The 114,342-nt window shown below is 49.0% G+C and carries 124 protein-coding genes and 1 pseudogene (2 of these 125 only partly in view); 85 read left to right on the top strand and 40 right to left on the bottom strand.

Going from position 1 to position 114,342, the window contains the following annotated elements:
• The 8 genes in view from tgtA to argB are tightly spaced (at most 50 nt apart) and all read left to right on the top strand, a layout consistent with a single transcriptional unit that may run on beyond the window.
• On the top strand, positions 1-759 hold the 3' end of the coding sequence (tgtA, locus tag FVF72_RS01400; protein WP_147671006.1) for a tRNA guanosine(15) transglycosylase TgtA. It extends 1,179 nt beyond the left edge of the window; the window shows 759 of its 1,938 coding nt (coding positions 1,180-1,938); its start codon lies off the left edge, out of view; the stop codon is at positions 757-759.
• Positions 760-1,113 carry a nascent polypeptide-associated complex protein gene (locus FVF72_RS01395; RefSeq protein WP_048175019.1) on the top strand — a complete coding sequence of 118 codons (354 nt, stop codon included), beginning with the start codon at positions 760-762 and terminating at the stop codon, positions 1,111-1,113.
• Positions 1,113-1,850, top strand: coding sequence for a metallophosphoesterase (locus FVF72_RS01390; RefSeq protein ID WP_013295450.1), 738 nt, complete (start codon positions 1,113-1,115; stop codon positions 1,848-1,850). Before FVF72_RS01395 ends, FVF72_RS01390 begins: the two co-directional genes overlap by 1 nt.
• An 18-nt stretch (positions 1,851-1,868) precedes the next feature.
• Complete coding sequence (locus tag FVF72_RS01385) at positions 1,869-2,894, top strand: hypothetical protein (RefSeq protein WP_013295451.1); 1,026 nt, start codon at positions 1,869-1,871, stop codon at positions 2,892-2,894.
• Positions 2,894-4,099 carry a hypothetical protein gene (locus FVF72_RS01380; RefSeq protein WP_147671969.1) on the top strand — a complete coding sequence of 402 codons (1,206 nt, stop codon included), beginning with the start codon at positions 2,894-2,896 and terminating at the stop codon, positions 4,097-4,099. The genes FVF72_RS01385 and FVF72_RS01380 overlap by 1 nt, the downstream gene beginning before the upstream one ends.
• A gap of 50 nt (positions 4,100-4,149) precedes the next feature.
• Positions 4,150-4,437: a hypothetical protein gene (locus FVF72_RS01375; RefSeq protein ID WP_013295453.1), complete on the top strand. Its 288-nt coding sequence runs from the start codon at positions 4,150-4,152 to the stop codon at positions 4,435-4,437.
• 45 nt (positions 4,438-4,482) lie between these two features.
• The gene (gene argJ, locus FVF72_RS01370; protein WP_048176471.1) at positions 4,483-5,676 is read left to right on the top strand and encodes a bifunctional ornithine acetyltransferase/N-acetylglutamate synthase; all 1,194 of its coding nucleotides are present in this window, start codon (positions 4,483-4,485) and stop codon (positions 5,674-5,676) included.
• A gap of 34 nt (positions 5,677-5,710) precedes the next feature.
• Complete coding sequence (gene argB / locus FVF72_RS01365; protein ID WP_147671005.1) at positions 5,711-6,592, top strand: acetylglutamate kinase; 882 nt, start codon at positions 5,711-5,713, stop codon at positions 6,590-6,592.
• Positions 6,593-6,600: 8 nt separating this feature from the next.
• On the opposite strand, the gene FVF72_RS01360 is transcribed toward argB, so the two are convergent.
• Positions 6,601-7,590: a 3-isopropylmalate dehydrogenase gene (locus tag FVF72_RS01360; protein ID WP_147671004.1), complete on the bottom strand. Its 990-nt coding sequence runs from the start codon at positions 7,588-7,590 to the stop codon at positions 6,601-6,603.
• Positions 7,591-7,694: 104 nt separating this feature from the next.
• Between FVF72_RS01360 and FVF72_RS01355 the strand changes: the two genes are divergently transcribed.
• From FVF72_RS01355 to FVF72_RS01305, 11 genes are all read left to right on the top strand, one after another.
• Positions 7,695-8,573 carry a lipopolysaccharide assembly protein LapB gene (locus FVF72_RS01355; protein WP_255503761.1) on the top strand — a complete coding sequence of 293 codons (879 nt, stop codon included), beginning with the start codon at positions 7,695-7,697 and terminating at the stop codon, positions 8,571-8,573.
• A 168-nt stretch (positions 8,574-8,741) separates the two neighbouring features.
• Positions 8,742-9,308 (top strand): HEAT repeat domain-containing protein, encoded by a 567-nt coding sequence (locus FVF72_RS01350; RefSeq protein ID WP_013295458.1) that lies wholly within the window; start codon positions 8,742-8,744, stop codon positions 9,306-9,308.
• 3 nt (positions 9,309-9,311) lie between these two features.
• Positions 9,312-10,289: a malate dehydrogenase gene (locus FVF72_RS01345; RefSeq protein WP_048175039.1), complete on the top strand. Its 978-nt coding sequence runs from the start codon at positions 9,312-9,314 to the stop codon at positions 10,287-10,289.
• A 382-nt stretch (positions 10,290-10,671) separates the two neighbouring features.
• A complete protein-coding gene (gene pdxT, locus FVF72_RS01340) occupies positions 10,672-11,250 on the top strand; it encodes a pyridoxal 5'-phosphate synthase glutaminase subunit PdxT (RefSeq protein WP_147671002.1) in 579 nt (192 codons plus the stop codon).
• Positions 11,238-12,155: a glutamine amidotransferase family protein gene (locus FVF72_RS01335; protein WP_147671001.1), complete on the top strand. Its 918-nt coding sequence runs from the start codon at positions 11,238-11,240 to the stop codon at positions 12,153-12,155. The genes pdxT and FVF72_RS01335 overlap by 13 nt, the downstream gene beginning before the upstream one ends.
• A 9-nt stretch (positions 12,156-12,164) precedes the next feature.
• On the top strand, positions 12,165-12,854 hold the full coding sequence (locus FVF72_RS01330; RefSeq protein ID WP_147671000.1) for a GXGXG domain-containing protein: 690 nt from the start codon (positions 12,165-12,167) through the stop codon (positions 12,852-12,854).
• Entirely contained in the window at positions 12,854-13,909 is a 1,056-nt protein-coding gene (locus FVF72_RS01325) for a Coenzyme F420 hydrogenase/dehydrogenase, beta subunit C-terminal domain (protein ID WP_147670999.1), read from the top strand. Before FVF72_RS01330 ends, FVF72_RS01325 begins: the two co-directional genes overlap by 1 nt.
• Before the next feature lie 12 nt (positions 13,910-13,921).
• The gene (locus FVF72_RS01320; protein WP_147670998.1) at positions 13,922-15,421 is read left to right on the top strand and encodes a glutamate synthase-related protein; all 1,500 of its coding nucleotides are present in this window, start codon (positions 13,922-13,924) and stop codon (positions 15,419-15,421) included.
• 122 nt (positions 15,422-15,543) lie between these two features.
• Positions 15,544-16,920 (top strand): MFS transporter, encoded by a 1,377-nt coding sequence (locus FVF72_RS01315; protein WP_048175057.1) that lies wholly within the window; start codon positions 15,544-15,546, stop codon positions 16,918-16,920.
• Positions 16,921-17,032: 112 nt separating this feature from the next.
• The gene (locus FVF72_RS01310; RefSeq protein WP_048175060.1) at positions 17,033-18,397 is read left to right on the top strand and encodes an MFS transporter; all 1,365 of its coding nucleotides are present in this window, start codon (positions 17,033-17,035) and stop codon (positions 18,395-18,397) included.
• A 238-nt stretch (positions 18,398-18,635) separates the two neighbouring features.
• Positions 18,636-19,331 carry a CDGSH iron-sulfur domain-containing protein gene (locus tag FVF72_RS01305; protein ID WP_231855309.1) on the top strand — a complete coding sequence of 232 codons (696 nt, stop codon included), beginning with the start codon at positions 18,636-18,638 and terminating at the stop codon, positions 19,329-19,331.
• Positions 19,332-19,375: 44 nt separating this feature from the next.
• Here FVF72_RS01305 and FVF72_RS01300 read toward each other — a convergent pair whose 3' ends face one another.
• The 7 genes from FVF72_RS01300 to hypE all read right to left on the bottom strand — a co-directional run bounded on the left by FVF72_RS01300 (position 19,376) and on the right by hypE (position 24,786).
• Positions 19,376-19,849, bottom strand: a complete 474-nt coding sequence (locus tag FVF72_RS01300; RefSeq protein WP_187239652.1) for a hypothetical protein — start codon at positions 19,847-19,849, stop codon at positions 19,376-19,378.
• Positions 19,850-19,858: 9 nt separating this feature from the next.
• On the bottom strand, positions 19,859-20,482 hold the full coding sequence (locus FVF72_RS01295) for an energy-coupling factor ABC transporter permease (protein WP_147670996.1): 624 nt from the start codon (positions 20,480-20,482) through the stop codon (positions 19,859-19,861).
• A 50-nt stretch (positions 20,483-20,532) separates the two neighbouring features.
• Positions 20,533-20,967 carry a hypothetical protein gene (locus tag FVF72_RS01290; protein WP_147670995.1) on the bottom strand — a complete coding sequence of 145 codons (435 nt, stop codon included), beginning with the start codon at positions 20,965-20,967 and terminating at the stop codon, positions 20,533-20,535.
• 226 nt (positions 20,968-21,193) lie between these two features.
• Complete coding sequence (locus FVF72_RS01285) at positions 21,194-22,471, bottom strand: DEAD/DEAH box helicase (RefSeq protein WP_052457267.1); 1,278 nt, start codon at positions 22,469-22,471, stop codon at positions 21,194-21,196.
• A 213-nt stretch (positions 22,472-22,684) separates the two neighbouring features.
• A complete protein-coding gene (locus FVF72_RS01280) occupies positions 22,685-23,299 on the bottom strand; it encodes a 5-formyltetrahydrofolate cyclo-ligase (protein WP_231855310.1) in 615 nt (204 codons plus the stop codon).
• Positions 23,300-23,332: 33 nt separating this feature from the next.
• Positions 23,333-23,755, bottom strand: coding sequence for an RDD family protein (locus FVF72_RS01275; protein ID WP_048175074.1), 423 nt, complete (start codon positions 23,753-23,755; stop codon positions 23,333-23,335).
• A 20-nt stretch (positions 23,756-23,775) separates the two neighbouring features.
• Positions 23,776-24,786, bottom strand: coding sequence for a hydrogenase expression/formation protein HypE (hypE, locus tag FVF72_RS01270; protein ID WP_013295474.1), 1,011 nt, complete (start codon positions 24,784-24,786; stop codon positions 23,776-23,778).
• Between the two features lie 283 nt (positions 24,787-25,069).
• Between hypE and FVF72_RS01265 the strand changes: the two genes are divergently transcribed.
• From FVF72_RS01265 to FVF72_RS01245, 5 genes are all read left to right on the top strand, one after another.
• Positions 25,070-25,453 (top strand): 30S ribosomal protein S8e, encoded by a 384-nt coding sequence (locus FVF72_RS01265; protein ID WP_013295475.1) that lies wholly within the window; start codon positions 25,070-25,072, stop codon positions 25,451-25,453.
• Positions 25,454-25,495: 42 nt separating this feature from the next.
• Entirely contained in the window at positions 25,496-26,161 is a 666-nt protein-coding gene (gene polB2, locus FVF72_RS01260; RefSeq protein WP_048175077.1) for a DNA polymerase PolB subunit 2, read from the top strand.
• A 178-nt stretch (positions 26,162-26,339) separates the two neighbouring features.
• Positions 26,340-27,020 (top strand): TIGR02253 family HAD-type hydrolase, encoded by a 681-nt coding sequence (locus FVF72_RS01255; RefSeq protein WP_013295477.1) that lies wholly within the window; start codon positions 26,340-26,342, stop codon positions 27,018-27,020.
• A 60-nt stretch (positions 27,021-27,080) separates the two neighbouring features.
• Positions 27,081-28,643 carry a YifB family Mg chelatase-like AAA ATPase gene (locus FVF72_RS01250; protein WP_147670994.1) on the top strand — a complete coding sequence of 521 codons (1,563 nt, stop codon included), beginning with the start codon at positions 27,081-27,083 and terminating at the stop codon, positions 28,641-28,643.
• Between the two features lie 5 nt (positions 28,644-28,648).
• Positions 28,649-29,455: a hypothetical protein gene (locus FVF72_RS01245; RefSeq protein ID WP_147670993.1), complete on the top strand. Its 807-nt coding sequence runs from the start codon at positions 28,649-28,651 to the stop codon at positions 29,453-29,455.
• Positions 29,456-29,469: 14 nt separating this feature from the next.
• Here FVF72_RS01245 and xth read toward each other — a convergent pair whose 3' ends face one another.
• The 12 genes from xth to FVF72_RS01185 all read right to left on the bottom strand — a co-directional run bounded on the left by xth (position 29,470) and on the right by FVF72_RS01185 (position 42,791).
• Positions 29,470-30,243, bottom strand: a complete 774-nt coding sequence (gene xth, locus FVF72_RS01240) for an exodeoxyribonuclease III (protein WP_147670992.1) — start codon at positions 30,241-30,243, stop codon at positions 29,470-29,472.
• Positions 30,244-30,289: 46 nt separating this feature from the next.
• The gene (gene feoB, locus FVF72_RS01235) at positions 30,290-32,200 is read right to left on the bottom strand and encodes a ferrous iron transport protein B (RefSeq protein WP_147670991.1); all 1,911 of its coding nucleotides are present in this window, start codon (positions 32,198-32,200) and stop codon (positions 30,290-30,292) included.
• A gap of 39 nt (positions 32,201-32,239) precedes the next feature.
• On the bottom strand, positions 32,240-32,956 hold the full coding sequence (locus FVF72_RS01230) for a DtxR family transcriptional regulator (protein WP_255503759.1): 717 nt from the start codon (positions 32,954-32,956) through the stop codon (positions 32,240-32,242).
• A gap of 233 nt (positions 32,957-33,189) precedes the next feature.
• The gene (locus FVF72_RS01225) at positions 33,190-33,783 is read right to left on the bottom strand and encodes an acetate uptake transporter (RefSeq protein WP_147670989.1); all 594 of its coding nucleotides are present in this window, start codon (positions 33,781-33,783) and stop codon (positions 33,190-33,192) included.
• An 80-nt stretch (positions 33,784-33,863) separates the two neighbouring features.
• Entirely contained in the window at positions 33,864-35,768 is a 1,905-nt protein-coding gene (gene acs / locus FVF72_RS01220; RefSeq protein ID WP_048175097.1) for an acetate--CoA ligase, read from the bottom strand.
• Between the two features lie 136 nt (positions 35,769-35,904).
• A complete protein-coding gene (thsA, locus tag FVF72_RS01215) occupies positions 35,905-37,542 on the bottom strand; it encodes a thermosome subunit alpha (RefSeq protein ID WP_048175099.1) in 1,638 nt (545 codons plus the stop codon).
• A 141-nt stretch (positions 37,543-37,683) separates the two neighbouring features.
• A complete protein-coding gene (locus FVF72_RS01210; protein WP_048175102.1) occupies positions 37,684-38,097 on the bottom strand; it encodes a hypothetical protein in 414 nt (137 codons plus the stop codon).
• A gap of 3 nt (positions 38,098-38,100) precedes the next feature.
• Complete coding sequence (locus tag FVF72_RS01205; RefSeq protein WP_147670988.1) at positions 38,101-39,321, bottom strand: FprA family A-type flavoprotein; 1,221 nt, start codon at positions 39,319-39,321, stop codon at positions 38,101-38,103.
• 185 nt (positions 39,322-39,506) lie between these two features.
• Complete coding sequence (locus FVF72_RS01200) at positions 39,507-40,319, bottom strand: 4Fe-4S binding protein (RefSeq protein ID WP_147670987.1); 813 nt, start codon at positions 40,317-40,319, stop codon at positions 39,507-39,509.
• 85 nt (positions 40,320-40,404) lie between these two features.
• Positions 40,405-40,935, bottom strand: coding sequence for a RimK/LysX family protein (locus FVF72_RS01195; RefSeq protein ID WP_147670986.1), 531 nt, complete (start codon positions 40,933-40,935; stop codon positions 40,405-40,407).
• 15 nt (positions 40,936-40,950) lie between these two features.
• Complete coding sequence (locus tag FVF72_RS01190) at positions 40,951-42,339, bottom strand: cyclic 2,3-diphosphoglycerate synthase (RefSeq protein WP_147670985.1); 1,389 nt, start codon at positions 42,337-42,339, stop codon at positions 40,951-40,953.
• Between the two features lie 143 nt (positions 42,340-42,482).
• Positions 42,483-42,791, bottom strand: a complete 309-nt coding sequence (locus FVF72_RS01185; RefSeq protein ID WP_147670984.1) for a UPF0058 family protein — start codon at positions 42,789-42,791, stop codon at positions 42,483-42,485.
• Between the two features lie 318 nt (positions 42,792-43,109).
• Between FVF72_RS01185 and hisD the strand changes: the two genes are divergently transcribed.
• The 4 genes from hisD to hemL all read left to right on the top strand — a co-directional run bounded on the left by hisD (position 43,110) and on the right by hemL (position 47,708).
• Entirely contained in the window at positions 43,110-44,384 is a 1,275-nt protein-coding gene (gene hisD, locus FVF72_RS01180) for a histidinol dehydrogenase (protein ID WP_147670983.1), read from the top strand.
• A 46-nt stretch (positions 44,385-44,430) separates the two neighbouring features.
• Positions 44,431-45,744 carry an aspartate--tRNA(Asn) ligase gene (gene aspS, locus FVF72_RS01175; protein ID WP_147670982.1) on the top strand — a complete coding sequence of 438 codons (1,314 nt, stop codon included), beginning with the start codon at positions 44,431-44,433 and terminating at the stop codon, positions 45,742-45,744.
• A gap of 12 nt (positions 45,745-45,756) precedes the next feature.
• On the top strand, positions 45,757-46,374 hold the full coding sequence (locus FVF72_RS01170) for a cobalt-precorrin-8 methylmutase (RefSeq protein ID WP_013295495.1): 618 nt from the start codon (positions 45,757-45,759) through the stop codon (positions 46,372-46,374).
• A 71-nt stretch (positions 46,375-46,445) separates the two neighbouring features.
• Entirely contained in the window at positions 46,446-47,708 is a 1,263-nt protein-coding gene (gene hemL / locus FVF72_RS01165) for a glutamate-1-semialdehyde 2,1-aminomutase (RefSeq protein ID WP_048901183.1), read from the top strand.
• 64 nt (positions 47,709-47,772) lie between these two features.
• Here the strand turns inward: hemL and FVF72_RS01160 are convergent, their stop codons facing one another.
• Entirely contained in the window at positions 47,773-48,345 is a 573-nt protein-coding gene (locus FVF72_RS01160; protein ID WP_013295497.1) for a hypothetical protein, read from the bottom strand.
• A 119-nt stretch (positions 48,346-48,464) separates the two neighbouring features.
• On the bottom strand, positions 48,465-49,175 hold the full coding sequence (locus FVF72_RS01155) for a DUF4012 domain-containing protein (protein ID WP_013295498.1): 711 nt from the start codon (positions 49,173-49,175) through the stop codon (positions 48,465-48,467).
• 221 nt (positions 49,176-49,396) lie between these two features.
• On the opposite strand from FVF72_RS01155, the gene mtxX reads away from it, so the two are divergent.
• The 3 genes from mtxX (at position 49,397) to FVF72_RS01140 (ending at position 51,754) form a co-directional block, all read left to right on the top strand.
• Complete coding sequence (mtxX, locus tag FVF72_RS01150) at positions 49,397-50,092, top strand: methanogenesis marker protein Mmp4/MtxX (protein WP_147670981.1); 696 nt, start codon at positions 49,397-49,399, stop codon at positions 50,090-50,092.
• A 47-nt stretch (positions 50,093-50,139) separates the two neighbouring features.
• Positions 50,140-50,907, top strand: a complete 768-nt coding sequence (gene uppS / locus FVF72_RS01145; RefSeq protein ID WP_147670980.1) for a polyprenyl diphosphate synthase — start codon at positions 50,140-50,142, stop codon at positions 50,905-50,907.
• Positions 50,908-50,968: 61 nt separating this feature from the next.
• Positions 50,969-51,754, top strand: coding sequence for a TatD family hydrolase (locus FVF72_RS01140; RefSeq protein WP_370511842.1), 786 nt, complete (start codon positions 50,969-50,971; stop codon positions 51,752-51,754).
• 12 nt (positions 51,755-51,766) lie between these two features.
• Here the strand turns inward: FVF72_RS01140 and FVF72_RS01135 are convergent, their stop codons facing one another.
• Complete coding sequence (locus FVF72_RS01135; protein WP_147670978.1) at positions 51,767-52,135, bottom strand: carboxymuconolactone decarboxylase family protein; 369 nt, start codon at positions 52,133-52,135, stop codon at positions 51,767-51,769.
• A 92-nt stretch (positions 52,136-52,227) separates the two neighbouring features.
• On the opposite strand from FVF72_RS01135, the gene FVF72_RS01130 reads away from it, so the two are divergent.
• The 4 genes and pseudogenes from FVF72_RS01130 (at position 52,228) to FVF72_RS09350 (ending at position 57,644) form a co-directional block, all read left to right on the top strand.
• Complete coding sequence (locus FVF72_RS01130; protein ID WP_013295503.1) at positions 52,228-52,878, top strand: 2,5-diamino-6-(ribosylamino)-4(3H)-pyrimidinone 5'-phosphate reductase; 651 nt, start codon at positions 52,228-52,230, stop codon at positions 52,876-52,878.
• An 11-nt stretch (positions 52,879-52,889) separates the two neighbouring features.
• Complete coding sequence (locus FVF72_RS01125) at positions 52,890-53,426, top strand: DUF483 domain-containing protein (RefSeq protein WP_013295504.1); 537 nt, start codon at positions 52,890-52,892, stop codon at positions 53,424-53,426.
• A gap of 297 nt (positions 53,427-53,723) precedes the next feature.
• Positions 53,724-55,958: pseudogene (locus FVF72_RS09355) on the top strand (cobaltochelatase subunit CobN); the annotation flags it as partial.
• 75 nt (positions 55,959-56,033) lie between these two features.
• The gene (locus tag FVF72_RS09350) at positions 56,034-57,644 is read left to right on the top strand and encodes a cobaltochelatase subunit CobN (RefSeq protein ID WP_255503830.1); all 1,611 of its coding nucleotides are present in this window, start codon (positions 56,034-56,036) and stop codon (positions 57,642-57,644) included.
• Positions 57,645-57,828: 184 nt separating this feature from the next.
• On the opposite strand, the gene FVF72_RS01115 is transcribed toward FVF72_RS09350, so the two are convergent.
• Together FVF72_RS01115 and FVF72_RS01110 are read right to left on the bottom strand one after the other, a co-directional pair.
• A complete protein-coding gene (locus FVF72_RS01115) occupies positions 57,829-58,428 on the bottom strand; it encodes a DedA family protein (protein WP_147671968.1) in 600 nt (199 codons plus the stop codon).
• A 50-nt stretch (positions 58,429-58,478) separates the two neighbouring features.
• The gene (locus tag FVF72_RS01110; protein WP_147670976.1) at positions 58,479-59,402 is read right to left on the bottom strand and encodes a hypothetical protein; all 924 of its coding nucleotides are present in this window, start codon (positions 59,400-59,402) and stop codon (positions 58,479-58,481) included.
• Between the two features lie 94 nt (positions 59,403-59,496).
• Here FVF72_RS01110 and FVF72_RS01105 point away from each other — a divergent pair, with 94 nt between their 5' ends.
• A complete protein-coding gene (locus FVF72_RS01105) occupies positions 59,497-60,114 on the top strand; it encodes a hypothetical protein (protein WP_147670975.1) in 618 nt (205 codons plus the stop codon).
• Between the two features lie 99 nt (positions 60,115-60,213).
• On the opposite strand, the gene FVF72_RS01100 is transcribed toward FVF72_RS01105, so the two are convergent.
• The 3 genes from FVF72_RS01100 to FVF72_RS01090 all read right to left on the bottom strand — a co-directional run bounded on the left by FVF72_RS01100 (position 60,214) and on the right by FVF72_RS01090 (position 63,575).
• Complete coding sequence (locus FVF72_RS01100) at positions 60,214-61,626, bottom strand: replication factor C large subunit (RefSeq protein WP_147670974.1); 1,413 nt, start codon at positions 61,624-61,626, stop codon at positions 60,214-60,216.
• 12 nt (positions 61,627-61,638) lie between these two features.
• The gene (locus tag FVF72_RS01095) at positions 61,639-62,592 is read right to left on the bottom strand and encodes a replication factor C small subunit (protein WP_013295510.1); all 954 of its coding nucleotides are present in this window, start codon (positions 62,590-62,592) and stop codon (positions 61,639-61,641) included.
• A gap of 134 nt (positions 62,593-62,726) precedes the next feature.
• On the bottom strand, positions 62,727-63,575 hold the full coding sequence (locus tag FVF72_RS01090) for a shikimate dehydrogenase (RefSeq protein ID WP_147671967.1): 849 nt from the start codon (positions 63,573-63,575) through the stop codon (positions 62,727-62,729).
• Between the two features lie 158 nt (positions 63,576-63,733).
• Here FVF72_RS01090 and FVF72_RS01085 point away from each other — a divergent pair, with 158 nt between their 5' ends.
• From FVF72_RS01085 to FVF72_RS00950, 28 genes are all read left to right on the top strand, one after another.
• Positions 63,734-64,396 carry an RNA ligase partner protein gene (locus FVF72_RS01085; RefSeq protein ID WP_048175168.1) on the top strand — a complete coding sequence of 221 codons (663 nt, stop codon included), beginning with the start codon at positions 63,734-63,736 and terminating at the stop codon, positions 64,394-64,396.
• Between the two features lie 49 nt (positions 64,397-64,445).
• Entirely contained in the window at positions 64,446-65,729 is a 1,284-nt protein-coding gene (gene hisS / locus FVF72_RS01080; RefSeq protein WP_147670973.1) for a histidine--tRNA ligase, read from the top strand.
• Positions 65,730-65,830: 101 nt separating this feature from the next.
• Complete coding sequence (hisI, locus tag FVF72_RS01075; RefSeq protein ID WP_048901185.1) at positions 65,831-66,238, top strand: phosphoribosyl-AMP cyclohydrolase; 408 nt, start codon at positions 65,831-65,833, stop codon at positions 66,236-66,238.
• Positions 66,239-68,071, top strand: coding sequence for a PINc/VapC family ATPase (locus FVF72_RS01070; protein WP_147670972.1), 1,833 nt, complete (start codon positions 66,239-66,241; stop codon positions 68,069-68,071).
• 9 nt (positions 68,072-68,080) lie between these two features.
• Positions 68,081-68,824, top strand: a complete 744-nt coding sequence (locus FVF72_RS01065; RefSeq protein ID WP_013295516.1) for a sugar phosphate isomerase/epimerase — start codon at positions 68,081-68,083, stop codon at positions 68,822-68,824.
• Positions 68,825-68,859: 35 nt separating this feature from the next.
• Entirely contained in the window at positions 68,860-69,534 is a 675-nt protein-coding gene (npdG, locus tag FVF72_RS01060) for an NADPH-dependent F420 reductase (RefSeq protein WP_013295517.1), read from the top strand.
• 25 nt (positions 69,535-69,559) lie between these two features.
• Positions 69,560-70,144: a 6-phospho-3-hexuloisomerase gene (gene hxlB / locus FVF72_RS01055; RefSeq protein WP_147671966.1), complete on the top strand. Its 585-nt coding sequence runs from the start codon at positions 69,560-69,562 to the stop codon at positions 70,142-70,144.
• A 126-nt stretch (positions 70,145-70,270) separates the two neighbouring features.
• On the top strand, positions 70,271-70,777 hold the full coding sequence (gene endA / locus FVF72_RS01050) for a tRNA-intron lyase (protein WP_048175180.1): 507 nt from the start codon (positions 70,271-70,273) through the stop codon (positions 70,775-70,777).
• A gap of 15 nt (positions 70,778-70,792) precedes the next feature.
• The gene (locus tag FVF72_RS01045; RefSeq protein WP_147670971.1) at positions 70,793-71,887 is read left to right on the top strand and encodes a tryptophan--tRNA ligase; all 1,095 of its coding nucleotides are present in this window, start codon (positions 70,793-70,795) and stop codon (positions 71,885-71,887) included.
• Between the two features lies 1 nt (position 71,888).
• Complete coding sequence (locus FVF72_RS01040) at positions 71,889-72,521, top strand: stage II sporulation protein M (RefSeq protein WP_147670970.1); 633 nt, start codon at positions 71,889-71,891, stop codon at positions 72,519-72,521.
• Positions 72,522-72,586: 65 nt separating this feature from the next.
• Complete coding sequence (gene thrC, locus FVF72_RS01035) at positions 72,587-73,789, top strand: threonine synthase (RefSeq protein ID WP_147671965.1); 1,203 nt, start codon at positions 72,587-72,589, stop codon at positions 73,787-73,789.
• A 224-nt stretch (positions 73,790-74,013) separates the two neighbouring features.
• On the top strand, positions 74,014-74,217 hold the full coding sequence (gene hmtB / locus FVF72_RS01030; RefSeq protein ID WP_013295523.1) for a histone HmtB: 204 nt from the start codon (positions 74,014-74,016) through the stop codon (positions 74,215-74,217).
• A gap of 289 nt (positions 74,218-74,506) precedes the next feature.
• Positions 74,507-74,878 (top strand): 50S ribosomal protein L7Ae, encoded by a 372-nt coding sequence (gene rpl7ae, locus FVF72_RS01025; RefSeq protein WP_048176479.1) that lies wholly within the window; start codon positions 74,507-74,509, stop codon positions 74,876-74,878.
• Positions 74,879-74,929: 51 nt separating this feature from the next.
• A complete protein-coding gene (locus FVF72_RS01020) occupies positions 74,930-75,136 on the top strand; it encodes a 30S ribosomal protein S28e (RefSeq protein WP_013295525.1) in 207 nt (68 codons plus the stop codon).
• A gap of 18 nt (positions 75,137-75,154) precedes the next feature.
• Positions 75,155-75,316, top strand: a complete 162-nt coding sequence (locus tag FVF72_RS01015) for a 50S ribosomal protein L24e (RefSeq protein ID WP_013295526.1) — start codon at positions 75,155-75,157, stop codon at positions 75,314-75,316.
• Positions 75,313-75,768 carry a nucleoside-diphosphate kinase gene (gene ndk / locus FVF72_RS01010; RefSeq protein WP_048175182.1) on the top strand — a complete coding sequence of 152 codons (456 nt, stop codon included), beginning with the start codon at positions 75,313-75,315 and terminating at the stop codon, positions 75,766-75,768. The genes FVF72_RS01015 and ndk overlap by 4 nt, the downstream gene beginning before the upstream one ends.
• Positions 75,769-75,782: 14 nt before the next feature.
• Positions 75,783-77,567 carry a translation initiation factor IF-2 gene (gene infB / locus FVF72_RS01005; RefSeq protein WP_147670969.1) on the top strand — a complete coding sequence of 595 codons (1,785 nt, stop codon included), beginning with the start codon at positions 75,783-75,785 and terminating at the stop codon, positions 77,565-77,567.
• A gap of 21 nt (positions 77,568-77,588) precedes the next feature.
• Positions 77,589-77,969 carry a 30S ribosomal protein S6e gene (locus FVF72_RS01000; RefSeq protein ID WP_147670968.1) on the top strand — a complete coding sequence of 127 codons (381 nt, stop codon included), beginning with the start codon at positions 77,589-77,591 and terminating at the stop codon, positions 77,967-77,969.
• Between the two features lie 24 nt (positions 77,970-77,993).
• Positions 77,994-79,220, top strand: a complete 1,227-nt coding sequence (gene eif2g / locus FVF72_RS00995; protein WP_147670967.1) for a translation initiation factor IF-2 subunit gamma — start codon at positions 77,994-77,996, stop codon at positions 79,218-79,220.
• 24 nt (positions 79,221-79,244) lie between these two features.
• Entirely contained in the window at positions 79,245-79,598 is a 354-nt protein-coding gene (locus FVF72_RS00990) for a PIN domain-containing protein (protein WP_013295531.1), read from the top strand.
• A 14-nt stretch (positions 79,599-79,612) separates the two neighbouring features.
• Positions 79,613-80,143 carry an inorganic diphosphatase gene (locus tag FVF72_RS00985; RefSeq protein ID WP_048175187.1) on the top strand — a complete coding sequence of 177 codons (531 nt, stop codon included), beginning with the start codon at positions 79,613-79,615 and terminating at the stop codon, positions 80,141-80,143.
• Between the two features lie 30 nt (positions 80,144-80,173).
• Positions 80,174-80,719 carry a DNA-directed RNA polymerase gene (gene rpoE, locus FVF72_RS00980; protein ID WP_171770409.1) on the top strand — a complete coding sequence of 182 codons (546 nt, stop codon included), beginning with the start codon at positions 80,174-80,176 and terminating at the stop codon, positions 80,717-80,719.
• Positions 80,716-80,898 carry a transcription elongation factor subunit Spt4 gene (spt4, locus tag FVF72_RS00975; RefSeq protein WP_013295534.1) on the top strand — a complete coding sequence of 61 codons (183 nt, stop codon included), beginning with the start codon at positions 80,716-80,718 and terminating at the stop codon, positions 80,896-80,898. Before rpoE ends, spt4 begins: the two co-directional genes overlap by 4 nt.
• Positions 80,898-81,386, top strand: a complete 489-nt coding sequence (locus FVF72_RS00970) for a GTP-dependent dephospho-CoA kinase family protein (protein ID WP_147670966.1) — start codon at positions 80,898-80,900, stop codon at positions 81,384-81,386. Before spt4 ends, FVF72_RS00970 begins: the two co-directional genes overlap by 1 nt.
• A gap of 1 nt (position 81,387) precedes the next feature.
• Positions 81,388-81,690 carry a 30S ribosomal protein S24e gene (locus FVF72_RS00965; RefSeq protein ID WP_013295536.1) on the top strand — a complete coding sequence of 101 codons (303 nt, stop codon included), beginning with the start codon at positions 81,388-81,390 and terminating at the stop codon, positions 81,688-81,690.
• On the top strand, positions 81,691-81,846 hold the full coding sequence (locus FVF72_RS00960; RefSeq protein WP_013295537.1) for a 30S ribosomal protein S27ae: 156 nt from the start codon (positions 81,691-81,693) through the stop codon (positions 81,844-81,846).
• An 8-nt stretch (positions 81,847-81,854) separates the two neighbouring features.
• Positions 81,855-83,264, top strand: coding sequence for an argininosuccinate lyase (gene argH / locus FVF72_RS00955; RefSeq protein WP_147670965.1), 1,410 nt, complete (start codon positions 81,855-81,857; stop codon positions 83,262-83,264).
• A gap of 240 nt (positions 83,265-83,504) precedes the next feature.
• Positions 83,505-83,645 (top strand): DUF3096 domain-containing protein, encoded by a 141-nt coding sequence (locus tag FVF72_RS00950; RefSeq protein WP_171770393.1) that lies wholly within the window; start codon positions 83,505-83,507, stop codon positions 83,643-83,645.
• Here FVF72_RS00950 and FVF72_RS00945 read toward each other — a convergent pair.
• Positions 83,638-84,660, bottom strand: a complete 1,023-nt coding sequence (locus tag FVF72_RS00945) for an ATPase (protein WP_147670963.1) — start codon at positions 84,658-84,660, stop codon at positions 83,638-83,640. The genes FVF72_RS00950 and FVF72_RS00945 overlap by 8 nt on opposite strands.
• A gap of 177 nt (positions 84,661-84,837) precedes the next feature.
• On the opposite strand from FVF72_RS00945, the gene FVF72_RS00940 reads away from it, so the two are divergent.
• Complete coding sequence (locus tag FVF72_RS00940; RefSeq protein ID WP_147670962.1) at positions 84,838-85,458, top strand: acyltransferase; 621 nt, start codon at positions 84,838-84,840, stop codon at positions 85,456-85,458.
• 60 nt (positions 85,459-85,518) lie between these two features.
• Here FVF72_RS00940 and FVF72_RS00935 read toward each other — a convergent pair whose 3' ends face one another.
• Positions 85,519-85,974: a YbhB/YbcL family Raf kinase inhibitor-like protein gene (locus tag FVF72_RS00935; RefSeq protein WP_147670961.1), complete on the bottom strand. Its 456-nt coding sequence runs from the start codon at positions 85,972-85,974 to the stop codon at positions 85,519-85,521.
• A 45-nt stretch (positions 85,975-86,019) separates the two neighbouring features.
• Here FVF72_RS00935 and FVF72_RS00930 point away from each other — a divergent pair, with 45 nt between their 5' ends.
• Both FVF72_RS00930 and FVF72_RS00925 read left to right on the top strand, forming a co-directional pair.
• Positions 86,020-86,760, top strand: coding sequence for an ATP-binding protein (locus tag FVF72_RS00930; RefSeq protein WP_255503756.1), 741 nt, complete (start codon positions 86,020-86,022; stop codon positions 86,758-86,760).
• Positions 86,754-87,536: a UbiA family prenyltransferase gene (locus FVF72_RS00925; protein ID WP_147670960.1), complete on the top strand. Its 783-nt coding sequence runs from the start codon at positions 86,754-86,756 to the stop codon at positions 87,534-87,536. The genes FVF72_RS00930 and FVF72_RS00925 overlap by 7 nt, the downstream gene beginning before the upstream one ends.
• Positions 87,537-87,666: 130 nt before the next feature.
• Here FVF72_RS00925 and FVF72_RS00920 read toward each other — a convergent pair whose 3' ends face one another.
• Complete coding sequence (locus FVF72_RS00920; RefSeq protein WP_147670959.1) at positions 87,667-88,851, bottom strand: NAD(P)/FAD-dependent oxidoreductase; 1,185 nt, start codon at positions 88,849-88,851, stop codon at positions 87,667-87,669.
• A 5-nt stretch (positions 88,852-88,856) separates the two neighbouring features.
• Positions 88,857-89,018, bottom strand: a complete 162-nt coding sequence (locus FVF72_RS00915; protein ID WP_013295546.1) for a 4Fe-4S binding protein — start codon at positions 89,016-89,018, stop codon at positions 88,857-88,859.
• 216 nt (positions 89,019-89,234) lie between these two features.
• Here FVF72_RS00915 and FVF72_RS00910 point away from each other — a divergent pair, with 216 nt between their 5' ends.
• Positions 89,235-89,732, top strand: coding sequence for a hypothetical protein (locus FVF72_RS00910; protein ID WP_242451170.1), 498 nt, complete (start codon positions 89,235-89,237; stop codon positions 89,730-89,732).
• A gap of 32 nt (positions 89,733-89,764) precedes the next feature.
• Here FVF72_RS00910 and FVF72_RS00905 read toward each other — a convergent pair whose 3' ends face one another.
• Together FVF72_RS00905 and FVF72_RS00900 are read right to left on the bottom strand one after the other, a co-directional pair.
• Entirely contained in the window at positions 89,765-91,843 is a 2,079-nt protein-coding gene (locus FVF72_RS00905) for a Coenzyme F420 hydrogenase/dehydrogenase, beta subunit C-terminal domain (protein ID WP_147670958.1), read from the bottom strand.
• On the bottom strand, positions 91,840-92,181 hold the full coding sequence (locus FVF72_RS00900) for a PadR family transcriptional regulator (RefSeq protein ID WP_048175196.1): 342 nt from the start codon (positions 92,179-92,181) through the stop codon (positions 91,840-91,842). Before FVF72_RS00900 ends, FVF72_RS00905 begins: the two co-directional genes overlap by 4 nt.
• Before the next feature lie 249 nt (positions 92,182-92,430).
• Between FVF72_RS00900 and FVF72_RS00895 the strand changes: the two genes are divergently transcribed.
• The 4 genes from FVF72_RS00895 to nikR all read left to right on the top strand — a co-directional run bounded on the left by FVF72_RS00895 (position 92,431) and on the right by nikR (position 95,406).
• Positions 92,431-92,658: a hypothetical protein gene (locus FVF72_RS00895; RefSeq protein WP_147670957.1), complete on the top strand. Its 228-nt coding sequence runs from the start codon at positions 92,431-92,433 to the stop codon at positions 92,656-92,658.
• A 47-nt stretch (positions 92,659-92,705) separates the two neighbouring features.
• Positions 92,706-94,079, top strand: a complete 1,374-nt coding sequence (locus tag FVF72_RS00890; RefSeq protein ID WP_147670956.1) for a sensor histidine kinase — start codon at positions 92,706-92,708, stop codon at positions 94,077-94,079.
• An 82-nt stretch (positions 94,080-94,161) separates the two neighbouring features.
• On the top strand, positions 94,162-94,752 hold the full coding sequence (locus tag FVF72_RS00885) for an NAD(P)H-dependent oxidoreductase (RefSeq protein WP_147670955.1): 591 nt from the start codon (positions 94,162-94,164) through the stop codon (positions 94,750-94,752).
• Between the two features lie 234 nt (positions 94,753-94,986).
• Positions 94,987-95,406 carry a nickel-responsive transcriptional regulator NikR gene (gene nikR / locus FVF72_RS00880; RefSeq protein WP_147671962.1) on the top strand — a complete coding sequence of 140 codons (420 nt, stop codon included), beginning with the start codon at positions 94,987-94,989 and terminating at the stop codon, positions 95,404-95,406.
• A gap of 528 nt (positions 95,407-95,934) precedes the next feature.
• Here the strand turns inward: nikR and FVF72_RS00875 are convergent.
• The 3 genes from FVF72_RS00875 to FVF72_RS00865 all read right to left on the bottom strand — a co-directional run bounded on the left by FVF72_RS00875 (position 95,935) and on the right by FVF72_RS00865 (position 98,204).
• Entirely contained in the window at positions 95,935-96,459 is a 525-nt protein-coding gene (locus FVF72_RS00875; RefSeq protein WP_147670954.1) for a hypothetical protein, read from the bottom strand.
• Between the two features lie 13 nt (positions 96,460-96,472).
• The gene (locus tag FVF72_RS00870) at positions 96,473-96,958 is read right to left on the bottom strand and encodes a DUF3426 domain-containing protein (RefSeq protein WP_147670953.1); all 486 of its coding nucleotides are present in this window, start codon (positions 96,956-96,958) and stop codon (positions 96,473-96,475) included.
• A 184-nt stretch (positions 96,959-97,142) separates the two neighbouring features.
• Positions 97,143-98,204, bottom strand: a complete 1,062-nt coding sequence (locus FVF72_RS00865; RefSeq protein WP_048175201.1) for a HEAT repeat domain-containing protein — start codon at positions 98,202-98,204, stop codon at positions 97,143-97,145.
• Between the two features lie 154 nt (positions 98,205-98,358).
• Between FVF72_RS00865 and FVF72_RS00860 the strand changes: the two genes are divergently transcribed.
• The 11 genes from FVF72_RS00860 (at position 98,359) to FVF72_RS00810 (ending at position 111,962) form a co-directional block, all read left to right on the top strand.
• Positions 98,359-99,285 carry a hypothetical protein gene (locus tag FVF72_RS00860; protein ID WP_048175202.1) on the top strand — a complete coding sequence of 309 codons (927 nt, stop codon included), beginning with the start codon at positions 98,359-98,361 and terminating at the stop codon, positions 99,283-99,285.
• Positions 99,286-99,630: 345 nt separating this feature from the next.
• On the top strand, positions 99,631-101,154 hold the full coding sequence (locus FVF72_RS00855) for an AAA family ATPase (RefSeq protein WP_187239651.1): 1,524 nt from the start codon (positions 99,631-99,633) through the stop codon (positions 101,152-101,154).
• Complete coding sequence (locus tag FVF72_RS00850; protein ID WP_048175204.1) at positions 101,139-102,209, top strand: hypothetical protein; 1,071 nt, start codon at positions 101,139-101,141, stop codon at positions 102,207-102,209. Before FVF72_RS00855 ends, FVF72_RS00850 begins: the two co-directional genes overlap by 16 nt.
• Positions 102,178-102,774, top strand: a complete 597-nt coding sequence (locus FVF72_RS00845; RefSeq protein ID WP_048175205.1) for a hypothetical protein — start codon at positions 102,178-102,180, stop codon at positions 102,772-102,774. The genes FVF72_RS00850 and FVF72_RS00845 overlap by 32 nt, the downstream gene beginning before the upstream one ends.
• 49 nt (positions 102,775-102,823) lie before the next feature.
• On the top strand, positions 102,824-103,420 hold the full coding sequence (locus FVF72_RS00840) for a 4Fe-4S single cluster domain-containing protein (protein ID WP_048175206.1): 597 nt from the start codon (positions 102,824-102,826) through the stop codon (positions 103,418-103,420).
• A gap of 24 nt (positions 103,421-103,444) precedes the next feature.
• Positions 103,445-104,446: a hypothetical protein gene (locus tag FVF72_RS00835; RefSeq protein WP_144245641.1), complete on the top strand. Its 1,002-nt coding sequence runs from the start codon at positions 103,445-103,447 to the stop codon at positions 104,444-104,446.
• Between the two features lie 11 nt (positions 104,447-104,457).
• Positions 104,458-105,978, top strand: coding sequence for a hypothetical protein (locus FVF72_RS00830; protein ID WP_048175208.1), 1,521 nt, complete (start codon positions 104,458-104,460; stop codon positions 105,976-105,978).
• A gap of 340 nt (positions 105,979-106,318) precedes the next feature.
• Positions 106,319-106,747: a nucleotidyltransferase domain-containing protein gene (locus tag FVF72_RS00825; protein WP_255503755.1), complete on the top strand. Its 429-nt coding sequence runs from the start codon at positions 106,319-106,321 to the stop codon at positions 106,745-106,747.
• Positions 106,744-107,166 (top strand): DUF86 domain-containing protein, encoded by a 423-nt coding sequence (locus FVF72_RS00820; RefSeq protein ID WP_147670952.1) that lies wholly within the window; start codon positions 106,744-106,746, stop codon positions 107,164-107,166. The genes FVF72_RS00825 and FVF72_RS00820 overlap by 4 nt, the downstream gene beginning before the upstream one ends.
• A gap of 183 nt (positions 107,167-107,349) precedes the next feature.
• Positions 107,350-109,188 (top strand): right-handed parallel beta-helix repeat-containing protein, encoded by a 1,839-nt coding sequence (locus tag FVF72_RS00815; protein WP_147670951.1) that lies wholly within the window; start codon positions 107,350-107,352, stop codon positions 109,186-109,188.
• Between the two features lie 149 nt (positions 109,189-109,337).
• Complete coding sequence (locus FVF72_RS00810) at positions 109,338-111,962, top strand: pseudomurein-binding repeat-containing protein (protein WP_013295562.1); 2,625 nt, start codon at positions 109,338-109,340, stop codon at positions 111,960-111,962.
• Between the two features lie 38 nt (positions 111,963-112,000).
• Here the strand turns inward: FVF72_RS00810 and FVF72_RS00805 are convergent, their stop codons facing one another.
• Positions 112,001-112,432, bottom strand: coding sequence for a DUF86 domain-containing protein (locus tag FVF72_RS00805; protein WP_013295563.1), 432 nt, complete (start codon positions 112,430-112,432; stop codon positions 112,001-112,003).
• A 5-nt stretch (positions 112,433-112,437) separates the two neighbouring features.
• Entirely contained in the window at positions 112,438-112,827 is a 390-nt protein-coding gene (locus FVF72_RS00800) for a nucleotidyltransferase domain-containing protein (protein ID WP_013295564.1), read from the bottom strand.
• Positions 112,828-112,836: 9 nt separating this feature from the next.
• Here FVF72_RS00800 and FVF72_RS00795 point away from each other — a divergent pair, with 9 nt between their 5' ends.
• A complete protein-coding gene (locus FVF72_RS00795) occupies positions 112,837-113,100 on the top strand; it encodes a hypothetical protein (protein WP_013295565.1) in 264 nt (87 codons plus the stop codon).
• 42 nt (positions 113,101-113,142) lie between these two features.
• Positions 113,143-113,568: a YkvA family protein gene (locus FVF72_RS00790; RefSeq protein ID WP_013295566.1), complete on the top strand. Its 426-nt coding sequence runs from the start codon at positions 113,143-113,145 to the stop codon at positions 113,566-113,568.
• Here FVF72_RS00790 and FVF72_RS00785 read toward each other — a convergent pair whose 3' ends face one another.
• Positions 113,569-114,342 carry the 3' portion of a hypothetical protein gene (locus tag FVF72_RS00785; protein ID WP_013295567.1) on the bottom strand. The gene runs 1,311 nt beyond the window's last position, so 774 of the gene's 2,085 nt are visible here — the last part of the coding sequence; its start codon lies beyond the right edge, outside the window — the gene reads right to left on this strand; it ends in the stop codon at positions 113,569-113,571.

Raw genomic sequence — 114,342 nt, 5'->3', positions numbered from 1 at the left:
AAACCCTACTCATCCAGTTTACCCTCCAGTATCAGTGGTTTTCGCTCAATGAAGCCCCAGGTTGATGGAGAATGGAGTGTGGTGGTTGCGGACGTCCCCTTTGGCCTCATACCCCTTGAACTTGACCAGGTCTACCCACTTGCCCAGAGCGATGCGCCGGGTATCATGGACCTGGAGGCCAGGCACTTCCTGAGGGAACTGATACTCGACCTTGAGGGGGATGTGATCATCAGTGAGGACCTCTGCAGTGAACTCGGACTTCAGCTTCCACACATCTATTCAGGGGAGGTGGAGACCTATGTTGATGACCTTGACCGCATAAGGATGATTGCAGAGTACCAGTTCGGCGAGGGGGCCGGCGATGCCCTTTTCCCTGATGATGTGAGGATTGAGAGGAGCCGTAACACAGGGAAGATAAGGCACATCTACTCAGGGGAGAAACTGATATGCACCATGAGGGCATCTGACGGCCTCTTTGTGCTCTCAGCTGAGGGTGCCAGGAGACTTCATGATGGCACAGCCTACCCCCGCTGCAGGGTGGCCGTGAATGAGGAGTCTGAACCATTTGCAAGGGAGGGCAGGAGTGTATTTGCAAAGTTTATAATTGACTGCGACAATAATATAAGGGCCGGCGATGAAGTTTTAATTGTTAATGCTCATGATGAACTTCTGGCCACAGGCAGGGCACTTCTCTGTGCCGAGGAGATGATGGACCTCAAGCATGGCCAGGCAGTGAAAACCAGGAAAGGAGGATTTTAAATGATACCGGGCATGGGAATGAACCCGAAGCAGCTGAAACAGATGCAGAGGGCCATGAAGCAGATGGGAATGGATATGAAGGACCTCCGTGGCGTTGAGGAGGTTGTGATCAAACTCAAGAAGAAGGAGATCATAATAAAAAATCCCCGCGTGAATGTCATGGACTTCATGGGCCAGAAGACCTATCAGGTGACCGGCAAGGCCCGTGAACGTGACCTTGAAGTTGAGGTTAAGATACCCGAGGATGACATTGAACTTGTCATGAACCAGACCGGTGTAAGCCGGGAAGAAGCCACCAGGGCCCTTCAGGAAACCGGGGGTGACCTGGCAGAGGCCATTATGAGGTTGAGCTGATGGTCTTAATAGCCCATATCTCGGATCTCCATGTGGGCGCACCCAACTTCAAGGAGGACATACTCCTCGAGGCCATAAGACAGATAAATGAGCTTAAACCTGACGCAACCGTTATAACCGGTGATCTTACAGATAACGGCTACTACCTTGAATTCCTGCAGGCCGCCGAGTACCTCAGCGACCTCAAGGGGCCCCACATATTTGTTCCAGGGAACCATGATGCAAGACATGTGGGAAACGAGACCTTTGAGGATGTCTTCAGGTACAGGAAGGGGACCTTTGTTATGGATGACCTCACAATAATAGGACTTGACAGCAGTGAGCCTGACCTCGACTACGGCAAGATAGGGAGGTCCCAGCAGATCTGGATGGAGGAGGAACTTGAGAGGGCCTCAGAGAGGGGACATTTCAGGGTTATAGCCCTCCACCACCACATAATACCTGTTCCCAAGACAGGCCGTGAGAGGAACGTACTTGCAGATGCAGGGGACATACTCTATTCAATAATCAGGAAGGGCGCTGACCTTGTGATATCGGGCCACAAGCATGTCCCCCATGTCTGGAGGGTTGAGGACACTTTCTTTGTAACCGCCGGGACGGTTTCATCCCTTAAACTGAGGGGTAAAGATATTAATTCATATAATACATATTACATTACTGAGGATTCTATAAGAATAGTTCTCAACCAGGTTCAGGGAGAAAGGATTGAACTGGCATCCCACAGCCTGCGGGAATAATCTCATTCAGGTGGTTACTTGAGGGTAATTATAGATGCATCGAACGTCGCCCATTCAAGGAAAAACGACGATGATAGGCCATGCATAGAGAATATACTGTCAGCGGCAGAGGAGCTTGAAAAACTCGGCTATGAACCTGTTATAATTGCCGATGCATCCCTGCGACATGAGATAGATGATAAGGAGAAGTTCAGGAAACTCCTTGAGGAGGGGAAATTCCAGCAGGTTCCCTCAGGTACCACGGCTGATCACTTCATACTCAAGATGGCAGAGGAGGAAGATGCCAAGATACTCTCAAATGATGTATTCAGGGAGTACAAGGACGAGTTTCAGGACATAAACAGCAGGAGGATACCCTACACATTCAGGGATGACAGGATCCTCATAGGGACCTCTGGAAAGCCAAAGAAGGTTAAGAACATCCTCCAGAAAATCTGTAACGAGGCCCTCAAGGAATTCGAGAAAAAGAGGATAGACTCATATAAGGCCAAAAGGGGCAAGAAACTAAGCGGGATAGCCATAGCCAAGGAGGCCATTGACAGGATAAGCAGGAGTCAGGAGGAGGGTCTTGAACCCAAGCTTGAGGGTATATTCATGAAGCTCCCCCTCTTTGAGAAGTTCATGAGCATGGTGGAGGAGGTGGAGCGGACCAGCAACTACATAATATTCGTGCTGGTGCACCCCAGGGACTACAGGGAGGCGGTGAAGTACGCAGGTAACATTGCTGTAACGGTTGGTGACAGGCTCAAACTGGAGCACGCCCCCCTGGTGGCTGTAAGGAACGACCTCTTCCTGAAACCAGGCACATTTGAGTTGAACATAATGTACTCTGAGGACGTCATGGAGGAGGCCCCCTACAACGTTAACATAACCATAAATGATCATGATTACAGTTTTGTTAAGAAGAACTCAAGGAACATAGCAAGCACAATCGCAGCCAGGATAGGATCATGGAGGTTCCCCATAGTATCTGTTAAACCCAGCATGCTGCTTGAGAAGCCAGGGGAATTCGATGTGGTTCTTGAAAAGGGAGGCAATGATTGATGGTCATGGATTATCTGCTAAGGAAGATACTGGGATTTTTCATAGGACACAGGGTTCTGAGTATCGGGACCAAGTACATGCCCACCAACAGCACAGAAAGGGAATACGTGGACATGCTCAACTACACAAAGACGATGCTCATAGAGATAGAAAGGGCCCATATCAACACCAGCAACATCTTCGATAACCTCACAAGGGAACTTGGAACCGACAACATCCCCAAGAACAGAAAGTTCATTGAACTCAAACCTGCAGAGAACAGGGTTGACGAGTATGCGCTCCTCAGCAACATAATAATGGGAAGCGACCGCTACCTCTACATTGAGGTCTTCAACGGCGGACGCATAATGGATGAATTCGTGTCCATAATAGAGAAGGAGAAGGGGAGGATCATAGAGAAGAGTTCAAGCGAGATACTCGCAAGGTTCCTCTCCAAGAACGACGCTATAAGGGTCGCCATAAAACTGATAGGCGCAGGGAGCAAAAGGGGGATAAATGTCAGGGCCGCCGCCGGAATGACGGGGGCCGCGGCAATTGAGAGGGCCATAAACCTCAACAGGGAGATAGGTGAGGTTCCGGGTGTTGGTTTCACAAAGCTGGGAGGTGAATTTGCCATAATATTCACCAGTGAATTCGAACCGCTCTCAGGCAGCCCATCATACCGTGACAACTACCTCTTCATTGACATGATCGACTCAACAGGATTCATAGAGCGGTTTGGCCGTGACAGCCTTGTTGAGATAATGAACGATATAAAGGCCTACATGGAGAATGACTGCAGGGGAAAGATCGAGGGTTACCGTGAGGGTGGGGACGACCTCATAGCAAACTTTCCCACAAAGGACATGGCTCTGAGGGCGGGGATAGATTCCGCATGGCATGCAATGGACAACGGAGCCAACATAAGGGTGGGTATCGGAAAGACCAGGCGGGAGGCCGGTGAGAGGGCCCAGATTGCAGACAGCATAAAGCTCTGGAACCCAACATCAATCATGATATTTGATGTTGCAGATGGAATATACGGCTACTTTATCCCCTCACCCTTCACAAGGTCTGTTATTGACTTTCTGATGCATAGGAAGTCTGTGGCGCTCCTGGTGTTCGTATTTGTGTTCGTGGCCACCTTCCTTGGCTGGAATATGGGGCACTGGGAGTTTGGTCTTATCGCAATCCTCCTTGCCGTTATCTATGCTGCCACGGCATGAAAAGGAAAGTTATTTAAGGGTACTTCAAGATAATAATAAGGGGAATTGAAATGAGACCTGAAACCGAGGCTAAAATTATTGTTAGCTTCCTGATTTCCCTCATAGCATTTGGCTGCGGGTCAGGTCTGGGCATTGTTATAGGTCTTTCCAACGATAATATTACTGCAGTGGATATTAACGATACTCCATCCAGTGATGTCCAGCTCTCCCCCAGCAGCACCAACCACCTGCCCCTCAACGGGATAAAGGAGCGCGGCAGGGAGGAAGCCCAGAACAGTTACGGGGAAGTCAATGTTGTTAACAGCAACCAGGGGTCCTCCAACAATACAACATTCTGAGGGGATCCCACTGAACTTTTTTTGGTAGGAGTGGATACTGTGAAAATCAGGTTTATTGAAGGAGGGGTCTGCGCTGTTGATGGAGTGCTCGCTGCAGGTTGCCGCGAAGGTAAATATGGCGTTGGGCTTATCGTCACCAGAAACGCAACTGCAGCGGGTGTTTTAACATCCAACAGGGTCCGGGCAGAACCTGTTAAACTGACAGAGAAAGTCCTTGAGGGCGGCAGAATTTCAGCCATAGTTGCAAACAGTGGAAACGCCAACTGTTTCACAGGAAGAGACGGGATGGATGATGCCCTCAGGATGGCCAGGGTAACAGCAGAATCCCTCCAGGTGGATGCCGGTGAGGTTGCTGTTGCATCAACTGGTGTTATAGGAAGGAGGATGCCCATCGGGAAGATAGGATCCCTCATAAGAAGGGCTGCAGATCAACTTGAAAACTCCCCTGAAGCCTCAGGAAATCTTGCATCTGCAATAATGACCACAGACACATTCCCCAAGGAGGTTGCGGTGGAGTTCCAGCTTGAAGGCGGTGAGACCGCCCGTATAGGGGCGGTTGCCAAGGGTTCAGGTATGATAGCCCCAAACATGGCCACCATGCTCTCCTTCATAACAACTGATGTTGATGCATCACCTTCAGAGCTCAGGGAGGCCCTCAGGAGGGCTGTTGACGACAGCTTCAACATGCTCATAGTGGACGGTGATGAGAGCACCAATGACATGGTTATAATGACATCAACCTGCAGATCAGGGAGGATAGATGATAACTTCACTGAGGCCCTTGGGGTCGTCTGCAGGGAACTTGCCCGTATGATGGCACGTGACGGTGAGGGGGCCACCAAGTCATTCCAGGTCGATGTTGTGAATGCCAGGACACGGGAGGATGCAAGGAGGGCCGCCAGGGCAATCGCAGGTTCATCCCTCGTTAAGACGGCAATATTTGGGGCCGACCCAAACTGGGGACGTATAGTTGCAGCTGCAGGATATTCAGGTGCAGAATTTGACCCCGATAGGATAAGTGTGACACTCGAATCTGAGAGCGGATCTGTGGGAATAGTTGAGGAGGGGAATGTCCTGGCCTTTGAGGGTACACCTGAACTTGAACTTGCAGAGAGGATAATGGGTGATGATGAGATAAGGATAACTGTTGACCTCAACACCGGCAGTGAATCGGCAACTGCATACGGCTGTGATCTCACCTATGACTATGTGAGGATAAATGCTGAGTATACTACTTAAATTGATGTATTATATTGTGGTGAAGGGTGTTTGAATGAAGACCGTTAACATTCTGGTGGAGGCACTCCCCTACATCAAGAAGTTTCACAGGAAAAAGATAATGATAAAGTATGGCGGCCACGCCATGATAGATGAGGCTGCAATGGACTCAACCGCACGGGATACTGTGTTGTTGAAGTATGTGGGCATGGAGCCGGTGGTTGTCCATGGAGGCGGCCCTGAGATTTCAAGGGCAATGAACAAGATGGGCAAGGAGCCAAGGTTCATAGAGGGCCTCAGGGTTACAGATGAGGAGACCATGGAGATAGTCAAGATGGTCCTTGTGGGTAAGATAAACACGAGCATTGTCTCAAAGATATGCTACCATGGTGGAAGGGCCATAGGACTGTCAGGTAAGGACAGCAACCTTCTCCTTGCAAAAAAGAGGGCGCCACATGTTGTTAAGGATAGTGAAACAGGTGAGAGAAGGGAGATAGACCTTGGACTTGTGGGTGAAATTGAATCAGTGGACCCAAGCATAATCAACATGCTCACAGATAACAACTACATCCCTGTGATATCACCCATCGGTGTTGACAGGAACGCCAACACACTGAACCTCAATGCAGATACGGTTGCAGGTGAGGTTGCAGCGGGTATAGGGGCAGAGAAGCTTATAGTCTTAACAGATGTGCCTGGAATACTGGAGGACCCCTCAGATCCCGACACCCTCATAAGGAAGGTGAGTGTTGATGAACTCAGCGACCTTGTAAAGAGCGGTATAGTGAAGGGGGGGATGCTCCCCAAGACACTCACATGCATACAGGCCATAAATGATGGTGTCTCATCAGCCCATATAATCGATGGAAGGGTTGAGCACTCACTTCTACTTGAAATATTTACAAAGAAGGGTATTGGGACTATGATAACCAAGTAACCCTTGGATTATCCATCCAATTCCCCTCTTATGGCCTTGGCCATCTCCATGGTACTGGCACTCCCCCCAAGGTCAGGTGTCATTACCCCCTTAAGCAGTGTCCTTTCCAGTGCTTCCTGTATTTTGTGTGCTTCCTGTGTTTTGTTGAGGTGTTTTAGCATGAGTGCTGTTGTGAGTATCATGGCTGTGGGGTTTGCTATGTTTTTTCCGGCTATCTGGGGTGCTGATCCGTGGACTGGTTCGAATATTGCGTTTTTTTCTCCTATGTTTGCTGATGGTGCCAGTCCAAGTCCTCCGATGAGTCCTGCTGCTTCGTCTGAGAGTATGTCCCCGAATAGGTTTGTTGTGACCAGGACCTGGAATTCCTGGGGCTGTGTTATGAGGTACATGGCTGTGGCGTCCACGTAGTAGTCCTCTGGCTCCATCTCAGGGTAGTCTGATGCCACCCGGTAGAATTCCTCCCTGAACACTCCATCGGTCTTTTTAAGGACATTGGCCTTGTGCACCGCGGTCACACGACTCCAGCCCTCCCTCTTAGCATAATCAAAGGCAAATCGACTTATCCTCCTGGAAGCAGGGCGTGTTATGATCCTCCTTGCAACCGCCCCATCAGGGGTGAACTCCTCATCACCCACATAGAGGTCCTCAGTGTTCTCCCTCACTATGACAAAGTCAAGGTCCGGGTAGAGGCACGGGACACCCGGAAGGGACTTCACAGGCCTCAAATTCGCAAAAAGATCAAGCTCACGCCTCAATGTAATAATGGCACTCTTCTGACCGGGCACGGTTGTAACTGCACCAAAGAGTGTTGCATCAGACCTTCTGACGAGTTTCACTGTTTCCTCTGGTATGGTTTCACCGCACTTCATGAAGCACTCATTACCTGCCTCTGCATACACAAATTCCAGTTCAAGGTCCAGTCCCCCAAGGACGTGGAGGGCGGCCTCCATAACCTCCTTACCGATACCATCACCGGGTATAACTGCTATCCTGTACATCTGAACACCTTAAGTTTAATTCCATGAATGCAGATTCCATGTGAGATGGTATAATATTTAAGGATGCTATGATAAAAGTATACCCAATTGGGGGGAATTTTTTCATGCTCAACGTTCTCAGTATCTTTGATTCCCTGAGGGATGATAAAAGCGCACTCAGACACTACAAGAAGAAGCTTCACGAGTACCAGGAACATGAGGCTGAGGTTCTCATAGATATAGGGGTCATCTATCTTGACAGGGGGGAAACAGAGAGGGCAGTGGGAAGCTTTGAGGAGGCCCTTGAAACCTACAGGAAACTCAAATTCTCTGAAGGCGTCGCATATGCCTCTGAACTCCTGGGGGACTCCCTGATGGCTCAGCGGGAATTTGACAGGGCAATGAAATGCTACTCAGAGGCCCTCTCAATATACTCTGAGATCAACAGCAAGGTTGCAGATGAACTGAGGGATAAGATATATGAGGCGGGTAAGATAAGGGAGGCACTGAGTTCAGATGATACTGAACCTGAACCCGTCCAGCACGATTCACAGTCCACAGACATTCAATCTGAGGCCCAGAAAATCTTCAGACTTGCAGATGACCTCATGGGTATCATTGACGCCTTTGAATCATACGGGAAGTGCTGGGAGGACCGTGACATAGACACCCTCGATTCCAATCTGGAGTCTGCCACAATTATACGTGACCGCCCAACGGAGGCCCTTCTCAATCTTCTGATAGGTCGCTACAGAATGGAGGAGGGTGAGCTCTATGATGCCCTGAAGTTCATTAAAAGGTCCAACAGGATATTCAGGGAGAGTGGAGATTCTGCAGGGCTTGCGGTATCCCTCGTGATCCTTGGAGTTCTCTTATTCCTTATTGATGAGCGTGAAAATCTCTACGATGTATTTAAGGAGGCCCTTGAGATGTTCAGGGCACTTGGACTTGAAGATGCTGAGAAGGTTACAATGAAGATCATAAATACCCTCACCAGGACCTGAACCTCATTTCTTCCTTACTTTACCTGCACTCATGACCTTTTTAGCCGTATTTTTTTGTTTGATCACTGTAAGATACAATTCATGAAAATCCATGGGCTTCAGCCCACCAGTTTTCCAGGATAAGTATTATGTATCCATGCGAACATAACGAATATAACAGGTGATAACATGCAGAGGAGAGAAAACGTTGCGAGGCTCATTGAGCAGTTAAGGGAAGACGATGAACTCATGAGGGTTCAGGTTATTGAACTCCTCAGTGAGATAGGTGAACCAGCGGTTGAACAGCTCATTGAGGCCCTCGACGATGATAACAAGTTTGTGAGGAGGGGGGCCGCGGCGGCACTTGGTAAGATTGGGGATCCCCGGTCCATAGAACCCCTCATAGAGGCCCTGGCCGATGAGAATAAATGGGTTCGAAGGGACGCATCAACTGCCCTTGCAAAGATGGGTGAAGAGGCAGTGGAGCCCCTCCTTGAGAGCCTCTCAAGTGACGACTGGAAGATAAGGGGTGCTGCCGCATGGGTCATAGGGAACTTCAGGGATGAGAGGGCTGTTGAACCACTCATTGAACTCCTGGAGGATGACAGTGGCTTTGTGAGAAGTGGTGCTGCAAGGTCACTTGAGCAGATAGGTGGTGAACGGGTGAGAGAAGCGATGGAGAAACTGGCAGAGACCGGGACAGGATTTGCAAGAAAGGTCGCCCTCAGCTACCTTGAAACTCACCAGGAGGAGTGATTTTTGAAGGTAAGTATAATTGGGTCAACAGGGCGTGTTGGAAGGGCAACGGCACTGTGCCTTGCAGAGGAGGAGGCTGTGAAGACACTGCACCTCATATCAAGGAGGGAGAGCCTTGAGCAGAACATTGGAGAGGTCCTTGATATGAGCGATGCCCTTGCAGCCAAGGGGGTTTCGGTTAAACTGGAGAACTCTGCTGACATAGAAAATGTCCATGGCTCAAGGATAGTTGTTATAACTGCAGGTGTTCCCAGAACCGCTGATATGGACAGGGATGACCTTGCGTTCCAGAATGGGGTTATCGTTGCCGAGTATGCAAGACAGATTGCCAGATTCGCCCCGGATTCAATTATACTTGTGGTGACCAATCCTGTTGATGTGATGACCTACGTTGCACTCAAGTATTCGGGTTTTCATCCCAGCAGGGTATTTGGCCTTGGAAACCACCTCGACTCCCTCAGGCTGAAGAATTACATGGCAAGGCATTTCAATGTCCATGTTAGTGAGGTTCACACCAGGGTTATCGGGCAGCACGGCCCCTACATGGTCCCCCTTATCAGCTCCACATCAATAGGGGGTATACCCATTGAGCACTATGCAAGGAGGGACTACTTCTCCGGTTACCGGAGGTTCGACCTCAAGAAGACCATAGAGAAGGTTATCAATGCAGGTAGCAACATCATAAGCAGGAAGGGGGCCACCGAGTATGGTCCTGCCTTCGCCATCTCCAACATAGTTACAACGATACTGAATGATGAGCGGAGGATACTCACGGTTTCAACCCTAATGGAGGGCGAGATTGATGGTATCAGGGACGTGTGCCTGGGTGTGCCGGTGAAGCTCGGTAAGAATGGTATAGAGGGTGTTGTGCCAGTCCTAATGGACAGGGATGAGAGGGAAGCCTTCAGAGAGGCTGCAAACCATGTCAGAAACTCCACAATGAAGGTTATGGAGTTTCTGGATGAGGAATTCCCACTTTAGTCTTGCTGGTTTTTTCGCTTGATCACGGGCTTTTCAGGGTGAGGGTTCTTTCATCCACCCATTTTCATTTCAGGGGGGTCCCATTGTGCGCTGGTTATCTTTCAGGTCAGTACCCATAAGGCTGGACCTGCACTGGCAGCAGGACCCAATGGCGCCGTTTATCCTTCAGGTCAGTACCCATGGTTTTATGGAACCCTTTTAGAGGCACCATGGAAATATTTATATAACTGTTCAATTATAAGTTAATTCAAGACCTGGTTTCTGAACATTGTACACTGAGATTCTGCCGGGTCAGGGTTCAGAGATAACCGGCAACACTTTTCCGGTATATTTATATGGTCATGTGCCAAAAACCTAATCAAAAAAACTGAAAGGAGACACCATGATAAGGATAGGCATTCTTGATCTTCAGGGCGATGTTTCCGAGCACCTCGAGATGACCCGGAGGGCAGTTGAGAGGATGGATGTGGATGCAGAGGTAGTGAAGGTGAGAACAGCGGAGGATGCATCAGCTGTAGATGCAATAATAATCTCCGGCGGTGAGAGCACCGTCATCGGTAAACTCATGGAGGAGACAGGGATAAAGGATGTTATCCTCACCGAGAACAAAGCGGTCATGGGGACCTGTGCCGGGATGGTTCTTCTTGCAAGGGAAACAGACTATGAACAGCCCCTCCTGGGACTCATAGACATGAAGGTTAAGAGAAACGCCTTTGGAAGGCAGAAGGATTCCTTTGAGGAGGACATAGAGATACTTGGAAGAAAATTCCATGGAATATTCATAAGGGCGCCAGCTGCCGTCGAAGTGGGTGAGGGGGCCGAGGTACTGTCCAGAATCGATGAAGGGATCATCGCAGTGAAGGAGGGCTGCAACCTTGCACTTGCCTTCCACCCTGAACTGGGGGAGGACACGGGACTTCACGAATACTTTATAAAGGAGGTATTGAATTGTGTGGAATAGCAGGAGTGGTCTACAAGGATGGTAAAATTCACAATGTCGGGGCAGACATGACGAGGATGCTCCATGCGCTGCAGCACAGGGGCCCCGACTCAGCGGGATTCTCAATCTATGGAGGTCTTGGTCTTGAGGAGAACGAGTACCTCCTTAACATTGAGGTTAAAGAAAAGAAGGGGCTTCTTGAGAGGGTCAAGGAAACAGTTGAAACGGTGAGCCCCATAAGGAAGGATGAGGTCATCCCATCAGTTGAGAACTACATAATATACCGCTGCAGGATCACCCTTGAATCATTCTCACAGCTCAAACCACTCATAATGGAGATAGACAGGATAGAGGATGTCATAGTGCTCAATGGAAGCCACTCCTTTGAAATGATAAAGGATGTGGGATCTGTACTTGAAATAGCAGACCGCTACGACACATGGTCAAAGAAGGGCACACATGCCATAGGCCACACAAGGTTCTCAACAGAGAGCATAGTTGACAGGTACCATGCACACCCCTTCCAGAGCTACATCATCCCTGACATAACCGTGGTACACAACGGCCAGATAACCAACTACTGGAAGATAAGGGAACCCCTTGAGAGGAAGGGACACATATTCGAGACAAACAACGACACAGAATGCATAGTCCACTACGTTGCAGATAAACTGGCATCAGGCTACAGCCTGGAGGAGGCACTTGAACAGTCAGTGAAGGACATGGACGGACCTTTCTCATACATAGTCGGAACACCCAGCGGCGTGGGGATAGCAAAGGACCAGCTCGGCCTCAGGCCAGGGGTGATGGCAGAGAACGATGAGGTATTCGCGGTTGCATCAGAGGAGGTCTCCCTGAGGGAGGTCATGGATACAACCGAGGTTGAACAGATATCCCCCGGCGAGGTCAGGGTATACGAGATATAGGGTGATATGATGAGGGAAGCAGTAGTTGATGCAGAATCAAAAACCCCCAGGGAGGTTAACAGGACCATAAAGAGCCTGGCAAAGGACCACGACAGGATAGTGGTTAAAAACCCCAACGCCATGCACTATATCGGCGCGGGACTCACAGAGGACGTGGAGCTCATAATAGATGGTTCAGCCGGATACTTCGCCGCGACAATGATACACGGCCCAAGGGTTAAGATAAATGGTAACGCAGGATGGTTCCCTGCAGACAACATGACAGAAGGTGAGGTCATAATAGAGGGATCCGCTGGAGACGGAGTCGGACAGGGAATCTACGGCGGAACAGTCGTTGTAAGGAAGGGCGCAGGTTCAAGGACAGGAGAGATAATGAAGAACGGAACCATCATCATAGGTGGAAACTCAGGTTTCATGACAGGCCTATTCATGATGGGCGGCCGCATAATAGTCCTGGGGGACCTTGCAGAGGACGCCGGGGAGTCCATCATAAGGGGAACGATATACGTTGGTGGAGAAATAAAAAGCCTTGGAAAGAACGCAAAGGTTGAGGACATAACCCCCGAGGAGGAAGAGGAACTCAGAGGTATCCTCTCAGAATACGGATTTGAACTTGAGGATGAGGAATACCATTCCTTCAGAAAGATTGTCCCAAGAAGCAAAAGGCCATTCTATGGCGAAGAATCGGAGGAAGGATAATGAGCAGATATGCAATGGTCGGAACACCCTGCCAGATAACAGCAGCCACACTGATGAAGGAATATAACGGGGAATTCCCTGTTGAACTCAGAATCGGACTCTTCTGCATGGAGAACTTCTCCTACACCTACCTGAGGGAACTTGCAGAGGAGGAGGGTGTTGACCTCAGGGATGTTTCAGAGTGCAGGATAGAGAAGGGCAGGCTCTGGTTCCACCTCAACGATGGAAGCACAGTATCCATACCACTTGAAAGGGCCAGATCCGCAATGAGAAAGAACTGCTCTGTGTGCATGGACTTCACATCAGAACAGTCAGACGTTTCAGTGGGATCTGTGGGCTCACCCCAGGGGTGGTCAACACTCATAATAAGGACAGAGAGGGGCAGAGAGCTGGTTGATGGGGCCGCAAAGGCAGGATACATTGAGACAGCACCCATAACAGGGAAGGGCCTCAAACTTCTTGAAAAACTTGCATCAGGTAAAAAGGAGGAGAACCTTGAGGAGATACAGAGAAGGGAATCAGTTGCAAGGCCCGTCCTCTACTGGCGGGTGATGCCCGGGGACCTCTACCTTGAGGAAATTAAGGACTACCAGTTCGATGACCTTAAGTCTGACGTCATCGATGTTGGCGCATGTGTGCTCTGCGGGGCCTGCGAGGCGTCATGCCCGGAGGGTATCGTGAGGATAGAAGACAGAAAACCCGACATTAAGGGCGAATGTCCCGAGGGCTGCAACGCATGCTACGTGGCATGCCCAAGGACCTACGTACCCGACAGCATAATAAGTCACGAGTCCGCGGCCGAACCCCTGGGGGAGTACACTGAGATACTCTCTGCAAGGGCCCCAATGTTCAGGGGCCAGGATGGTGGTGTTGTAACCGCACTCCTGATCTATGCCCTCAGGGAGGGAATCGTTGACGGGGCACTGGTGGTTGACAGGGACCCTGCAATGCCATGGAAACCCGTACCTGTACTGGCAGATGATCCGGAGGATGTTGTGAGGGCTGCAGGTACCAAGTACTCAGTATGCCCGATATTGAAGGTATTAAAGGAGTAAGAGGGGTTAAAGATGCCTTTTAAGGTTGAGAGAAAGGAAGATGTATGTAAGAGGAACTTTGACCGTCCCGGCTGCTGCTGGTACATGTGTGATAACCGGGACGAGTCACTCTGTGCAAACTGCTACTCATGCTATAACAACTGTCCACACGATGTTTACGAGATAATAAACGGGGAACCGGTACCCCTGAGGCATGAAAACTGTGTGGGGTGCCGTATCTGTGAGGAGATGTGCCCCAACAATGCAATAGAGGTCAACGCCGTACCCGAGGACCGGAGGAATGTATGGTCATTTACTGACCTGCTTGAGATACAGAGGAAATCCAGGGAGGGTTCCTACAAGGTCAGGGGCTGCGGTGCAGTGAGGAGGATACCCACCTTTGACGACCTTGTGATAATACCGGCCCAGGTCTCAAGACCGCCCATAGACAAGTACAGGGAGCCCTGCAATACCCGGGTGGTCCTGGGTGACAGGTTCGCCGAGAACCCCCTTGAACTTAACACACCCATCATGATAGCCGCCATGTCCTTTGGAGCCCTCAGCAAGGAGGCCAAGATAGCCCTTGCAATGGGTGCAACCCTCGCAGGCACAGCCACAAACACAGGTGAGGGGGGAATGCTCCCTGAGGAGCGTAAATACGCCTCAAAACTCATTGCACAGTATGCATCAGGACGCTTCGGTGTCTCTGCAGAGTACCTCAACAATTCAGAGGCCATCGAGATCAAGATAGGTCAGGGTGCCAAGTCAGGTATGGGTGGACATCTGCTTGCAGAGAAGGTAACAGCGGAGGTTTCAAGGATAAGGATGATACCTGAGGGTACCGATGCACTGAGCCCGGCAAGGCACATGGATATAGTCGGGCCAGAGGACCTCAGCATGAAGATATCCCAGCTCCGTGAGATAACCGACTGGAAGGTCCCGATAATGGTCAAGTTCACATCTGGCCGTGTTGCCGATGATGTGAAGATAGCTGCAAAGGCAGGGGCCGATATAGTCGTGGTTGATGGTATGCAGGGAGGTACAGGTGCAGGGCCTGACGTTGTAACCGAGCACTCAGGTATACCCACAATAGCAGCCATAGTGGAGGCCGATGAGGCCCTCAAGGAAGTCAACCTCCGTGATGAGGTGAGCCTTGTTGCAGCAGGTGGTATAAGGAGCGGGGCTGACGTTGCAAAGGCCATCGCACTTGGCGCGGATGCAGTCTACATCGGTACAGCGGCACTTGTCTCAATTGGCTGCCGTGTCTGCCAGATGTGCTACACAGGCACCTGCAGGAAGGGTATTGCAACCCAGGACCCACGCCTCAGGAAGCGCCTTGACTATGTTGAGGCAGGTAAAAATGTTGCAAGGTACATAGAGGCCATGACAGAGGAGGTGTGCATGCTCACACAGCAGGCGGGTAACACTGACGTGAGCAAACTTGAGAAGGATGACCTCAGGGCGCTCACCGTGGAGGCCTCGGCACTTACGGGAGTTAAGATGGCTGGAATGGAGGCACCGGCCCGGTTTTAGCCGCCAGAACATTTAACTTCCCTGATTTTCATTTTTTAAATTTTTCCATTTTTTCTTTTATGAAACCTATTTAAACCTGGCAACCCATAGAGTAATAACAGATTTTTTCTGGAGGGAATAACTTGAATGAGTACACCAACAGGTCACTCAGGGTCTATGTTCTCATAGCCGCAACACTATCATCCTTTTTAACGCCATTCATGGGGTCATCCATCAACGTTGCACTCCCTGTGATAGCACTTCACTTCGGGATAGACGCAATACTGCAGACATGGATTCCAACGGCATTTCTCCTTGCAGCGGCAATCTTTGCCGTACCATTTGGGAGGATTTCTGAGATATACGGCATGAAGAGGATTTTTATCTATGGAAACCTGATATTCACTGTCTCATCGGTCCTATCAGCATTCTCACCATCTGCCCCTGCCCTCATAGTATTCAGGGCTATCCAGGGTGTGGGATCAGCCATGATATTCGTCACAGGCCTTGCAATGCTCACCCGCGTATTTCCTCCAATGGAGAGGGGTAAGGCCATAGGTATAAACACAGCCGCAGTTTACATTGGCCTTTCGATGGGCCCGGTTCTCGGGGGTTTTCTCACACATTTCCTGGGCTGGCAGAGCATATTCCTTGTCACGGTCCCGGTAACACTCATTGTTCTTGCTGTGTGCCTCCTTAAGGTTGAGGGGGAATGGGCTGATGCCTCAGGGGAAAGTTTCGATGTTCCCGGTTCAATCTCCTACTGTATTTTCCTGTTTCTTTTAATGTATGGATTCTCCGCCCTTCCTGAGGTTGCAGGGGCGCTTATGATAGTTCTGAGTATCCTGGCGTTCGGGATATTCCTTAAAATTGAACTATCATCAGATAGCCCTGTTTTCAATGTGAGGCTCTTCAAAAATCTCAGATTCAGTTTCTCAAGTCTTGCAGCCCTGATAAACTACAGCGCAACCTTTGCAGTTTCCCTGCTTCTGAGTTACCACCTTCAGTACATTAAGGGACTGGACCCTGGCTCCAGCGGACTCATACTCGTCACGCAGCCCATCGTCATGGCCTTCGTGGCCCCCCTGGCAGGAAGGGCCTCTGACAGGTTCAACCCCCAGATACTTGCAGGTATAGGGATGGCAATAAATGCAGCCGCGCTCCTGAGCCTCAGCATCCTTGATAGGGGCACGCCCCTATTTATGATAGTGACATCCCTTCTTGTCCTTGGCCTTGGTTTCGGGTTTTTCTCATCCCCCAACACCAATGCAATCATGGGTTCCGTTGAGAGGAGGGACTACGGTATTGCATCTGCCACAGTGAGCTCCATGCGCCTCATCGGCCAGGCCTTCAGCATAGGTATAGTGACACTCATCTTTGCATTCCTGATAGGGAGGGTTCCAATATCCCCTGCAAATTATGACCTCCTCATAGAGAGCACAAGGATATGCTTCCTTGTATTCGGGGTCCTATGTTTCATAGGGGTTTTTGCTGCAACAGCCCACAGGAATGACGGCTGATGAGCAGACCCCTAAACTTTTCACAAAAAGTGATTTAATCTACACTTTTTTCATTTTTTTAGAAAATTATTTAAACTATTTTTTATTTAATTTTTATTGAGGGGGGAAATTTTTGAAAGATGATCATCTGAAGGTTTATGTGCTATGCGCAGTGACCCTCTCATCATTCCTTGCACCATTCATGGGTTCATCAATCAATGTGGCCCTCCCCCTTATGGGCGAGAGCCTTAATATGGGACCCTCCCAGCAGACATGGGTTATAATGGCATTTCTTTTAACTGCAAACGTCTTTCTACTGCCATTTGGAAGGTTATCTGAAATATACGGGATAAAGAGGCTCTTCATTTCAGGTAATATCATATTCATCACAGCATCGGTCCTCTGTGCACTGGCACCTGATGCAGCTTCAATCATCCTTTTCAGGGCATTTCAGGGAATCGGGGCCTCCATGGTACTGGTAACAAGGCTTTCCCTAATATCAATGGTGTTTCCGGCATCTGAGCGTGGCAGGGCCATAGGTGTGAATACCGCGGCAATAGATATGGGACTGTTTGCCGGTCCCATCCTGGGAGGTTTTCTGGCAGAGATCATGGGATGGGAGTCCATATTCTTATTCACGGTTCCAGTGGGAATCCTTGTTATACTCATCTCGCTATCCAGAATTGATGACGAGTGGATGGCTGGTGGAAGCAAAAAGTTTGATCTGGAGGGGTCACTCACCTACTGCACATCACTTTTTCTCTTCATTCAGGGATTCTCAACACTTGCAAGTATAAGGGGGCTTCTGCTCCTTGTTCTAAGTTTCCTGGCGTTTTCTCTCTTCATCAAGACAGAAACGCAGGCAAGGAACCCCCTCTTTAATGTTGAGTTATTTAAAAACAGAAGATTTTCCTTTTCATCCCTTGAAGCCCTCGTGGTATTCACATCAACATTTGCGGTTTCCCTGCTTCTCAGCTACCACCTCCAGTACGTCAGGGGACTCAGCCCATCTGCCAGTGGACTTATACTTATAGTTCAACCCCTCATGATGGCCCTGATCGCCCCCCTTGCAGGGAGGATGGCCGATATGGTGAAGCCCCATATTCTGACATCAGCGGGTATGGTGCTGATCTTCATGGCACTCATGGGATTTGCAGCACTGGGCCCTGATACACCTGAAACAGCAGTAATAATGGGACTCATGCTACTTGGAACCGGTATGGGACTTTTCTCATCCCCAAATACAACAAAGATTATGTGTTCAGTTAAGAGGGATCATGCCGGGGTGGCATCTGCCACCGTGACCTCCATGCGCCTCATCGGCCAGGCCTTCAGTATGGGTACGGTGACACTCATCTTCGCATTCCTTATGGGGAGTGTTTCAGTATCCCCTGCAAATTATGACCTCCTCATGGAAAGCACAAGGATATGCTTCCTTTTATTTGGTATTATCTGTTTCATAGGTCTTGCTACAGCAATCCACAGAAACACTTATTAAATGATCTTATATTGTTTGAGAGTTAAAGGGATGATCTGGGGGTAGCCGCATCAACCGTGAGTTCGATGAGGCTTATAGGCAGATTCTGAAGGGTTACCACCATCTTTTTGATTTTTATGGGGGAGTCACATATTTTACCCTCAAGGATAAATATATTGATTAGGGAACAGGGATCTGCTTCATCATATTTGCCTTGCTATGTATGATGGGGATACCTGCTCTCTTGTGGGTGTTAAAGATGAGGATAAGGGTTCTTAAGGACGGACCATACCTTGTGGAGGGCTCGGTACCACTCTATGAGGAGGTAATTGTAACCGATGAGGATGGACACACAAGGGAATTTGTTGAGAGAAGGGAGTTCCCGCTGAAGGAGAGGTACCTCCTCTGCCGCTGTGGCGCATCAAAGAACAAACCCTACTGTGATGGAACACACACCGAGGTGGGCTTTGATGGTACCGAAACAGCATCAAGGAAGCCCTACATTGAAAGGGCGACCGTGTTCAGGGCGGGGGACCTTGAACTCACCGATGTTCCTGAACTGTGCGACCACTCAAGGTTCTGCCTAAGGGCGGGGGGTATAAGGGAACTCCTCAGGAAAGGTGACGCTGAGAGCATACAGATCGCCATTGAGGAGGCGATGATCTGCCCATCAGGGAGGCTCGTCCTGTGGGACAGGAGGACCGGGAAACCCTATGAAAGGGACTATGAAAAATCAATAGTGGTTATCCATGATAAACAGAAGAAGTGTGAGGGGCCACTCTGGGTCAGGGGAGGTATAAAAATAGAATCAGCCGATGGAAGGGAGTATGAGACCAGAAACAGGGTCACCCTCTGTCGGTGCGGTTTATCTGAGAACAAACCATTCTGTGATGGTAGCCACTGGATGAGTGCAGAGGAGAAACTTGAATTTAAGAGGAAGTGGGGTATTGAGTAGTTTTTTTGTAGAGAAAAAAAGGAAGTTTGAAACCGAGGAAATTTCTACTCCATTTTCCTTTTCATCCACAGGGCCCCTATCAAAAGGCCAACTATGACCCCTATCAGTGCCCCTGAAAGGAAGGGCGTCATAAAGCCGCCGCCCATCTTTTCTGTATTCACTGAGTTGAGTTCAAGTAGTTTCTCCCTGATTGACGCCTCATCGGCACTGCAGTACGTCACCCTGGTTGCAAGTTCTGGATGCCTCTGGAGGAAGGCCCGCACGGTGTCCTGGTAGGCAACCGCAAGTATCTTCTTGTTGGGGTTTCCAAGGGCGTGTTCCAGTTCATGCTCCACATCCGATGGGCTCTGGAAACGGTACACGGTGACGTTGACCCCTGTCTCATCGGCCACTGACCGCGCAAGTTTTCCTGTGGAGTTATCGGCTATTACAATGAATGACTCTGGGGTTATCTCCATTCCATGGGCTGAGACACCGCTGATAAGAAGAAAAATTAATATAAAGGCTAACTTCTTCATATGAACCACCTAGACCTTTTCCATTGCAATGAGCTCAGGTTTCATCCTCTCAAGGAATGAGAATATGAACATGCTTGCAGCACCCTCCACTACACCCACAAATATGTAGAAGGGTATGAGTGTTGACATGAGCATTTCAGGACCTGCAACACCCGCTGCCAGGAGTATCATGATGTGGAACGCGGTTGCAATCATTATGCCCAGGAAGGTGGCTGAGAATACAGCAAGGCCCCTGTCAAGTTCACTTAGAACCCTGTAGACCCCATAGGTTCCGATTCCAAGGCCGATACCCATTGTCAGTATATTGGCCCCCATGCTGGTTATCCCCCCCATTCCAAGCATGAAGAACTGGACGAGGAGGCAGAGAACAGCAACCATAACCGCTGTGAGGGGGCCGAGTATTATGGCTGCAAGGGGTATCAGGAAGAAATGCACCGGGACACCGAAGGGTGATGGCACAGATATGGAGGATGCAACCGCAGCGGCCGCTGCAAAAAGTCCTGTTCCAGCTATCCTTTTTTCCTTTCCGGGTTTCTTTGAGAATATGTAGAAGAATATGCCAATGTTCACGAGTGCAACAGCCCAGTAGACTGCTGACTGCCACAGTGGTATGATTCCATCGGGTATATGCACTGTTGAACCTCCGTTAAGTGTTATCGAGTATATTCACTTATTTTGGATATTCAGTTGCGTGGGAACCTGAATGCGGTTAAACCAAAAACCAGGCACAGTCCTGCAAGTGCAGGTATGAATCCGTAATCTGGTTTATTCACATTAACATCTGATGTTTCTGTGGTATTCTCCCTTTCATCTGTAACGTTCTCTTCAGGCAGGGCACTGCTTTCAGCACCGGACTTTTCTGATGAATCTGATGATGAGTCCAATTTACTTTCATGGGTGGTTTTATGGCCACCTGATGTGCTTGCTTTGCTGCTGCTCTGACCTGAAGGCTTATTGGAAGTGCTGGATGAATCTGATGTGGTGGATGAATCTGATTTACTGTCACCTGAATCCGATGGCTCCTCAATGTAGTAACCATGGCCCGGGTGGGCCCATGCATGATGCGAGAGACCTGCAATCAGTGCAACAGTTGCTAAAATGATAAGGAACCTTCTCATTATATCACCACAGATTAGTTAAAACATCTTCAATATATAAAATCTTTTATTACTGAGAATACTTATAAGAATCTGAAAGTAATACCGAAATGGGGATGTGGTCTCAGAACTCCCATTGATGAGGAGATCTATGATCAAAGGTTAAATGCTCTATGTGATCTAGAAAATTAAAGGAATACAGGGCTGATAGATCAGCCTCTATCCATAAAATAAAAATAAGCCTCTTCTACTTTGAGGACTCCAGAACATCCAGAAGGGCATGCGAGATATCCCTGAAACTGTAACCCTCACTCACAAGGTTTCCCAGGAGCTCGGAGTCACCGTAACTCTTGGATTTAAGGTTTCTACGGAGCACCTCCACAAGGTCCTCCTCGTAACCCCTCCTTATCTCCTGTGGGGATGGCATGTTGCTCTTCTTTATCCTTTTACCTGTGAATGACTGGATTCGCCTTAACCTGTGGACCTCCCTTCCAACAACCAGTGTGAAGGATTTTCCACTTGAACCGGCACGCCCGGTACGCCCTATCCTGTGAACATAGTACTCGTTCTCGAATGGGAGATCATAGTTGACAACGACCTCCACATCGGGTACATGTATACCCCGTGCAGCAACATCAGTTGCAATGAGGAGGTTGAACCTTCCCTTCCTGAAGCGTTCCATGACACGTTCACGCTTTGACTGTGATAGGTCCCCGTGAATTTCATCCACAGAGTAACCCATACGGCTAAGCTGCTTTCTGAGCCTCTGAACCCTCCTTTTGGTGTTGCAGAATATGAGGCCCATTCTGATGTCATTGGATGTCAGTATCCAGTCAAGGAGCTCAACCTTGTCCTCCTCCCTGGTTTTGAAATAGAATTCATCTATCCTGGGGCTGTGCTTTTTCTCTACACGGAGAATCTGGGGGCTCCTCATATACCTCTCTGCGATCCTTAGCACCGGCTTTGAGATGGTTGCAGAGAACAGCAGGGTCTGTCTCCTTTCAGGTACGTGGGATAGTATCCTCTCTATGTCCTCTATGAAGCCCATGTTGAGCATCTCATCTGCCTCATCAAGCACGACCGTGGATACACTTCCAAGGTCCACGGTACCCCTCTCGATATGGTCTATGAGCCTTCCTGGTGTTGCGACTATAACATGGACACCCCTCCTGAGCTCGGCTATCTGACCTCCAATACCCTGGCCACCATAGACCGCAAGCACCCTCACATTAAGGTACTTACCTATCCTCCTTATCTCATCGGTGACCTGCAGACAGAGTTCACGGGTCGGGCAGATCACAAGTGCCTGGGGGACCCTCTCTGGTTCAAGGTTCTCAAGCAGGGGTATGGCAAAGGCTGCGGTTTTCCCGGTCCCGGTCTGGGCCTCGCCAACAACGTCCATACCATCAAGTGTAACAGGTAATGTAAGTGCCTGGATTGGGGTTGTACCCTCAAATCCCATATCATCAAGGGCCCTGTTAATCTCCCCTGAGATATCAAATTCACTGAATTTCAATTCTTTCATTTTTATCTTTTCCTCAATTCTTAAAAATCGATTATTCAATTATCAGCTGCCAGCCGGCAGATCTGAAACATGATAGCCCCAAAATTTCTGCCAGGCACATGATAATTAAAAATCAGCACATATCCATGTTGAACTCCACACTATTTAAAGTAATGGTTTTGGTGTGAATTAATTTTCAGGATTTAGTTCATTCCAAGAACCTGTAATCTGGTTTCAGATGACTCGCGGGATTTTTTCATCGAGAAATAGTCTTATCACACGCATGGGTGTCACTATCATGTTTATCCTTTCATCGTGGTCCTCAACAGGGACACTTTCAATTATCTGCAGCTCATGCACCGTTGTGGCGATGGGGGTATCCTCGCCTATGGCCCCCTGATCCCTGAGTTCAGATATCTCCCTGTCGCCGTATCCTCCCCCCTTACCGAGGCGGTTTCCCTCCAGGTCAACGGCCACGGATCCCTCAACAACAAGGTCAACCTCAGGGAATCTGCTGATGAATGAACCATACCTGTAGGCCCCCCTTATGGTTGATGCGGCTTTGGCATCTGGAACATCCCCTGAGATTAAAAGGTAACCATCCTTTATCTTCGGTGTGGGTATTACAAGGTCCTTTCCATCATCAAGGGCCAGTTTTCGTACTGGGCGCTGGGCAGAATCAGGGGATGAGAATACAACATCTGCTCTTTCCCATTCTATGGTCCTTGAGAGCCTCTCTGCGGCTGCAACTGACCCCTGAAAATCTGGTATGCGGCCATGGGGACGGCTGCTTACACCCCTATCCTTCAGGAGTTTCCAGATCCTCTCTCTGATTAGGTTCTTATCCATCATCATTTTTCTCTGCAGACAGATTCAAATGGATCATAGATCCTGTTCAGCATCGTCGTCCACATTCTTCGCTGCACTGACAACCCGTGTACCTGCAATTGCGTCGAGGATCCTGAGACGATTCCTGAGGCGTCCCAGGATAACGTCCAGGATGAGGGGGAACCAGAGTATCCTTGAAAGGTTCCTTATGACAACCTGCTGCCACCTGAGTTCACCATCCTCTGATATTACAGCGAGACCCATCATCCTCTTACCCACTGTTCCGCCATGGTACTCAAAGTAGCTGAAATACAGAAGGGTTATGATGCCAAGGAGGGGGAGCCAGTACCTGTAGATTGAGAAAAGGTTCAGGAGAAGTGCTAATGGATAAACAAGGACTGTTAAGAGGTACATAACCCCTGTAACCACAAGGAAATCAACTAAAAATGCATAGAGCCTCTTCTTCTTAAGTTCCATAACACCCCTCCTGTATCAGATCAGCATACCCTTGGAACAGGATCAGCAACAGGGGCCTCAAGTATCCTCCTGCCTCCAAGGCTTGTTTCAAGGATCACATGACTGTCCTGATTCGCTTCACCTATTATCCTCGCGTTTTCACCGTATGGTGCCTTCCTCACGGCTCTGAGGACATCCTCAGCGTATTCAGGGTCGACACCCATGATGACCTTGCCCTCATTGGCAACCTCATAGGGGTCGATGCCCAGCATCTCAGAGACAGCCCTCACCTCCTCCCTCACAGGGATCATGTCCTCATCAACAACCATCCCGACCCCTGATTTATCTGCGAGTTCGTTGAGGGCATTTGCTATACCGCCCCTTGTGGGGTCCTTCATTGCGGTAACACCACCAACCTCAAGGGCCGCCTCAACCATACCCCATACCGGGGCAACATCCGATTCAAGGTCGGTGTCGAATCCAAAACCCTCACGGAAGGCCATGAGTGCCATACCATGGTCCCCCACGCTGCCTGTGAGTATGATCTTATCACCGGGCCTCAGTCCTGAGTCCCTTATTATCTCACCACGTTTCACAACACCTATACCCGTGGTTGTTATGACCATCCTGTCCAGTTTACCCCTCTCCATGACCTTGGTGTCCCCTGTTACGATTGACACCCCGGTCTCCCTGGAGACAGCGTCCATTGACTGCACGATCCTCTCAAGATCCTCGCCAGGGAACCCCTCGCTGAGGATCATTGCACTTGCAATTGCAAGGGGCCTTGCACCCATAACAGATATGTCGTTGACTGTACCTGCGACCGATATCTTACCTATGTCACCGCCGGGGAAGAAGAGGGGGTCGACTGTGTGGCCATCGGTACTCATAACTATCTCATAGTCGCCGAGGGGTATGCTTGCACCGTCGTCAAGGTCCTCGAGGCCAACTCCGCCGTTAACCCTCGTGTTATGGATATTGGATAGTATTATGTTTGATATGAGGTCCTGCATCACTTCTCCGCCTGCACCATGGGACATGCCGATCTTCATAGATTCACCTGTACAATCTCTTGCTTATAGGGTATCTTGCTGATGGTATAAAACCTTTCATTGGTGTAATCACATATTGATTAGGGCAGAGGTTTCCATCAGGACAATATTTTATTTAAAGGAGTTAGGATAGATGGATTCAGTGATCCATAGCATACCCTGGAAGCACAATCTTTTTAAATGGGGGATCCTATACTATAGATAAATTTATCTATACCGAGTCACTGAGTTTCTTAAACTCAGCATTACTGATTCTGATAGAGACTTAGATTGAGGTGAAATAATGGCAATCTGGCAAGGTAAATCAATGAAGAAACCAAGCGGTGGAAGAGCCAAGATGAACCGCGGAAAGAGGAAATACGAACTTGGAAGGGAACCCGCCGAGACAAAGATCGGTGACAGGCGTGTCAGGATGATAAGGACACGTGGGGGCAACACCAAGGTCAGGCTCGCTGCAGATACCAAGATAAACGTTGTTGACCCTGAAACAGGTAAGGTTGAGGTTGCAGAGATAAGGAATGTTGTTGAGAACACAGCAAACCCCCACTTTGTGAGGAGGAACATCATAACAAAGGGCGCTGTTGTTGAAACCAGCCTTGGAAACGTGAGGGTCACATCCAGGCCTGGACAGGACGGCGTAATAAACGGCGTACTTATAAAGGAATAGATTTCCCACCAAAGCCCCTCAACCGGACCCATGGGGTGTTATATGTCAGATAACCTTGAGGCCGAGATACTATCCCAGGTGAAAAGGTTCCTCGAATACATCAACAGCAACCTGCCTGAGGGCATGGAGCTGGAATTTGAGGGCTTTTACAGGAGGGGCTTCTTCGTAACAAAAAAGAGATACGCCTTAATAGAGGATGACACGATTGTTGCAAAGGGTCTTGAACTTGTGAGGCGTGACTGGGCACCGATAGCTAAAAAGACCCAGCAAAAAGTTTTAATGGCCATTCTAAGAGACGGATCCCCTGAGAAGGCTAGAAAGATAATAAGGGATGTTGTACGGCGCATAAGGGGCGGCGAAGTGGAACTGGATGACCTTGCAATCCACACCCAGATAACAAGGGACCTCTCTGAGTACAAACAGATAGGCCCACATGTCATCGCCGCAAAACGATCCCTTGAGAAGGGGCGGCGCATTGAGCGGGGATCCATAGTCAGGTACATCATAGTTAAGGGAAGGGGCCCCATAAGTCAGAGGGCCTTCCCACTTGAGGATGCTGAGGGCCTGGAGTACGACCCGGACTATTACATTGAAAACCAGGTCATGGCCGCGGTATCAAGAATAATGTCATCCCTTGGCTACTCCACAGAGGATATAAATTCTCTCTCATGTGGCGAAAGGCAGAGCAGCCTCGATGCCTTTTTCTAGAAAACAGGAACTTTATTTTTTCATCTGAGATTTCTATTGTATGTTCTGGACCTCCGCTCAGAGTTATAGGCAGAACAGTTTTACATATTATTTTACATCATAATATTATCCGCAGAGAAACCAACACTGTTATAATTGATTAACTATAGAGTTTCATTACAGAGAGTAAGGTGGGAAGATGCTGAAGGCGGTTTTCTTTGATATTGATGACACCCTCTATGACACATCAGGATTTGCCAAACTTGCAAGAAAGGCTGCCCTGAATGTAATGATAGATGCGGGTTTACCCCTGACACAGGATGAGGCATACAAACTTCTGAGGGAGATAATCGCTGAGAAGGGCTCCAACTATGATAAACATTTCAATGTACTCACAAAGACGGTTTTCGGTGAGGAAAAACCCCTTCTCATTGCCCTTGGAATGATAACATACCACAACGTCAAATTCGCACTTCTCCGGCCATTCCCCAATACAACATCAACGCTCATACACCTCAAGAGCAGGGGATACAGGCTGGGGGTCATATCAAACGGTATAACAATAAAGCAGTGGGAGAAGCTGATAAGGCTCGGGATACACCACTTCTTCGATGAGGTCGTCACCTCAGATGAGGTTGGCTTTGAGAAACCAAACATAAGGATCTTTGAGGAGGCCCTCAGAAGGATGGGCTGCAAACCTGAAAGGTCCATCATGGTGGGGAACAAGTTCAATGAGGACATACTGGGGGCAACCAACGCGGGAATGTCAGCCATACTCGTCAACTCGGAGCTTACAGATGAAGAGAGGGATCTCATTGAAAAGAGGGGCCTTGATGTTACGGTCATCGATGACATCAGCGAACTTAAGGAGATTCTCTAGTTAGGATCTCCACATTTATTTGGGGGGATGGACATGATTTCATGGATAGGGGGATGAGTGATGAACTGTGATGACTACTACCACGACGAAAACATGGTAGAACTCTTTGAGGAGCTGAAACAGCCAAAGACACTTGAGGAACTGGGTTTATCCTACTTCTTTGTGAGGGACCTTGTCCTGAAGATTCTTTTAACATACGGAACGGTTAAAACCCAGCGAATAACTGATATTACCGGCATACACCTGGATATAATTGAGGATGTCCTTGGCCAGATGGAGAAGGATGGTTTCTGCGCCCAGGTGGGCGGAAGCTTCCTCTTCTCCAGTGTTGAGTATACACTGACAAAGAGGGGGGTTGAAAAGGCCCGCCTTGTAATGGAGGAAAACCCTTATATTGGAATGGCCCCTGTGCCCTATGAGAGATACTTTGAGCTGATGGCTAAACAGCTCAGGAACCGTTTCCCAATAAAGATACCCCCAGAGGTTATTGAAAGGGCCTTCAGGGATGTTGTCGGCCTATCATATGCAAAGGAATGTCTTGTTGAGTCATGCACCATCGGGAAGGGGCTTTTTGTTTATGGCGCTCCGGGAACAGGTAAAACCTTCATCATAAGCAAGGCATCGGACCTTCTACCCCCCGTTGTGATTCCCCGCTTTATAGAGTTCAGCGGGAGGGTTATACAGATATATGACCCTGACTTCCACAAGCCCTGTCCCGAAGAACCGGATGACCCCCGCTGGATAAAGATACACGCCCCATTCGTTTTCACAGGTTCTGAACTGAGCCTCAATGAACTTGAGACCACCTACAATATGAATAAGGGTGTGTATGAGACATCCCCCCTGATAAAGGCCAATGGTGGAGTGCTCCTCATTGACGACCTTGGAAGGCAGAGGGATGACCATGAGGTGATCCTCAACCGCCTCATAGTGCCCCTTGAGAACAAGAAGGACGTCATATACATAAGGGGGGTTCCCGTTATATTCCACACACACTTCATCCCCGCATTCTCAACCAACCTTGATGTGAGCATAATGGACGAGGCACACCTCAGGAGGGCGCCCCTCCACATATTCCTCAGAAACCCCCCTGTTGAGAATGTTGCGGAGGTATTCAGGCGCAACCTTGATGCCACAGGTGAGGATTACGATGAAGAGGTTGTGGAAAGAATTAAGATGGTGTACACTCCAGTTGCCGATGGCGGCGAGGGCCTGCAGCCAAGCTATGCGCATGCCCGTGACCTTGCACAGATTGCCCAGGCAGTGAGGATAAACATGGAAAAGGATAGGATCGACCTTGAGGTCATTGAAAGGGCCCTTGATAAGCATGTCCTCATAGCACTCCAGAGGATGGATATCGATATCAGTCAGGTGCATCACAGTGTAAGGACATTCCGTGTTGTGACCCCTGAACCTGAGAGTGCCGAGAGGGTGCTTAAACTCTACGGCGCCCTCACGGTTGCACTGGAGGATGGGGGTGTTCTAGCAGACTTTGAGGACTCAATAAGCCCATCTCAGCTCCTGGCCCATCTGCAGGATGAGGGTGTTTCTGTGGGAAGGGTTGAGGTGGTGGCTGAAACCAAACGTGAAATCAAGAAGACCATACTTGAATACAGTGGATGATATTTATGGAGTCGCTCCCCGTTGATGTGCTGGTCGCTGCACTTGTATCCCTTGGTGTCTGGACGGTACTTGAGCTCCTACCCTCATTGTTTCCCAGGGAGGTGGGAAGGCTTGCAGCACGCATCAGGCCACTCCCATCCAGTGCAGTTGAGATATCCCAGTACCTCAACCTCCTCAGAAGGGGAAGGCCATGGCAGGTCTTCCTGGCCCTTGAGGTTATAGGGGAACTCTTCAGGATTAAGATCCGGGAACTTGAGTCCCTGAAGTATGAGAAATGGAAGAGGGAGGTTGAATCCCAGAAGGAACGGATGGAGAGGAGGGGACTCAGTGACGATGAGATACTCCACATTGAGGCTGGAAGGGAGATGATTCAGAACTCCAATAACCTGAATCTTAAAGCAGGGGGCGGTCTTTATTCCAGCCCTGAAGAGGAGGAGTTCATAAGGATCAGGAATCATAAGAAGGACCTGTTACCTGATTTGAGGGATAAGTATTCTGATTTCAGGATATGGGCACTGAAGAACAGGGACATTCTGAGGTATGTCCAGGAGAGGGTCTTCAGAAGGGAGGAACTTGACCTTGAAAACCTGAGGGACCACAGCAGGGAATGGGCCCTTGTGAATATATGGGGGATGGAGCCACCTGAGAGTTACTCTGAGGATGAAATCCTTGAGGATATTCTCCTGTACATTGAAATAAAGGATGATAACATTATCAGTAAATTCGCCCATGGCCTGAGCAGTCACAGCGACTCCCTGAGGTACCTCGATAAGGTTATATCAGCTGTTTCAGCCTGGAAACGGGGAGGGTAGCACCTGAAGGATCATTAAACCTCTATCTCAAGTCCTATTGGGCAGTGGTCTGAGCCCATCACCTCTGCGAGTATCCATGACCTTTTAACGTTCTTTGCGAACTCCTTATTCACAAAGAAGTAGTCGAGCCTCCATCCCACGTTTCTCTCACGGGCCCTGGTCCTGTAACTCCACCATGTGTACTGGCCTGGCTCCTTGTTGAACATCCTGAATGTGTCAACGTATCCGTTTTCAATGAATTTGTCTATCCAGGCCCTTTCAACCGGTAGAAACCCTGATACGTTGCTGTTTTCCTTTGGCCTTGCCAGGTCTATCTCCCTGTGGGCTGTGTTGAAGTCACCACATATCACCGTGTTCCTGCCAGCGTCCCGTTCCCTGTTGACGTCCTCGAGGAATGCGTCATAGAATTCAAGTTTGTACTTCAACCTCTCATCTGACATCTTCCCGTTGGGGAAGTATATGTTGTAGAGGAGGAAGTCATCAAAATCTGCAACCTGTATGCGGCCCTCAATGTCGAACCTCTCCACACCAAAGCCCTCCCTGAGGGATTTTGGGGGTATCCTTGTGTACATGGCGACTCCACTGTATCCCCTCCTTTCTGCCGGGGTGAAGAAACTCCTGTAACCCTCAACATGCCTTAACCTTCTGGGGAGCTGTTCAGGACTCGCCTTGGTCTCCTGAAGACAGAGGATATCCGGTTTCTCGTCCATGAACCAGTCAAGGAAGCCCTTACGGTATACGGCCCTCAGACCGTTAACGTTCCAGGATATTATCTTGATTTCTGCCATGGTACCACGGGATTATTTCTGTCCTCAGCACCTTAAGTACTGATCATCACATGATGAATGGGAGTATCCTTGCAAAGATTCCCCCCAGGAAGAGGGCGGTTCCAAGGTTTGCAAGGGTTATTATGGATGTGGATTTCCACCCGAATTCCCGTGCAAGTACTGCTATCGTTGAAAGGCAGGGGAAGTAGAGCATTCCCACGAGGGTGAGTACAAGGATCTGGGGCGCTGTAAGGGCTGCCCCAATATCTGTTCCAACCAGTGAGACAAGCCCCAGGAGGATGAACTCCTTCCTCACAGCCCCAAGGATCAGGAGTATCCCTGCAAATACCGGCAGGTGTAACCAGCCAGCTGTAAGCGGAGCCATGATATTGCTTACTGGATTTAAAAGTCCGAGGGCGTAGAGGAGCTGTATGAGGGCGCTTCCGATTATGTATATGGGGAATACAAGGTATATGAGGGACTTTGTCCTTGTCCAGGTCTGCCTTGCTATGACCCTGAAGGATGGCATTTTGAGGGAGTGCATCTCCATTATAAGGCCGGTTGTTTCACCGGGAAGTGCCTTCAGTGCAAGTTTACCCATTATGAATATTATGAGGAGGTCCAGGGCGTATAACCCTATGGCCCACCATACACTGACAAAGAGGGCCACAAGTCCAAGTATCAGGATGGTCCTTGCGGCGCAGGGTGCGAAGGATATTGCAAAGGCTGCAAGGAGCCTCTCCCTGGGGGTTTCAAGTATCCGTGTACTGTCTATTGCAGGTACACTGCAACCGTATCCGAGTATGAGGGGTATTAGGGCTTTGCCATGGAGCCCTATCTTTCTCATGAAAGCGTCCATCATGAAGGCTACCCTGGTGAGAAGCCCCGAATTTTCGATGTAGGATAGCATGAGGTAGAAGGGTATGACGAATGGTATCACGAGGGTTAAACCCGCCACTATACCCCCGAAGGCGCCGTTCCATATTATGGATTCAATCGAACCTGAGAACTGGGGGTCAACTGGCTGGAAAAATCCAAAAATATTGGTGAGCGTATCTGATAGGAATTCACCCACAACGAAGGTCCAGAGGAGGAGACCTCCAACAACAAGGATCGATGAGATGTAACCGTAGATGGGGTGTGTTAGGAAGCTGTCAAGACGCTCTGAGTGGGTTGTTTTTATCTCTGATTGTTTCTGTGCCCCTGCTGCTATCATATTTGAGAGTGCGTATCTCTCAGAGGCCATAACAGAGAATGATGGCTCATTGTGTATCCTCTCAACCTGGGCTGCAAGTTCGGCTGCAAGTTTTTTGACGTTGGGCGGCATCATGGCGGTTATCTCAGGATCGTTTTCAAGGAGCTTTATGGCAACCCATCTCTTTGAATAGCCCTCTGGAATTTCAGGGAGTGCTTCCATAAGTGTTCTTATGCGGCTTTCAACCTCCTCCCCGTATTCTATGACCTCCGGTTTTATCCCCTTATCAGCCACTTCAAGGGTTTTTCTGAGGAGCTTCTGGAGTCCCTGGCCCTTAACAGCCACCGTTGATACAATAGGCACACCCAGGGCACCCTCAAGTTTCTTCTCGTCTATCACTATTCCCTTCTGCCTGGCCATGTCCACCTGGTTGATGCAGATAACCATGGGGACCTCCATCTCCATGAGCTGGAGCGTGAAGAAGAGGTTTCTCTCAAGGACAGATGCATCAAGCACGTTTATGACGACATCTGGTTTCTCGTTGACTATGAACTCCCTGGAGACTATCTCCTCCATGGAGTAGGTTGAAAATGAGTATATGCCTGGAAGGTCAATTATGTGGATGTCCCGGCCCTGAAATTTAAGGTAACCCTCTGCCCTTTCAACGGTTTTTCCTGGCCAGTTCCCGACTATCTGGTTTGACCCTGTCAGCTGGTTGAAGATCACACTTTTACCCACATTGGCGTTTCCTGCAAGTGCAACGGTTATCTCAGATTTCTCCATCAGTAAACACGTCCCGCTTGAAATTAGGTTAACAGAAATTCAGCTTTCAGTATCTATGAATACGTTGTCTGCTATATCCCTTCCAAGGGCCACCCTTGACCCCCGGACCTCCACCTCGATGGGTCCGCTGAGAGGGGCCCTTTTGATCATCCTTATTGGGGCTCCAAGGGTTATTCCCATGTCCATGAGCCTCCTTAAAACCCTGTAGTCCCCCCGTATGAAGGAAACCCTCCCCGCCTGTTTTTCATCCATCTCTGTGAGTGATTTAAGGTTACCCTCACGGCACCCTATTTCCTCAACATCTGTATCCTTCAGTTCAATGCATTCCCCGCATGTCTGGAATTTGAAGTCGCAGGCGGGGATCGGGTTTGCGTCGGGGCACTCACCGGGCATGTTGAGGAGCTGGCAGAGGGCCCTCTCTGCATCATCTGAGAGTGAATGTTCCATCTCACAGGCCTGTCTGTGTATCCTGTCCCTCCTGATTCCAAGTACATCGTGGAGGAACCGCTCCAGAAGGCGGTGCTTCCTTGTTATTCTCCGGGCTATCCTGTACCCCTTTTCTGTGAGTACCGCCCCACGGTAGGGGGAGTATTTAACATATCCCTCAGAATCAAGTTTTTTAAGCATCTGGGTTACACTGGCAGGGGCTATTCCCATTTCCTTTGATATTCTGGTTGTGCTGGCATTTTTACTGGATTCTGATAGCCGGTAGATGGTTTCGAGGTACTCCTCTATATTTTCGCTGAGATGCTTCATTAGGTTCACCTAAACGCTTGCTGTTAATTTAGTTAAACCTAATTCAATATAAGGTTTTCTGAATGTTTGCAGTAAGAAGTTTTTCGCAGTTTATCATCAGGTGCTGGTGTGAAAATTAGAGTTTCTGATTGTGGTGTATCTGGAAGGAATTTGTGGGGGTTTTGTTTCTCTGGAGGTTCTGGTGTCACATTCTGACATAAAATAAAAGAAAAGGGGGGTTGTTCCTTCCCTGATCATATGGGCAGGACATCCCTTCCATAGGTTTCGTTTATAACCTCTGCAAGGCCAACGTACATTGCAGCGCCCCCTGTGAATATGCCCTCATAACCTGCAATGGTCGTTATGAGGGCGGAACCTGTGATTTCACCGGCTGTGAGCAGGAAGAATAGCACTGCGAGGCTTATGAATATCACCTGTATGCCCCTCCTCAGTTTGAGGGTTGCAATGAACATCACCAGTGTAAACAGGCCCCACATGAAGAGGTATGATGCCATTGCAACCGGGTCGGCTGCTGCCGCTGCACTGCCGGCTGTTTCAATGAACTTCAGTTTGGGGATCACAAGCAGGAGTACCAGTGACCACCAGAAGAGTCCATATGAGCCGAATGCAACAGTACCAAAGGTGTTGCCCTTCCTGTATTCCATCACACTTGCCAGTATCTGGGCTATACCCCCGTAGGCGAACCCCATTGCAAGTATCATGCTGTTTATGGGGAAAAGCCCTGCGTTGTGCAGGTTCAGAAGCACAGTGGTTATACCAAAGCCCAGAAGTCCAAGGGGAGCTGGGTTGGCAGTTTTATCTGATATAACCACTTCTTTTTCAGTCATTTTTTTGCCTCCTTCTATTCTTCAAGGGTTGAGGTATCACCTCATCCTCCACGATCTCGAAGTCCTCCATCTCTGTCATTCTATTCTTCAAGGGTTGAGGTATCACCGAGGTCCTTTCCTTCCTCCCTGGCCCTCAGTATCCTCCTCATTATTTTTCCTGACCTTGTTTTGGGGAGCTTATCAACCTGCACCATTTCCCCGATAACAGCCACGGGTCCCAGTTCGTGGCGCAGGTGCCTTTTGAGTTCCTCGATGAGGGCTGCGTTTAACTTATGGCCCTTCTTGAGTATGAGGAATGCCTTTATGACCTCCCCCTTGATGGGGTCAGCCTTACCGATGACCGCTGCCTCGGCAACTGCAGGGTGGGCCACGAAGACTGATTCAACCTCTGCTGTACCTATCCTGTGCCCGGCTATGTTGAGGACGTCATCTGATCTTCCCTGTATCCAGAAGTAGCCGTCCTCGTCCTTCCTTGCCATGTCACCTGCGGTGTAGACTCCACCGGGGATCTGTTTCCAGTATACGTTGAGGTACCTCTCCTCGTCGTTGAAGAGTGTCCTGAACATTGCAGGCCATGGTTTCTTTATTACAAGGAATCCGCCCTTACCCAGTGGCACAGGGTTGCCTTTCTCGTCAACCACGTCTGCCTCGATGCCAGGTAGGGGTTTGGTGACGGATCCAGGTTTAAGGGGTGTTACAGGAAGTGGCGCTATGAGGTGCATTCCTGTTTCTGTCTGCCACCAGGTATCGATTATCGGGCACTTTTCCCTTCCAATGTGTCTGTAGTACCACATCCATGCCTCGGGGTTTATTGGTTCACCCACAGTTCCAAGGATTTTGAGGGACTCCAGGTTGTAGCGTTTCGGGTGTTTTTCACCGAACCTCATAAGGTGCCTTATTGCTGTGGGGGCTGTGTAGAACTTTGTGACACCGTATTTTTCGACTATGCTCCACCAGACCCCGGGGTCCGGGTAGTCAGGGGCCCCCTCATAGAGCAGTGTCGTTGTTCCAAGAAGGAGGGGTCCGTATACGACGTAACTGTGCCCGGTTATCCACCCTATGTCTGCTGTGCACCACCAGAGGTCTCCGTTATGGATGTCAAAGGTCATCTCAAGGGTTGATGCGACCCCCACCATGTATCCTCCTGTTGTGTGCAGCACACCCTTTGGTTTGCCGGTACTTCCTGAGGTGTAGAGTATGAAGAGGGGATCCTCTGCATCCATCACCTCTGCCTCGCACCGGTCCTCCTCGCCCTCTATGAGCTTGTCGAACAGCATTTCGCGTCCGCTTATATCTGACATCTCTATGTCGATGTCTGTGTGTTTCACAACAAGGGTTGTCTCTATTGTGGGGCACTGGAGTATGGCCTCGTCAACGATTGGTTTGAGTTCTATCACCCCGCCCCTTCTGTAGGTTCCGTCTGCTGTTATTATGATCTTGGCCTTTGCATCGTTGAGGCGTTCCACAAGTGCTCCGACGCTCAGACCAGAATAGATGACGCTGTGCACGGCCCCTATCTTTGCACAGGCCAGCATTGAGATAACGAGTTCAGGGCACATGGGGAGGTACATTGCAACGGCGTCGCCCTTTTTGATTCCAAGGCTTTTCAGGGCATTGGCTGTTCTGTTGACCTCTCTGTGCAGTTCATAGTAGGTCAGCTTCTTTTCCTCTCCCCTTTCGTTCACGTAGAGAATGGCGACCTGGTTTCTCTTGTCTGTGTCCAGCCATCTGTCCACGGCGTTGTGGGTCATGTTGATCTTGCCGTTCACGAACCACTTGTAGAATGGTTTGTTGCTCTCGTCAAGTACCCTGTCCCATTTCCTGAACCATTCGAATCTTTTCGCCTTTTCGGCCCAGTATTTCTCATGGTCCTTTCCCTTTTCCAGCTCGGCCTCCCAGTTTTTTATATGGGCCTCCTCCACAATGGTGTAGTGTGGTTTGAAGACCCTTGTTTCCTCCAGGAGAACTGAGGTATCCTTTGACATTTTTCATACCGCCATTTTTTCTTGGGTGATAGTAGTAAGTTTTTCTGGACTTATATATTTTACTATTATTAATCATGATAAATAATAGTAATTTAATAATTTTTATTAAATGCATTGAAAAAAAATTTATTGGGTGTTACATCATTGGGGGCATTCCGCCCATTCCACCCATTCCACCCATTCCTTCCATATCCTCTTCGTCCTTTGATGAAACATCAAAGCCCTTAGCTGCTATCATGTCGTCTATGCGGAGGATCATCTCAGCCGCCTCTGCAGCGGACTGGATGGCCTGTTTCTTGACCCTCTGGGGTTCAAGAACACCCTCCTCCTTCATGTCAACAACGCTTCCCTCAAAGACGTCAAGGCCCATGTAGGGTGACTCCTCGTGGGCAGCCCTGAGGTCCACCAGGACGTCGATGCTGTCGAGTCCAGCGTTCTCTGCAAGGGTCTTTGGAACGATCTCAAGGGCGTCTGCAAAGGCTGAGACCGCAAGCTGCTCCCTGCCACTTATGGTGTCAGCGTATTCCCTGAGTTTCCTTGCTATTTCAACTTCAGGTGCTCCTCCTCCTGCGACAACCTCGCCGTCCTCAATGGTTGAGGCAACAACGCCTATGGCGTCCTCAAGTGCACGTTCCATTTCCTCTGCAACATGCTTTGTGCTTCCCCTGAGGATTATGGAGATTGCCTTTGGGTCCTTACAGTTCTCGACGAATGTCAGTACATCATCAAAGATCTTCTTCTCGTAGACAACTCCGGCCTCTCCCAGGTCGTCCTCTGTGAGGTCCTCGATGTTTGTGACAAGCCTTGCGCCTGTGGCCTTCTCGATGCGTTTAATGTCGGATTTCTTGACCCTCTTGAGTGCGAGTATACCCTCACGTGAGAGGTAGTGGAGTGCAAGGTCATCGATGCCCTTCTGGCAGAAGACAACGTTTGCACCGGAGCTCTTTATCTTATCCACCATGTCCCTGATCATCTGCTCTTCCTGTTCGATGAAGGCCTGCATCTGTGATGGGTCTGTCAGCCTTATCTTGGCGTCGGTTTCAAGGTCCTTGACCTCTATCGGGTACTTGAGGAGTGCTATTCTGGCATTTTCAACCCTCTTTGGCATTGAGGTGTCTGCCCTTGCCTTGTCTATCACTATACCGTTCACTATTCTTGACTCGTTAACTGATGCTCCCTGTATCCTCTGTATGTTGATGTTGTCCCTGTCGATTTCACCGTCCTCTTCCACCTGCATGACCGCATCCACAACGAGTTCAGCCAGTTTTTCCTTGGCCCTTTCTGAACCCTTACCTGTCATGGCGGTCACCGCAACCTTCATGAGGGTGTCCCTGTCACTTGCCTTGATGGATATGTCTTCGAGTATCTCCTGGGCCCTGAGGGCTGCCTGTCTGTAACCCACAGCTATTATTGTTGGGTGAACACCCATTTCAATGAGTTTCTCGGCTTCCTTTAGGAGTTCCCCTGCTATGATGACGGCTGTTGTTGTACCGTCGCCGACCTCGTCTTCCTGGGTCTTTGCCACCTCAACAAGCATTTTTGCGGCAGGGTGGGATATGTCCATCTCCCTGAGGATTGTAACCCCATCATTGGTGATCACAATGTCTCCAAGTGAGTCAACAAGCATCTTGTCCATTCCCTTGGGACCGAGAGTTGTCCTCACTGTCTCTGCGAGAACCTTACCTGCAAGTATGTTGATTCTCTGAGCTTCCTTTCCAACGTAACGGCTTGTGCCCTGTGGTAGTATTAATATGGGCTGCTGTCCCTGTGCCATTAAATCACCTCTTAAATAAGTATGCAATTATCGATGGGTTTAAGGTTCTATAAATAATTTGTGCAGGATGAAAGTTACAGCACCAAATTTCAGGGTGCTGTGACCTGAAAGAAGAAATAAATGAATGGTTCCGGTTTCCTGCTACTGGTTGGGGAAGATCCTCGGAAGGAAGGTCTGGCAGAAGTCGGGTGTCAGCTTTGAGGTCTCATGTTCTATCTTTTCAACAATCTCCTCCTCAAGTTCAGGTGTCTTTGATGCCTCAACAGCAAAGCCCTCAGCGTCAATCCAGACCCTCAGTGACTCCTCACCCATCGTCATCTCAAATTCAACAGTTTTACCCCTCTCGATATCACCCAGTATATCATCCATGATCTCATCTGAAAGCTTGAGGAGTTTCCTGCCCTCTGGCTCATAGGTGTTCTTTGATGTTATGATCCTTTTGATTCTTACAGGGGCGCAGCCCTCCTCTCTTATGGTCTTTCGAACCGTCCAGAAGAGGCTCACAACAATTTTCTTCTCAGGGTCGTGGCTTCCCTTAAATTTAACGGACTTCATAGGTTACATCTCCTTTATCCTTTTGCCGATTGATTTTCCGATGCTGTAGCAGCGCGCCAGGTCATCCTCATCCGGCACGTAGCTGACCTCAAGGGTCTCTGCAACCTCAAACCCTGCGGCGCTGATTTCGTCTTTGAGTGTCCTCACTGCACCTCCACCCCATCCCTTTGACCCGAATACAACTGCCAGCCTCCTGAATCCGGTTCTATCGAATGTGAGCCCTTTGAGATAGTACATTATGTCCCCGAGACTCGGGAATGGCCCGTTGAACATTGTGGGGCTTCCAATGAATACCGCCTTACTTTCAAGGATGTTCTTTACGATTTCACTCCTTTCATCCTCGTGGAGGAAGTGCATTGAAACATCCACGTCCTCGGCCATGAGCCCCTCTGCAAGTGCATGTGCAAGCATCCTGGTTGAGTAGTGCATGGTATCATAGATTATCGTGGCCTTGTCCCGGCACTCCCCTGTTGCCCATGCCGTGTATGCCTCTATGATCTTCATGGGATCTGTCCAGATCTGGCCGTGGGATGGTGCGATCATTCTGATCTTCTCGAGAAGCCCAAGGTCCTTTACCTCACTGAACTTCCTGAGCACAAGGGGTGATAGTGGTGTTAACAGATTGGCATAGAACTTCATGGCCGCGTCCATCAGCACGGCTTCAGGAACGTCGGTGTCGAACCTTCTGCTGATGCAGAGGTGCTGGCCAAAGGCGTCATTTGAGAATAGGATCCCATCCTCACCAAGGAGGGTGAACATGCTGTCTGGCCAGTGGAGCATGGGGGCCTCAAGGAATGTGAGGGTCTTTCCCCCGAGGTCAATGGAGTCCCCTGTTTTAACGGTTTTGAATACGGCTTCATCGGGGAGGGGGTAGTGTTCCCTTAGTCCCGCAGAGGCCTTTTCTGTGCAGATTATTTCTGGCCTGTGACGCTTCCAGACCTCCAGGATTGAACCGCTGTGGTCCCTCTCTATGTGGTTCTGGATTATGAGGTCTATACTTTCATCCCTTCCCTCCCTTTCAAAGGCGTCACTTATCCTTCCAAACATCTGGGGGGATGTTCCAGGGTATGTGTTATCAATAAGGGCGACCTTATCGTCTCCAAAGACGAGGTACACGTTGTATGTTGTGCCTCCAAGGGTGTAGCCATGGTAGTTCCGTATATCCCAGTCCATGACACCAACCCAGTAGACACCATCTGCAATCTTTACTGCATCAGCCTTCATATTATACACCATCTACCAGTTATGTTCGCCATTATTTATTAAAATATGGCATTTTTTTATGGCCGGCATTTGTGGTGCTGTTTGTGTGGTTTGTGAATGTAGCATTTTGGTGGCATTTTTTGTGGTGCTGTTGGTTACTGGATCAAAAATAGAAATGATAAAATCTGTAAGCAGCTCTTTTTGGCCTACCCCTGAGTTTTCCCTGCTCTCTTAAATGCTGATCTTATATTTTCATAGTTCTTTCTGTAGAATGGGCAGCTCTCTATGCAGTGGGTGCATCCATCACTGCAGCCGGTGCATCTATCATCAAGGAGAAGAACCGTGGATCCGCAGCACGTCTCAACCTCCACTAGGGCGTCCTGTGGACATGCCCTTATGCACCTGCCACATCTCCTGCAGTAGGAGGTTATCCATTCATGGTCACCGGAACCATATGGAAGGTCCGATATTCCTGTGAGGACCGCCGATATCTTCTGGGCCGGACCTTTCCCGGGGCTTATAAGAAGACCGTTCCTGCCCTTGAAACCGATACCTGCATTCTGTCCAAGGAGGGGGAGGTCTATGAGGCCGCTCATGGGGTGAATGGCCACGGCACCATATCCGTTAATCCTGAGGAAATCAGCCACCCTGAAGGTTAAGTCCGCAAGTTTACCGTATAGCCTGTCATTCATCTCCCTCGCCTTTCTGCCTGGGGGAGTCAGCACGGCATCGTCGGCCATGTCCACTGTGAGGACCACGGCATTCCGGTAGGGGGGTTCACCTGCAAGGATAACATCGGGTGTGAGCCTGGCGTAGCCAATGTTTCTGATTCCAAGTGAACGTGCATATTCTTCAAGGCGACCTATGAATTCAGTGCCTGCCTTTTCTGATGGATCTTCCGGCTCCGGAACCCTGCATTCATCAGGGTACTCCAGAAACCCGCAGCTGCAACTGCATTCACATTTTTCACCATTAACTGCGGCTGTATCTTCACAGCAGCCAGAGTTTTTGTTCTTCACTGTTCATCACCATCCATAACTATATTCTTATATTTACATATATGAATATAGTGGTGTGTGGGATCAGGAGATCGATATCTGAAATTTAATCGTCCTCTATTTCATATTTGAATTCCCAGAATGGGGTTCCCCGGGACTCCCTGCCCTCAAGGTGCTCCATCTCATGTGAAACACCATAGGCCCCTGAACCTGTGAATTTAAGGGGCTTCCTGAGCCTCTTAAGTTTAATCTTAAAATCAAGGGGATCAAGCACTGCCCTGAGGATGTAATCACCATCCACCACTACCCGGTAGGGCCTCTTCACAAGTTCCCTCTCATTTTTTGAGCCGCACTTCTCGAGGCGGTAAACGGTACCCTCCTCCCTCACCACCCTGGGGTTCAGGAAGAGGTAGACTATCTCCAGGGTCCGCCCTGTCATCTTATCCTCATCAAAGCGGGTGACCTTCTCCTTCACAGCCATGAAACGCCCGGAGTTCTTCCTGAGGCTCCAGTCACCACCATACCTGATGGAAAAAAGGAGGGGTATGAATGCATCAGGGGGTATCTGAAGCTCCTCTATAACCCTCTTTTCACTGAGGGTGAACCTCAAGAGTTTCCTGATCTCGGAGTCATCCAATATACCACCTGCTCCCTATGGGGTTCTTCTGAGGTTGAAGTCAGCTATGGCGCTCTCCACCACCCTGATTATGGCGTCATCAAGTTCATCCTGGGAACCGTCCCGCGCAATGGGTATGTTGTCGCAGTAGATGACCTCAAGCCCCGCCTCAAGGGCGTCCTTCGTTGCAACATCAACCGCAGCCGCCTTGAGTTCTGTAAGCATCACATCAGCGTCATCTATGTACCTCTCAATGTCCTGCTGGAGTAGCGGCCTGTTTGAAAGGTGTGGGGTTGTCCCGACGACCCGGCAGCGGTACTCAGACTCCAGGTATTCAACCAGGATATCCTTCACAGAGTCGGGGGCGGTGGTTGCAAATAGGACATTCTTTCCGCTGATATCCCCAAGTGGCTTTGGCCTGAAGACTGTGGTCACAACCTCTGCCTCTGGGTTCACGGATTCTATGAACTCAACGATCTCCTCAACCTTCTTATCATCTGCCATGGGCTCCTCGCACATTGTGAGTATCACAAGATCCGCCAGCCTTATCCTGAAGGGCCCGAAGAAGTTCTTTATATTTATGATGGGCTGGTTTGCACCAACAAGGACTATGTGTCTGTCTGACTTCACCGGAGGTATTGCAGCCCCGCTCCCCTCGAGGATTATGAAGTCGGCGTCCAGGCTGTTGGCTGTCTCAGCACCCCTCTTCATGTTGGTTATGAACACATCCCCCACCATACCGCCACCGCAGCGCCTGCAGCCAACCGTGAGTATCCGGCTCATGAGGGCGTCCTCCCAGTGGTCAGAGGCTGCATGAACCCCCCTGTCTGACTGCTCCATCAGGAACTCGGGGGTTATTTCTATCCTGTCACCCCTGACGATCTCTGGCTCCTCAGGGCCGCCTCGACCCATCGCCACAACACAGGGGTTGTACTCACGTTCATGGATCAGGCGGGCGGCATAGGCGGATACAGCGGTTTTACCTATCCTCTTACCTGTCCCAAGAATCTTGAGGGACGGCTTTTTGAGTATATCATATTCTGTGAGGGGCTGGAACTCAAAGTCAGGGCCCCTGTAGACAGCACCCTCCTCAAGGACAACCGATGCTATCCTGAACCTCTTTGAGTAGTCCAGGACGGGTTCATCGCTGAGGTCCATAACCGTGTCTGCACCGTACTTTCTGATGAGCCTGGCTATGAGGTCGTAGGGTATCCTGTGGGGATCATCACCGAAGTAGACGGGTCTTCCCATCATCTCGGTGTACTCCTCAGGTGATGATGTCCTGAGTTTTTCGGTTCCCCCGATGAAGATCAGTGCCCTGACGTCAATGTGTTCCATTGAGTCAAGGGTCTCAACAGCCGCCCTTGTCACAGGGAGGTAGTGCTCTCCATCAACAAGACAGATCATGCTTTCTGTGGCCTTCATAAAAAACACCGTTTATGATATAAGTTGAAGGGAATATTAAAATAGTTGGTTTAGATGGATTAAACGAATATTTTATAGTTGGTTTCTGGCTGGCACCATATCTAAATTAGAAAAATTTAGATTTTGGAGAATGGATTGATGGTCTATTTTGCCTCCAGTTTGGCTTCCATCTTCACGACTTCCTTCCTTGACCGCTTTGCAAGTTCTGAGAGGCCATTTACAACATTTGGTGGGAGGTTGTGCCCTTCCTTTTTTGCAAGGATCTCGGAGATGGCGCTTGAGAGTACAAAAATAGCGTATTTATGTTCGGCCTTTGTGCGGTGGATGTGGTGGGGGCTGATGTTGAGGGAGAAGTACTCTTCGCATTCATCCTTTATATCGTATCCATTCTCGAGGTACTTCAGAACATATACCAGAAATTGGTGCAGTTGTATCATTTCGTCCTTATACATGGTTACCAGCCTCAGTCTCCTTATAAGTGTGTATTAAATTTATTATTTAAAAATTTTGGTGGAGGGACAGCCCCTTTATCAAAATTAAAGATATAATATGAATTAATGTAAAAATTACAGCAGATCGGCGGATATCCCTGAATATCTTCTCTCATCTTCCCATAGTTAAGTTAAAACTGATAAATAAAGTTTTATATTACTGAAACTTTTTAAATTATTAATCATGTGCGGGCGTGGCTTATCGTCTGCAAATTCTTAAAAGTGATGGATCCATAAAACTAACCATTCACCTTAACTTTTCCATGGAGGATCATCCTCATGAGGATAATAGAATTTGATCATGAAAGAGTCGATGAGCTTGTTGAGAGAGCAAGGATTGATGTTGATGAGGTCCTGGGGCCGGTGGCAGATATCATCTCAATGGTGAGAGAGGGTGGTGATGTGGCCCTCAGGGAACTCACAGAGAAATTTGATGGCGTCTCACCTGAAAGCCTCACTGTCAGTCAGGAGGAAATAGAGGCGGCCCATGAAAACCTGAACCCACAGGTCAGGAAAGCGCTCACTGAAGCTGCAGCAAACATTGAGGAGTTCCACAGGCTTCAGATGCCCTCTGAGTGGATGGCTGAGATCAGACCAGGGGTCAGCGCAGGGCAGATAGTGCGGCCCCTTGACAGTGTGGGCTGCTACATACCCGGTGGAAGGGCCGTTTACCCATCAACAATACTCATGACCGTTATACCGGCCAGGATAGCGGGGGTTGAAAGGATAGTGTGCTGCACACCCCCGGCATCCGATGGCTCGGTTCCCGACGCTATCCTTGTGGCGGCCGACATTGCAGGTGCACATGAGATATACCGTGTGGGGGGCGCCCAGGCGGTGGCTGCAATGGCCTACGGTACAGAGACGATCGGGGCGGTGGATAAGATTGTGGGACCAGGGAACATATTTGTTACCGCAGCAAAGAAACTGGTATACGGCGACGTGGACATAGACTTCCCGGCAGGTCCATCAGAGGTACTCATAATTGCGGATGAATCTGCAGACCCGGAGTACATTGCCCTTGAGATACTGGCACAGGCAGAGCACGACCCCCAGGCTGCAAGTGTCCTTGTGACAGACTCGGAGGATCTTGCAGCCAGTGTGGATGAGAAGGTACGTGAAAATATTAAATACATGGAAAGGGCCAATATCATAGGGGAGTCCCTTGAAAGATACGGAATGATAGTTTTAACGGAGGATATTGACGGGGCCGTGGACTTCAGCAACGCCTACGCCCCTGAGCACCTTGTTATAATGACGGATTCTCCCGAAAAAACACTCAAGGGTATCCGTAACGCAGGATCCATATTTCTGGGTGACCTCTCACCTGTGGCGGCAGGGGATTACGGTTCAGGGACCAACCACGTGCTGCCGACGTCTGGCTGCGCCAGGATGTACTCTGGACTATCAACGGAGTCGTTCCTCAAGAAACCAACGGTGCAGATGATAACCAGGGAGGGGCTCCAAAACATCCAGGAAACCGTCCTGCGTCTTGCTGAATACGAGGGCCTCTATGCCCATGCCGAGTCATTCCGTAGGAGACTTGATAGGTGACCTGAATTTACTCTGATAATTCACTTAGCGACAAGAGGTGATCTGATTGTTACTTGGAGATCTTAGAAGGACTCACTACTCAAAGGACATAAAACCTGAAATGGATGGAGAGGAAGTCACTGTCATGGGATGGGTCCATGAGATAAGGGACCTTGGGGGGATAATATTCGTGCTCCTGAGGGACCGTGACGGGCTCATCCAGATAACGGCACCCAGCAAGAAGATTGAGAAGGACCTCTTCAAATCCATTAGAAAGCTCAAAAAGGAATCCGTTGTGGCATTCGGGGGAAGGGTGCAGGAGTCAGATAAGGCCCCTGGAGGCTTTGAAATAATACCATCATTCCTGAGGGTTCTGAACCCATCAAAGCAGCCACTGCCACTTGACCCCACAGAGAAGGTGAAGGCCGAGATAGATACAAGGCTTGATGCCAGGTTCCTTGACCTCAGAAAACCATCAGTGAGTGCAATATTTAAAATAAAGAGCAGGATGCTACACTCAGTCAGGGTATTCCTTGAAGAGAATGGGTTCCTTGAAATCAACACCCCCAAACTTGTTGCATCTGCAACAGAGGGGGGCACTGAACTCTTCCCCATAACCTACTTTGAAAGGGAGGCCTTCCTGGGACAGAGCCCACAGCTCTACAAGCAGATGATGATGTCAACGGGCCTTGACCGTGTCTATGAGATAGCACCTATATTCCGTGCAGAGGAGCACGACACCCTCAGGCACCTTAACGAGGTCATATCCATCGACATAGAGGCCTCCTTCGTTGGCCACGAGGATGTCATGAAGATACTGGAAAGGCTGGTTGTGAGGGTCATAGAGGATGTTAACGAGCACTGCAGTGATGCCCTTGAAACCCTTGGCAGGACCCTTGAGGTGCCCGAAACTCCCTTCGAGAGGCTGGAATACGATGAGGCAGTTGAACTGGTAAACTCCAGGGGAGTCCCAATGAAACACGGCGAGGACCTTCCAAGGGCGGCTGAGAAGGCCCTTGGTGAGGTCATGGACGGCTACTACTTCATAACCTCATGGCCAACCGCAATAAAGCCATTCTATGTGATGCCAGATGAAAACGATCCTGAAAGAAGCTATGCATTCGACCTCATGTACAGGGACCTTGAGATATCCTCAGGTGCCATGAGGGTCCACCAGCATGACCTCCTGGTTGAGAAGATAAGTAGGCAGGGATTGAACCCGGACTCCTTCGAGAGCTACCTTGCAGCCTTTGAGTACGGAATGCCACCCCACGCGGGCTGGGGCCTGGGGGCTGAAAGGTTCAACATGACCCTCACCGGTGTGAATAACATAAGGGAGACTGTGCTCTTCCCGAGGGACAGGAGGAGACTCACACCTTAGGTGATAACATTGATGGGTGCATCCACAGGCCAGGGCTATGAGATAGCCAGAAAGAGCAGGGAAATAGTCAGGAAACTGATATCTGAGGACCTGGCCTCTCTCAGGGATGAGGAGGCGGCCATAGTTGAGCGCATAGTTCATTCCACCGCTGACCCCGAGTATGCCAGGTTAACAGAGTTCAGCCAGGACTTTGTGGATGCAGCCCTTGATTCACTCAGGAGTTCAGGCGAGATACTCACCGACATTGAGATGGTCCGTGCAGGGATATCCAGACCTGCCAGCTGCCACATCAGGGACCCTGAGGTCAGGGAGATCGCAAAAAAGAGGGATATCACCAGGGCAGCTGCATCAATGGAGTACGCTGCAGAGAGGGGCTTCAGGGGGATTGTGGTTATAGGTAATGCCCCAACAGCCCTCATGAAGGTGATTGAACTTACAGTTGAAGGCATAATGGATGCAGATGCGGTTATAGGGGTCCCGGTGGGATTTGTAGGGGCTGCAGAATCAAAGGAGGCCCTCAGGAAAACAGATATACCCCACATGATAACCAGGGGTCCCAAGGGAGGCACACCTGTCGCAGTGGCAGCTGCAAATGCTCTTATAGCATTATCAGGGGGAGTGGAGGTTTAGAGGTTCTCCTGAGGATAAGTTTGAAGGGTCCTTAGCATCATCGAGGATTAGAAATGTTTAGAGGTTCCATCATGAAGTCGAAAGAACTGTTTGAAAGGGCACAGAGGGTTCTACCGGGTGGTGTCAGCTCACCTGTGAGGAGGTTTGATCCACACCCCTTCTTTGCGGCGGGGGGTAAGGGGTGCATACTTGAGAGTGTTGATGGTAAGAGCTACATTGACTACTGCCTGGCTTACGGACCCCTGATACTGGGACACGCACACCCCAGGGTGGTTGAGGCGGTTGAGAGGCAGATAGAGAGGGGCACAACCTATGGTGTACCATCTGAGGGGGAAATAGAACTTGCAGAGACAATAATAGACAGAGTACCCTGTGCTGAGATGGTAAGGTTCATGAACTCAGGCACAGAGGCCACCATGGCCGCTGTGAGGCTTGCAAGGGCATACACAGGGAGAGACAAGATTGTCAAATTTGAGGGATCCTACCATGGGGCCCACGATTATGTCCTTGTAAAACCAGGTTCTGGTGCCGCCGCTGCACCCGATTCACCGGGTATACCTGAGGATACCGTAAAAAATACTCTAACCACGGTCTTCAATGATGAGGAGGCGATGGTTGAGCTCATTGATGGGATGGGGGATGAGATAGCATGCATCCTGGTTGAACCTGTGATGGGTAACATCGGGTGCATAGAACCTGAAAACGCCTACCTGAACTTCCTTAGAGATGTAACTAGGGAGAACGACATTCTACTCATCTTTGATGAGGTCATAACAGGATTCAGGCTGGCAGCAGGTGGCGCCCAGGAGTACTACCGTGTGAAGCCTGACCTCGTGACACTTGGAAAGATAGTCGGGGGAGGCTTTCCCATGGGGGCACTGGCAGGCCCACGGCAGATAATGGAGAACATTGCACCGGCTGGTAGCGTATACCAGGCAGGTACATTCAATGGAAACCCGGTATCTGTAACCGCAGGTCTTGAAACCCTTAAAATACTTGATGATAAAATGTATTCCAGTCTTGAGAGGATGGGGTCCCATCTGAGGGCAGGTTTAAGGGATCTCCTCTCGGACATGGACCTTGAGTATCAGGTTGCAGGGCCAGCTTCAATGTTCCAGATATATTTCACTGAGGATGAGGTCAGAAACTACGCCGATGCTAAGAAATCAGACACTGAGCTCTTCATGAAGTACTTCCATGGACTGCTGGAGAGGGGTGTCTTCATACCCCCATCACAGTTTGAGTGCTGTTTCATATCCGCTGCACACGAAATGGATCATATAAACAGTACACTTGAGATTGCAGAGGATGTGCTCAGCCATTTAAAGAATTAATAATTTCTTTATTTTTATGGGCCTTATCTTAATGAACAGTTAGCCGCACTTTACTGGTATTAATTTATGTGAATTTTACGGCTATGAAGAAGTAGAGGAAGCATATAACCACAAATACGAGGAGAACCGTGACGGCGGTCCTTAAAAATCTGCTGTTAAGCGTCTTTCCCTCACGTTCAGCAAGGAACTCCCTCTGTTCACGCACCTGTGATATGAAACTCTCTGCCTCCCCCCTGCCACCGGTTATGAGATTGCTGTCTATTATCTCCTCATCAAGGAGTTCGTCCACAATCTTTTTCTGTTCCTTCACATCGTCGATTATTCTCTTCTCGGCCACGAATTCCATGAGGGACCATTTGCCGCTTTTTATCTCCCGAAGTGTTCTCTCCTCATTGTCTATGCTCCTTGAGAGGTTTTCAAGGAGGAATCTTTTCCGGTCACTTTTTTCTGGAATTTCAGGTTTTGGTTCATCCGGTTCTTCATAGAACTCTTCGAGTGTGCTGTAGTATCCCAGTGAGCCCCCACATTCACAGGAATCAAAATCAGATGGGTCCTCACCAGCTTCCAGCTGGTAGTAGCCCCCGCATTGTGTACATATAAGGTAGCCCCTGGTTTTTCCCATGTTTTCATCGGACAAGGAGATCCCCCAGACAATATATTTTACATTATAGTAGTTAAGTTTTGTGTTGAATCATTTATCTTTTCATGCACTGAGGTATCCTGTGATGTTTTTTCAAAAAAATAAATAGTTTTTTATCAGCTGGTCACCCTTTCAAGTCCTGTGGATATGAGGAACTGTATGAAGGCACCTTCGGGCACAACAACGATGTTTCCCTGCTGATACTGCTGTATCCCTGCGTTTACCATGGCCATGTACTTTGAACGGTCCTTTGTGGCATTGAATATTGCCCTCATGAGTGACTGAACCGCAACGCCCCTTGCGGATCCCTGCTGCTGTTCCTCCCTGAGGAATGTTATGCTGTTTCCTGAGACATAACCCTGACCCTCCACATATACAGGGCCTATTGCCTGGAGGATGCCGTCCACTGCCTGGGGTGTCACTATCACGACGATATCTGTTTTCACACCGGTATTGTATTCCACTATCTCCTGCGCAAGTCTGGCACCCTTCTCTGTATCGTTTTCCCAGAGGGCGTCATGCAGGAGCCACCTGTGTACTCCCTGCGCCCTCAGTGAAGCCGGGGGTTCTGCTGTTGGATGGGCCATGTTGTGGGGGTAGACAGCCGTTACATTGGTTATGTTACCCTCGTTCATGGTTATTATGAAGGCCATGTCAACGGCCCCGATACCAGGCCTTGGTTCACTGGGGTCTGCGCATAGAAGCAGCACGTGTTTTTCTCCCACAAAAACGTTCTGTGAGTTTGTGATGTAGTTTTCATAAGTTACAACTGAAAGACCCAGTATAACTATAAAGAGACCGAGGATTATCTTATTTTTTGTATCCATATTCTTACCTTCCTTTAGCTGATCTGGGGTTCTGGATCACGTAAGAAGTTAACATTGAAAAGCACTGCTCCACATGATTTACGTTGACCTAAATTTGCCACCATTTATATATACTTTGGTGTTCATGTATCATGCAGAACTGAATATTTAATACTTCTCAACACATATATTAATATTGCTGTGGGCCAAGAAACATTCCTAAAAAAGGAGGATGTCACCCCATGAGGATAGTGGCAGGTGCCGGTGAGAACAGGAACATCGAAAGGGCTGCGTCTTCAGTGGAATTTGATGTTGAACTGATTTACTCCGAGGACGAATTCATAGAAAGGTTAAGAATGGGAAAGGACGCCTATGTGAGGGGTTCCCTCCCATCAGCAAGTATAATGGCGGAACTCAATAATCATGGACCCCTGATGAGGGCTTCATGGATAGAGACAGGGAAGGGGAGTTTTTTCCTTGCACCCGTCGGGATAGATGAGGGTGAAACAGTCATCGAAAGGCTCAGAATAGCCACTGCCGCAGGGGACTTCCTCATGAAAACAGGAACCGAGCCATTCATCGGTATAATATCAGGGGGACGGCCAGGTGACCTTGGAAGGTCCCCTGCAGTGGACAGTTCAATCCGTGATGGTGAACTTCTGGCATCAATGGTAAAGGATAAATATGAAGTGAGGCACTACCATATACTGATAGAGGAAGCCGTGAGGGATGGGTGCAACGTCATCATAGCACCCGATGGGATAACAGGTAACCTCATATTCAGATCACTGGTTCTCGTTGGCACGGCCAGAAGCCACGGAGCTGTGGCCCTTGGATTTAATGGGATTTTTGTTGACACATCTAGGTCACAGACCACTGCGGGTTACCGCAGGGCACTTAGATTCGCCCACTGGCTTGCCACCAGGTGGAGAGATTAGATCAGCAATTTATAGAATATTAAAAACTCCAGTCAGGTAGATGGGAAATGTCACCTTTAAAACCTCTTTACAAACTGTATGAATGGTACATATCGCGCAACCTCAAAAGGGAGAGAATGCCAAGGCACGTTGCCATTATAATGGATGGTAACAGGAGATACTCACGACTCCAGGGCAGTGTGGACCCCATAGAGGGTCACAAGAAGGGTATTGAGACACTGGAGAAGGTCCTGGACTGGTGCGTTGACCTTGGGATAGAGATAGTAACAGCCTATGCATTCTCCACTGAAAACTTTAAAAGGCCAGAAAACGAGGTTAAAGGCCTAATGAAGCTCTTCAAGGAGAATTTTGAGGCCATAGCAAGCAATAAGAAGATCCATAAAAACCGTGTCAGGGTAAAGGCAGTAGGGAAACTTGAACTGCTCCCTGAAGATGTTAGAAGGGCAATAGAGGTCGCTGAGAGGTCAACTGAGGGATACTCTGATCGACTTGTGAACATCGCCATAGGATATGATGGCAGACAGGAGATAGTGGACGCCGCAAGAAAAATCGCCGAGGACGTCAGGGCAGGCCGCATTGACCCTGAGGACATAGACGAAGACATGATAAACAGGAACCTCTACACCGCTGGACTGGAGGACCCCCACCTCATAATAAGGACCAGTGGTGAGGAGCGCCTCAGCGGGTTCCTCCTCTGGCAGTCATCCTATTCGGAACTGTACTTCTGCGACAGCCTATGGCCGGAACTTCGAAAGGTCGACTTCTTAAGGGCCATAAGGTCATACCAGCAGAGGGAGAGGAGATTCGGTACCTAGATGCGCTTCAGGCGACTTTTAAGGCTATAAGGTCCTAAAATGGATATAAACAGGACCTGATATCCATCAAGCTATCAATGGAGGGATCGGTATAATAGATGTTCACTGTCACCTGGACTTCAAGGACTTCAACAGGAACCGTGAAGAGGTTATTGAAAGGGCAAAGGAAAAACTCAGGGCAATTATAGATTCGGGTGTTGGACTCGGGGGCAACAGGAGGGCCCTTGCCCTTGCCTCAGATTATCCAGGATTCATATACCCCACCATGGGTTTCCATCCCGCCGACGCATCAAAGGCAAGACCTGAACTCATAGAGGAGGTCGCAGGGCAGATAGAGTCACACATTGACAGGATCGTGGCCATAGGTGAGACAGGGATGGATTTCCACCACACCAGCGATGCTGAGGGAAGGAGAAGACAGGAGGAGGCCTTCAGAATCTTCGCCAAACTTGCAGAGGAACATGAGATGCCCCTGGTTGTCCATGCAAGGGACGCCGAGGAGAGGGCCCTTGAGATAGTACTCGAGCACAGCATACCAGAGGTGGTCTTTCACTGCTACGGTGGCAGCCTATCAACTGCAGAGAAGATAATAGACGCCGGATACCATATATCAATATCCACACTTGTGACCTTCTCGGATCACCACATGAAACTTGTGGAGGACCTCCCGCTGGAGAGCATGCTTACAGAGACCGACAGTCCATACCTCTCCCCTTTCAGGGGGAAGCGCAACGAGCCAGCATTTGTGGCTGAAGCGGTTAAGAAAATAGCAGAGATCAAGGAAACCGATGTTGAGGATGTTGACAGGGTGACAACATCCACTGCAGAAAGAATTTTTGGCCTGTGAGGCCATCTGAATTTATTTTTCCATATCCCTGAAAACCTCAGCTGCCGCAGCAACGCCATTTATGGCTGCAGGGAACCCTGCATAGACAGCCATCTGGATGAGGACCTCAATTATCTCCTCCCTGCTGCAGCCGGCATTGAGGGCACCCTTCACATGGCCTTTCAACTGTTTTTCAGCCCCAAGGACCGTGAGGGCTGCCACGGTGACAAGTTCCCTTGTTTTAAGATCCAGTGCATCCCTGGAGTAGATGTCACCGTATGCGAATTCAACCACGAACCTTGAAAGATCAGGGGCAACATCCTCAAGTTCATCACGCAGCTTCCTGTAGGACTCCCTGTGTATCCTCTCAAGTATCTCCATTCCAGCAGTGTATCTGTCCATATTTCAACCTCCCGATCTGGAAACCCCACATGGTTTCCACACTAATTTAATAGTATGGTGGCTATAAACCTATAGACTGGAGGAGAAGGTTCATGAGGCCATACGTTATACTCAACGCAGCAATGACACTGGACGGTAAGATTGCAACAAAGACAGGTAGCTCTGAGATATCCGGTGAGGAGGATCTCAGGAGGGTCCATGAGCTTCGGAGGGAATGTGACGCCATAATGGTGGGGATAAACACGGTACTCGCAGATGACCCCCGCCTCACCGTACACAGGGTTGATGCAGAGGAAGGGGATAACCCTGTGAGGGTGGTGGTTGACAGCAGGGCAAGGACACCCCTGAATTTCAGGGTCCTCAACGATGAGGCCCCAACGGTGATAGGTGTCTCGGAGAGTGCCCCGGCATCAAGGGTTAATGAACTCAGAAAAAGGGCTGAGGTTGTGGTTGCAGGAAAAGAAAGGGTGAACCTCTGCCTGCTCCTTGAAAGACTCCATGAGATGGGTGTCAGGAGGCTGATGCTCGAGGGGGGCTCAACCCTCAACTACTCCATGTTAACGGAGGGCCTTGTTGATGAGGTCCGGGTGTGCATAGCCCCGATGATCGCCGGTGGCAGGGAGGCAAGGACACTGGTTGATGGTGAGGGTATAGACGATATGTCTGATGCCATAAAACTTGAACTTGAGAGGTTCTACACCCTGGGGGAGGACCTCATCGTTGAGTACACCGTAAAGAGGTAGATGTGGTTTTCATGCTGGAGAGGATCTATGAGAGGATACTGAGGATAAGGGAAGATGGATGCAGGGACTGCCTGAAGGTTGTCTGCCGTATGGATGACTTTCAGTTCAACCAGCTCATGTCGAGGCTACAGCTGCAGATTGAGATAACCTCACGGTATAATCCGCCTGTGAGGCCTGCCCTGGATCCCATGATATCCACGGAACTTGGTGTGTACAGGGGTGATGATGAGAACATAGGGAGACTCCTTGACTACCCTGAGTGCTGCATAAAGAGCTTCTCTGAGAACACCAGGTATGCGATTGATGAGGATCACCTTGCAGAGGTGGATGAACTTGAGGTTCCCCCGGGTAAATGCGCCCTTGTGCTACCATCAGGTTTCATACCCTGCAGCCTCAGATGCAGGGAGGCATGGGAGAGGAATCTCATAGCCTTTGCAGACAGGGAGGAGTTTAAGAGGATACTTGAACTTGAGGATGAACTCCGCATGAAGCTCCCGCACTTTCACCTGGCATATGATGAGTATTTTGAGAAGATAATCCTTGATTGAATCTTTTTTGATTTTTTTAGGTTGGATGGGTATTTTGAGAAGATAGTCCTTGGATGAGTCTTTTTTGATTTTTTTGGGTCGGATGAGTATTTTGAGAAGATAATCCTCGGATGAATCATTTATTGGAGTGCCAGACAGGAAATCATCTTTCATTTAAAATTGAGTATTACTTTTAACCCTTTCTTTTTTAAATCATTCATACTTAAAATCTTTTAATTAAGATTTAAATAGAATTTCATCAAATCTCTTTACGATATTGAATCAGCAAATTATTAAAAATTTAAAGGAGGTGAAAAAATGAAGAAGTTTCTCCTGATAGCACTTATTCTGCTCATTGTTTCAGTTCCATCAGTAGCAGCGGCAGACAACGATACCAACACAACAGAGTCAAAGATGCTGAAGGATACAAACATGGTGGTGCTCATCACAGGATGCGTGGTGGGAACCGTCGACCCCATAATGAATGACGCATACCGCAACGACCTACTGCCCAGCGGATACAACTTCAGCCTGAAGATATACACCATGGACACCTTCAACCTCAACTCAACGGCATCCAGCCAGTTCAAAAATGACGTGAAGAATGCGGATATATTCTTCCTCTTCACAAGACCCGGGTACCCTGTGACCGGGATGAGCTATGGGACGGAATTCGATGCAGGAGTCGACTTCCAGGCCCTCGCAGCCAGCATGAAACCAGGGGCACGAATATTCGTCCTGGGCCCTGTAAAACCCAACGTCACAGGTGTTAATGTGACCAACCTTCCAGCCTATGGTCCAGTCGCAGCACCTGCACTCTCACGGGAGAACATAAAGAGGACGCTCCTGGAGGTCCTGAGGCTCAGCGGGGCCGTTAACCTCACTGCAAACGACACAAAACTGGCCCCTGGAATGGAGGACTTCCTCTACCATCCACTGGCACCACGTGTTTACACAGACAGGGCAGCCTACACAGAATGGTACATGAACACAACCCTCTACAGGCCAGGGGCCCCCTGGGTGGGGGTTGCCATACTGAACCGTTACTACCTCTCGGGTAACATGGACGTCTATGAGACCCTCATACAGAAACTCGAGGCAAAGGGACTCAACGTGATACCCTACTTCTACTGTTCAGACCCCATAGGGGCCTCAAGGCGCTTCTTCATGGTCAACAACAGTTCAGTGATTGACGCCCTCGTTGCCTGTGTACAGTTCGGTTACTGGCCAGACAACCAGACCATAACCTTCTTCACTGACCTCAACGTGCCTGTTCAGGGTCCACTCCCGGTGTTCCTGCAGACCTCCCTGGATGATTACATAAACAGCAGCGGACAGCAGGGCCTCAGGGGCCTGGAGTACTACTGGCTTGCCATGTTTGAGATGCAGGGGCGAATAGAACCCATACTTATAGGTGGTAACAGGGTATCGGACCCGGACCCGGTAACCGGGGTCACACTCAAGGAATACGTGGCCTATGAGCCAGGGGTAAACCAGCTGGTGGAGCGAACACTTGCCTAGGTGAATCTCAGGAAGAAGGTGAACAGTGACAAGAAGGTGGCCATAGTCTACTTTGACAGCACCCATGATGAGGGGATGCCGGCAACCAATGGCCTCAACCTCTACGGCAGTCTGAGCAACATACTACTTGCAATGAGGGCAGCAGGTTACACCACAGGAAACGGAAATCTGACCCCCGAGTACATCTATGAACTCATAAACAGGGCTGGAAGAAACCCCAGGAACATGACACAGTCAGAACTCCGGAAACTGGTTGAGGCTGGATGCATCACAGTACCTGTTTCAGAGTACCTCAGGTGGTATTCAATGCTCCCTGCAACTCTCAGGCGCCAGGTTGAGGCAATGTGGGGTCAGGCTCCAGGTAACATCATGGTCTACAATGGCAGCATTGTGATCCCCGGCTTCATGCTCGGCAACATGTTTATGGGTCCGCAGCCGGTCTGGAAGTGGAACGGCACACTCAACAACGGTACACTGCCACCGACACACCAGTTCATAGCCTTCTACCTCTGGCTTCAGAACGGATTCAGGGCCGACGCAGTGGTACATATAGGACAGCACGGCACACTGGAATTGCTCCCGGGCCATGTGAATGCCATGACAGAGGATGACTGGCCAAACACCCTCATAGGATCCATCCCCAACATACACCTCCTCAAGATGGAGGACCCCCTTGAGGCTGTTATAAACCCTGCCAAGAGGAGGGCATACGCCGTTACCATCTCATACCTCATACCACCGGTCATGAGGACGGAACTCTACGGCGTATACCAGGAACTTGCAGACCTCCTGGGATCCTACAGCACTGCAGAGGCATCAGGGGATAGGGACAGGATGAACGTCCTGGAATCCCTCATAAGGGATGGTTTGAAGAGGGCGGGCCTTGACGTGAGGCTCAACGTGAGTAACTCAACACCCTTCAGTGTCCTCAGACTGAGACTTGAGGATTACCTCCATGAGCTCACAGAGATCCTCATGCCCTACGGACTCCACACCTTTGGGGAGCTCCCTGACAGTGAAACCCTTGAGAGGTTCCTGGATGCAATCATATCCTTTGACCCTGCAAACAGGACAGCAAGGAGGGATGAGATAAGAAATCTGCTCATCATGAGTGCCAGCAACGAGATGGCCTCACTGCTCAGGGCCCTCAACGGGGAATTCATACAGCCAGCTCCAGCGAGAAGCCCCATAATCAACCTTGCAGCGCTTCCAACAGGCCGGAACATGTACACCTTTGACCCATCATCCATCCCTGACCCCGCAGCGGTGGTGATGGGATCAAGGGCTGCAGAGGAGATGCTTAAACGCCACAGGGAGGCAAACGGTGGAAGGTACCCTGAAACCGTTGCCGTGGATATAGGTGACATTATATCAACCGGCGGCCAGAGCATCGCAGCCATATTCTACTTCCTGGGTGTTAAACCGGTCTATGAGAGCGGAGCACTCATCGGGACAGAGATCATCCCACTCAGTGAACTTGGAAGGCCAAGGATCGACGTTGTGATAAGCGACTTCCACAACTTCCGCGGGGCAATCCCCGGGGCAATGGACGTCATAGACAACACAATTAAGAGGATAGTTAACCTCAACGAGTCAGCTGAGATGAACTATGTGCGAAAACACTACATTACCCTCAGATCAGGCATCTACAGTGAACTGGTGGCCTCAGGGATGAACAGTTCAGCGGCGGATGCAATGGCGGACAGGCTTGCAAGGACCAGGATCTTTGGGCTGCCACCGGGTGCAGACCCCCATGGTGCAGGTGTTGACAGGATACTCTGGTCACGGGATGACTGGACAGCCGAAGAGCTTGCAGAGACCTACCTCAGCTACTACTCGTATGCCTATGGAAGGGACCTCAGCGGCCTCCAGAGCCCGAAACTCCTGGAGTCACTCCTTCGTACAGTTGACGCCAGCATGGTGATAATGCCCTACAGGGCCCCCGGCGAGGGAACCTGCCTCTACAGGGTCTCGGTCACCGTGAACTTCATGGTGAACTACCTCACAGGGAGAAACATAAACAGCTACATTGCAAAAACAGCCTACGGAACACCCATCATAAGGACCCTCCAGGAGTCAGCCTATGATGACCTTGCAGTGACGCTCCTCAACCCCACATGGATCCAGGGCAAACTGCGTGAGGGACCATCTGGCAGCGCATCAATAGCACTGCAGGTGAGGGACCTCTTCATGAGTGATGCCCTCGTGGACGTGGCATCAGCCGATGTCTGGAGGAGGATTGCCGACACATTCCTCTTTGACAGCTCTGTGAGGTCACAGCTTGATGCATCAGCCATCCAGATGATAGCACGCTATGTGAGGCAGGCCCATACAAGGGGACTTGTATCCCTCTCAGGGGCTGAACTTGCAGCAATATCCGAGATGCTGGGTGAGGGTACCTCCACAGACACAGACCAGGGAGACAACCAGGGTTCAGATCATGGAACCACCACAGGATCCCATGGAACCACGGGAAGGGGAGGAAGATCTCCAGGCACCCATGCAGGGGTTCCGGCACAGTCCTCCGCCTCAGAGTCAGGCGCATCATCCCCCGGGCTTGCAGGAGCATCAGAACAGAAACCTGGAAGTGCCTATGAGATCTCAACCCCACAGGCAGAGGAGAAATCAGGTAATACACAGCTCTACGCTGTTCTTGGCATAGTTGGAATCTTCTGCCTTCTCGGAGTTGGCTACTACTTTGGACCCCTCAGAAAATAATTTCATTCACTTTTATTTTTTTTTACGTGTGATGATAATTGGGTTTTTCTCCTGTTTAACTCTGCTAATGGCTTTTTCATAATTCCACAGATTTTTCAATAGGCCTAATACCTTTCCATGGATCCAGGGCTTCCAGAATTAAGATTATAACAGGAATTCCTTATTCCCATCAGGTCCTTAGACTTCATCTTATCTTTCTGTAAATGTAGAGGAGGATCAGGGGGATGGCGATGAGTATGGCGTAATCCAGCGCATGGAGCACTGGCCTCAGGGAGGTCCAGCGAGGACCGAGAAGATAACCGGAATATGCAAGGATGAGGCACCATGGCAGGGAACCGGCGAATGTGTAGATAACGAATTTCTTCAGATCCATCCTGGCTATACCTGCGGGGAGGGATATGAAGGTTCTGATAACCGGCAGCATCCTCGAGATGAGGACGGCCTCGTGCCCGTACCTTTCAAACCATTCATCGGCCATCCTGAGTTTTCCACCTGTTATCATGATGTAGGGGCCATACCTCTCGAGTAAGGGACGCCCTCCCTTGAGACCCGCAATATAGGCGAGAAGAGAACCCAGAAGGTTACCCAGCGCACCCGCAATTACAACGCCAGTGAGGGTCAGATTCTGCTGCCATGCTATGTATCCACTGAAGGGCATTATAACCTCACTTGGAACTGGAATACAGGCACTTTCAAGGGCCATGAGAAAAACTATACCGGGATACCCGGTTTCCTCTATGAATCTGATCACAGAGTCTGTAAGGGTCATGGTTATATCAAGCATGCTGACCCTTTCTCTCATTGACTATATAATTTTTCAGGGTACGTGGTTTTCTATGAAAACCTATGGAATAACTGTGGCCTGAAACCCAGCCCCAGCAGGATTTCCTTGTCCTCATCCTTTAATTCGTGCTCTGAAGTTGGGGGGACAGGTTTTCCGTCCCTTGCAAGTATCACTCCACCCTTCCGCTGGGCCCCCATGAATTTACCTGCATTTCCGTTCACTATGAGGTAACCGTCCCTCATATCTATGCCAGAGAAGTCGTCACAGTCACCATCTATGATAACCGTGCCACCACTGAGGAGTGCACCTGTATTTTTACCGGCGTTACCATTCACCCTGACTGTCCCGCGCCTCATGAGTATCCCGGTTGATAGGTCCACGTCCCCGTTGTGGATCACCTCGGCGTCAACATCAAGCCTGGCGCAGAGGGTGTCCCTGACGTGACCATCATCTATGACCATCCTGCCGGGGGTGAATGTAAAATTAACGGGTTTTTCGCCCCTGAGGCCCGATTTGAGAATGTCAGTTACTGATAGGAACTTCTTATACCCCCTCCTATCGGATTTAACCTCAACCACGTTCCCCACCGGGTCCTTAACCTTTCCCTTAACGTAAATTGTGCCTGAGACCATGCTGATACCCATACGGGTGTCCACATCCCCCTCAACGGTCAGGACACCTACATCCAGGGCGCCGCCAGTCCCCCCAAAGTATGCAAGGTCCGCCCCCATACTTGATGCGAGCCTGTGGCCGGCATCCCCCCTCACAACCACCTCACCTCCACCCTTGAGGTGTTCAACAACATCCCTGAATGTGCAGGATGTGCCCGGGATCCTGTCCTCAGGGTCAAGCTTCTCACCCCTGTGCTGCCAGTGGAAGTTGTAGGTGAAATCCGCGATGCAGTCCACCGGCCCATCGGGTTCAAGTTCAATAACTTCCCTTTCATCCCTCTTCCTTCCAAAGAGTCCGAACATGAGAGCACCTCCACATATTTATTACTCCAACCACAGATTTATATACCCATACGATTAAGTTCCCTTCTGTTCTATCAATCAAGAGGATGGTAACTTGCCCGGTAAAATGGAGATACTGAAGGCCCTATCTGAGCTGGGAGTGGATACAAGGTTTGTGAGTGTAACAGACAGTGAGGTCCTCATAAACAACCTCCGTTTCTCAAGGTTCTCAAGGAGGAGGGAGGAGGAGTTCAGCTCAAGGTACCCTGAGATCAGGGTGGTAAGGTCGGGGATATTCCAGAGGATATGCTCAAGGGCATCCAGGGTCCTGGCATCAACCCTGAGGCCCAGGGTGGGTGTTAGGATCCAGGCCGAAGGTGAGATGGCCCATGCACTCCATGTGATCCTTGAGCCCTACACAAGAAAGTACGGCATAAAAATCGGTGAAGGGGAGGTCACTGCACTTCCAGCCACACTGGATCACTCCATTGCAGCGGCACTTGAGGATATGGTGAGGGGTGAGCCTATAAGGTACCATCACAGGTCAACATCCAAGGTCATATACCCCCTTTCAACTGTACCCGCAGCGTGGATTGAGTCGTGGCTTGGCACTGAAATCACCATCACCACCAACCCAACAGTGGCGGAGTTCATGGAGTTCTTCAATGAGAATGTACCCCAGTTCAGGGATAAGATGCGGAAGTCCCTTGAGTTCATAGGGGAAAATGGCTGATTAGTTATTATCTTGCAGCTGCGTGTCCGCCTGGAGAAAAGAGGTTTATTGGGGAATTGATTTTACAGGGAAAAAATAAGGGGTGAATGAATTCAATGATCACCCTGAGAACTGGAAGAGCGAAGTCTGCTTCTCACGGGGCTTATCATCACCGGAATCTGATCCGGGGGATTTATCATCACTGGATTTTCTGGTTTTACCTTCAGTTGACTTACTGCCCCTATCCGCGCTCCGGGACTTCTTCTTCTGGGTGTAAAGTGGTCCAGTCTTATCAGACTTTTTACGTGTCTTCTTAGCTTTGGGAGCCTTTATCTTCCTTTTCCTGAACAGTTTAACCTCTTCGTCTGTGAGTTCAAGGAATTCCCTCATCTCATAGGCCATTTCATCGTTCCCGAATATTATCTCCATGTAGGGGAACAGTGAAATTGCAACCTTGGGTGATATGTGCATCCTCTCAGCCATCTTACCTGCAACACTGTCACGGAGGTTCCTCTGCTTGCGTGTTCTCCCAAGTAACCTGAAGGAGGATGAACCTGTGTACCTGACGAATTTCCTGTAGGTCTTCTCCTTGGCGAGGGCGACACCGGGACCCATGAGATCAGAGGCGTAGCGCCAGTAGGTGTAGTTCCTGCTCCTCACAGCACGGCCAAAGAATATATCTGCATGTGATAGCATGTCATAGGCCCTGCTGATCTCATGGGGCTTTTCATATTCCCTTGGAACATTCTCTGCAATGAATTCAAGTACAAGTGTCGGGTCATCATCCACCCTCATGGCCTCCCTGATCTTTGAGAAGTCCCGGCTCTTCAGAACGGCCCTAACGGCGTCGAAGAGATTGGATGTGGAGTCCTTCTCACCCATGCTGAGGAGTTCCTCACCAACCCGCTCCTCACCACTGGCCACCGCCTCAAGGTCATTGATCGCAGAACGCAGATCCCCATGGGACCTCTTTGCAAGTTCCTTGAGGACATCGTCAGGGCAGTCGATACCCTCTGCCCGGCATATCCGTTTCAGGGCCGCGGCTATGGATGATGTATGCACCTTCCTGATGTTTATGACCTTACACTTTGGCTTGATGCTCTGAAGCCTCTTGCTGTAGGGGTCATTGGCGGTTAACACAATTGGATGTCTGCTCTCCCTGAGTATCCTGTTTATGGCCTGGACACCCCCACGGTCCTCGTTGCCGTGTATACCATCCACCTCATCGAGGATGATCAGTTTGAGGTCATGGTTGAAGAGGGAGCGGGTGGCTGACGCCTCACCGGCAGTCCTCATTATGGCATCCTGTGAGCGCTTGTCACTGGCATTGAGTTCAAGGGTGTCTGAGAACTCCCTACCTATTATGTGTGCCATGGTTGTCTTCCCGGTACCTGGCGGGCCCACAAGGAGGAGGGGGGGCTGGGGCTCGCCTGCCTTCCACCCCTTGATCCACTTCTTTATCTCGGCTATTGCCTTCTGGTTCCCGGCCACCTCCTCAAAGGTCCTGGGCCGGTACTTCTCTGTCCATGACATTGATCTACCCTCTCACTGTTCCAGGAACCTTGCGAGGAGGGCTTCAAGCTGTATCCTTGGATTGGCGCCCTCCCTTATCCTGAAGTCGTACTCTCCAACAGCCTCTATGAGTTTTATGTACCTCTCGCCCTCGATGGATCCCTCCATGGCGAGCCTTGAGAGTTCCTGGTAGATCTGGGTGACCATGTCCTCGCCGCTTATACCCTGGAGGACCATGATCTCCCTGAGCATGTCCCTGGCCTCCATGAACTTCCCATCCAGGATGGTCATTATCATCTTCCTTACATCCTTTGGTCTGGCCCTTGAGACCACCTCGTAGATGCTGGATTCTGTTATCTTCTCACCCAGTGAGGCCGCTGACTGGAGGATGTTTATGGCCTTCCTGAGGTCACCCTCTGCAAAGTAGACCACCGTATCAAGGGCCTGGGGCTCGTATTCCAGGCCCTCCTGCTCTGCGATGTACTCCAGGCGGCTGATTATGTGGCGGCCCTTGAGCGGGAGGAACCTGAAGATGGCGCACCTTGACTGTATCGGGTCTATGATCTTTGAGGAGTAGTTACAGGAGAGTATGAATGAGGATGTCTTGGTGTACATCTCCATCTCCCTCCTGAGGGCATGCTGGGCGTCCTTTGTCATGTTGTCAACCTCGTCAAGGAATATTATCCTGAAGGGCGCCCCCACAGGTTTCAGGCGGCAGAAGTTCTTTATGCTGGTCCTCACGGTATCTATGCCCCTGGCGTCTGAGGCATTCAGCTCCAGGAAGTTCTGCCTCCAGTACTCCCCGAGGATCTCCCTTGCAAGGGCAAGGGCCGTTGTTGTTTTACCAACACCTGCCGGCCCGGTGAACATGAGGTTTGGCATGCTCCTCTCTTCAACGTAGCGTTTGAGGCGTGGTATTATGTGTTCCTGGCCAACGATATCATCAAGTTTCTGTGGTCTGTACTTCTCTACCCAAGGTCCATTCATAAGATCACCGGTAATGTTAAGAATTATCTTTTCAGTAGGATCAGGATGGGGTTAACATTTCTGGATGATGTGGTATATTCCTCTTTCTGAAGGGGTTAATGGTTACCCACCTGGCTGAAACATCAATGAAGGAGTTACACCCCCTGGAGGGCATCAAGAAGGGCCTTTTCCATAACATCCAGGGGAGGCTCCCTCCCGCTCCATATCCTGAAGGCCTCAGCACCCTGATAGAGGAGCATCCTGAGACCTGAAACCGGAACAGCGCCTGCTGCCCTGGCCTCCCTCAGGAGGCATGTCTCCGGGGGATTGTAGACAAGGTCGTATACAACGAGGCCCTCATGCATGAGTTCAGCTTTTACGAGGGGTTCATCATCCATGTGGGGGTACATCCCAACAGGTGTTGTGTCTATGAGGATATCGGCCCCCTCCACACAGGCAGGTATGAGTTCATAGCCACCATGTTTCACCCCGATATCAAGGGCCCCCTTAATATCCTCTGCAAGGGCCCTGGCCCTTTCAGGGGTCCTGTTGAGTATGGTTACACTGGCCCCCTCCACTGCAAGCTGGAATGCGCAGGCCCTCGCAGCCCCACCGGCCCCTAGTATGATGACGGAGGACCCATCAACGGATGTAACCTCCTCAAGGGCCCTCAGGCACCCAGAGGCGTCTGTATTGTATCCCCTTATGGTTTCCTCCTCAAACTTCAGGGTGTTCACGGCCCCGATGAGTGAGGCTGTCTCATCAACCTCCCCGATGTATTCAAGGACGGACTCCTTGTGGGGTATTGTGACGTTCACACCCCTCACGTTGAGGGCTCCGAGGCCCCGAACAGCTTCTTCAAGCCCTGATGGTTTCACAGGGAAGGGCACATAGACCCAGTCCATTCCAAGGGCTTTGAACGCCGCGTTATGCATCTGTGGTGAGAGGCTGTGGGTGAGGGGGTAACCTATTATTCCCGTGAGCTGTGTATTGCCTGTTATCAGTTTATCACAACCATCATCCAGTTCCTGACCTGTTTCAGGCTCCATTTCAGAATTATTCTTATCTCTCAGTTTAACACCTTTTCCTCTGCAATATTTATTTATCATCAGCGATAAATATTGTTTCCATCAGTTACCCATCTTGAGAGGGAGGGTGTGACATGCTTGCCAAGCAGAGATTTGTCCTTGATACAACGGCCTTTACAGATAACCAGCTCCGGGAGATGCTGGGTGACGGTGACCTCAACAGGTCAGTGGATACCATGCTCGACATCATCGCAAGGAGCAGGATAAAGCTCAACATAAGCTGTCACATGCCCCCCATAACCTACAAGGAATTTACCGACTACATGACACGGTATGAATGCCCCGAGGAGACCCTGGTGAAGGCCGAGACATGGATAGTCAAGAAGACACCCAACCGCTACGACACCCAGATACCCTCCCAGATATTCTATGAATACGTCCATGATATAAGGGAGAGGATGAACAAGGGGCTCCGGATTTCAGAGACCCTCCTCTGGGAGGCCGGGATACAGTCCATAATCATGGCATCCCGTGGTGTTAATAAGATTGAAATCGAGGGTGAAGTGCTCGGGAAGGCCATAAAGGACCTCAGGAAGAAGTACCGTTCAGCCCTCAGGAAGGGGACCCTTGACAGTGCCCCGGACCTCGACGTCCTCCTTCTTGCCAAGGAGCTCGGGGCAGGTGTTGTGGCTGCTGATGACGGTATAAGGGTCTGGGCAGAGCGGCTGGGACTTAGGTTCCTGAATGCCACATCCTTCCCCAAGATGCTCAAGGAATACCTTAAATATTATGAATGATGAATCTCATATCATCCCCTTTATCATTTTTACTGGAGGAATTACTGCCATGGATATATCAAGACCGCGAGGAACCAGAGATTTTCTTTTCGCTGAGATGAGAAACAGGAAAGAGGTTGAAAACGTACTCAGAAGGACATTTGAGACCTACGGCTACCATGAAATCAAAACACCCATATTTGAGGACCTCAAACTCTTCACAGTGAAATCCGGTGAGGAGGTGGTGAACCAGATCTACCACTTCACAGATAAGGGTGGCCGGGAACTTGCACTGAGGCCGGAACTCACAGCACCGGTCGCCAGGCTCTACATGAATGAGATGCAGCGTGAACCCAAACCGATAAAGATGTACTACTTCGGGAGCTGCTTCAGATATGAGAGGCCCCAGGCGGGCCGCTTCAGGCAGTTCTGGCAGTTCGGCTGTGAACTCATAGGGGGAAGGTCTCCGCTGGCAGAGGCCGAGGTCATAACCCTCGCAGCCGAGTCCCTCAGGAGGCTTGGACTTGAGGGGTTCGAGGTCCACGTCGGGCACCTCGGAATCCTCAGGGGCATCCTTGGCAGGGAGAACATAGGGGATGAACTCCAGGACAGGATAATGGGCATAATAGATAAGGGTGACGTTGATGAACTGGAATCCTGCCTTGACGGGGTCGAAATATCCCCCGAGAGCAGGGATCTCCTCATGAACCTCATAGGCACACATGGTGGTCCTGAGGTACTTAATGATGTCAGGGGGCTCCTTGAGGGGTACCCGGAGTCCCTCAGTGCCCTTGAGGAGTTCGCTGAACTTGTGGATACCCTTGAACACTTCGGTCTTGAGGACTACCATGTGAACCTTGGAATCGCAAGAGGACTCGACTACTACACCGGCGCAGTATTTGAGATTTATGTCCCCAGACTCGGCGCCCAGCGACAGATCTGTGGTGGCGGCACATACAACCTTGTTGAAACCTTTGGGGGCGAAAGGGTTGAATCAACGGGCTTCGCATTTGGCTTTGACCGCCTCATGAATGCCCTTGAAATGGACGAGGGAGACATGAGGATGGTTGACGTCTTTGTGATACCCATACATGAATCAACACTCCCCGAGGCGATCAGGATCACACAGGAGATCAGAGGTGTGGGTATGGCGGCTGACATGGATCTTGCAGGGAGAAAACTCAGAAAGGCACTTTCCCATGCTGATCACCTCGGGGCAAGGTTTGTGGTCCTCACAGGTGAAAGGGACCTCCATGAGGGTAAGGTCACATTGAGGGACATGGAGGACGCTTCACAGGAGGCTGTGGATAGGACTGAGATCGTGGATAGGTTGAAGAAAATCTGCTGTGAATAGGTTTGAATGTCAGGTTTAGGTTGTGTATGTTGAAGAAGATAAAAGAGAAGAATAAATGAGTTGACAGGTTAGGTTGTGCTGGTTGAATAATAAATAAAAGAATAAATCAAGGAGATGTTAACATTTTAAATTTCAGACATAATATCAATGGCGAGGACCTCATAATTGCAGTGGCACAGGACCACAGGACAGGAGAGGTCCTCATGGTGGCCTACATGAACCGTGAGGCCCTCGAGAGGACACTGGAGACAGGGCTGGCCCACTACTGGAGCACCTCCCGTGGGAAACTCTGGCTCAAGGGTGAGAGTTCTGGACACCTACAGCGTGTTAAGGACGTCCTTGTGGACTGTGACGCCGACGCAGTTGTGCTGAAGGTGGAACAGGAGGGAGGCGCCTGCCATACAGGTTACCGCTCCTGCTTCTACCGCAGCATTGATGGGGATGAACTCAGGGTCAGGGAGGACGCCGTAAGGGTCTTTGATCCTGATGAAATATATGGAGATGGTTAGATGAAGATCGTTCCAGATACAAGTGTTATAGTTGATGGGCGTATCACCGGCATAGTGCAGGAGGAGGAGTTCAGGGGCAGCGAGGTGATAGTGCCCGAGGCAGTTGTATCTGAACTTGAATACCAGGCCAACCGTGGAAGGGAAACCGGCTTCAATGGCCTTGAGGAGCTGAAGAACCTCCAGAAGTTCCACAAGGAGAACATAATATCGATGATCTTTGTAGGGCGCCGCCCCACAGTGGATGAGATCTCACTCTCAAGGGGCGGTGAGATAGACGCCATGATAAGGGCAACCGCAAGGGAGTACGATGCGCTCCTCATAACCAGCGACAGGGTGCAGGCAGAGGTCGGGAAGGCCCAGGGACTTGACGTCTTCTACATTAAACCCGAGGTCCTGGAATATGAGGAACTTGAGATAAGCAAGTACTTTGATGATTACACCATGTCGGTGCACCTCAAGGAGAACGTTGTGCCAATGGCCAAGAAGGGGCGGCCAGGGAAAATAAGGCTGGTTGAAATAGACAGCAAGCCGCTCAAACATGCCGATATAAACAGGATGGCCCGTGAGATAGTTGAAAGGGCCAAGAGCGACTTCAAAAGCTTCATTGAGATAGAGATGGAGGGCGCCACTGTGGTCCAGTTCAGGGAGTACAGGATATCAATAGCAAGGCCGCCCTTCTCAGAGGCCTTCGAGATAACCGCCGTGAGGCCGGTTGCCAGGGTCTCCCTGAAGGACTACAGGCTCTCAGAGAGGCTGATTGATAGGCTGAGGGACACTGCCAAGGGTGTCCTCATAGCAGGGGCGCCTGGGGCAGGTAAGAGTACCTTTGCCCAGGCCGTGGCAGAGTTCTACAGCAGGGAGATGAGGGCGGTTGTGAAGACCATGGAGTCCCCCAGGGACCTCCAGGTGGGTGACGAGATAACCCAGTACGCGCCCATCGAACGGGATATGCAGAAGACCGCCGACATACTGCTCCTTGTAAGGCCCGATTACACCATCTATGATGAGCTAAGGAAGACCCGCGACTTCAGGATCTTCGCGGATATGAGGCTTGCAGGTGTGGGCATGGTTGGGGTTGTCCATGCCACAAGACCCATAGATGCCATACAGAGGATCCTGGGCAGGGTGGAGCTTGGTGTGATACCCTCGGTGGTTGACACAACTATATTCATTGAGGACGGCGAGGTGAAGGCTGTCTACGACGTATCCCTCACTGTTAAGGTCCCGACGGGTATGCAGGAGGCCGACCTTGCAAGGCCTGTCATAGAGATAAGGGACCTTGAGTCAGGGGAGCTCATGCATGAGATCTACACCTACGGTGAGCAGACGATAGTCATGGATGTCTCAAAGGCATCCCCTGGTGGACGGAAACCCTCGGCCCACAGGATAGCCGAAAGGGAAATCGAGAGGGAGTTCCGCAAGAGGCTACCCGGTGCAAGGGTCAGGGTTGAACTTGAATCCGATGAAAGGGCAAAGGTCTGGATAGAGGAGAAGTACATCCCCCAGGTAATCGGCAAGAAGGGAAAGACCATCGAGGAGATCGAGAAGAACATCGGTATAAGTATCGGTGTTGAGCCACTTGAGGAGAGGGAACTTGAGGAGACCGTTGAGGTTCCGGTGGAACTTGCAGGAAACTACGTGGTCCTCAACTTTGGCAGGGATGCCGTGGGCGTATCATTCGACATACTGGTTGAGGACGAGTACCTCTTCACAGCGACGGTGGGTAAGAAGGGCACCATAAAGCTCAGAAGGGACATAGAACTTGCAGATATAATCATGGAGGCAGTGAAGCACAACATACCTGTGAGGGCAAGGGTGCGGCCTGAGGCCTAGGTGATCTGGATGAGGATAGGTGTCTCAACACTTGCACTCTCCCCGCTTTCACTGGAGGAGATGCTCACCTGGATTGAGGATGCAGGGGCAGATTGCTGTGAGATAATCTACGAGTACCCCCTGGATGACTTGGAGGTGGCTGACTCCTTCAGCCTTGATTTCACGGTGCATGCACCCATCTCGGACATAAACATAGCATCCCTCAACAGGGGGATCAGGGAGGCGTCCATATCTGAGATTAAATCCGCGGTTGACCTTGCAGTTGAACTGGACTCCGAGGTGGTTGTCGTGCACCCGGGCACTGTCCCCTTCCTTGGAAGACCCCACAGGGACCTCATAGTTCAGCATAACCTTGAATCGCTTTCAGTGATATCTGAATATGCAGAGGACAGGGGTACCGGGATCTACCCTGAGAACATGCCCCGCCTTGAGGGTCCCCTTCTAAGGGAACTTGAGGATCTATGGAGGGTTGCAGAGGAACTTGAAATCCAGGTGACACTGGACGCTGCCCACGCAGCAACCATGGGTTACAGTGAAGGGGAGATGGTGTCCCTGAGGGTGGGACACGTCCACCTCTCCGACAACAACGGCGAGGTTGACAGCCACGATGCCCTCGGCGACGGTGCACTGGATTTCAGAGCCATTATTGAAGGTTTAAGGGGGATCGGTTACAGGGGTATTCTCACGGTTGAGGTTAAAACACCCGGTGAGGTTGAGAGGAGTATTGAATTCCTTAGGAAGGTTATTGATTAGTAATCATGTCTGAGAAAGTTAACCATGGTGATATTATGAAGATCGCAGTTCTTGGTGGAACAGGTGACCAGGGCCTTGGACTTGCCCTGAGACTTGCATTAGCAGGAGAAGAAGTAATCATAGGTTCAAGGGACGCTGAAAAAGCTGTCAGTGCAGCTCAGAAGGTCCTTGAAATTGCTGAAAGGGATGACCTCAAGGTTAAGGGCGCCACAAATGCTGAGGCCGCCGAGGAGGCTGAGGTGGCAATCCTGACAGTTCCACTGCAGGCGCAGATGGCCACACTGGGCTCAGTTAAGGAGGCAATTAAGGGCAAGGTGCTCATAGATGCCACAGTCCCCATTGACAGCTGCCTTGGGGGCTCAGCGGTGCGTTACATTGACCTCTGGGATGGCTCAGCTGCCGAAAGGGCTGCAAGGTTCCTTGAGGATCAGGGCACAAGGGTAGCGGCGGCATTCAACAATATAAGCGCATCAGCCCTCCTTGACATAACAGGACCCGTGGACTGTGACTGCCTCATTGCCTCTGACCACAGGGATGCCCTCGATCTCGCATCTGAACTCGCAGAGAAGATAGATGGTGTGAGGGCCATTGACTGCGGTGGCCTTGAAAATGCGAGGGTCATTGAGAAGATAACACCTCTGCTTATAAACCTCAACATCAAAAACAGGATTAGGAATGCGGGTATAAGGATTACGAACCTGCCAGAATGATAGAAATAATATAAAGTTGATTGAAATGGAGATACTCAAAAACACTGTCCATAAGATAACTGAACATGCCATAAACGCCATAGAAAAGGTTGAAGAGTCTGAACTTGAGCAGATGATAACCAGGATAATGGATGCCCGGGCCGTTTTCATTGTGGGCACAGGGAGGTCGGAGCTTGTTGGAAAGGCCTTTGCAATGAGGCTCATGCACCTTGGGTTCACGGTTTACGTTGTGGGAGACGTTACAACACCTGCAATAAGTGATGAGGATTGCCTGATTGCCATTTCAGGGTCAGGTGAAACAAAGACAGTCACACTGGCAGCCACCACGTCAAAGTCGGTTGGGGCAACGGTCATCGCGGTAACAGCAACTCCCCAGTCAACGCTGACAGAGCACAGCGACGTTGTAATATGGATACCAAGCAAAACAAAGGAGGCCTGGAAGTACTACACCTCCGGTGTTTTAAGGGGCGACTATGATGACCTCACACCAATGGGAACACTCTTCGAGGACAGCACCCACCTCTTCCTGGATGGGCTCATAGCAGAGTTCATGGCAATCCTTGGAAAGAAGGAGAGGGATCTTAAGGAGAGGCATGCCATTATTGAGTAGGGTTCTTCTCTGGAGTGGGATCTTAAGGAGAGGCATTACCTTGTCCTGATGGATTCCCTTCCAGACATGCCTTAATCTCCAGAACAGATTATCTGCGCATATTCCATAAATTAGAGGGGTTTATAGATGGAGGGACAGCTGGGAGACGAGGTTGTAACCATAAAACCGGACTCGGATGCAAGGAGGCTGCACGGCAAGAGCCACTACGGTAAACTCTATGAGGACAGGCTGCAGATTTCACTGATTGAGGCAGCACACCTCATGGAGAGGGGTAAACTCACACTTAAGAGGGACGACGATGAGGTCTCAATGGAGGAATTCATATCACTCCTGGCTGAAAGGGGCCTCTACAGCAAGTACCTGGTCTACAGGGACCTGAGGAACAGGGGTTACATCGTCAAGACAGGGTTCAAGTACGGTGCAGAGTTCAGACTGTATGAGAGGGGAGGGGCCCCGGGCAGGACACACTCAGCATACCTTGTGAGGGTTATATCAGAGAATGACACCATCCATGCCCTGGACTTTTCAAGTTACGTCAGGGTGGCCCATGGGGTGAACAAGAAGCTCCTCCTGGCCTTCCTGGACGATGAGGAGGATGTAACCTACTACCTCGTTGACTGGATAAGACCATAAGTGCAGGTGATATGATTGATAGACCCGTGGGGATCAGCAAACCTTGAATACATGGATCTTATTGAAAAATTCGGTGTAAGGCCATTCAGTGAAGTCCTCGATGATGTACCTGAACCCAGCTGGCTCATGAGGAGGGGTATAGTCTTCGGTCACAGGGACTACGGCAGGATACTTGAGGCCATAAGGAGTGGCAGTGACTTTGCAGTGGTAACAGGGATGATGCCAAGCGGTAGAATGCACATAGGCCACAAGATGATCGTGGACCAGCTCAGGTGGTACGATAAAGTGGGTGCCGAGATATTCATACCAATAGCCGACATGGAGGCCTACTCTGCAAGGGGCATCGACTTTGAGACCTCAAGGAGGATAGCCATCGAGGAGTACATTGCAGGCTACATTGCACTGGGACTTGACCTCACAAAGGACAACATACACGTCTACCTCCAGTCAGAGAACCTCATGGTGGAGGACCTTGCCTATGTCCTGGCAGGGAAGGTCAACTTCAATGAACTGAGGGCCATATATGGCTTCACAGGATCAACAAGCATGGCCCATATGTATGCACCCATAATACAGGTGGCAGATATACTCCACCCCCAGCTTGAGGAGCTGGGCGGCCCCAAGCCCACCGTCGTCCCTGTGGGTCCGGACCAGGACCCCCACATAAGGCTCACAAGGGACATAGCCGGGAGATTCAGGGAGAAGTACGGATTCATCCTGCCATCATCAAGCTATCACAGGTTCATGGGGGGTCTTACCGGTGGTAAAATGTCAAGCAGCAGGCCAAAATCTGCAATATTCCTTAGTGATAGCCCTGAGGAGGCTGAGAAGAAGATAAGGAATGCCAAGACAGGTGGAAGGGAGACACTGAAGGAGCAGAGGGAACTTGGAGGTGTTCCCGAGGACTGTATAATCTATGAGACCCTCCTCTACCACATGTCTGACTCTGACCCTGAACTTGAGGAGATCTATGAATCCTGCAGAAACGGTACACTTATGTGTGGGGAGTGCAAAAATAATACTGCAGAGTTCATAAGGAAGTTCTTTGAGGAACTTTCCAGGAAAAGAAAGAAGGCCCTTTCCACTGCGGGGAGGGTGCTTGAGGGGTAAAATGAAGAAGAAAAGGTATGAGGGGATACTGGCTTACCTTATGAGGAGCAATGAGACCTTCCTTCTGGCCTCAACCTTCCTGTTCCTCATATCCCTTTTTGCAGGATACGCTTTCTCAGGGGCCATCGAGTCGCTACTGAAGCCAATGATGGACGAATTCAGAAGGAGCATAGCAGAGGGTGAACTGAAACTCTCAACAGTTTCCATATTCCTTCACAACCTCCAGGCCGCCCTGCTCATCTACGGGGGTGGTCTGCTCCTGGGGGTTTTCACGGCACTGTTCCTTATAATAAACGGCCTTTTTATAGGGTTCTTTGCTTCACAGGCCCCACTGGGGGACTTCATAATCCTGACGGCCCCCCATGGAATATTTGAGATTCCAGGGCTCATAATTGCAGGTGCGGCTGGTTTCAGGCTTGCAAGTTTCACCTACCACTTCTTCAGTGATCTATTCACCGAGACATGGTACGGGTCCTTCATGGAACGACTGGTTTATTTCTTTGAGAGGAACCTGGATGAGCTTCAGGAGTCCCTAATGCTCCTTGGTATAGGGGTTCTGTTCCTTGTGGTGGCGGCATTCGTTGAGGCGAACCTGACACTGGGAATCTACAACTACATAAAGACATCAATATAGGTGGTGTCCAAGGAAAGGACCCCCCACAATTTATTCTGATAATACATTCAATGGATGGTGACTATGTGATAAGGTGCATATCATGCGGTAAGGAGTATGAACTAAACGAGATCATATACACCTGCAGTGAATGCGGGTCAGTGCTGGAGGTTGAATGTGAAGTCGAGGTTTCAAGGGACACATTCAGCTGCAGAAGGCAGAACATGTGGAAGTACAGGGAATTCATGCCTGTGGACCCCTCAAAGATAGTGAGCCTTGATGAGGGCGGAACACCCTTTGTGAGGTGCGATAACATTGGCAGGGGACTCGGCATTGAACTATACGTGAAGGTGGAGGGCTCCAACCCCACAGGTAGCTTCAAGGACAGGGGTATGAGTGTCGGTATCACAAAGGCCGTTGAACTGGGCGTTGATACGGTGGGATGTGCCTCAACTGGCAATACCTCCGCTTCCCTCGCAGCCTACGCAGCAAGGGCTGGTCTCGGTTGCGTGGTACTCCTCCCTTCAGGTAAGGTTGCCCTCGGCAAACTTGCACAGGCCATGTTCCATGGTGCCCAGGTTTTATCTGTCAGGGGAAACTTCGATGAGGCCCTTGAGGCGGTAACGGAACTTGCCCTCATGGGGGAGCTCTACCTCCTCAACTCGGTCAACCCCTTCAGGCTTGAGGGGCAGAAGACCATAGGCTTTGAGATAGTGGATGACCTTGGCTGGGAGTCCCCGGACCGCATCATCCTCCCGGTTGGTAACGCAGGGAACATATCAGCCATATGGAAGGGTATCTCAGAGTTCCACAGGGCAGGGTTCATTGAGGAGAGGCCAATGATGACAGGTATACAGGCAGAGGGTGCCGCACCAGTAGTTGATGCTTTCAGGAAGGGTAAAATGGAGATTGACCCTGTTAAGAACCCTGAGACGGTTGCGACCGCCATAAGGATCGGGGCGCCTGTGAGTTACCTCAAGGCCCTGAGGGCCATCTATGAGTCAGATGGATATGCCGAGACAGTGACCGATGAGGAGATACTATCTGCCCAGAAACTCCTTGCCAGGAGGGAGGGTATAGGTGTTGAACCGGCGTCTGCAGCATCCATAGCAGGCCTGCTGAAACTGGTGGATGAGGGTGTCATTGACAGGGGCGAGCGCGTGGTCTGCATTGTAACAGGTCACGTACTTAAGGATCCTGACACCGCCATAAGGGCTTCAACTGAACCAGTTGAGGTTGAACCCGATATAAACCAGCTGAGGTCCGTTATAAGGAGAAAGAGGGCATAATAAACATTTAATTTTCCATGAATATTTTTTCTGTTTTAAGTTTTTCTATTTTTCATTAGAACACTCTGAGGTTAATCTCTCACCCTCCAGCCACTTGTGAATATACTGATTCTGTTTAGGTGCCACATGAACCAATCAATGAGCCAGAGAGACCTCTAGATTAGCGATATATTTATATAGGATAATATGAATAGATTATATTACATAAAATGAGGTGGTTAATTATGGAATTGCCAATAGCTCCAATTGGAAGAATAATAAAGAATGCCGGTGCAGAGAGGGTAAGTGATGATGCAAGGGAAGCCCTTGCAAAAGTCCTTGAAGCCAAAGGTGAAGAGATAGCACTAAACGCAGTTAAACTTGCAAAACATGCTGGAAGAAAAACTGTTAAGGCTTCTGACATTGAACTGGCAGCTAAGAGGATGTAATTCTCACATACATCCATCATTCATTCCCTTTTTGCCTGCGGCAAAACTTTATATGTGATGAGCCCACAATTTTATTTAATCCTTGTTTTCCTGGGTGTCTAACTGGATTATCCGGGATTAATCTAAGTACGATTTCTGATGAAAATCTGTATCCAGCAAGTTTTATATACAGAGAACATATAAAGGGTACTACCCACCTCATGTTAATCCATAATTTGGATTAGTTGTCCAGATTGGTGTAATTACCGATGGATGGTAGAAAAACCAGATGAAAAAGGAGGTAAATAACATGGCAAAGGCAATCTATGTGAAATTTGATGTACCAAAGGAACTGGCTGACAAGGCCGCAGAGGCACTTGAAATAGCCAGGGAAACAGGTAAGATATCAAAGGGTACAAACGAGGTTACCAAGGCAGTTGAAAGGGGAGTCGCACAGCTCGTACTTATAGCTGAGGACGTTGAACCAGCCGAAATCGTGGCTCACCTCCCACTCCTTGCAGAGGAAAAGGAAATACCATACATATACCTTCCAACCAAGGATGAACTGGGTGCAGCCGCAGGTCTCAACGTCGGCACAGCATCAGCAGCCATAGTTGAAGCCGGCGACGCCGAGGACCTCATAAACGAAATAATAGAAAAGGTTGAAGAACTTAAAAAATAGATGAAAGGCAGAAAAAGCCTTTCACCTTCAATTTAATATAAAGGTGGTTTAATGGAGGAAGCAACTCCAGCAGAGGTTATTGAGGTTCTGAAGAGAACCGGCATGACTGGAGAGGTAATGCAGGTCAAGTGCAGAATCCTTGATGGAAGAGATAAGGGAAGGATACTCACAAGGAACGTCATGGGTCCAATAAGGGAAGGCGATATCCTGATGCTCCTTGACACAATCAGAGAGGCAAAGGAAATCAGGACCCCCTGATCAGGCAGGTGTTTGTAAATGAGAGTCTGTTCATTCTGCCATGAAGAAATAGAGCCAGGTACAGGAAAGATGTACGTTAAGAAGGACGGCACAATCTATTTCTTCTGCAGCAGCAAATGCGAGAAAAACATGATCAAACTGGGAAGGGTTCCAAGAAAAGTTAAATGGGTTAAAAAATGATGGAAAAAAGCTTTGTAATGCTAAAACCTGACGCAGTAAAGAGGCGCCTCGCAGGAAGGATAATATCCCGCTTCGAGGATAAGGGACTCAAGATAGTCGCTGCCAAAATGCTCCAGATCCCGGAAGACCTTGCAATGGAACACTACCAGGAACACAGGGAAAAACCATTCTTCAGGGACCTTGTGGACTACATAACATCAGCACCAGTCCTTGCAATGGTCATAGAGGGTAAGGACTGCATCTCCATCATAAGGAAGATGGTGGGCGCAACAAACCCTGCAGAGGCAGAACTTGGAACAATCAGGGGAGACTTCGCCCTTGAAACAGGTAGAAACATAATCCATGCCTCAGATTCTCCAGAATCAGCTGAGAGGGAGATTAAACTTTTCTTTAAGGAATCAGAAATTTGCAGCTACGAGATGCCTGACAGGGAAATGGTATACGAGGAATGAACGCGGAGATTTCAATGAAGATCAGATCACCCATAGTTTCAGTACTCGGACATGTGGATCACGGGAAAACCACCCTCCTTGACCATATAAGGGGCAGTGCAGTTGCCGCAAGGGAGGCGGGCGGTATAACCCAGCACATAGGGGCCACAGAGATACCCATGGATGTCATTGAAAACATATGCGGAGATTTCCTTAAAAAATTCTCAATCAGGGAGACGCTGCCAGGACTCTTCTTCATAGATACCCCTGGCCATGAAGCGTTCACAACCCTCCGTAAACGTGGAGGGGCCCTTGCAGACCTTGCAATACTCATCGTTGATATGAATGAGGGATTCAAGCCCCAGACACAGGAGGCCCTCAATATCCTGAAGATGTACAGGACACCATTCGTGGTGGCTGCAAACAAGATAGACAAGATCCACGGCTGGAGGGCCCATGAGGGCCGACCCTTCATGGAGACCTTCAGCAAACAGGACATTCAGGTCCAGCAGAAACTGGACACAAAGGTCTATGAACTTGTGGGCAAACTCCACGAGGAGGGCTTCGAATCAGAGAGGTTCGACAGGGTAACCAACTTCGCCTCACAGGTCAGCATAATACCCATAAGTGCGGTGACCGGAGAGGGAATACCTGAACTCCTCACCATGCTCATGGGACTTGCACAGCAGTACCTCAGGGAGCAGCTGAAGATTGAGGAGGATTCCCCTGCCAGGGGAACCATCCTTGAGGTTAAGGAGGAGACAGGTTTAGGGATGACCATTGACGCTGTTATCTATGACGGCATACTCCATAAGAACGACACCATCGCCATGATGACGTCAACGGATGTCATATCCACCAGGATAAGGTCACTTCTCAAACCCAGACCCCTCGAGGAGATGAGGGAGTCCAGGAAGAGGTTCCAGAAGGTGGACGAGGTGGTGGCTGCTGCAGGTATAAAGATCGTGGCACCTGACATCGACGATGTAATGGCGGGTTCACCCCTCCGTGTGGTGACGGATCCAGAGAAGGTCAGAGAAGAGATACTAAGTGAAATAGAGGACATCAAGATAGACACCGACGAGGCGGGTGTGGTTGTAAAGGCCGATACCCTGGGGTCCCTTGAAGCAGTGGTGAAGATACTGAGGGACATGGATGTCCCCATCAAGGTGGCTGACATTGGGGACGTTTCAAGGAGGGACGTTGTGAATGCAGGGATATCCCTCCAGGAGAAAAGGGTCTACGGGGCCATAATAGCCTTCAACGTGAAGGTGATCCCATCAGCGGCCCAGGAACTCAAGAACTCAGACATCAAACTCTTCCAGGGGAACGTCATCTACAGGCTCATGGAAGAATATGAGGAATGGGTCAGGGCCATTGAGGAAGAGAAGAAGAAAAGGTGGATGGATGCGATTATAAAACCTGCAAGCATAAGGCTCATCCCGAAACTTGTCTTCAGGCAGAGCAAACCGGCAATTGGGGGTGTTGAGGTCCTTGCAGGTGTCATAAAGCAGGATTACCCCCTCATGAACGAGGAAGGAGAAACTGTGGGTACCGTTGAAAGCATGCAGGATAAGGGTAAAAACCTCAAATCGGCATCACGCGGCCAGAAGGTCGCAATGGCAATCAAGGACGCCGTTTACGGGAAGACAATCAATGAGGGCGACACGCTCTACGTTGACATACCCGAGAACCACTACAGGATACTGGTGGATGAACTCTCAGGGGATCTCACAGAGGAAGAACTTGATCTTCTGGAGAGGATAGCTGAGATCAAGCGGAAGAAGAATCCTGACTGGGGAATGAAGGCACCATTTTAATTGAAGAAAGGAGGAGATATATTGGCATTTAAGGTTGTGATTTCAGATAAGGAGAAAAGTGTCCAGATGGAGGTAGAACCATCAGAATCAAAGGCCCTCATTGGCCTCACAATAGGGGACGAATTCGATGGTTCAGTAATAGGCCTCAAGGGATACAAACTGAAAATCACAGGTGGAAGCGATAAGAACGGTTTCCCTATGAAAAAGACAGTACCAGGTGCAAGGAGAGTTAGAAGCCTTGTATCAGGTGGCGTGGGATACAAACCTGCACGTAAGGGTGAAAGGAGAAGGAAAACATTCAGGGGAAACACTGTATCAGAGGACATAGTACAGATAAACACCGTGGTCATCCAAAAGGGTGAGAAGCCACTTGAAGAGCTCCTTGGCGCCGATGAGGAATAATAAAAGATTTTATAGGTGTAATCCGTGAAAAATCAATCTGAAATAAACATTGGTCTTGTGGGGCACGTGGACCATGGTAAAACAACCCTTACAAAGGCCCTTTCAGGTGTCTGGACAGACACCCACAGTGAGGAAACCAAGAGGGGCATATCAATCCGTCTGGGCTATGCTGACATAACCTTCAGGAAGTGCCCCCAGTGTGAAGCCCCCATGTGCTACACAACTGCAGAGATCTGTGAGAGGTGCGGCACAGAGACAGAGCTTCTGAGAAAGGTATCCTTTGTGGATGCACCGGGACATGAAACACTCATGGCAACCATGCTCTCTGGAGCCGCCCTCATGGACGGCGCCATACTGGTAATAGCCGCCAATGAGCCATGCCCCCAGCCCCAGACAAAGGAGCACCTAATGGCCCTGGATGTGATAGGGGTTAAGGATGTTATCGTTGTCCAGAACAAGATAGACATAGTCTCCAGGGAAAGGGCCCTTGAGAGTTACAGGGAGATCAAGGAATTCGTGAAGGGTACATGTGCCGAGGATGCACCTATAATACCTGTATCTGCACAGCAGGGCGCCAACATTGACATTCTCATTGAGACAATTGAGGAAAAAATCAAAACACCCGAAAGGGATGTTGATAAGCCTGCCAGGATGTACGTGGCCAGGTCCTTTGATATAAACAAGCCAGGGGTTGACCCTGAACACCTTGCAGGTGGGGTTATAGGTGGCTCACTTGTCCAGGGTAAATTCAGGGTCGGGGATGAGATAGAGATAAAACCCGGCATACAGGTTAAAAAGGACGGTAAACAGTCCTGGATGAGCCTCCACTCCACCATCACAGGTCTTGTGGCAGGGGGAGAGGAGATGGACGAGGTTGGTCCCGGGGGCCTTGTGGGTGTCGGAACCCTCCTTGACCCCTCACTGACCAAGGCAGATTCACTTTCAGGTTCAGTGGCCGGTGAACCCGGCACCCTGCCACCTGTGAGGCACTCCTTCACCATGGAGACCCACCTCCTTGAGAGGGTCGTGGGTACCAAGGAGGAGACCAAGGTGGAGCCCATAAAGACAGGGGAGCCCCTGATGATAAACGTGGGTACCACAACCACCGTGGGTGTTGTTAAATCAGCGAGGGCTGATGACGCTGACATCGTCCTGAAACTACCCGCCTGCGCAGAGGAGGGTCAGAGGATAGCCCTATCAAGAAGGGTTGGAGCAAGATGGAGGCTGATAGGATATGGTATCATCAAGTAGGGTGGTTATAGACACCAATTTTTTATGATACCCCACCAGTTCAGGGTCGACATAGTATCTGAGCTCCGGAGACTCTTCCCGACCCATGAGCTCCTTGTCCCCTCCTTTGTGATAGGGGAACTTGAGGGTATAAGGAGGCATTCAGGTGGTGATGCAAGGATAGCCGCCTCCATTGGCCTTGCACTGGCACGAAGACCACCATTCAGGGTGGTTGATGAGAAACTCCTTGAGGGCGAATCTGTTGACGATGCGCTTCTCAGGATCTCAGACGTGCTCTGCACCGCTGACCGGGAGCTCAGGGAAAGGGCGAGGTCACAGGGCATACCCGTGGTGTACCTGAGGCAGAAAAAATATCTTGCAGTTGATGGGCATATATGAATAGGAGGTTTTTTATGAATCTGTGGAAGGATATTGAACCTGGACCATCAGTACCAGAGGTAGTATATGCAGTTGTTGAAATACCTAGGGGTTCAAGGAACAAGTATGAATACCACAAGGACCTTGAGGCATTCGCACTTGACAGGGTTCTCTACTCACCGGTATTCTACCCTGCAGAGTACGGTATAATACCCCGGACTCTCTATGATGACGGCGACCCCATGGACATCATGGTACTCATGGATGAACCAACGTTCCCTGGATGCATCATAGAGTCAAGACCCATAGGCCTTCTCAGGATGATCGATGGTGGGGACCAGGACGACAAGATCCTGGCGGTGCCCGTGGAGGACCCCCACTACAGTGATGTTAATGATATATCAGACCTACCCGAACACATCCTGAAGGAGATAGCACACTTCTTCCAGGTCTACAAGAACCTTGAAGGTAAGGAGACAGAGATAATTGGATGGGAGGGCGCCGAAAAGGCACTTGAAGCCGTAAACCACTCCATAGAACTCTACAGAGAGAAATGTATGGAGTAATCTTTTTAATGGGGGATCCCATTGTATTATATAACAAAAATTGTTGATACAGTCAGAATACCTCCAGACCGCTTTGAGGAGCCACTGGAGGAGGTTGCCATAGAGGTTCTCAACGAAACCTACGTTGGAAGGATGGACAGGAACCTCGGCCAGATGATAACCGTAAAGGAAATAGAGGACATAGGAATCGGAAAGGTCATAATGGGTGACGGCGCTGCCTACCATGAGGTGACATTCACAGCCCTCTTCTTCAAACCAGAACTCCATGAGATCGTTGAGGGCGAGGTAATAGAGATTGCAGAGTTCGGAGCATTCGTGCGCATTGGACCGGTGGACGGTCTTGTGCACGTTTCACAGGTGACGGACGATTACATAACCTATGATGCCAAGAAGGGCTCCCTCACAGGTAAGGAGACAGGTAAACGCCTGGATGAGGGCGACCTTGTAAGGGCAAGGATAGTCGCCCTGAGCCTCAAGGGCCGAAGAGAGGGCGTGAAGGTTGGGCTCACCATGAGGCAGCCCGGTCTTGGTAAATTCGAATGGATTGAAGAAGAGAAGAGGAAGAGTAAAAAATGACTGAGAAGGCATGCACAAGGTGTAAGAGAATCACCAGCGACGAACGCTGCCCGGTCTGCAATGTTCCAGCATCCACCAACTGGAGCGGACTGCTCATAATCATAGATCCAGAGAAATCAGACATAGCCAGGGAACTGGATATAAAACTTCCTGGTGAATACGCACTGAGGGTCAGATAGTGTACATTCTACCGGGAAAACTCAGGGCAGAGCTCAAGAAACCCCTTGGAGAGCTCCACGAATCCTTCAGAAACATTGACGTGGGGGATTCGTTTCTCATAACGGTTGGTGATGTCACAACACGCAATGCACTGGAGCATGGCCTGAAACCGGACATCAGCATAATAGATAACAGGATCCAGAGAAGGGATTCTGACCATGAATTCAATGACACAGCAACCATTATCAGATCCACAAACCCGCCAGGTACCATAACAGAGGACCTCTGGAACTCCATCAAAAAGGCCATAGATGGGGCCAGAGCCGGTGAACGCTTCATGATAGTCGTTGATGGAGAGGAGGACCTGGCTGTTTTACCATCAATCTTAATGGCCCCAGCAGACACCGTCATCCTTTATGGACAGCCAGATGAGGGTGTTGTGCTGGTGAGGGCCATCGAAACACGGAAAAGAGCTGAAGAACTCATAAAAAACTTTGAGGAGGCATAGAATGGAGATCAGAATAATCGAGGAAAAGGAAAACCCACTCTTAAATAGAAAGGAGATAAGGTTCGAATGCTTATATGAGGGTGAATCAACACCAAAGGTCCTTGATGTTAAGAACAAACTCGTCGCAATGCTCGACGCCGATAAGGACCTCCTTGTGGTCGACAAGATCGACCAGGGATTCGGCGAGCCAAGGGCCTCAGGGTACGCCAAGATATATGATTCAATGGATAAACTCACCGAGATAGAACCTGAACACGTCATAAAGAAGAACACAGAGGCACAAGAGGAAGAGGAGGAAGAATAGATGAAGAAGTTCGAACTCTACGAGGTAAAGGGGGATAAACTCGTAAGGAAGAACCCCTTCTGTGTGAGATGCTCAAACGGTGTCTTCATGGCTGACCATGGGGACAGGTACGCCTGCGGTAAATGCGGATACACCGAATGGAAAAACAGGGAATAGGTGGAAACTTGAACCTGAGGGCTGGCAGGTTAAAGAGAGGTATGGAGGATGAGGCAGCGGAGTTCACCTCATCCCTCACATTCGACCACCACATATTCGAGGCGGATGTTGACTGTAACATTGCACACACAACGATGCTGGCCCATGAGGGTATAATACCTGAGGAAGTGGCAGATAAGATCATAGAAGCCCTTGAAACCCTCAGGGAGGAGGGTGTTGAGGCCCTTGACATGGACCCGTCGGTGGAGGATATCCACATGGCTGTTGAGAACTACGTGACAGCCAGGATAGGTGAGGAAGCAGGGTTCATGCACACAGGTAAATCCAGGAACGATCAGGTTGCAACTGACCTTCGCCTGGCCCTGAGGGAGAAGATAAAAATAATCAGCCACGAACTCCTTGATTTTATTGATAGGATAGCTGAAATGGCACTTGAGCACACAGGGACTGTCATGGTTGGCTACACCCACCTCCAGCATGCCCAGCCAACAACCCTTGCCCACCACCTCATGGCCTATGCCCACTCCCTGAAAAGGGACTATGAGAGGCTCCAGGACACCCTGAAGAGGATTGACATCAACCCGCTGGGTTCCGCGGCCATGACAACCACAACCTTCCCGATAAACAGGGAACTCACAACGGAACTTCTGGGCTTCTCTGATTACATGAGGAACTCCATGGACGCGGTGAGTGCAAGGGACTTCATAGCAGAGGCAATATTTGACCTCTCAGTGCTGGCGGTGAACCTCAGCAGGATCTCAGAGGAGATGATACTCTGGAGCACCTACGAGTTTGGTATGATAGAGATCCCTGATGAATTCTCATCAACATCATCCATAATGCCCCAGAAGAAGAACCCTGACGTGGCCGAGATAGCCCGGGCAAAGACCTCCACGGTTCAGGGGGCACTATTCTCTGTACTTGGAATCATGAAGGCCCTCCCTTACACCTACAACAGGGACCTCCAGGAGATCACACCCCACCTCTGGAGGGCCACCGACACGGCACTGTCAATGATCCGTGTGGTGAGGGGGATGCTCCTGGGCATCAGGGTTAACCGGGAACGGGCACTTGAACTTGCAGGGGCCAACTTTGCAACCGCAACGGACCTTGCAGATATCCTTGTCAGGGAGCGCGGCATACCCTTCAGGGTGGCCCACAGGATAGTTGGAAGGCTGGTCACAAGGGCCATTTCTGATGGACTCGGGCCCTCTGACATAGATTCAGAGTACCTTGATGAGGTGAGCCTTGAGGTCACCGGGAGGAAACTTGAACTTGACCAGGAACTTGTGAGAAGGGCCCTTGATCCACTTGAGAATGTCAGAATGAGGATGGTTCCAGGTGGACCGGCACCTGAGATGGTCAGGGTGGCCATTGATGATATCAGGGCCTTTGTGGAGTCTGAGAGGACAACCTAAGGGTTATTTTTTTCCAGTGGCCAGAAATTTTATATATTGGAGTCTTAGAGGAGTTTTTAAGGGTTATTTTTTTCCAGTGGCCAGAAATTTTATATATTGGAGTCTTAGAGGGGTTTTTAAGGGTTATTTTTTCTCACTGAGCAGAAATTTTATATATTGGAGTCTTAGAGGGGTTTTTAAGGGTTATTTTTTCTCACTGAGCAGAAATTTTATATATCATTTTTGACATATAGTTATTACATGAAATCCGAAACTGAAACAAGGGTTGTTGGACTTCTGGCGGTACTCATCGGTATACTGATGATAATATACCCTCAGCTTGTCGGGTATCTGGTTGGTGTGTTCCTCATAGCCTACGGTCTTCTCAAGATATTCAGTTAGTTCTCCGGGAGCCGCAGATACTCCATACGAGTTCCAGGGCCTCTCCGGGTTCAAGAACACCGGCACGGGTCTCCCTGAGGACTCTCTGGATTGAGTAGCGCCTCATATGAGGATATCTACGATGGACCTCCCCCAGAAGGGGACAGCCAAACCCTGAAGCGGCCCTGAGACCATAAGGGGATACAGCGGACTTCAGCTCCTGCTTTGAGGCTGCAAAGAGCGCCGGTAGATTAACACGGAGTATACCATCGGTCACCTGGAGGGAACCGTATCCTGTTGAGAGGAGATCACCGAATATCACAGTATCAATTCCCTCATTCTTTATTTGCTCCATGATGACTTCCTCAATCATGGATGAGCACCTGCCGCAGGGGTGGAACCTCCCCTCGAGTGCAGCCCTCTGAAATTCACTGAAATCCATGCTGATGTACTCGTGCCTCACCCCAAGGGAGGCTGTGAGCTCATCCACCACCCTCCTGACGTGACCTGGGAGTACTATGGTGCCGGGGTCAGCAGTGAATGCCACGGAGTTTAAACCAAGATTAAAGGCCGCTATGAGTGAAAATGAACTGTCAGTACCCCCTGATAGTGCCACAGCAGTGTCGGGCTCTCTGATGGAGTTGCGGGGTGCACTGTCACTTTCTGTGAGAAAGTCAAGTCCCACCGGGTATTCAAGCCGTTTCCTCAATGGTTTCTCAAGCAGGGAGAGCACCCTGAAGGATCCGCTGAGTTCAGCCAGTCGTTCAAGCGCAAATTTAACCCTTTCCCTCCTCATGAGGAGGTCGATCTCTGATTCAACATGGATCCTCCTGATACCAAGTCTCTCCCGTAGCCTGCCCACAACCCATCCACCCTTCCCTATTATGATGGACTTATCTGAACGGTCAGGTGCGACTATGAGGAGCTCGTCCCTTTCCCCATTGAATATGGCCTCTGCTATCCGCACCTCTGTATCCTCATGGCCTATCTCGGATCTGACCTCCCTTATGAGAACCGCAAGTTCATCTGTGTCCATAGAATCCTTCCCGGGATTATTCACCTGTGGTGAAGTACCTTTTTATGGTCTGATTAAATGATGGATGATCTGCATGAAGTAAAGTATATTATAGATACGGTCAATATTTAATATAAGGAGTGGATATGGATTTCATCTCCAGGTAGTACCTGAACTTTAATAAAACCGTGTTGGGGGATGTACAGGCAAATGCCAAACATTAAAAGCCTTCTTTTTGGCGATCAGGAAGAAGAATGGGGTTATAAAAGGGAAAGTGAGAATATAATAGTGGGGTATGGCTACAAGAAGTTCAGTAAACCCCCTGTTATAGGTAAAAACCCTCTTCTGCGCTCAAACACCGTGATATACAATGATGTTACCATAGGCGATAACCTCAGAACCGGCCACAACGTCCTGATAAGGGAGAAGACGACCATAGGTGATGATGTACTCATAGGTACAAACACGGTCATTGAGGGCCACTCAAAGATAGGGAGCAATGTCAGCATCCAGTCAAACGTGTATCTGCCCAAGAACAGTTACATAGAGGATAACGTCTTCATAGGACCCTGTGCCTGCTTCACCAACGACCGTTACCCCATAAGGGTCAAGTACAAACTCAGGGGCCCCATAATAAGGCAGGGGGCATCCATAGGTGCAAACTCCACCTTCCTTTCCAGGATCGAGGTTGGTGAGGGTGCAATGGTGGCAGCAGGGGCGGTTGTAACAAGGAACGTGCCCCCATGGTCACTGGCAATCGGTGCACCTGCCCGTATAAAGGCCCTTCCTGCCAAGCTTAGGGTTCCCAACAATATTTAGTTTTGTTTCTTTGTATTAACCAGCTTTCCGGTCTGCAGTGACTTCTAGTGATTGAAGTAGCTATTCTCTCCTGTAGAGCCCCACTATCCTTGCCTCAGCCAGTACATGACCCTCCATTGCCTCGAGGACGTCCTCCTTGCTTGCGCCGGGTTCAAGGTCCAGCATGGTGTCAAGGGCGTAGAGCCTGAAGAAGTACCTGTGCACACCTGATGGGGGGCAGGGGCCCCTGTAACCTATGGTTCCAGAGTCGTTGTAGCCCTGGACTGACCCATCAGGTAGCCTCCCCATCCCTGGAACATTCTCGTCAAGGCCCCCTGTGGTGGGGGGTATGTTGAATATCACCCAGTGGGTCCACACCTTTGAGGGTGCATCGGGGTCGTCACATATGAGTGCAAGGGATTGGGCCTCCTCAGGTACACCATCCCAGGAGAGGGGTGGCGATATGTTTTCACCATCACACGTGTACCTGGAGGGTATTCTTCCGCCATCATTGAATGCACGGGTCTTGAGGTTCATGGTATCACCTAACAGATTATATGTTTCCTTTCATTAATTATTATTATGGACTACAAGGTGAACTCGGTATCTGATAACAGTGTCTTCGTTGAGACGGAGTCCTACAGAAGGCTTCTTGAAGCCCTTGGGGTTATCAGGGAGCGCCGTGGCAACATACTCCATGTTGTGGGCGCCCCAGGGACAGGTAAATCAGCCAACCTCTACAGGGGTATCCAGGAGGTGGGGCTTGATGTATATGAAGTGCCGTGTAACCTTGAGTCAGCGGATGTGGACGCAGATTATGTGTTCAGGCACCTCTTAGATGAGATGAAGGCGGAGCTCGGTGCAGATAACAGGGGGGATCTTTACAGGAAACTTGCTGAATTTGATGCTGTGGTCTTTGCTGACAGGTTCCATGACAGCCACGATTTCTCAGAGTTCACGGGTTTCAGTCAGTGGACAGCCACGGCGGGATCTGAAACACTGAAGTTCTACCTGAAATGCATTCTGGAGTACATTAGAAACACGAGGAAATTCAGCAACATGAACATAATCTTCCAGACAGCCTGGAGGTTCTACTTCAGGGGTAAAAAGATGGACATCTTCACTGACATACCCATCCTCTCTTCAGTGCTCTTCCACACCCTCAGGATCCCCTTCATGGCCGTAAGGATAGATTACACCGTAACTGAAACCTTAAGTATAATAAAGGCCCATTCAGGTGCTGATGAGGAAGAGATAAGGCGTTACATAGAATTATATGGATGCAGACCAAGAACCGTTCTGGAGAAGATGAGATCATGCTGAGTACACTCCTACGTTCAACGAGAATGAGCTGGTGTGCCAAGAACATCCACATGTACCTTCTGGCACTCACCTATGCCTCAGATGCAGACCCAATCAGATTCATTTCAGGACTCTTCACCGTGACGCTCCTCTGGGGGGCTCTCTATTCACTTAACGACTTCACTGACATTGAAACTGACAGGAACGACCGCATGAAGAGGGGAAGACCCTTCATAGAGAACCATGTTGAACCCAGGGAGGTCCTGCTTTTTATAGGCGTCCTTCTCGTGGTATCCACCGTGGTGGCATATATTATCCAGCCGGTATTCTGCCTGATACTCCTTCTCATGGTCCTCAACCAGTTCATCTACACACTCCCACCCCTCAGACTGAAGGACACCCCCCTCGCACCACTAGCGAGTACCGCCACAAACACGGTTCTGAGACTGGCATCCGCCGCTGTCCTCCTGGGGGGTATCCTCGTTGTCCCGGTCCCGGTCTACATTTTAATGTACCTTGCAGGTATGGGCACATACCTCATGTACAAGGAGAGAAAGGCCCCGACAACCCTGGTTTCTGTTCTGTTCTGTGTCCTCCTTGCCTGGAGCTACACTGGAGGTTACATCAGCATGCTGCAGATCCTCCTTGTGATAGTCCCACCCTTCATAGCCACTGTACCGCTTTATCTATCCAACTTCACAGAGAGGGAGCGGATGGTGGAGGTGGCTGATCTGCTTTACCACAGGGTTCTTGTGGCATTCTACCTGGTATGCATAGCGGTGCTTCTGGTGGGTTAGATGCTCTTTTCTTTTTACAGTGGAGAATTCTAAAAAATCAGATCAGATAAGTTTAACTAAATTTTTCTGGAAATAGATTAAAGGGATAGGTTTCAGTTAATGGGTTCTTCACTGCCACCCAAATATAAAATTAGAAGAGTTTGCCCAGTTTAATGAGGGCCTTTGGTGAGACCTTTATGAGCTTCTTAACGAGTTCTGTGGTGCTCACCTTCTCAAACTCGACATCCTGGAATGCCTCTGCGATTGAATCTAGTTCACTGTCACTGAGTGTAAGCATGTAGTCCTTGACCTTGAGGTACCTGTCTATCTCCTTCCCGATCTCCTCACGGCAGAGCCTCTCGTACTCACTGAGCCTCTTTTTGCTGACATCACCCTCACTGACCGCTGCAGCAGCAACCCTTCCTGCCAGCATACCTCCGGTCATGCCGCTTATTATTCCGCCACCTGTGAGGGGGTTCACCTGACCTGCAGCGTCCCCAACAACCATGAGGCTGTCGGCCACAAGTTCCTTTGGCATGCCACCAACTGGGTCCCCACCTATGTTGAGTTCAACAGGCTGGGCGTTCCTTGTTGCAGGGCATGACTCAACGAATTCAACTAGGTGTTCATAGGCGCTCTTATCGGTCTCTGTTGAGAGAACCCCCAGGCCCACGTTGGCGATATCGTCACCCTTTGGGAAGATCCAGGCGTATCCACCGGGGGCCACGCTTCCAAAGTAGAATTCGATGCAGTTATTGTCCTCCATCTCCACTCCGACCATCTCGAACTGGGCCGCTGACTCCATGTCCTTGGGCCTCGTGGCTGTGTTTAGGCCGGCCCACCTTGCAACCCTTGACTCGGGGCCGTCGGCTGCGATGACTATCCTGGCCTTTATCTCAAACTCCCTTCCCATGCATTCTGCGCTGACAAGGTACCCGTCACCGGTCTTCTCCATACCGGTTGCAAGGGTCTTCACCATTATCTCTGACCCTGCCCTTGCAGCGTCCATTGCCATGTGCTTGTCAAAGACCTTCCTCTCAAGTATGTATCCCGCCTCTGGCAGTTCCACCTTATCTGAGGTCAGCCATACATCTGTGCCGTTGGGGGAGACCAGACGCACACCATCAAGTTTCTTTGTGATCCAGCGGGGGTTTGGCTCTATCCCCAGGGACTCGAGGCCCCCAACAGAGACCCCCTCGGCGCACCTCTTCGGGGCCCCTATCTCTGATTTCTTGTCAATGAGGAGTACACCTGCACCGCCCATGGCGGCGTGTTTTGCTGCTGTTGAACCGGCTGGTCCAGCGCCAATCACAAGGACATCAACTTCAGTTACCATTTCAATCACCTCTCAAGGGCCCTAACAGGGCACACCTGTATGCATATGTTGCATTCCCTACACTGGTCCTCTGAAAATTTCAGGGAATTCTCCCTGACCTCTATGAGGTTCCGTGGGCACACACCTGCACATTCCCCACAGAACATACACCATTCCTTTACCTTCATGGTTATCAACCTAAAATCAATTCTACAGATCATGAATCTTTAATCATGCGGGTGTTTATACTTTGGGGAGGAAGTATATATATAGTTCCCAAAAACCCTGACCTGGCCCACACCATAGGTTCTGATCTTTCAATGGCCTATTATTTATATGTTGGTGGGCTCCGGGATAAATTATAAATCATATCCCTGACAACAATTAATTAGGGGAGGTTGAATATGAAGAAAATTTTATTTCTGTTTCTTGTGGCTGCAACGGTCCTTGTGTCTGGTTGTGTGAGTGAGGAGCCCCAGTATAAGAGCTTCTCTGACGGAAAACTGAACTTCACGTATCCCGCATCATGGGAGACCCTTGACCCTGCAGGGGCTCAGGGGGCCTTCAAGAAGGAGGTGGGAATCTCCAAGGATGTCATAGTTTACCTTGGTAACAGCACCTCAGAGCTTGCAGTTGCAGAGGTAAGTGCAGGCGCGGGTTACTACCTGAAGGATCCTGAAACCGTCAGGAAGGAGATGGCCAGCAATGAGGGTGTTGTATCATCCAGCATAATAAAGGTCGCCGGGCGTAACGCAGCAATGGTGAAGGCCACCGATTCAACGACTCAGACGGTCTTCGTGTACCTGAAACTCAACAGGACAAGCGGCTATGCATTCATGTACAGCGGACCAAAGAATGACGCAACATTTGACTCCATACTTGAGACTGTGAAGTTAGAGTGATCCCATTGGGATCCCTCCTTTTTTATTCCTTCTCACTGGTTATGTGATCTCTCCTTTATGAGCTTCCTCACCTCGCCCATGAACTTTTCTTCACCGACACGTTTCATGGTTGATGCGAGCCTCTCCCTCTGCGGCTTACTTGCATACCTGGTGTAGACCCTGATAACAGCGTCTATGTATTCCAGTATCTCATCAACAGTGTCAACACGGGTCTTTATACCCTCAACCAGTTCCCTACCAGCCTTACCGCCTATGTAGAGTATGTAACCCTCTTCTCTGGCCCTTCTTGCAGTGTGTGGGCACTCCCTTATGCATTTACCGCAGCCAACGCAGAGGTCATGGTTGGTGTAGGATGTCTCACCACGCACGCTTATGGCCTCAACCTTGCAGACCTCGAAGCACCTGCCGCAGCCGTTACAGATTTGCTCAACCGTCTCAGGGAATTCAACACCGGCGACGCCCACATCGTGGATCTGGGGCCTCATGCACCTGTTTGGACAGCCACTCACCGCTATCTTGAACTTGTAGGGTGCCGGCATCTCCCTGAACCTCTCCTCTATGGCACTGCAGATTGCTGTGGTGTCTATGATCCCGCTTCCACAGTTCTCCTTACCTGGACAGGCAAGTGTGGCCCTTACAAGGGGGCCCTCTGAGCCTGTGAGGAGCCCTGCTGAGTTGAGTTCAGTAACGGCGTCCTCAACGTCAAAGCCACTCACATCGTGGAGCTCATGGGATCCCCTGTTGGTGACCTTGATCCTTGCACCGTATTTTTCGGCGATCCTGACAAGTTCCTTCACCTCTGAGGGGCTGTACCAGCCTGATGGCCGGGCCCTGACCCTTATGAAGTAGGTGCCATCGGCCCTCCTGGATACACCAGGGTAATCTGAGGTCCAGTAGAAGGAGATGTATTCACCACTCTTTCTTCTTCTCTCAAGTTCCCTCTGGAATCTTTTGAGTTTCAGGTCCCTCATCTTCTCTATTTTTGCGGTGTCTGCACCCTCCATGAGTTCAACTGCATCGGCTATTTCAGCGCCCCTCCTGGTTCTCACTATGATGGTTGAGTAGCCTTCGGGGCTTCCAGCGGAGCCCACAGAGACGTCTGCAAGGTGAGCGTCAAAGTCCCTGCAGGATCTGCAGCCCTCTGAGATCCTGATGTCCCTGAGGTTCAGGGTTTCCTTCCTATCGCCGAGGTCAACCTCAAGCTTACCCCTTCTGATGTTGAATTTTTCAACGTCCTCCATTCTGATACCATTTTCCCTCAGCACCTTTCTGAGGTTGCCATATTCGAATTTCTCGGTGCAGAAGAGGCCTATGAGGTAACGTATCTCGGGGAGTTTCACGGGTTTGCCCTTTCTTCCAAGTTCCAGGTCATGCTTTGCAAGGTAGGGGAAGTACTGGAGTTTCCTGAGGCCGTTTATCTGGCAGGGAAGCCCAACAACTGCCACCCTCTCAATTCCGAGTTCTCCGGCTGTTCTCAGTGCTTCAAGGGTGGATATGCTGTACTTTGACCCGCTTGTTTCCTCAAGGTCCTCTGCGGTCTGCACAAGGAGTGATACAGGTTTCCAGTGTTCGTCACCCACGACTATGGCGCCGTCGATTTCACCCTTCTCAAGGAGGTGTTTGAGGAATGATGTCACCACGCCACCGTCCTGGCCCCTGATGGGTCCCCTTCCATGGTAGACCTTTTCCTGGAACTTCTCCCTTATGCTGATCTGGTAACCGTCTGAGGAGACCCTGGGGCATACCTCGAAGCACATACCGTGGCCGTTTCTGAGGCACTCCTCTCTGAGCTCTGGGCGTCCGTCGAAGGATATGATATTGTTGGGGCATATAACGGCACAGGTACCGCACCTTGCGCAGATTCCTGACTCCACGATCTTTCCAGGTTTCCATTTCCTCTCTGAGGGGTACATCTCTGCTATTTTCTCTGCTGGGCCCATCCTCTCCAGGGCCTCGGCTATCACCTCCTCGGTGACATCGGTTTTTCTTGATGCGGCTATTGCCTCTGCACTGTCAAGTATGTGGGTTTTGAGTTCACGGGCAACCTCCTCCCTTTCCTCTGGGGGTAGTCTCAGGGTTGCCCTTTCTATGAATTCATCAAGTTTATTCATTGATATTCCTCCATTGTGGTTTCAATTTCATTGAGGGCCTGGTTCACTGCCCTGAAAAATTCAAGCCATTTCTTTCTGACCTTCTTACCGTAATCCGTGATTCTGTAATATTTTCTGGGCCTTGCCTCACCTGTCATCCAGCTGCTTTTGAGGATTCCCTCCCCCTCGAGTCTCCTCAGGAGGGGGTAGATGGTTCCCTCCTCGACCCTGAACCCTGATTCTTTGAGTTTTCTAACAATTTCATAGCCGTAAAGTTCCCTTTCAAGGAGGCAGACCACTGCGAGCTGTATGGCCCCGCGTCTGATTTCCTTTTCGAATCTTTCACATATGCCACCCATCTCATGACCCTCATACTACACTGTTATGTGTTGTGCACATTACTGTGTGGTAAACAGTATATAAGCTTTGTGTCCTCACGTTACACAGATGAATCGGATGAAGGGTCAGGGACACATGTAACCTGTAAAATGACTCTTTTTGTTCATTGCAATGATGGATGCGGTTTCAGTGATTTAATAACCACATTTTTATTGTTTTTTCAAAAAATTTTTATGTTTAACCTCCTCAGATAGGTATGAGGTATTCAGATGGACTCTGTTCCCTTTAAAAAGGATATGAACATGAAAAATACTGTACCCCATCTGATGGGGTTCTTTCTGATTCTCTTCTCATCCGCGGCACTCCTCATGATGGCTGGAGGTGGATGGTCCCCCCGGGACCTCCCCATTCTCCACATGTCTCTTGTGCTGCTTGGTGCATCGATAATTCTCGCCGGCTTCTCCCATAGAAGAACAGCACTATCCCTATCAGCCTGATAATCCCACTCCAGTTCATTCTGGGATTTCAGGGTCTGCATACAGTTTTGCCTCTACCCCTGCTGGCGGCCTATTCGACCAGTCTGATTCTCCTTATCCGCAGACACTATCATGCAGGGCAGACACTGGCATACATCACAGGGATCATAGCCTATGCCCTGGTGATGACCCACCTCACAGGTGTGGTGGAGGTTGTTGAGGCACTCAGGGTGGACCCCATCATTTCAGCTGAGCTCTTCATGGCCGCTGTGGGGTTACTGGGCCTCTATCCCCAGAGGGGAGTCACTGAACCACTCTTCTCAGGAATGATGGGGGGATACACGGCACGGGTGCTCCTTGCAACCATGCTCACAGCCATAACGGTCACAGGAGTCCTGATCCTGAGGGGCCGGGACCAGCTGCCATTCCCCGCAGAGATATTCCTCCTTTCACTGACAGTGGTGCTCATCATAGTTACCATAACCTTCACAGCCTACAGGCTCAACACAGTTGACCATGAACGCCTCATGAATGAAAGGGGGCTCAGGAGGGCACGCAGATTCTTCAGGGATGTGGTTGAGAACCTTGAGGAGGCCGTTGCAGTCATCGATGAAGATGGCAATCCACTGCACCTCAACAGGGCAATGAAGAAACTTGGAATTGACTGCAGGTCCATTCATGATAGGTTCATGGATGCCAGGGCACCCTCATACATCAGAAGCCTTAAAGCGGGGGATAGAAACTTCACCGGCTGGTACATTCCCCTGGATGAGGGGGCAATAATCTCCCTCACCGACATAACAGACCTCATGAGGGCACAGGAGGAACTCCAGCGGAACATCATGGAGAAGGATGCGCTGCTCCGGGAACTCCATCACAGGGTGAAGAATAACCTCCAGATCATCCTGAGCCTCATAAACATGCAGATGAGATCCGCAAGTGGAGATGCAAGGGAGGCTCTTGTCCGGACATCAACCAGAGTCCAGACCCTGGCCGCCATCCAGGAATCAGTGTATGGGCTGGGGAGCCTGGCAGAGGTGAAGATGCATGAGTGCATAAGGAGGATAGCAGAAAACCTCAGATCAGTATTTGATGCAGCGGATGTTGAATTCCACATAGACGCCCGGCATGCCTTCAACGTTGAGACAGCCATGCCACTGGCCCTCATAGTAAATGAACTGGTATCCAACTCCATTCAGCATGCATTTCCCCAAGGTAGAGGTACCGTGAAGGTTGAAATCAGCAGAATGAACTCAGAGTACTGTCTGAGGGTAATGGATGATGGTGTGGGGTTTTCAGGCGAAAAGAGGATGGGCCTCCACCTTGCACTGAACCTTGCCAGGCAGATAGAGGGGGACCTCAGGATACTCCTCAGGGAGGATGGAGGGGGTACAGAGGTCACGGTACCCTTCAGGGAGCTTCACTACAGGAGGAGACTTTAATGGGTGTGCTCTGTAACGTGGATTCCAATTGTCTCTTGAGATTATAAATGTGTCCTGCAACATAACATGGCAGGGGATTCATATGCACGTCTATATTCTCTTTGCACATCCATCCAGGACGTCCTTTTCAGGGGAGGTTCTGGAGGCATTTACAGAGGGCCTCAGTGAAGCCGGACACACATATGAGGTTGGGGACCTCTACGGTATGAACTTCAGGTCGGAACTGAGTCAGGAGGAGTACCTCAGGGAGATCAGCCAGGACGCGGGGTCACCATTACCAGAGGATGTTATGGAGGAGCATGAGAAGATCGGGAGGGCCGATGCCCTTGCGTTCATCTATCCCCTCTGGTGGAGTGACTGCCCCGCAAAACTCAAGGGATGGTTTGACCGGGTCTGGACCTACGGGTACGCCTACTTCTATGAGGATGGAGAGCGGGGTACGAGGATTGATATTGAAAAGGCTGTGGTGCTCTGCTCTGCAGGCCACACAGAGGAAGACCTTGAGGGGACAGGCATTGCAGAGAGCATGCGCAGTGTCATGTTAGGCGACAGGCTGCTCGGGGTGGGTGTTAGGAGTGTCGCCATGGAGATCCTTGGGGGTATGGTGCCTGGGGATGACTCCAGGAGGGAGATAAACCTCATGAGGGCTCGCAGGGCAGGGAGGAACCTCTGAGGAGAGTATTTCATTTTTAATGGGGGTGATCTGACCGTGATTATCCTATCTTTTTCACGATGGGCGGATGAATACACAACCATCCAGATACCTATAAAATTGGATGTTATCAGATCACCCTTAAATATAGTAATACACATGCATCAATATATTGGTCATTAATAATATTTAATTATTTATGGTTCATACACAGATTAAATGGTGTCACAGATTAGGGGTGATACCATGACCACAATGACCAGGATAAGCATGTCTCTTCCAAGTAAACTTCTTGAGGAATTTGATGAGGTACTGAGGAACCGGGGATACCAGTCAAGGTCCAAGGGTATAAGGGACGCCATAAAGGACTACATCGTCAGGTACAGGTGGATGAATGAGATGGAGGGTGAGAGGACAGGGATAGTCTCGGTGATCTACAACCACCACACAGGGGCAATGGAGGAAATAGCCGACATACAGCACCACTACAGGGAGTACATAGACGCTGTCATGAGGGTTCACCTCACAGAAAAACATCGCCTTGAGGTACTCGTGGTGAGGGGTGATGTTGCAGAGATACGTGAACTCACAGAGAGGATGATGGGTCTACGGGGAGTTGAACACGTGCGACTCACCAGTGTCTCAGCTGAAGAGGAGATGGAATATGAGAGGTGAATGGTTAAGAGGTAGATAACTGTAGGGTTCTGAATTTGATTCTGACCCGAACCACCTATCCTTTCAGGGGATCTGCAGGGATGTTCTGTTAGGGGGTTCAGAGCAGTTTTTGAGCTGCCTAGATCTGTATCTTCCCTCTTATCGGGTGTTCTATGTTTAATCCTCTGGACCAGGAGTTTACAATAAGTTCACCCATTCAACATATGTTATATATATGTTCATGAAAATATTATAATCAGATAAATAATAAATGACATGAAAAAGGAGAGTTACTGGAGTGTCATTGTAGGGAATTTGAATCTTTCAGAAAAATTTGACAGCCTCAGTAAATGAAATCAGTAAGTTTCATGGAATCTCCATTTCCCTAAAAAATTAGAAGATGGGGGTGTGTATGAATGCCTGTTCCTGAGGAGGCAAAGGATATCTCTGCATGCTGCTGTACAGTTGGAATTTTGTTCCTCATGGGCCTGGCGATATCCCTCTTTCTCACCCTGCTCCTCACATGATGGAAAGGTGCACATCAGACCATCACTCTATCTCCACCCCACATAATGTCCCTGAGGGTGTTAAGAGGTTACCCCTGGCTGTTAAACCAAAGGAGGCTATATCCTCAGGGTAGTATCCATCCTCAAATGCCCAATCTGTTGTTTTAAAGTAGGCGGTTTCTCCTGGTCTCAGAGTCTTCACTGTGGATGAATTGGTGAAGACCGGAGCCATTCCAAGGGCGATGACCTCTCCATAGGAGTTATAGCCCTTGACCCATACATAGTCCAGTAGGAGTGTGGCCCTGTACCTGTTCTGGACAACCCCCTCCACCACGTAGCCTCCGCTGGGATCAACCAGCACCGTGTAGTTGAGCACCTCTGCCTGGACATCCCCCATGTGGAGGCTGTGGAAATAGGATGAACCCTCAGTGTAACCCATCATAAACAGCACAAAACCCCATATTATGATGAGGGATACCACTATACCTGCCCTTGTGAAGGTCCCCCTCCTCCTCCACCAGCGCATGAAAAAGTTTCCATTATTCTCTTCACGGAAATCCTCAGCCATTCAGATCACCTTTCTATGCCCATGAATAACCGGAACATTCTGTTTTAATCCCAATGAGGATATCATCGGGGCTGTAACCCTCCATGATGGGGCACTCTCCCCTGAACTTCACCTTCTCACCTGGCCTGATTTCCCCTGAACCGGTTATGAATAGGGGGGCGTACAGTACCATTTCACCACTGGAGTCAAAGCCCTTCACTTCCAGGCTTGGGTTGAGCAGTATGGGTTTATCATAGCTGTTCTGGATTTCCCCCTGGATCTCATATAATCCGCCTTCGCCCTTCTGGATTGTGTAGTTCACAATGCTCACCTGGAAGGAGTCCTTTTCGTATTCTATGGCTCCAGCAAGACCCTTATCGTAACCATAGGAATAGGCGGCGGCGGACCAGATGATTATCCCAAGGACAATGATGGCCACCCTTGTTAGGGGTCCCCTGCGGTTCCACCAGCCGGCAAACTTTCCAGTTTTCTTATCACTACCATTGGAATCTATCGACATTTAACCACCTTATAACTAAATACTATATCCTAAATATGGACAATTAAGTATTTTGTATTTTTATATATTTATTGGTACACACATCTCATAAGAATTATTTTGACCAAAACCTTTGTTCTCTGACTTATGTGATGCATATACACTCTTTAGAGGAAAGATATTAATTAAAAATAAGTTGGGATGGTTAGATTTCAAATCTTATTTCTGCGAAGAGTTCCTCAAGGATTTCTGCTTCTTCTTCTGGTATTTCTGGGGTTCCCTTTATTGTAACCGGTATTTCATTCAGTTCTTTCTGTCTTGTTATATCGTTTTTGAGTGTCTGGATTACTGCGCTTATTGCCCATCCGTAATCTATGTTTTCTGATTGTATTATCCATAGGGCGTCTATGTCCGCATTTTTAGCTTTTTTGTTTTCCTGATCCCATAGATCGATGAATAACCTTTTTCCATCTCTTTGAGGATATTCCTGATCTCCTATGAACCCTATGACTTCTTCTACTCCGCTCTGCAAGAATTTGGAGTGTCCACACACTCTGCACTCTACAAATTCCCCTTCAGACAGATAGATCTTATATGGTCTGAAGAAGTCGTTTTCACATATAAGTGTTTCATAGTTTTTTATAAGGTCTTTTTGTGCGCTTTTAATTTTTTTCAGGGCTCTTGTGGCAGATTCTCTAACATTTTCGTCGGGATCATCCTTTGCATCTATAAGTGCCCTCACGGCTATTGTATCTTCTGTTTCCCCAAGGTAACTTGCCGCCATTGATTTATAATATGCTTCTTCTGAATCATTGAGTATATCTATAAGTCTATTTACGGCTTCACTGTAACTTTCTCTGTTTTCAGAATCAAGAGCAGCTATTAAATCCTCTGGCAAATATGGAATGTGTGGTGGATGTGCATCGGATTCTACTGATTCGTTTATTGTGAAATCTCCAGGTAAATATTTTGGTGGAATTACATTGTATTGTACTGATTCGTTTATTGTTTGGACAGAATTTTTTTCATTATTGTATCCAACATAATCTTTATTTACAGATCTCGGGTTTGAACTGGTCTTTTTGGGTACATATTTTGTCTTTGAACTGGTCTCTCTGGGTCTAAAAATTATGTACAATAGAATCAGGATCCCCATCAGTACACCATAACCTTCTAAACCTATTGCTGATATAATTAAATAGGAGACAATAAGGAATATTGTTAGAAGTATACATCCTCCACATCCATCATTATCGGTATTAGACATCTATATCCTCTCCTGATATAAACCAGTTTTAATCAGTTCTCTATTAATGTTTCAATTATATAATTAAATTATTTGATACAAAGCTATATTAAAGGCCATTGTAACATATACGTCAAGTGCAAGTAATTAATTGTCATGGGTGGCGGTGAATTAAATGAGTGGACTCAAGTTTTCAGATATCCAGTTTGAAAGGGAGCTGGAGGCCCGTCAGTTAGCCATATCCAGCATAATATTTTCAAGGGGTCGTATTGATGGTTTAAAGGGTAAGGTGCTGGAAGTAATGGATCAGATCCCTTCTGATTCATGGAAGAGTTTTCCACAACTTAAAGAAATAAATTCATGGGCCAGAAAACCATTGAATGTTTATTTTGATGATTCAATGGATAGCTTTGAACTTCAAAGGATTGCTGATTCTCTGAAGGCTGCAGAGGATGCTGGAGAAAACAACCTGAAGGCTGTTATAGAAATAAAATCTAAAGTTCTAAAGGAAAAAAGACTCATATCTCAGTTTGAGAAACTGGAAGCCGAATTTAAAGGGACAGAAAAACTCATTTTTAAATGGAAGCCATCAGATTCTCAGAAATTAGCCAGTGCAATCAATATGGTTCTAGATGAAATAAAAAAGGGAAACCTTGAGGAAGCCAAATACAGAATTAAAATTCTGCGTGAAAGATTAAAGGATCTCAGTGAAGAGGCAAGAAAACTTGAATCACAGGATTTAATGCGAAAAAAGGTCCTATCCTCAATAAAGAGGGTAGCTGATAAAATGGGGTGGAAAGAGGTGGCAGAACCCCATCTACAGGACGAAAATGACCCTTCAAGCCCGATCATCTATGAGCTGAAATCATATTCCGCAGGAAAAATGCGATTCTCCCTGACACTTGAGAGAATAGAAGTCAAATCTCCATTTTCAAGCGAGGATGGGGCATGCTATGAACAGTTCGACAGATTCTCAGAAAAACTTAATGAATATGGCATCATGACCAAATTTAAGGGAGAAGAAAAAAGGCCACAGAAAAAACCCATCCTCAAAGAAAAAAGGGCAAAACTTCTTCCCAGAACCCATCGAAGAAACATTTAATACAGGAGATGTTTTTTGATGGCGGTATGGCAGGAAAATCTCAAAAGATTACTGAACCAGAAGGAGGTACTCATCCTTCACGGTAATATAAGGGATACGGCTTACATAAAAGATGATGGAAGCCTGATAAGGGGTCTGACGGATCTAATAAACAGTATCGGGGCGGAACTGGGTTATGACAGAACGGTCAGCTGGGGAACTTTTTTTGACCATGAGGAACGGGGGCACTCACCAATATGGTCCCTTGAGAGGATAACGCCGCTAAAGGGAGGTCAACCTGATATACGTGAAACCGAAAGCCAGGACAGGGTCAGTGACGTCCTCCACAGGTGGCTGGAAGATGAAGTGAAATCCATTGACGAAAGAACAATATTCGTCATAAACTATATCGATAAAATTACAGGGTACTGCCCTGATGGGATGTATTCGCAGGATACAGCAGAGCTTGTAACGATTATACAGAAAATAATAGAGAATATTTCTGAAAATAACCGCCTCATAATGGTATCACTCAGAGACACAATGGTCCCTGTTGAATATTACACCAACTCCCCCAGAGTTGCAGTCATGGAGATACCGCTTCCTGATAAAACAGAAAGGCACCTTTACTACTCCACATCACTCTCCTTAAACAATGTCCAGTCAGACCAGATCGATCTTCTCTCTAACATAACAGAGGGCCTCTACATGAAGGACCTCGAAAACATCCTAAGTGATGTTTTGGCAGAAATAGATGAAAATGGGGAATTATCATCCTCAACACTTAAAAAAATAGTAAACAGGTACCGTATAGGGACGGAAGAAGATCCATGGAGCAGAATACCTCTCATTGGACCACCCAAAGGGCTCATAGATTCGGCTGAAAACTGGTTTCTTGAGAGGGTTATCGGGCAGGACCATGCTGTAAGAGAAATAGTGAATGCCATAAAGAAAGCCCGTGCAGGCGTTGTGGGGCTTGCATCAGGAGGACAATCGAAACCAAAAGCAGCATTTTTCTTTGCGGGACCCACAGGTGTTGGAAAAACATTTCTGGCAAAAAAACTTGCAGAGTATCTTTTTGATACCGAAGAAGCGTTTCTTAGATTTGACATGAGTGAATTCAAAGAGGAACATACAGTATCAAAGCTCATAGGTTCCCCTCCTGGTTATATTGGTTACGATGAGGGCGGACAGTTAACAAAGGCCATAAAGAACAGACCATTTTCTGTGATACTTTTTGATGAGATTGAAAAGGCACACCCAAAGATTCTGGATATATTCCTTCAGATCCTTGATGATGGTCGTCTAACTGACAGCAGGGGACAGACGGTATTCTTTACAGAAAGTGTGATAATATTTACATCCAATATAGGGACAAGGACTGTAGACAGCAGGGGGAATCCAGTATCCGAACAGAATGAACTTGATGATATAATAAACGACAGAAGCCTTTCTGAGTCCGAAAGGGATAGGCGAGTAAGGGAACACTTTACCAGGGCCGTAAGAGAATTTTTTACACATGAAATATCAAGAAGAGAGCTTCTAAACAGAATAGGTTCACACATAATTGCATTTAATTATCTGGATAAGGCGAATTTTCAGAGGGGTATCATTCAAAGCAAACTTGAAGATCTTTCAGATAACTTCCGTGACAAGTTTTCCAATAAGGGTTATAGACTTAATTTCCAGGAAGAGGTGGTTGATTATTTCCTTAAGAAACATGCGGATTCAATATCAGAATTTGGTGGCAGAGGACTTGTCAATGCACTTGAAGATGAAGTGGGGCATATACTGGCGGACCAATTACTCTTTGCTGAAGATAAGGGGCTCAGGGATATAGAATTCAGCGTATATGTTAACGGTGGGGCAATTGAATGTCGGAGATCATGAATTTTTACTGTGAGGTAAGCTTTGCAGTTCCAGCTGTACTTGTAGTTGAGCCATCAGAGGATAACTGGAAGGACATACTCAGGGTTTCAACAGAAATTATTGATGCACTTCCAGGAAGGGTTAGGAGATTATACTTCCTTGGCAGGAATGAAAGGTACCCCGTTAGGACACAGGGAGATATAAGAAAAGGCGGTCCCGGCTGGATCAAGGAAAATGCTGGCAGGCCCCTGTTGATAAACCCTGTTCTGGAGGACCTGGGCGGTGAAGATTTTAATGGCGTTATTCTTTTGCTTTCATCAAAGCTTCCAATTGACCTGGATGACTGGGAGGATACCGATATTATTGAAAGGATTATTTTTATTGACATGGGGAGTGGTGAAATTTATGGCAAATACAATGTGGTTAATCTTTCAGATGTAAGTGTTCAAATACCTTCTCTGGTAAAAAATGATCCCTTAGAAGTTTTTGTTTCTGGAGATGGATTTGCACCTGTTTGTTACAGCATAGAATCATGTAAATCATCAAGTGTACTATTTGAGGAGGGTAAATTTGTTATCAAGATCGAACCATCCTCTGAAAATCTCAAAATCCATCTTGCAGCTATCTGCGATGATAAATCATATCCAGAACTCAATATAAAGCGTCAGAAGAGTTTTAAAATAGAAAAAATAGCTTTTAAACCTGAAAATCCCTGGTTCAAAGAGAAATGGAATAAAATCCCTGACAATTTAAGGAGTATAATAAGATCATGTATCAGTTCAGAGCATTTCATATGCCCTCAATGCAAGAGAAAACATGAATCAGATACTCTTACCTGCCCTGAAGGAGGCCCGATTTTGAGGGGGCTTCCTGTAGGAGGGTGTCTGATCTTCAGTGAAGATGAATATTTTTTCCTGATGGAATCCTCCTCATATCCTCTTGGAAATTCCAGGCTGCTGACAGGGGATGGTAAAATTTACAAATTGAATGATGAATGTTTATGGGAATATCTGAAGGATTTAGAGCCTTATGAGAGGGTTGATGATGGTCTATGGGGATTATTATATAGAATTTGACAGGACAGGTTTTCCATTAATTCAATTTGAGGGATGGAAACACTTCATCGGCTTATTCCCTGTCAGTAAATATCAATTCGAACGTTTTCTGGCGGAAGAGGGGGGATCAAGGTATACTGATGAGTGGTATCGGAATATTCTTAAATTAAACCCCAGAAGGAGCTGGAGAATGGCCTATGGTGAAATATGGAAACTTTTTATGACGGGACTGGATCTGGATGTTATTGATGATTTTCTCAATTATCTTGGCTCTAATTACAGATTACCCACTCTTGATGAGTGGAAGGCTCTTTGTGAAGTTTCAGATCTTATAGAAAAATCGTCTTCTTATCTCAAAAAGCTCTGCTCTGACAGGTCTCCGGAGCCAGTTCTTCTTTGGATTGAACGGGGTCTCTGTCCTCTTGTGAACGAAGGGATTTTTGAAAGGATTCATGAAAATAATGCATCATTTGTTGGCAAACCCTTCCATGGGCTTCTCCCGAATACCTGGGATCCGAAAGAACCTAAAAAGGTTAACATTGAGAAGGGAATGGGAATGATTGGCTTCAGGGTTGTAAGGGAATGAGGTTTATGGTAGTGTCAATGAGGATTTTAACGTTTAGGATGGTGTGAGGATGGGAAAGTTAAGGATTGGCAGGTGCCTGATTTCCACCAATGTCAATGGACCTGGAAAAAGGTTTGTTATATGGTTTCAGGGTTGTCCACTTCGTTGCAGGGGTTGCTTCAACCCGGAATTCCAGGAGGAATGTGGGGGTGTTTTATTAGAAACTGATACTTTGATTGAAACCATCTTCAGTATTAAGGATAAAATAGAGGGTGTTACATTCACTGGTGGCGAGCCGATGGCTCAGGCTGAGGAGCTGGTAAATCTCGCTTCTGCCGTTAAGTCCATGGGCCTTACACTGGTATGTTTTACTGGATATGAGATTGAAGAGATTCTCGAAGGCAAAATAGGGGGGAAAGAACTTCTTGAGTTTATAGATATACTCATAGATGGCAGGTATGTTGAAGAAGAAAGCGCGCCCCTTCTATGGCGCGGTAGCAAAAATCAAAGAGTCCATTTTCTAACAGATCGCTATGCCCATCTTGAGGGCACAGTTAATGAATGCTCTTTAAGGGAGGTGGAACTCAAAATATGTGACGATGGTGTTTACATTACGGGAATGTTTGACTGGGATTTCTGGGAGGAATTCAAGAGGGAGGTTAATTAAATGAATGTAATATGTCCTTACTGTTTGAATGAAGTCAGTCCCCAGATTAAAAAAGGGGTAGGTTACTGCTGTACTGTTAAAGGTTGTGGCGAGGGTCTTCCAAAGGACTATATTGACCCCCGTAATTTAAAGGTTAGGATAGGGCTTATAGGATTCACGGGACATGGAAAGACGGTCTACCTCACAAGCCTGTTTTATACTCTGAGGGTTCTCTCAAACAAGAACATATGGAAAAATTTTTCCTGGCGCACATGTGATGATTATACCCACAAAATAAAATATTCAGATGTCAGGAATTTTGAGAAATCAAAGCTTCCAAAGAGCACCCCTGAAAATTTTCCAAGACCAGCCCTTCTACATTTACAGAATGTGCCCGCCATTGGAGACATTTTTCTAAGCTTTTATGACACTGCAGGAAGGGTTTATGAAAGCACTGATAAAATAACAGATATGGGAAGATTTGTTGCCCACTCAGATAATGTTTTTTTCATAATAAGCTTAAATGAGAGTGGTTTTGGTAAAGATGGTTATGACGCCGGGTTTGAGATGGAGCGCCTTCTTGATACATATATACGGGGTGTATATGAGAAACTGGATGCGGACCTCTCTAAACAGGAGATGGTTGTACTACTAACCAAGGCGGATGAGCTCAACACTTTGCCTGAGGACCTTGAAATTTTTTTAAACAAGGGATCATGTAACTGGTGGATAACTAAGGGAGCAGCTGATCTGAAAAGAAGGTTTGAGGAGCTTGATGATTACTCTAAAAAGATAAAAAAATGGCTTATAAGTGAGGATTGCGGAGGATTTGTTAATCTTGCTGAAAATAATTTTAAAAGTGTTAATTATACTCTTATATCATCAACAGGTGCCAAACCTGTTGGCGATACCCTAATAACTAATCTTGAATATGATCATCCAAAGAGGGTGATAGATCCCCTTGTATTTGCAATGAGGAACCAGTCTTCTAACTTTAATCCTCCTAAATCAGGAATAGAAAGATTCATTTCCAGAATTAGAGATTAGGTGATGGTTTTATGCAGCATAATGTGTACCAGCTTGTGTATACTAAGGTGCCGCCCGGGGAGTCCCCCTGGAATATAATGGATTTTCACACTGTTTTCTATCCGGTAGACGTTATTTCAGGGGGAGACGTTAATGATATAGAAAAAATGATACATAAACCTCAGGTGGATGGTTTTAAAGAGAAATTCACGGTTTTTTTTAAGGAAATAAGTGGTAAAAACTATCTCGCTCTCCTCTACATTATTGATCTCCCTGATGATAGAGACGTTTTTGGGAGGGGGGGATTGTTTTTATGTCATGGGTTCTTATTTCCCCCTGAATTGTGGATGGAGGCTCAAACACCCCTTTCACTGTTTCATCTTGTGGAGGATCGTGTTTTCACAGGCCTAGAAGTTCTACTTGATTCAAAAATGGTTGACAAAAATAAAGGCAGCATAAGGCCAATATGCATTGGAAATTATTCCCAATCAAAGATGGATTGGCCCCCATTATCAGACAGATTTAAATTAAAACTGGTGTTTTACCTGTTTAAGGCGGCCAGAGGGTATCATGAACTTCCTAATCTGATTTTATATGGCTGTTCCGACGATATCTCAGGGTTACTTGATGAGCTGTTCTTTTACATTCCCGATGAACTCAAAGTTAACCTTGGATGGGATTCAGCCTTTGACGGGGGAACCCTTTATAATTACCCCCTTAAAATAGTTGGATTTTATGAGGAACGACCTTATGGTGGAGAACAGATTCTAGTTGACCTGAGCACCGGGAAGATAGATTATCCCTCTGCATTAAGCCACCTTTTCCATCCGGAATCTGCCTATGAGAAATGGCTTGAAAGTTGCAATGAAACACTCTCAAAGGAGGATGTAGAAGCAGCCTACAGATTATCACTTTTACTTGAAGGGGAAGAAAAGGTGCCCATTGGAGATTCTATGCCAGTTCTGAGGAGTTTTGCTCAGGTTAATATGGGTCTGGTGGAGAGTTTGTTCAATGAGAAATTTCTTGATACGTTTGGTTTGGAGGTCTGTGGAGTTTCACCGGAAGTTATGTTGGAATTTATTATTGAGGGCGTTTACTCTGCTTCCATAGTAAAGACCGTTGAGTCACTGGTTATTGACAATTCTCTGATAGATGAAGAGATAAATTTGCCCACAGAGATCACCTCCAGAAGCAAAATTCTGGATATCATCCAGAGAATCTGGCATGGTGTGGATGTCTCTGATGATTTTGGGGCACTTGAACCTGAGGAGCAGTGTGATATAATCATATATCTGATTAAAACAGGCCTTCTTCTGAATTATGATGTATGGGATGATTTTGAAGGTAATGATTTATTGAGGGACTGGATTGATTTAATTGAAGTTTTTAGTAAAACCGATAATTCACCTGAAGTTAATTCAGAAGATTACACTACCCATGGGGAGGTAACTGAGAATGATGGTGGTAAATTTATCTATTCAAGTGAAAAATCTGGGGGGCCATTTGAAAAAATCAGGGGTCTTCTAGAAATATTTCTAAGTTTATTCCGGTGATGGGTTAAACATGCACTAATTTTTTTAGATGTCAGGGATATGTTTTGAAGTTTCTTTTATTAGTAAAAAGGATCTGCTGGCTTAATTGTTATCATTAATCATGGCGGGACAGAAGAGCAGATGGATCTGCGTAATAGTTCTCTATTACGAAGTTAATCCCTGGCCGGCACCTTATATATGATGTGATTCAGAATTATCAAGTGGAACCATGATGGGTATTGACGACCAGAAAATGGAAAAACTTTGATGTGATTCAGAATTATCAAGTGGAACCATGATGGGTATTGACGACCAGAAAATGGAAAAACTTTGATGTGATTCAGAATTATCAAGTGGAACCATGATGGGTATTGACGACCAGAAAATGGAAAAACTTTTGGAAGTTCTGGAAAGAAGGGATGAGGTCAGCATTGCATACCTCTTTGGCTCCACTGCAAGGGGGGATAAGGGACCCCTCGGGGACTTTGACATCGGTGTTCTCCTGAAGGAACCCCTGAAGGGATACGATGACCTCAATTTTCAGCTGGAACTCATAGATGAACTTGTATCCGCACTCCGAACAGACAGGGTGGACCTTGTCATAATGAACCGGGCGCCACTCTCCCTGAATTACAGCATAATCAGGGATGGAATACTCCTGAAGGACATTGAGGAGGAGAGGGTGAGGTTCGAGGGACGTATCATGTCAGAGTACCTTGATAGAAGGTACCATAACGACAGGCACACCAGACTGGCGCTCAGGATGATGGCACGTGAGGGTTTGAAGTGAAGGATGAGGTACTATCAAAACTCGAGAAACTCCAGGAGTACCTGGGGATACTCAGGAATTACAGATCACATTCACTTGAGGACCTTAAAAAGGACGTCACCCTCAGGGGGGCAGTTGAAAGGTACCTTGAGGTTTCCATAGAGTGCTGTCTGGATATTGGTGAGATGATCATATCATGGGAGAGGGCGAGAAAACCTGAGACATACAGGGAAGTCATAGAGATACTTGGAGAAATAGGGGTTCTTCCAGGGGATTTTGCAGATAAATTTGCACCAGCAGCTGGTTTCAGGAACATACTGGTTCATATGTATGCGGAAATAGATGTTGAGAGGGTTTATCTCTACCTTCAACGGGACCTGGAGGATATAGAGAAGTTTGCTGTATTTGTTGCCAGGTATCTGGAGGAACTGTCTGATTAAGCATACCCTTCTTCGTTATCCCGAGGATCAGTTAACCTTCTCTTCAAAATTATTTAGCCATATCATATTATCTATTTCCATCATTTAAAACTTTCAGCTTGCTTTTTTTGAAAAAACCTTTAACCAGATTAAACCATATTATATATATGCACATTTAATGTGCAGATAGCAGGAGATAGGTAAATGATAAAACATCTGTATGTAATAGCTGCCATTGCAGTGCTCCTCATTTTATCAGGAACCGCCTCTGCAGCCGACATCTATGTCAACGCCACTGGGGGGTCCGATGATAATGATGGGCTCTCATGGGCGGCTGCCAAGGCAACCATTGGAAACGCAACCCTCTCCGCGGCATCAGGTGACAGGATCTGGCTCGCGGATGGTGAATACAGGGGTGATGGTAACAGGGACGTAGTGATAGACAGGAACCTCACCATCACAGGCCAGTCAACCACCGGTACAGTGATTGACTGCGAATACCTGGGCAGGGCCTTCAGCGTCCAGCAGGGTGTCAGTTTCACCCTCAGAAACCTCACAGTGAAGAGGGGAAACGAAAACCATGGTGGAGCCATCCTGAACCAGGGTAACCTGACTGTCGAGGGATGCACGTTCCTTGAGAACATGGGATACAGGGGTGGGGCAATTAACAGCCGCGGTAACACCCATATTACCTCAGCAACATTTCAGGATAACAGTGCTTCTGAAACTGGCGGTGCTCTTCATGTGGCTGGATATCAGCCCTCAGATTCTGCAGTGGTCATAGACTCATCATTCACATCAAACGACGCAAAGTATGGTGGGGCAGTTGCAACAGATTACACCCGTCCCCTAAATGTTCTACTGAGGGGAAGCACGTTCTCAGGCAACACAGCATGGTACGGCGGCGGATTTCTTGCAGACAATGTCAATGCAACCGTTGAGGGATGCACCTTTGAGGAGAACGTGGCATCAGCACACGGCGGCGCAATCAGGAACAACTACGGCAACCTCACAGTTAGAAGAAGCACATTCACAGATAACAGTGCAGGCTTTGCTGGGGGAGGTATAAGCAATGTCCGGGCTGCCCTGGCAAATATCACAGAGTCCACGTTCACAGGTAACCTTGCAGAGACCTGGAGTCAGGGATCAGCGGTCCTCAGCTATTTCACCATTGCGCTGGTCAACTTCTGCCGCATCCTGAACAACCCTGGCGCCGATGTGTTCTGTGAGGACGGCCCGCAGGTGGATGCCAGATTCAACTGGTGGGGGTCCAACACACCGGACTTCACTGAACTCACAGCAGGTGACGTTGATGCAACGCCATGGATCATCCTCACACTGGTTGCAAATCCATCAACCGTTACCGTGGGGGGCACCTCCCTCATAAGGGCGGACCTTCTCCATGACAGTGCAGGCACACTCCATGCAACCAGTGTACCATACACGGGTGTTGTGGGCTTCGAAACAACCTATGGTACAATCACCGATGCTCTGATGAGCGGTGGGGTTGCATCCTCAACCCTCAGGAACCTCAATGCACCGGGGGTTGCAGTGGTGTCCGCGGTTCTGGACAACCAGGTGGTTAACACCCAGGTAACCGTTAGACCAGCTCCACCAGCAACGGGTATAACCATCAACCAGCTTGTCGCAGCAGCCGTGAACGTCAGGAACCACTACCTGCGCTACCGTAAACTGCCAGCCTCTGTCACAATTGCATCAAAGAGGTACTCCATGGCCCAGTTCCTGGATTTACTTGCACGTGCAACTGTGCAGCTCAACTCAGGAAACCAGAACCCGTTAAGACCACGTGCTGTTGGTTACGCCGGTAGCACTGGCATCTGGAGGTCAGGTAAACTCTCAAGGCCAGCCTACGTGTCAGTGGCAGTCAGTATCAGGAACTTCATAAACAGCCAGGGAAGGGCACCCAGGTATGCCTCAACGGTCTATGGCAGGGTGAGCTTTGCGGGCCTCGTGTACAGATACAGTGAGGTACTGAGGTTCTACGGTAACAGGGGGAGGCTTCCAAACTACCTGATAATCTAAAACCCAACCCCTTATTTTTTTACTTTTTTTGAATCTCCGTAGAGTTCTAACCTTATTTTCGGTATCACTTAAACATGAACTCCTATTTCATGGGAGTTCAGTGAAAATTTTTTATCCTATAATCATTATATATACTCAAGGGGGTTTACATGATAAAGATAATTACATGGCTCTTTCTGTTTCTTGTGGGGATAATGCTTATCCCGGGATGTGTCAGTGCAGCCGATATCTATGTCAACGCCACGGGGGGGTCCGATGATAATGATGGATTCTCATGGGCGGCTGCCAAGGCAACCATTGGAAACGCGACCCTCTCTGCGGCTTCAGGTGACAGGATCTGGCTTGCGGATGGTGAATACAGGGGTGTTGGTAACAGGGACGTGCTGATAGACAGGAACCTCACCATCACCGGACAGTCAACCACCGGTACGGTGATTGACTGTGAAGCAATGGGCAGGGCCTTCAATGTGTCCTCGGGGGCGGTCCTGGTCCTCAGGAACCTCACGCTGAGAAATGGCAGTGCACCTGAGGGTGGGGCGGTGATGAACCACGGTGAACTCCAGGTGGAGAACTGCATCCTCACCTGCAACACCGCAGCCGGGGGTGGCGCCATCTACAGTGACGGTACAGTGAAACTGACTGAAAGCCACCTCATGGAGAACAGCGCAGAGGATGGTGGTGCAGTATACAGTAAGGGGGTCCTTGAGGTTACAGAATCAACCTTCAACGGGAATGAGGCCTCAGGGTGCGGGGGGTCCATATACAGCGCCCCATACTCATCCCTTAACATCAGGGACTCATCATTTGCACTTGGCCATGCAGGGACTGGTGGCGCGATTTACACTGGAGGAGATACAACCATATGCGACTCCACCATTGCAATGAACACCGCAGACAGCCATGGTGGCGGGTTATATGTGTGGGCAGCAGACGGTACGGAAATCACGGTTACTGTGACCAACTCCATGTTTCTCTACAACAATGCAAGCTATGGTGGGGGAATCTCAGGATTCAGAAACCCTGACGATTCATCACTGAATTTACAGGTTTCAGACTCACTCTTCAGGTCAAACCTTGCAGATTACGGTGCCGGTATCCATGCAGAAAATGTTAACACCACAGTATCAGGGTGCACATTTGAGGAGAACGTGGCATCAGCACACGGCGGAGGAATCAGGAACAACTACGGCAACCTCACCGTTAGCAGAAGCACATTCACAGATAACAGGGCAGCATACGCTGGTGGCGGTGTAAGTTCTTTCCTCGCGGTGCTTGCAAATATCACAGAGTCCACGTTCACAGGTAACACTGCAGAGTCATGGGGGCAGGGATCAGCGGTCCTCAGCTACTTCACCATTGCACTGGTCAACTTCTGCCGCATCCTGAACAACCCTGGCGCCGATGTGTTCTGTGAGGACGGCCCGCAGGTGGATGCCAGGTTCAACTGGTGGGGCTGTAACACACCGGACTTCACTGAACTCACAGCAGGTGATGTTGCTGCAGCACCATGGATGGTCCTCACATTAACCGCAAATCCAGCGGCTGTTGCTGCAGGGGGCACCTCAGTCATAACAGCCGACCTGAGGCATGACAGTGCCGGGGGATACCATGACACATTCTTCGTCCCCTACACAGGTAATGTGGACTTCTCGGCCACCGCAGGGAGCATCGATGATGCTGTGATGTCCCATGGAACTGCATCCTCAACACTCACAGGTCTGGCAGCACCGGGTACAGTGACAGTGACCGGGGCCCTTGACGCTGAAAGCGCCTCAGTGGATGTGAATGTCCTCAAGGTTCCATCATCCATCACAGTGGAAGACACTGAAACTGTTGAGGGCGACGCATTCAATTTAAGGGCACGTTTAATGGCACAGAACCCCATCCCAGGTAAGGTCATCATTTTCAGAATAAATGGAGTTCACATGGGAGGTTCAACCACCGGTTCAGATGGATGGGCAACCCTCAACCTTCCAGGTATATTCCCGCCGGGTATCTACAATGTGACTGCAGAGTTCCAGGGTGATGAACTCCTCAATAACAGTTCATGCCGGGCAGACCTCAGGATCCTCAGGAAGGCGGCATTTGAACTCTCAAACCTCACCGTAGTTCCACTCTCAGGGGCAGCCCCCCTCAGGATCAGTGTCTCTGCCAGGGTCAGGAATACCGGTGAGGCCCCGGGCGAGTACCGTGCAGAGCTCCTTGTGAATTCGGTGCCTGTCGCATCAATGGTGATTTCACTTGCCGCTGGCGAATCAGGGGATTTGAGGTTCAACCACACCATCACCAGGGATGGTGTGTACCTGGTGACAGTGGGGGGCCTTCCTGCAAGGACGGTTACGGTTAAATCCCAGGGTTTAACTGTTAAACAGATTGCAGCTGCCGCTCTGAGTGTGAGGAACCACTATGCACGCTACCGTAAACTGCCAGCATCTGTAACAGTGGCTGGTAAGGCTTACAGCATGGCCCAGTTCCTGGATTTACTTACACGCGCCACGGCACAGCTCAACTCAGGAAACCAGAATCCACTGAAACCACGCGCTGTTGGTTACCTTGGTAGCACAGGCACATGGAGGTCAGGTAAACTCTCAAGGTCAGCCTACGTGTCAGTGGCAGTCAGTATCAGGAACTTCATAAACAGCCAGGGAAGGGCACCCAGGTATGCCTCAACATCCTACGGACAGGTGAGCTTTGTTGGCCTTGTGTACGTATACAGCAGGGTACTGGCGTTCTACGGTGCAAATGGCAGGTTACCGGGTGATATAACAATTTAAAACCCTTTATTTATTTTTTGTCTTCAATGATAACCTCTTCATTTATTCTCAAGGGTCTCAAGGGTTTTCCTGATCTTTTCGGTGAATTCATGAAAATCCCTGAGGTGTTCCCTGAGGATCCTGAATGTTATACGGTCATCTATCTTACCATACCTGTGGACCACGATGTTTCTGAATCCCCTCATTGCCTTTACTTTCCTGAAGGTTTCCTCGTCTATTATTCCGGCTCCCAGAAGGTTCTCAAGCACATCACCATCTGATCCAGGGACACCGAGTTTCAGGTCGGAGTTGAGGATGGAACATATGTCAAAGACATTTTCAACAGCAAACTCAAGCCTCCTGTACATCCCATCCCTTACAAGGCCAAGACCCCGGAACTCCTCAAAGGTTTCAGGAAGGTTATCATCTATAAGATTTACGCTTTCCTCAATCTCACTTATCTTCGTGAGTATGATGGACTTTCTTATCATGATATTCACCTCATGGGGGCCATGCCGATGTAATCATAGAAGCGGTGTTTGAAGTCATCGAATTCCTTCACTGTCTCCCATGCAATGTCATGGAGGAATCTTTCACTGTCACAGTATATGACCTCACCCCTGAGTACCTGGACCCTCACATAGAGTGGGAGCTGCTGGAATATCTGGACATCGAATATTTCATCCACCTCACAGAGGACCCTCAGCCTGAAATCCGCTGCCTCATCAGGGGTTCCATCATAGTACACTGCAAGGTCTATATCAGACCACCCCTCCCCCCTGAGGGCTGAACCATAGAGTATTATGAACCTGACCCTCTCAGCGTCCTTGAAACTCCTTATCACACTGAGGAGCTCATCAATGCGGGTTCTGATAGATTCTTCCATGTGGTTACTATGATCATCATATATCTTAAATTGCTGGTCATGTACTTTCACAGCCAGATAATGATGCTGCTGATTGAAATGATCAGATCCATGTTCAGAGGGCCAGTGAGGCAAAGTGGGAACTCAAATCTACAATCCCTGAATATCGGTGAGGCTGTCGTGGCTGGACTCATGGTACCGGTCCCTGCTATGGTGAAGATAGGTGAATTCAAAAGGCAGGTTGTCTGGTGGAGACCCGGACGTGGAGTCCATCTGGCGTGGGATGAAGGGTAAAGGATAAGTATCATCAGGGTCAAGAGAATTACAGTGGTTTCCATGACAGAGGCAGATTTTAAGGATTTCTATGATGTGCTGGTTGAGAACCTTGAGTCCTTCAACGGGGAATATGCATCCTTCATAGACCATGGCCCGAAACTCTTCAAGCTCCTCGCGGACTTTCTGGGCTATGAGCACCTCAAGAGCCAGCTCAAACTCAAAATAAGCGCGGCAATAGCCTACTATGTTGTACCCATGGATGTCATCCCCGAGACGGTCTACGGTGCCTACGGGTACATTGACGACATATTCATAACAGCCTACGTCATAAGGATCCTGGCGGACGTCTATGGCTACGAGTTCCTCTCAGAGTACTGGGAGGGAGAGGAAGACCTTGAGGAGGTTGTTGAACTCTGCTATGAGAGGTCAAAGGAGGTCCTCAGGGAGAAGACAACCGATGTGCTGGAATATGTGGGTTTGATCTGATCAGCTGTTTTTCCGGACTCTGTTCTCCCAGTTCATGGCCTCAAGAACCCCAAGGATGTCATCAAGTGATTCCTTCTCCACAGTCAGTTCAATGAGTAGTTCAAAGCACTCATCATTCCTCAGGATCATGCACTTCTTCATTGATGGTAGGAGGTCCCCCAGTTCATTCATGGTATCCATGAGACCGTTACCACTCACAAGTCCGTTCATCATGAGGTTGAGGCTTTCACCGGTGGGGTTTATGTAGATTATCTCCTTTCTGTGGGCAGTGTCCTCTGAGGGGACAGGTTCTGCTGTTATTTCTTGTTCTATTCCTGTAACCGGGGTTTCTTCTGGCTTCACAGTCAGTGTGTCCAGGGTTTCTTCAGCATCTGATCCATGGTACTGGAGGTAGATCTCCTCAATTTCAGGGTTGTGTTTAAGAAGGAATCCTTCGGGGCCCTCCTCAATGAGGTCATGCTCCTGGAGGGTCCAGATCCCGGCATCCAGGGTCCCGGGTTCATCAAAGTGTTCAGCCAGTTCCTCCCTTCTGAAGGGCCCTTCACCCACGACCTCCCTGATGTTCCTGAATATGTCCCAAGCCAGTATCCGGTCATAGCATTCCCGGCACTCATCCCGTTTTCCGTCGATTGTACTGTAGAAGCTGGATTTCTTGAGTTTCCTGCCGCAGATGGGGCAGGTTCTGATCATGTCTGATTCTGTAACAAGTTCCCCTTCACCATAGGCTTCATGGAAGGCTCTGAGTTCCTCGTCCGGTTTAAGGGTGTAGGTTTC

Origin of the sequence: Methanothermobacter sp. KEPCO-1, from assembly GCF_008033705.1 — an archaeon.
GTDB classification, from domain to species: Archaea; Methanobacteriota; Methanobacteria; order Methanobacteriales; family Methanothermobacteraceae; genus Methanothermobacter; species Methanothermobacter marburgensis.
The sequence above is the reverse complement of the archived record's forward strand: the minus strand, read 5'-3'. Positions and strand labels throughout refer to the sequence as shown.

Excerpts from the sequence above, each read along its gene's own strand:
- FVF72_RS01395 (WP_048175019.1), top strand. The coding sequence starts at position 760 with ATGATACCGGGCATGGGAATGAACCCGAAGCAGCTGAAACAGATGCAG.
- FVF72_RS01390 (WP_013295450.1), top strand. The coding sequence starts at position 1,113 with ATGGTCTTAATAGCCCATATCTCGGATCTCCATGTGGGCGCACCCAAC.
- FVF72_RS01380 (WP_147671969.1), top strand. The coding sequence starts at position 2,894 with ATGGTCATGGATTATCTGCTAAGGAAGATACTGGGATTTTTCATAGGA.
- FVF72_RS01375 (WP_013295453.1), top strand. The coding sequence starts at position 4,150 with ATGAGACCTGAAACCGAGGCTAAAATTATTGTTAGCTTCCTGATTTCC.
- argB (WP_147671005.1), top strand. The coding sequence starts at position 5,711 with ATGAAGACCGTTAACATTCTGGTGGAGGCACTCCCCTACATCAAGAAG.
- FVF72_RS01360 (WP_147671004.1), bottom strand. The coding sequence starts at position 7,590 with ATGTACAGGATAGCAGTTATACCCGGTGATGGTATCGGTAAGGAGGTT.
- FVF72_RS01355 (WP_255503761.1), top strand. The coding sequence starts at position 7,695 with ATGCTCAACGTTCTCAGTATCTTTGATTCCCTGAGGGATGATAAAAGC.
- FVF72_RS01350 (WP_013295458.1), top strand. The coding sequence starts at position 8,742 with ATGCAGAGGAGAGAAAACGTTGCGAGGCTCATTGAGCAGTTAAGGGAA.
- pdxT (WP_147671002.1), top strand. The coding sequence starts at position 10,672 with ATGATAAGGATAGGCATTCTTGATCTTCAGGGCGATGTTTCCGAGCAC.
- FVF72_RS01330 (WP_147671000.1), top strand. The coding sequence starts at position 12,165 with ATGAGGGAAGCAGTAGTTGATGCAGAATCAAAAACCCCCAGGGAGGTT.
- FVF72_RS01325 (WP_147670999.1), top strand. The coding sequence starts at position 12,854 with ATGAGCAGATATGCAATGGTCGGAACACCCTGCCAGATAACAGCAGCC.
- FVF72_RS01320 (WP_147670998.1), top strand. The coding sequence starts at position 13,922 with ATGCCTTTTAAGGTTGAGAGAAAGGAAGATGTATGTAAGAGGAACTTT.
- FVF72_RS01305 (WP_231855309.1), top strand. The coding sequence starts at position 18,636 with ATGAGGATAAGGGTTCTTAAGGACGGACCATACCTTGTGGAGGGCTCG.
- FVF72_RS01300 (WP_187239652.1), bottom strand. The coding sequence starts at position 19,849 with ATGAAGAAGTTAGCCTTTATATTAATTTTTCTTCTTATCAGCGGTGTC.
- FVF72_RS01290 (WP_147670995.1), bottom strand. The coding sequence starts at position 20,967 with ATGAGAAGGTTCCTTATCATTTTAGCAACTGTTGCACTGATTGCAGGT.
- FVF72_RS01285 (WP_052457267.1), bottom strand. The coding sequence starts at position 22,471 with ATGAAAGAATTGAAATTCAGTGAATTTGATATCTCAGGGGAGATTAAC.
- FVF72_RS01280 (WP_231855310.1), bottom strand. The coding sequence starts at position 23,299 with ATGGATAAGAACCTAATCAGAGAGAGGATCTGGAAACTCCTGAAGGAT.
- FVF72_RS01275 (WP_048175074.1), bottom strand. The coding sequence starts at position 23,755 with ATGGAACTTAAGAAGAAGAGGCTCTATGCATTTTTAGTTGATTTCCTT.
- hypE (WP_013295474.1), bottom strand. The coding sequence starts at position 24,786 with ATGAAGATCGGCATGTCCCATGGTGCAGGCGGAGAAGTGATGCAGGAC.
- FVF72_RS01265 (WP_013295475.1), top strand. The coding sequence starts at position 25,070 with ATGGCAATCTGGCAAGGTAAATCAATGAAGAAACCAAGCGGTGGAAGA.
- polB2 (WP_048175077.1), top strand. The coding sequence starts at position 25,496 with ATGTCAGATAACCTTGAGGCCGAGATACTATCCCAGGTGAAAAGGTTC.
- FVF72_RS01255 (WP_013295477.1), top strand. The coding sequence starts at position 26,340 with ATGCTGAAGGCGGTTTTCTTTGATATTGATGACACCCTCTATGACACA.
- FVF72_RS01250 (WP_147670994.1), top strand. The coding sequence starts at position 27,081 with ATGAACTGTGATGACTACTACCACGACGAAAACATGGTAGAACTCTTT.
- FVF72_RS01245 (WP_147670993.1), top strand. The coding sequence starts at position 28,649 with ATGGAGTCGCTCCCCGTTGATGTGCTGGTCGCTGCACTTGTATCCCTT.
- xth (WP_147670992.1), bottom strand. The coding sequence starts at position 30,243 with ATGGCAGAAATCAAGATAATATCCTGGAACGTTAACGGTCTGAGGGCC.
- feoB (WP_147670991.1), bottom strand. The coding sequence starts at position 32,200 with ATGGAGAAATCTGAGATAACCGTTGCACTTGCAGGAAACGCCAATGTG.
- FVF72_RS01230 (WP_255503759.1), bottom strand. The coding sequence starts at position 32,956 with ATGAAGCATCTCAGCGAAAATATAGAGGAGTACCTCGAAACCATCTAC.
- FVF72_RS01225 (WP_147670989.1), bottom strand. The coding sequence starts at position 33,783 with ATGACTGAAAAAGAAGTGGTTATATCAGATAAAACTGCCAACCCAGCT.
- acs (WP_048175097.1), bottom strand. The coding sequence starts at position 35,768 with ATGTCAAAGGATACCTCAGTTCTCCTGGAGGAAACAAGGGTCTTCAAA.
- thsA (WP_048175099.1), bottom strand. The coding sequence starts at position 37,542 with ATGGCACAGGGACAGCAGCCCATATTAATACTACCACAGGGCACAAGC.
- FVF72_RS01210 (WP_048175102.1), bottom strand. The coding sequence starts at position 38,097 with ATGAAGTCCGTTAAATTTAAGGGAAGCCACGACCCTGAGAAGAAAATT.
- FVF72_RS01205 (WP_147670988.1), bottom strand. The coding sequence starts at position 39,321 with ATGAAGGCTGATGCAGTAAAGATTGCAGATGGTGTCTACTGGGTTGGT.
- FVF72_RS01190 (WP_147670985.1), bottom strand. The coding sequence starts at position 42,339 with ATGAAGGCCACAGAAAGCATGATCTGTCTTGTTGATGGAGAGCACTAC.
- FVF72_RS01185 (WP_147670984.1), bottom strand. The coding sequence starts at position 42,791 with ATGTATAAGGACGAAATGATACAACTGCACCAATTTCTGGTATATGTT.
- hisD (WP_147670983.1), top strand. The coding sequence starts at position 43,110 with ATGAGGATAATAGAATTTGATCATGAAAGAGTCGATGAGCTTGTTGAG.
- FVF72_RS01170 (WP_013295495.1), top strand. The coding sequence starts at position 45,757 with ATGGGTGCATCCACAGGCCAGGGCTATGAGATAGCCAGAAAGAGCAGG.
- hemL (WP_048901183.1), top strand. The coding sequence starts at position 46,446 with ATGAAGTCGAAAGAACTGTTTGAAAGGGCACAGAGGGTTCTACCGGGT.
- FVF72_RS01155 (WP_013295498.1), bottom strand. The coding sequence starts at position 49,175 with ATGGATACAAAAAATAAGATAATCCTCGGTCTCTTTATAGTTATACTG.
- mtxX (WP_147670981.1), top strand. The coding sequence starts at position 49,397 with ATGAGGATAGTGGCAGGTGCCGGTGAGAACAGGAACATCGAAAGGGCT.
- uppS (WP_147670980.1), top strand. The coding sequence starts at position 50,140 with ATGTCACCTTTAAAACCTCTTTACAAACTGTATGAATGGTACATATCG.
- FVF72_RS01135 (WP_147670978.1), bottom strand. The coding sequence starts at position 52,135 with ATGGACAGATACACTGCTGGAATGGAGATACTTGAGAGGATACACAGG.
- FVF72_RS01130 (WP_013295503.1), top strand. The coding sequence starts at position 52,228 with ATGAGGCCATACGTTATACTCAACGCAGCAATGACACTGGACGGTAAG.
- FVF72_RS01125 (WP_013295504.1), top strand. The coding sequence starts at position 52,890 with ATGCTGGAGAGGATCTATGAGAGGATACTGAGGATAAGGGAAGATGGA.
- FVF72_RS09350 (WP_255503830.1), top strand. The coding sequence starts at position 56,034 with ATGAGTGCCAGCAACGAGATGGCCTCACTGCTCAGGGCCCTCAACGGG.
- FVF72_RS01115 (WP_147671968.1), bottom strand. The coding sequence starts at position 58,428 with ATGCTTGATATAACCATGACCCTTACAGACTCTGTGATCAGATTCATA.
- FVF72_RS01110 (WP_147670976.1), bottom strand. The coding sequence starts at position 59,402 with ATGTTCGGACTCTTTGGAAGGAAGAGGGATGAAAGGGAAGTTATTGAA.
- FVF72_RS01100 (WP_147670974.1), bottom strand. The coding sequence starts at position 61,626 with ATGTCATGGACAGAGAAGTACCGGCCCAGGACCTTTGAGGAGGTGGCC.
- FVF72_RS01095 (WP_013295510.1), bottom strand. The coding sequence starts at position 62,592 with ATGAATGGACCTTGGGTAGAGAAGTACAGACCACAGAAACTTGATGAT.
- FVF72_RS01085 (WP_048175168.1), top strand. The coding sequence starts at position 63,734 with ATGCTTGCCAAGCAGAGATTTGTCCTTGATACAACGGCCTTTACAGAT.
- hisS (WP_147670973.1), top strand. The coding sequence starts at position 64,446 with ATGGATATATCAAGACCGCGAGGAACCAGAGATTTTCTTTTCGCTGAG.
- FVF72_RS01070 (WP_147670972.1), top strand. The coding sequence starts at position 66,239 with ATGAAGATCGTTCCAGATACAAGTGTTATAGTTGATGGGCGTATCACC.
- FVF72_RS01065 (WP_013295516.1), top strand. The coding sequence starts at position 68,081 with ATGAGGATAGGTGTCTCAACACTTGCACTCTCCCCGCTTTCACTGGAG.
- npdG (WP_013295517.1), top strand. The coding sequence starts at position 68,860 with ATGAAGATCGCAGTTCTTGGTGGAACAGGTGACCAGGGCCTTGGACTT.
- hxlB (WP_147671966.1), top strand. The coding sequence starts at position 69,560 with ATGGAGATACTCAAAAACACTGTCCATAAGATAACTGAACATGCCATA.
- endA (WP_048175180.1), top strand. The coding sequence starts at position 70,271 with ATGGAGGGACAGCTGGGAGACGAGGTTGTAACCATAAAACCGGACTCG.
- FVF72_RS01040 (WP_147670970.1), top strand. The coding sequence starts at position 71,889 with ATGAAGAAGAAAAGGTATGAGGGGATACTGGCTTACCTTATGAGGAGC.
- hmtB (WP_013295523.1), top strand. The coding sequence starts at position 74,014 with ATGGAATTGCCAATAGCTCCAATTGGAAGAATAATAAAGAATGCCGGT.
- rpl7ae (WP_048176479.1), top strand. The coding sequence starts at position 74,507 with ATGGCAAAGGCAATCTATGTGAAATTTGATGTACCAAAGGAACTGGCT.
- FVF72_RS01020 (WP_013295525.1), top strand. The coding sequence starts at position 74,930 with ATGGAGGAAGCAACTCCAGCAGAGGTTATTGAGGTTCTGAAGAGAACC.
- FVF72_RS01015 (WP_013295526.1), top strand. The coding sequence starts at position 75,155 with ATGAGAGTCTGTTCATTCTGCCATGAAGAAATAGAGCCAGGTACAGGA.
- ndk (WP_048175182.1), top strand. The coding sequence starts at position 75,313 with ATGATGGAAAAAAGCTTTGTAATGCTAAAACCTGACGCAGTAAAGAGG.
- infB (WP_147670969.1), top strand. The coding sequence starts at position 75,783 with ATGAAGATCAGATCACCCATAGTTTCAGTACTCGGACATGTGGATCAC.
- FVF72_RS00990 (WP_013295531.1), top strand. The coding sequence starts at position 79,245 with ATGATACCCCACCAGTTCAGGGTCGACATAGTATCTGAGCTCCGGAGA.
- FVF72_RS00985 (WP_048175187.1), top strand. The coding sequence starts at position 79,613 with ATGAATCTGTGGAAGGATATTGAACCTGGACCATCAGTACCAGAGGTA.
- spt4 (WP_013295534.1), top strand. The coding sequence starts at position 80,716 with ATGACTGAGAAGGCATGCACAAGGTGTAAGAGAATCACCAGCGACGAA.
- FVF72_RS00965 (WP_013295536.1), top strand. The coding sequence starts at position 81,388 with ATGGAGATCAGAATAATCGAGGAAAAGGAAAACCCACTCTTAAATAGA.
- FVF72_RS00960 (WP_013295537.1), top strand. The coding sequence starts at position 81,691 with ATGAAGAAGTTCGAACTCTACGAGGTAAAGGGGGATAAACTCGTAAGG.
- FVF72_RS00950 (WP_171770393.1), top strand. The coding sequence starts at position 83,505 with ATGAAATCCGAAACTGAAACAAGGGTTGTTGGACTTCTGGCGGTACTC.
- FVF72_RS00945 (WP_147670963.1), bottom strand. The coding sequence starts at position 84,660 with ATGGACACAGATGAACTTGCGGTTCTCATAAGGGAGGTCAGATCCGAG.
- FVF72_RS00940 (WP_147670962.1), top strand. The coding sequence starts at position 84,838 with ATGTACAGGCAAATGCCAAACATTAAAAGCCTTCTTTTTGGCGATCAG.
- FVF72_RS00935 (WP_147670961.1), bottom strand. The coding sequence starts at position 85,974 with ATGAACCTCAAGACCCGTGCATTCAATGATGGCGGAAGAATACCCTCC.
- FVF72_RS00930 (WP_255503756.1), top strand. The coding sequence starts at position 86,020 with ATGGACTACAAGGTGAACTCGGTATCTGATAACAGTGTCTTCGTTGAG.
- FVF72_RS00925 (WP_147670960.1), top strand. The coding sequence starts at position 86,754 with ATGCTGAGTACACTCCTACGTTCAACGAGAATGAGCTGGTGTGCCAAG.
- FVF72_RS00920 (WP_147670959.1), bottom strand. The coding sequence starts at position 88,851 with ATGGTAACTGAAGTTGATGTCCTTGTGATTGGCGCTGGACCAGCCGGT.
- FVF72_RS00915 (WP_013295546.1), bottom strand. The coding sequence starts at position 89,018 with ATGAAGGTAAAGGAATGGTGTATGTTCTGTGGGGAATGTGCAGGTGTG.
- FVF72_RS00910 (WP_242451170.1), top strand. The coding sequence starts at position 89,235 with ATGAAGAAAATTTTATTTCTGTTTCTTGTGGCTGCAACGGTCCTTGTG.
- FVF72_RS00905 (WP_147670958.1), bottom strand. The coding sequence starts at position 91,843 with ATGAATAAACTTGATGAATTCATAGAAAGGGCAACCCTGAGACTACCC.
- FVF72_RS00900 (WP_048175196.1), bottom strand. The coding sequence starts at position 92,181 with ATGGGTGGCATATGTGAAAGATTCGAAAAGGAAATCAGACGCGGGGCC.
- FVF72_RS00895 (WP_147670957.1), top strand. The coding sequence starts at position 92,431 with ATGGACTCTGTTCCCTTTAAAAAGGATATGAACATGAAAAATACTGTA.
- FVF72_RS00885 (WP_147670955.1), top strand. The coding sequence starts at position 94,162 with ATGCACGTCTATATTCTCTTTGCACATCCATCCAGGACGTCCTTTTCA.
- nikR (WP_147671962.1), top strand. The coding sequence starts at position 94,987 with ATGACCAGGATAAGCATGTCTCTTCCAAGTAAACTTCTTGAGGAATTT.
- FVF72_RS00875 (WP_147670954.1), bottom strand. The coding sequence starts at position 96,459 with ATGGCTGAGGATTTCCGTGAAGAGAATAATGGAAACTTTTTCATGCGC.
- FVF72_RS00870 (WP_147670953.1), bottom strand. The coding sequence starts at position 96,958 with ATGTCGATAGATTCCAATGGTAGTGATAAGAAAACTGGAAAGTTTGCC.
- FVF72_RS00865 (WP_048175201.1), bottom strand. The coding sequence starts at position 98,204 with ATGTCTAATACCGATAATGATGGATGTGGAGGATGTATACTTCTAACA.
- FVF72_RS00860 (WP_048175202.1), top strand. The coding sequence starts at position 98,359 with ATGAGTGGACTCAAGTTTTCAGATATCCAGTTTGAAAGGGAGCTGGAG.
- FVF72_RS00850 (WP_048175204.1), top strand. The coding sequence starts at position 101,139 with ATGTCGGAGATCATGAATTTTTACTGTGAGGTAAGCTTTGCAGTTCCA.
- FVF72_RS00845 (WP_048175205.1), top strand. The coding sequence starts at position 102,178 with ATGGTCTATGGGGATTATTATATAGAATTTGACAGGACAGGTTTTCCA.
- FVF72_RS00840 (WP_048175206.1), top strand. The coding sequence starts at position 102,824 with ATGGGAAAGTTAAGGATTGGCAGGTGCCTGATTTCCACCAATGTCAAT.
- FVF72_RS00830 (WP_048175208.1), top strand. The coding sequence starts at position 104,458 with ATGCAGCATAATGTGTACCAGCTTGTGTATACTAAGGTGCCGCCCGGG.
- FVF72_RS00825 (WP_255503755.1), top strand. The coding sequence starts at position 106,319 with ATGATGGGTATTGACGACCAGAAAATGGAAAAACTTTTGGAAGTTCTG.
- FVF72_RS00815 (WP_147670951.1), top strand. The coding sequence starts at position 107,350 with ATGATAAAACATCTGTATGTAATAGCTGCCATTGCAGTGCTCCTCATT.
- FVF72_RS00810 (WP_013295562.1), top strand. The coding sequence starts at position 109,338 with ATGATAAAGATAATTACATGGCTCTTTCTGTTTCTTGTGGGGATAATG.
- FVF72_RS00805 (WP_013295563.1), bottom strand. The coding sequence starts at position 112,432 with ATGATAAGAAAGTCCATCATACTCACGAAGATAAGTGAGATTGAGGAA.
- FVF72_RS00800 (WP_013295564.1), bottom strand. The coding sequence starts at position 112,827 with ATGGAAGAATCTATCAGAACCCGCATTGATGAGCTCCTCAGTGTGATA.
- FVF72_RS00795 (WP_013295565.1), top strand. The coding sequence starts at position 112,837 with ATGATCATCATATATCTTAAATTGCTGGTCATGTACTTTCACAGCCAG.
- FVF72_RS00790 (WP_013295566.1), top strand. The coding sequence starts at position 113,143 with ATGACAGAGGCAGATTTTAAGGATTTCTATGATGTGCTGGTTGAGAAC.